Here is a 115,343-nt window from a genome sequence, read left to right on the forward strand (position 1 = left end):
GGCTTTTCCGTTGTGAAATGGCATAAAGAATCTTTGTTACCCCGTGACTGATATCGTCACGAACAATATATTTCACAAACAGACCTGCCAGCAAGATTCCAATCACGGGATAAAGCAATAGCCAGAAGTTAGCCTCATCGATCGCAGTATTTGCTATCAGGAAATGTTGAATCGCATGTATTGTGTTTTTGAGAAGAATCGCGGCAACCGCCGTGCATATTCCAACAATAAAACTAATGATCAGAATGAATGTCTTCTCTTTAATATTTTTTTCACGCCATAAGAGGAGTCTGTAATACAAGTCCTTACTTTTCATATATATATACTTAAATACCTTTACCGGTAAGTACGGTTTTGACCGTATAAATTAAAATTTTTAAATCAAATAATAAAGACATATTTTCATAATACATCACATCATAAGCTAAACGCTCTATCATTTCGTCGACATTCTGCGCATAGCCGTATTTCACCATTCCTAAAGAGGTAATTCCGGGACGAACATTATGCATCAAGTAATAGTAAGGTGCTTTCTTTACTATCTGATCGATAAAGTAGCGTCTCTCCGGACGAGGCCCGACGATAGACATATCCCCTTTCAGCACATTCCAGAATTGAGGGATTTCATCTAATCTGTATTTACGCATAAATCGTCCGGAGGGAGTTATGCGCCGATCATCTTCTACAGACAATTGGGGTGTTCCTTTTTCTGCACCGACATACATTGTCCTGAATTTACATATCATAAACGGCCTCCCCATATAACCAATCCGCTCTTGACGGAAGAAGACCGGTCCGGGCGAGTCTTTTTTCACCCGGTAAGCTAAATAGACAAATAACGGAAAAAACAGAACAATGACAAAGGCAGATATTACTTTATCGACAAAATGTTTGATATTTTCTTCTGCGGAACTAAAATTATTGCTCGTCAAATCGACCAACGGAACCCCGATAGCCGACTTTATTTTGATACGCGACAACAGGTTGATACTCTCCGATAATATTTTAACGGGCAGATGAAAGCGATATAAAGGATAGAGTATCGCCAACAGCTCATTACTGTCTTCAGTTTGTAGGGCGATCACCAATTCATCAACTTCTTTGGTTACAATCAGATTGTCCAGATCATCCATTGTACCCAACAAAGACTCTTCAGGCACGCTTGTTGAAGCATGTTCTCCCTCCTTTACAAACCCTACAATCTCATATCCGAGATCATATAAACGTTCAGACAGGTTCAGTGCTTTTGTTCCTACTCCTATAATCAAAATCTTCTGAGCATATTCTCTCTTTCTTATTTTTGAAATACCGTATAAGGTTATGCACAAGCGGGGAATATAGGTAAATAAAAATTGCAAAGTAAAAAGAACTAGGAACAGCGTATAAAAAACGGAGAATGAAGGAGGTATATCATTCAATATAATCAGAAAGAAAAGGACCAATACGCCAAACAACACAGCCCCGAAAGTCTGGAAAAACTCCGTCACCCTTGATTTACCGACAGGTTCATTATAATAGCCGGAAAAATAATAAATAGCGAGCCAAAAAAAAGGAATAATAATTTGCCCTCCCCAAACAGGAAGAAATGAAAGATAATCCTTCAGCGTCTCGAAACCGGTAAAAATAGCGATCTCGTAAAACCGGAACCAGTTAAACAAAAACCAAACGCAAGAAGCCGAAATCAGATCTGAAATGAGATAGGGTAAGATTATCCTGTTTTTTGCTGTCATTCTCTGATTATTTGAATGAGACCACCGATGTCAAGCTTGATAATGCTTGAAGGTACTGCTCTGCTTATATCGTCTTGCCTATAGTTTACAACATAGTCAACTCCCGCCTTAATTTCTTCGGATATTTCATCATAAATCACAGGTGCAGGCGTGCCGCTAACATTGGCTGAAGTAGAGACCAGCGGTTTGCGGAATCGTTCACAAAGCTTACGCGAGAACTCTTCCATTGACACCCGAATTCCGATACTTCCATCTTCAGCCACCAAACAAGAAGGTAAATTTCTTCCCTTAGGATAAATAATTGTCAACGGTTTCGTTGTCAACTCGATTAAATCCCATGCTTGATCAGGCACTTCTTCTACATAACTATTCAATTTAGCCGTACTGTCTATCAACACAAGCATCGCTTTGCTATCAATCCGCTGCTTTAGTTTGTAAACTTTTCGAACTGCCTCTTCATTGGTCGCATCGCAACCTATTCCCCAGATCGTATCTGTAGGGTATAAAATCAGACCTCCGTCTGATAATACTTCACAAGCCTTTTTGAGATCTTCTATCATTGTCATTTAAAACTATATAGGCAAAAGTACAAATGATTCACGTACTTTTAAAATATTCTTTAAAAGAAACGTTTTTATAGATAGCGATGTTTAATATCAATTTAAAATCTCTAACTTTACAGGATCAATTATTACACGCATTGCCTTGATTTACTTTAATTAAGGCACCTGAGTAGGGTCAGCGCTTTTGTAAGTATGCCATATAACTCTTTCTGTATAGAATTACAGTAACCGTTCGTGTAATAATTCCGAGACAGATAAAAAAGAAAAATAAAATATAATGACAAGCAAATGGAACTTTCTAAACCCAACAAAAGAAGAATTACATAAGCGAGATAAATTGGCAGTAGAGTTAGGTGTAAATCCAATTATTGCTTTATTACTTGTGAAAAGAGGAATTTATTCTGCTGAAGAAGCAAAAAAATTCTTTAAACCCAGCCTAAATGATTTGCACGACCCCTTTCTGATGCCGGACATGGACAAGGCGGTTAAAAGATTGAATAAGGCGTTAGGGAACAAAGAGAAAATTCTTGTTTATGGGGACTACGATGTGGATGGTACTACAGCCGTAGCGTTAGTATATAAGTATTTGCGTTTGTATTCATCGGCTTTGGATTATTATATTCCGGATCGATACGATGAGGGATATGGTGTGTCTTACAAAGGGATCGACTATGCCGCGGCAAACGACGTTAAACTCATCATTTCGCTTGATTGTGGCATCAAAGCCGTTGAAAAAGTTGAATACGCAAAACAAAAAGGGATTGATTTTATCATCTGCGACCATCACATGCCGGATACTATTCTGCCGGATGCAATCGCGGTATTGGATGCTAAACGCAAGGATTCCGTTTACCCGTATGAGCATTTGTCCGGTTGTGGTGTAGGGTTTAAATTCATGCAGGCATTTGCCAAAAGCAACAACTTCCCATTTTCCGAATTAGAAAAACTACTTGATCTGGTTGCTGTCAGTATCGCATCGGATATTGTTCCCATCAGTGGAGAAAACCGTATTTTAGCCTATTATGGATTAAAACAATTAAACATCAATCCCAGTCTTGGGTTGAAAGGTATAATCGATATCTGTGGCCTGACGGGAAAAGACATGACGATAAGTGATATCGTATTTAAAATCGGGCCTCGCATCAATGCTTCCGGACGTATGATGAACGGAAGAGAAGCGGTTGATCTGCTTCTGGCTAAAGACAGTGAAGCAGCCCGCGAAAAAAGTGAAAACATCAATCAATACAATGATGAGCGTCGTGAATTAGACAAAAAAATAACTGATGAAGCGAACGCGATTATCGACGATTTTCAAAACATGGAAGATCGTAAAGCAATCATTGTTTATAACCCACAATGGCATAAAGGCGTTATTGGTATTGTAGCTTCCCGTTTAACCGAGAAGTATTACCGACCAGCCGTTGTTTTAACTAAATCGTCCGAATTAATTACGGGATCCGCGCGCTCCGTTCCCGGGTTTGATATTTACAGGGCTATTGAAAGCTGTCGTGATCTGCTCGAGAATTTCGGAGGGCACACTTATGCCGCAGGTTTATCATTAAAGGAAGAAAATCTGCATGCTTTTACTGAACGGTTCTCAAAGTTAGCCGCTGATGAAATCGATACGGAACAAATGGTTCCTCAGATAGATATTGACGCTACGCTCGACTTCAAGGAAATCAACAACAAGTTTCTGTCAGACCTCAAAAAAATGAGTCCGTTCGGTCCGGAAAATCAAAAACCGGTATTCGCCACGCTGAGCGTTAAAGATTATGGAACAAGCAAGCTGGTAGGGAAAGAACTGGAACATCTCAAACTTGAACTGATCGATAGTAATTCGCACAATCCGATTCATGGCATTGCCTTTGGAATGCATAAACACAATAGTCATATCAAAGGTATGTTTCCATTCAATATCTGTTACACTATTGAAGAAAACACCTACAATGGCAACACGTCGATCCAACTTCAGGTAAAAGAAATCAAGACAGATCCAATCTGACTGACTTCTGAACCCGTGGACGTTTATCACGAGATATTAGCGAAATACTGGGGATACAAGGAATTTCGTCCGCTCCAGGAGGATATCATCCATTCCATAATGGAAGGAAAAGACACGTTAGGTCTTATGCCTACCGGTGGAGGTAAGTCGATTACCTTTCAGGTTCCGGCTTTGGTGAAAGAAGGGATCTGTATTGTAGTGACTCCATTGATCGCCCTGATGAAAGACCAGGTGGAAAATCTTCGCCGCGTGGGAATAAAGGCTACAGCTGTTTATTCCGGAATGACAAGGCAGGAGATCATCACTCAATTAGAGAATTGTATCTTTGGAGGATATAAGTTCCTGTATGTTTCTCCGGAACGTTTAGCAACCGAACTATTCCGTGCTAAGCTACAAGCCATGAATGTGAACTTACTGGTTATTGATGAAAGCCATTGCATCTCGCAGTGGGGATACGACTTCCGTCCTTCTTATTTAAACATTGCCGATATTCGTGATCAATTAGAGGGAGTGCCTGTTCTTGCATTAACCGCAACAGCTACTCCGGATGTTGTTTCGGATATACAAGAGAGACTTCTGTTTAAGGCGAAAAATGTTTTTCAGAAAAGTTTCCGCCGGACAAACCTGTCTTATGTTGTTCGACAGACAGACGACAAAATCCATTCGTTGACACAGATACTCCAGAAAGTTCCGGGATGCGCTATTGTTTATGTGCGTAATCGGAAACGAACCAAGGAGATTGCTCTTGCGTTACAAAATGCCGGAGTTTCGGCAGACTACTTCCATGCCGGACTGAACCGGGCAGAGAAAGACTTGCGCCAAAACAGGTGGAAAAATAACGAATGCCGCGTAATAGTATCGACCAACGCGTTCGGGATGGGGATAGACAAGCCGGACGTAAGAGTGGTTGTGCATATTGATATGCCCGGTTCATTGGAGGAATATTATCAGGAAGCAGGACGTGCAGGACGGGATGAAAAAACAGCCTACGCCGTTGCTCTTTGCTCAGGAACCGATAGTGCCAAGCTAAAGAAGCGACTAACTGATAAGTTTCCCGATAAGGAACTTATTTATCGTATTTACGAAGCATTAGGTAATTATTTCCAAATTGCGGTGGGTTATGGCTTAGAAACGATACATGATTTTTCGATCACCGACTTTTGCCATATATTTAAGTTTTCCGTTATTCAGGCACATCATGCCCTTAAGATACTGGAACTCTCCGGCTATATCGAATACACGGAAGAAATCGACAATGCGTCCCGACTAACATTCCGGGTTACTCGTGATGATCTGTATAAATATCAGCACCAAACGAAAAAGACGGACAACATTATACAGACTATCCTCAGGTCGTATACCGGTTTATTTGCAGACTATGTTTATATTGACGAAAGATTGATCGCTACCCGTTCGGGAAGCACACCTCAGGAAGTTTACGACACCTTGGTCGGGCTTTCCAAGTATAAAATTCTTCAATACATCCCTCAGAAAAAGACTCCGCTGATCATCTACACCCAAAGCCGCGAGGAACAGAGCTATCTGCGTATTCCCCGCAAAGCTTACGAAGAAAGAAAGGAACGTTTAGAAAAACGGATTGCGAAAGTGCTGGAATATACGACAGAAAAATACATCTGCCGCAGCCGTATGCTACTCACTTACTTTGGAGAAAAAGGAGCGAAAGATTGCGGCACCTGCGATGTTTGTCGCTCGTCGAAAACGTCTGTTTTAACAGACCATGATTTCTCTACAATCCGCAATCTATTAGCTGAGCTATTAACAGAAACTCCACAAACAGTTAGCGATATAATTGCTCAACTCCCCTATCCTGAACAAAAAAGCATTACGGCAATACGTTTTCTGGTCGATTCAGACAGTCGTTTTTTGCTTTCAGACGGGTTCATTTCTTACCAACAATAACACCCGTTTTTTTTCGTAATACTATATAAATAAAAACATAAAGGTTATTTTTCAAAAGATATCCTTTATTTTTCGAAAAATAACCTTTATGTTTTTCGACAGCTCTAACCTATTGATTATAAGAAAGATAAAAACATGCGAAAAACACCGCAAATCAGGCCTTTTTTTTGCTTAAAAACAGAGAAAATAGTTGTTCCCAACCGAATATTTTTTTGATCCTAAACTTATCCTATTCCGGAATGTTTGTGTAGTATAGCTTTCCTGCGGGATAATGCTTATTTTTGTGTAAATAAACCGGATTAAAAAATTCATACTATGCTAAATATAGGTTGTCACCTTTCAGTTTCGAACGGCTATGAAGCCATGGGCAAAGACGCGTTGTCGATCGGCGCAAATACATTCCAGTTTTTCACCCGTAATCCTCGTGGGGGTAGTGCCAAGGCTATTGTAAAAAAAGATGTGGAAGCACTTCTCGCCATTGCCGAAGCGAATAACTTCGCTCCTATTCTGGCGCATGCACCTTACACCATGAATTTATGCGCGGCAGATGAGAATATACGGAAATTCGCACTTGAAATGATGGCCGACGACTTCTCGCGCATGGATTATCTTCCGGGCAGCTTGTATAATTTTCACCCGGGCAGTCATGTTAAGCAGGGTGTTGAGGTTGGTATTGACTATATAACGGAAGCGTTAAACAAGGTGCTTTATCCGGAACTTAAAACAACCGTGTTGCTGGAAACAATGGCCGGAAAAGGGAGTGAAATCGGACGAACATTCGAAGAGTTGCGTATGATTATCGACCGCGTTGAGCTAAACAATAAGCTCGGCGTTTGCATGGACACCTGCCATATTTACGATGCAGGCTATGATATTGTGAACGATCTGGATGGTGTGTTAAATGAGTTCGACAGGATCGTCGGGTTAGACAGATTGCATGCGATTCACATCAACGACAGTAAGAATCCTTTCAACAGTCATAAAGACAGACACGAAACAATAGGTAATGGTTCTTTGGGACTCGATACCTTCAAAAAGGTTATCAACCACCCGAAGTTAAGACACCTGCCTTTTTATCTGGAAACGCCGAACGAACTTCCCGGTTATGCTGACGAGATCGCCTTGCTAAGGGGGTTGTATGAAGAGACTGTTTAATCAAACAGCCTACTGAATTACCTCCAGCTTCGCGAATTTGAGGAGCAAGTGCTTTATACCGGAGTTATCAAATTGCACAATGGCTTTGGCATTACCTCCTTCTCCTTCGAAGGCAGTAATCTGTCCTTCGCCGAAGCGATCGTGCCTTACACGTGTACCTACCGTAAGTCCGTCGATAGATAAAACACCACTTGAAGCCGAAACTTGGGATGAGATTTTACTAAGTTTGCGATAAGACGCAGGCACAGTTTGTTCGGGCGGAAGAGTTTCACGACGTGAGGAAAACGCGGCAGGTTCGTCTCGATTAAATCGTTGTCGCTCACGAGAGAAGCCGTCTGATTCAACTGTTCTTTCCTTAGATATAGAATCCGGAGCATCAAGAAATACCGGATCAATATCTTTCAGGAAACGACTGGGAATACCAATCATACTCTTCCCGTTTCTGAACCGGCTCTTGGCGTATGTTAGTATACAATTTTCTTCCGCGCGTGTAATAGCAACGTAAAACAACCGACGCTCTTCTTCCAATGCCCGCGAACTATCTTTCGACATCATGGACGGAAAAAGATCTTCTTCCAATCCAACAATAAATACGTTCTTAAATTCCAATCCCTTTGCGGCATGAACCGTCATAAGGGTAATCTTATCCGCTTCCTGATCTTTGTCGCTGTCCTGATCAGTCAACAGAGCTACTTCCGCAAGGAAATCGGTTAGCCTTACAGTTTCCGCTCCTTCTTCACGCTTGATTTCACAATACTCAAGGATACCCTTTATAAGCTCCTGTACGTTTTCAAACTTGCTTTGTCCTTCCACCGAAGTATCCTGTGCGAATAACGATACGATACCGGTTTCCTTAATAATAGCATCTGCTATTTCGTCTAAAGACATGGTCGTGTTTTTCTCCTGAAATGAGAGCATCATCTCCTTAAACTGTTGAAGCTTATTCGCCGTACCGCTGTTTATAGCTAAGGCATACTCCAAAGGATCGCTCAATACAGTCCATGGGCTAACATTATATTCGGTAGCAGCCTCCAGCAATTTAGAAAGAGTTGTGTTTCCTATTCCGCGAGCAGGGAAATTAATTACCCGTTTCAAAGCCTCTTCGTCGTGCGGATTCACCACTAAACGAAAATAAGAAATAATATCTTTTATCTCCTTTCGCTGATAAAACGAAAGACCACCATAAATGCGATATGGAATACCATGTTTGCGTAAGGCTTCCTCCAAAATACGTGATTGTGCGTTTGTACGATACAACACCGCGAAATCCGCATAGTTATAGGAACGGTTCTCTCTACGCAACGCTAAAATCTTTGTCGCAACGGTGTAGGCCTCTTCATAATCGGAATAAAGCGAAATCAGTCCGAGTTTACTTCCGGGTTCTTTCTCCGAATACACCTTTTTCTCAATCTGCTTTTCGTTCTTATGGATCAGGCTGTTTGCAGCATCCACAATATTACGGGTAGAGCGATAATTTCGCTCCAGTTTAAAAATACGACAACCGGGATACTGACTCTTGAACTGAAGGATATTGTCTATATTCGCCCCACGGAAAGAATAAATACTTTGCGCATCATCACCTACCACACATATACGATTGTGTTGCTCACTAAGCCGAAGCACAATTAAATGTTGCGCGAAGTTTGTATCCTGATACTCATCAACCAGGATATATTGGAAGAAATTTCTATACTTATTCAACACCTCAGGATGATCACGAAAAAGAATATTCGTCTGCAATAGCAAATCGTCAAAATCCATCGCTCCCGCCTGAAAGCACCGCGACTGATACCGCTTATAAATTTCCCTGATTAACGGAACCTTGCTTCGTATATCACCTTCTACAAGTTCCTTGCTTTGCTCATACGCCTTACAGGTTATTAAGGCATTTTTCGCGTTGGATATTCTCGACTGTACCATACCGGCACGATAAAGTTTATCATCCAGTTGCATTCCCTTGATAATCGATTTTATCAGGCTTTTGGAATCGGCAGCATCATAAATCGTAAAATTGGAAGGATAGCCCAGATGAGCCGCCTCAAAACGAAGGATCCGGGCAAAGATAGAATGGAAAGTGCCCATCCAAAGACGACGCGTAGCCTCCGGCTCTGTAAGCAGGCCGATACGTTCTTTCATCTCACGTGCCGCTTTGTTCGTAAACGTCAAGGCCAAAATACTTTGCGGCGGAATTCCCCGGCTAAGCAGATAAGCAATCTTATAGGTAAGCACCCTTGTTTTACCCGACCCGGCCCCGGCAATAACCAATGACGCTCCGTCAATATACTCCACAGCCTCTCGTTGGCTGGCATTCAACTGATCTAAATACTCTTTCACTCCATCACAATTTTACAAGTTGACAAAGTTAAGAATTAATCAAAAGAAACACCCCTGTCACGCAACGTATGCGCGGCAGGGGTGCATTATTTTCAAAAGTGAGGTAGTCCTATCCCATTATCAAGTGCTAAGTTGAACAATCAATTTCTACCCTCACTGTGTTAAAGATGTTACTCCCAACCTCTTGTTGTTTGTTTCAATAATGGGTTGGAGTTCAGAATTCTTGAAGGAATTGGGAATACTTCATAGTCTTTATCTGTTTTATCTATCCCTTTATCCCACCATGCTTCTCCAAATCGTCCCCAACGAATTAAATCAGTACGTCTTCTATGTTCACCCAAGAACTCACGTCCCCACTCATCAATAAATTCCTGATCTGTTAATTTATCCAGGTTTGCTTCATAACTGTATTTAGGCCATTCAGTCGCTGGATAGTTCCTTGCTCTAACGTCATCTAACAATTTTGCAGCTGAGGCCTTATCACCTGCTCTATATTTACATTCAGCTAATGAATAGTAAATTTCAGCCAAACGAATTTCTCCAATAGAGTTCGACATAAACAATCCATGAGTATGAGACAATGGACCAAATTTTAATAGACGGACACCTGAGTTTTCTTCTCCAGTGGTCACTTTTGAACCTTCAGCCCAACGTCCATTTGGTTTTTCAGAAAATCTACCAACCTGATCAACAAAAACCAATTGTTGTCCTGTCCATTCTTCAGATCCGGTTACAGGTTTGGTTAAATCATAACCATATCCTTTTTCTCTATCAAATTGATATTGTGGTCCAACAAGGAAAAAACCTTTTGTATCACCCGCATCGTTTATAACTTCGTAGTTCTGTTTACGAAAATCTACATCCGCAAACTTTTCGTAGGGCTTACCTAATGCATAGTTATAAATATTACCTTCAAGATCTCTTGATGGAGCAAGATGAATACCATTATAACCATTCCATCCATCAGTATCTAAAATTGAGTTTGATTTATAATGATGGAAAGCAGAATATTGCCATCCTAATTCATAAACATTTCGCTTATGAGGCCATTCAAACATATTTTCAGGAGAAGGAGAGCCTACAAGAGAACGATGGAATGGACCACGGTAATCCTGGTCAATAGAAAAAGCACCGTATTTTCCATCAATAATTTCTTGAGCAACAACAGCACATTCAGAGTATTTTGCCGTTCCAATCCATTTTTCCGCATTTAAATACATACGTACTAATAATGCAGCAGCAGATCCTTGCGAAAAATGACCGGGTATTGCTTTTGCCTTCAGCATTGGGATAACCTCTTTGATTTCTTTCTCCATGTACTCAAATACTTCCTGAGGAGTAGACTGTTCTTTCAAAGTTGTGATATCTTCAACAATTGGAACATGACGGAAAAAATCAATTAAAAAGGTATAATACCATGCACGTAGAGCACGTAGTTCACCAATAAAATTCGCTTTTTCCCCTTCAGTTATTCCTATACTGGCAAAATCCAATGCTTCAAAATCAAGCAACAAGTTGTTAATTTGAGAAATTCCTTGGTACGGACCTACCCAACTACCATTCACCTGGTTCTGAAGATAATCCCAATTATGTCCATGCAAACGAACCCATTGTCCTTCATCCCATCCATGTTTACCTTTTTGTGTCCACACAAAATGATCTGCAGTAAGTTCCTGAAGATTCCAACGATCTCCATCCCAAGCACACCAATGACCATGCTCATATGGACGCAAGACTGCTGCTTCAACAGAGCTTTTGTCAGTAAAATAATTGTCTTTTGTCAATACATCAAATGGCTCTTCCGTCAAGTCTGTACATGAAGGAAATAATGCCCCCAGGGCAAGAGCAAATACTAAATATTTTATCTTTTTCATATATACTTACGTCGTTAGATTAATAGCTGATTTGTACACCAAAAGTTATATTACGAGCGGTTGGATAAACATCCATAGGATTTGAATCATCAGCACCACTACGCATACCCGGCCATAATCCGGTTGTTTTAATTGCCGTTGGATCCATTCCAGAATAGCTTGTAATAGTAAATACATTCTTTATTGTACCATAAAGGCGTAATGAAGAAATCCATTTGGATTTAATCTGAGGAGTCCAACCAAGTGTAATGTTATCTAATCTCAAGTAATCACCTGATTCAATGAAATAATCACAAACCTTTTTACCTCCAAGTATATGTGCATTCTTTCCATATGCAGAATGTAACAAATTAACCTCAGGTTCAGCTTGTAATCCAAAATACATTTGCTCTACATTTAAGATGTCATAATCAAATCTCCCACGGAAGAACAATGACAAATCAAAGTTTTTGTATGTAAATGTATTCCCTAACGATACAGTCCATTTAGGAGCACCATTACCAATAAATGTTCTGTCAGAATCTTGCGCGTCATCAGCCAATATAGCATCTGCACCAACTTTACCGCCCTTATAAATCATAATACGTCCTTGATTGTCGACTCCTGCATACTTATATCCATAGAAAGAACCTATTTCAACACCATCAGCTAAACGTTGAGCAGGACCCGGGTTTCCTGGAGAAGGAAGACCTGAACCATCAATATAACCTTTGGTATATGTAGAGTTAGAGAAAGACTTCAGTTTGGATTTTTCATACGTCAATGTACCAAACAATGAATAACTAAAATCTTTTGTACGAACAGCTTCCCAATTAAACTGTAGTTCAAATCCCTTCGTACTTGTTGTTCCAACATTTGTCCAGATATTTTGATGCAAGAATGGAGGCACGGGAGCATCATATTCTGCAATTACATCTTTTCCTTCTTTAAAAAAGACATCTAAACTTCCAGTTAACCTTGAATCAAATAACGTATAGTCAACTCCTAAGTTGTATGAAATTTGTTTTTCCCAACTTAAGTCATAGTTGGGGTTATTTCCAGGTCCATATACCTGAACCCAGTCTCCTTCACTATTTATTTGCCATCCATAACCAGAATACTTAGCTAATGCTATATATTTATCAAATCCTGAACGACCTGTCACCCCATAAGAAAAACGCAATTTCAAATCATTTACTGCTTCAACATCTTCAAAGAAAGATAATCTTGAAAAACGCCAAGCTGCTGATGCAGCAGGGAATGCACCCCATTTATGGTCGGCTCCAAATTTTGTATTTCCTTCATAACGTAGAGAAGCAGTAAGGAGGAATAAGTTATCATAGTCGTAGTTTACACGCCCTAAAAACGCAATGGTTTTTTCTTTATTCTTTTCAGAATCCATACCTAAGCGTCCGTCTGCTTTATTCCATTTTCCAGCATCAAGATTATTCCATTTAAACACATCACTTGGGAAGTCCATATTTTCAGCATAGAATTTTTCCCAGTTAAACTCCTGATAAGAATAACCACCCATAATCTTAAAGTCATGCTTATCAATTTTGAATGAATAATTACCAACCCATTCCAAAGTCCAGTCAACCCAATTTTCTGATTCTAAACGCGCACGTCCTGCACGAGAATTATCAATAGATTCACGATGGAATTTGGAGTAATATTCCATTTGTTTTTTATTGTGCCCTTGACGACCTAACTTCAATTCTGTATTTAGATTTTCCAGAATATTAAGTTTAATATTAAAATCAACAGTAGCATACTCATGCTTTGCTTTATGTTCGCGTTCTGTTAGGTTTTTAATCGGATTCCATTCATCATAACGACCTTTAAAATAATCCATCTCGTCAACACCTACTGTAGGATTAAGTTTCGTTGCCACGCGGAATGATCCATAGTCTGTATTATCTTGCTCTGCTACACGGTAAGAAATATTACCTCCTACTTCCAGTAAACCCTCAAGCGTTGTTTGTTTAAAACTACTTCTCAAACCATATTCTTTTCTGTTTGTCACTATATCAAGTCCTTCTTTCTCTTTATAGTTTGCTGAAATACGAAACTGAGTAGATTCACTACCACCGGATAATGCCAAATTATGATTGTGTCCGAAGTTATCTTTATTTAATAACTCATCATACCAATTAGTTCTGCTTCCAAAATCTTTTGCTCTACCTTTTTCCACAAATTCTTCAGGAGAAAGAATATCAGGTTTTGCAGCAACGAAATCATGATCCACATAGCCATCATAAGTTATTTTTACTTTACCGGCCTGGCCTTGTTTTGTTTGTACCAAAATAACGCCATTAGCACCACGAGAACCATAGATTGCAGCCGCAGAACCGTCTTTTAAAACAGTTATAGACTCAATATCTTGTTGTGCAAGATTACGTAAGTCACCTCCCGGCATACCATCAATAACTATTAACGGGCCATTTCCGGCTTTTAAAGAAGAAGCTCCACGAATCTGAAGTCCTGAAGTAGCATTTGGGTCAGCAGCAGCTGTACTTGAGACAGTCAAACCTGCTACACGCCCATCAACCATTTGCATCGGGTCGTTCACAGCTCCACTTAAAAAGTCTTTGCTTCTCACACTTGTAACAGCTGTTGTCAAGTCTTTTTTCACTGTACTACCATAACCAACAACAACAACCTCACTTAATGCCTGTGTATCTTCTACCAGAATAATATCAAAAGAATTATTACCAGACACAGGTATCTCTTGCGAAGTATAGCCAATATAAGATACATGTAGCACAGCATTACTAGGAGCATCCAGACTAAAATTACCATCAAAATCTGTTATAGTACCATTAGAAGTTCCTTTTACTGTTATATTTGCTCCAATAATAGCTTCTCCATTCTTATCCTTAACAACTCCAGTAACCTTTCTCCCTTGCTGAGGGGCAGAAATGGGGTTTGCTGACAAATTAATTGTTCTATTACTAAGAATAATCTGTCGATCTTCTACTTTATATTCAACATCAGTATTGTCAAAAATTGTTTTAAGTATTTTTGCAATTGACTGATTTGACACCTCAACATTTACTTTCCTATCAACATTTACAAGTTTGCTATTGTATAGAAAATAAAATTCGGATTTTTCTTCAATAGTATTTAGCACATCTTCTACACTTGCATTATGCATATCAAGCGATATCTTAGTTGATTGAGAATAAGTAACATCTGCTCTTGCCTGAATGATTAATAAAAATAATAAACATACTGTCATTTTCATAACAATGGGTATTTTACGCCATAGACCATAAAGAGGTCTAAACGCTTTGATATAATTCATTTTATTCATACGTTTACATGATTTTTTGATTAGTTAATTGGTAATTAATCGTTTGCATTACTCGGGAAAAGTTAATATGCAAACAGAATCACATGCAGGGAATGTTTCTTTTTTCCTGCATGTTTTTATGCATCATTTTCACATCATAGGCTAACATTTTTAAGATTAACAATTTTCAAATTGACATTCAAAATTCATCGCAAAAGCGATATAATTACTTTTCGTTTTGTATATGTTTGATCACTCTGCTGCTTAGGTTCAACAAAATGCCATTTTATAGGTGACGATTTTCCGATCAAATTCAAAATTTCAGATAAAGTTTCTGTCGTAAATGTTGCAGAAAATTCATATTGATTAAGAATATTATCTCTCAGTTCTATCTCAACGTTAAAATGCTTAGATAAGCGATAAATAATTTCAGGCATTTTCGCCCTTCTGAACACAATTTTGCCATCTTTCCAGGCCGTTACTGAATAAAGATTTACTGTAGATATATTTATTTCTTTTGTGTTTTTATCAATTACAGCTAACTCTCCGGGACGAATTATGTTAACCGAAGATGAAGTTCCTAACTGTTTATTTATTGATACATTCCCACTTGTCAAAGCAGTACTTACCCACCCTTGTTCTTTATAGGCATTAACATTGAACGCTGTTCCATAAGCACTCACAGTCAAATCGTCTGATATTTTCACCTTGAATTGATTTGCAGGATCAGATTTCACAATAAAATAAGCCTCACCAGATAAAAAAACAGAGCGTGAGTCGTCCTGAAACTTAATCGGATATAAAAGGGAGCTCCCTGAATTTAAATAAACAATACTACTATCAGGTAATGTGATTTTTGAAACAACTCCAAAAGCAGATTTCACTTCAACTAAACTTTGTTCTACAAAGCTGTTACTGATAATTTGAGTGTTTAAATAATAAACAAACAATAACAATGGAACAAAAGCAATAACAACAAGTCGTTGAACAGATTTTAAAGTTTTGCTTCTTATTTTTAACAAATACAATTTAAAAGATAGTTTTTTCCAACGAGCAATAGTATTTACTTTATTAACATCTTTAATATGATTTATGGTATTGAGCAAAAAACGTAAATCATCAACCTCTTTTTGTAATGAGAGTGAATTTTCGAGTTCAAGTTCAAAAGCCATACGTTCATCTTCAGACAAACGCCCTTCCAAATAGTCTAAAATATGTAATTCTTCTCGCTTCAACTTTGTTCCATTTTACAGTATAGACGTACAGAACAAAGGATACCCTATGGATAAATAAAAGTTTTTATTAACTAAAAGAACCTTAATCAAATATCGTTTTGATTACCAGAGAAATAAAATATAAAACGATAAATAATCTTTTAATTCTTCTCGAAGAGTTTTTAATGCACGTGTCATGTAAGATTCTACAGTTTTCACTGAAATATTTGATTCTTCTGCTATTTCTTTATAAGTTTTATTCTCAAATCTACTCTTTATAAAAGCTTGTCGAATGTTTTCAGGGAGTTTTTCTAAAGCAGAGGCAAGCATTCTTTCAAGTTCCGACAATGTTAATAAATCATTTGGATCATATAATTGTTCTTTATTATCCGAATTAAATTCATGATAACGGGCTTCAGTTTCCTTTTTACGCAAATAATCCACACAACTATTTCTAACAGTTGTTATCAGAAAGTTACGAGTAGAAGTAGTTATATCCAATGTCTTTCTATTCTTCCATATTTTTAGAAAGGTATCTTGAACAATATCCTCACATGTTTCCAAGTCGGTTAAATAACGACGGGCAAACAACGTAAGAGGTGGAAAAAAGTTAACAAATAAAAGACGAAATGCTTCTTCATCGTCTTTCATAGCCATTTTCCAAAAAAGTGTATCCACTGAAACTAACGTTTCATTTTTTTGCATAAAATATGAATTTCGTTTAGATCAACAAATATACACATTAATTAACAAGACGTTTTATTTAAAAGCGTCTTTTAAATCTTGTTCAAAGCAGGCGATGTCTTCACCTGTTGTGTCCCACGAAGTAACTAATCTTATTTCATAATTTGCTTCGTTCCAAAAATAGAAATAGTATTTTTCTCTTAGTTTCCGTGCGATTTTCGCTGGGGCTGTGAAAAACAATTGATTTGTTTCGGGTTTTTGTGTGAATTTTATTTCCGGATATTCTTTCAATATATCGTATAATTTTGATGCCGCTACATTTGCCTTCAGTGCATTTTCCAACCAGAGGTTGTTTTCGAGGTAGGGAATAAACTGTGCGGATAAATACCTCATTTTTGAGGCTAACTGGGCGGATTGTTTACGGTAATATTGAAGGTTTTCTGTAATTTCCGGACGAAATGAAACAACGGCTTCTCCCATCATCATTCCGTTTTTTGTTCCTCCGAAGCTTAAGATATCTACTCCGGAGTCGATGGTGATCCGGCGCATATCACAGTTTAGGTAGGCACATGCGTTTGCCAGGCGGGCTCCGTCCATGTGGAGGTACATATTATGCGAATGCAATAAATCAGCGATCCCGCGTATTTCGTCTATGGTATAGACAGTGCCCAGTTCTGATACCTGAGAAATATAAACGGCTTTGGGTTGAGGGTGGTGGCAAACACCAAAGTTTATTAGTCGTTCTTTGATTTGCTCTACGGTCAACTTGCCGTCGGTAGTTGATACAGGGGTTATTGTGGCACCGGTCATTCGTGCCGGCGCACCGCATTCATCCACATAAATATGAGCGGTTTCCGCGCAAATAATACTATGAAAGGAACGGGTCACGGCTTGAAGTGCTACCGAATTTGCTCCGGTTCCATTGAATACAAAAAACGGGGTTGCATTTTCACCAAATACGTCTTTCAACTTTCGCTCTGCTTTTTCTGTCCATGGATCGCTGCCATAACCAACGGCATGATCCACATTCGCCTGGGCTATCGCATCTATTATCAGGGGATGCACTCCGGAATTATTATCGCTCGCAAAACTTCTCATATTCTCTTTTCTACTATATTAAATATAAAACTCTATCGGATCATTTTTATCCAACATACTTCTTATTCTGATCTCTGCTGTTTGTTGTACTAAGGAATAGGGTGGAATACTGTTTGTTAGCCAGGCATTACCACCGATTACCGAGTCGTGCCCAATTACCGTATTGCCGCCCAGAATGGTTGCTCCGGCATAAATCACCACATTATCTTCAATTGTAGGATGTCTTTTCTTGTTACTCAAATCTTTTGTAACAAATAAAGCACCAAGTGTTACACCCTGATATATTTTCACATTATCGCCAATGATCGTCGATTCGCCAATCACAATACCTGTACCATGGTCAATATAAAAAGAGTTACCTATTTTAGCTCCCGGATTAATATCAACACCCACCTTCGAATGCGCGTATTCTGAAAATAATCGGGGAATAATAGGAACCTGCAATTCATATAATTCGTGCGAAATCCGGTATACCGTCAGGGCAAAGAAGCCGGGATAGGCAATGATGACCTCTTCCATTGAACCTGCCGCAGGGTCATTTTGACTGAACACAGTTGCTTCGTCGTAAAGCTGTTCTTGCATCCAGGGCAGTTTTTCCAGAAAGATGTCTGCTACTTCCTTGGCTCTTTCCATGCCGAGTAGAACCGACATATTTTCCACCAATACGGAATAGAATTTATACAGCCCACGCTCTCCCGTGATTTCATTTGCACAAATAGGAAACAACACATGATCTACAAGTGTATCCAACGCATCATAAAGCTTTTTCTTATCAATTGCCAGACTCTTTGATTTAGAGATCAATCTTCCGGCAATATCTGTAATATCCGTCATTTCCTTTTTAATTAATTTGCAAATGTACGAATTTGCAATTATTTGCAACACGTTTCCTATCAAATATAAGCAACAGGAAATTCTCTTTTTTTATCTTTTTCAACGATTACTTTCTTTAATTAGTGAGCTGATCCTTGTATTGAGCGAATCGGCATTAAGCAGTTCTTCCAAGGTGAGGTGCATTCTATAGCGCCAGTAGTAATTCGTTTGCGCCGGCACATTGATCCGTTCAGCATCAGCATCTTGTCGCTTCAGTTCGTCGTCTGTTGCCAACCAATCCTGCCAGGGAATGATTACCCACATTGCAGGTGACGATAAATGATTAGAGATAATTTGAGTGGCCAATTCGCCTGAACATTCGTATGGAGCTTCTCCGTGTCTGTTTAAAACGGTGTTGTAATAGCGTTGCGTTTTGGGTCTGTCTTCTTTCCACCAGCTGCGAACCGGACTCATATCATGCGTAGAGGTTGTACAAACCGAGTAATAAGGCAAACTGGTCAGGTCGGCAAACTCTACCCCGAAGGTTTTAGGCATTCGTTCAATTTCTAAACTCAGTAATTGAAGTTTGTTCATCACCTCCGGCACTGTTGCCGGGATCATCCCTAAATCTTCACCGCACACAAGCATTTCCGTCGAGTTTACTAAAGGTATCAATTTTCGAAAAGCCTGATCTTTCCAGAATTCATTATGCCGGTGATAGTAGAAATCATCATACAAACGATCAAATGCTCGTTTTTCGTCGTTGTTTAATTCTAAGTATAACCGTGAGGCGAAAGCCGAAATACGCGGATGGTATTTGTCTTCCTCATGCGGATCTTTCAAGAAAAGCACTTCATTGGCTATGTCATATAGTCCAAACATAATTTTTCGTGCTTTATCATCCTTCTTCCCGGCGAATAATTTTTCAATTTTCCGCTGTGTATCACAAAAGGGTTTTAACACAAAATGACGGGATGACGATTGGGCCAGGTAACTGCCCAGTACTTCATCGACATATTCGCCGAACAAATCCGGTAAAAAATCATGCGAGATACGAGGAGAAGTAAATCTTTTTTCATCAAACCGGATGCCGGTCATTTCGATTTCTTCGACAGACAAAGGTAAGGCCGGATTAAAATGTCCGCAAAGTCCCTGAACATACGCTTGAGGAATCTCCCATATACGGAAAAAACCAAGTATATGATCAATCCGGAAACAATCAAAATAATCGTTCATCTTCGCGAAACGCTTCCTCCACCAGGCATAATCGTCTTTCTCCATTACATCCCAACGATACGTGGGGAAAAGCCAGTTTTGTCCGTTTGCCGAAAAATCGTCAGGCGGTGCTCCGCTCTGTCCGTTCAAATTAAAATACCCGGGCTCTGTCCAGACCTCCGCGCTCAAGCGGTTAACTCCGATTGGCAGATCACCTTTTAACACGATTCCCTTCGCACGGGCATAATCCGTCACCTCACGAAACTGACGGTCTAACACATATTGTAGATAATAATTAAAAGCAATAATAGGATAAGCCGGATGCTGTGGTGAACTCAGCTTTTTTATGGCCGGTTTATCATAAGCGGCATATTGCCCCCATTGGGTAAAGTCGGCAGTTTTATATAAACCCGTCAGGTAGCAATACGCACCGTAAGGAATTAACCAGGAACTATTGTGTTCATAAAAACGCTGGTAATCCTCATCATCCATCAATCGGCTCAATCCTTCCTGTTCGACATACTCCCTGCAATAGGCTAATTTTGTTTCGACAACAGACTCATAATCAATCTCGTTTTTCGCATTAAGTTCATGCTGACAAAGCTGATAATGCCGCCTTCTTTCCTCATCCATCAACTCACCCATGCCGTCCAAATTAATATACATCGGATGCAAGGCGTAGATAGACATTGCACTATATGGATAAGAGTCAAGCCACGTCTGCGTCATACGAGTATCATTCATAGGCAGCACCTGAATAAGATTTTGCCCTGTTTTTTCAACCCAATCAATCATCAAACGCAAGTCTCCCAAATCTCCTACACCGTAGCTCCGTTCCGAGCGTAAAGAAAAAACAGGAATTACCGTTCCCGCTCCTTTCCATTGCATGAGGTTATTTCCATAACGGAAAAACAACCCGGAAAAACAAGCACATTCTCCACCATTAGTCAAGAAAGGATACGCCATAATCCGATCATCTCCCTCCTCCCAAACACATCGCTCCGGAGCTTCCTTATCACACAATATAAATTTATAGCTCAGCGGGAAAACAAGATCCGAAGCGTCAACAGTTACACGCCATACCGCTCCTTCATCAGGACTCATGCGCACTGCCCGTTCGGGCATCCAGTTGCCAACGCCATCACAATTGCCGGTAAAAGCAACATATTGTTGTTTAGTTACCCGAGGAGCGAAGACCGAGATCGTCAATTTCTCTCTGCTGTTTTCATTTTCAGCCGGAGATTTCGAATGTGCAAAAACAGCATTCGTAAAAGCCGAAGAGTAAAACGGCAAATCAGCCGGTGTGTTCAGCCAAGTATCATAAAGCCGGTAACACCCCTTACAACCATTCAGTTTTAATGAGTGCCCCCTGCTCCATTCCCTTTTACTTTCCTGTCCTTCAGTTTTAATCAGATAATAATAATCAACGTTCCGGACGTGATCCGGTATATCAATCTCATACTGCCAGATGCCATCACCCAAGAACAACATATCAGGAGCAATCGCTTCTTCCCATTGTCCTAATTCAGGAATAGAACCAACAACAGCTAAGGATTGCCCCCAACTTGTATTATAGTTGATCGTAAAAACAATTTTCATTTTAGATCTCTTGTAGTAGTAATGAATGGCGAAGATATAAAAAGAAAACCGATAATCTATCGGTCCTTTTTTTATATAAAAACAACGGGCCATTTTCCACATTACTATATAAAAAAAAACATATCCTTTATTTTTCCGAAAATATCCTTTATGTTTTAAAAAATAACCTTTATGTTTTTGAGGGTAGTAAACATGCTGAATATCAAGGATGTGCGAGGGGACTAAAAAAGACAAAAAAAGGCTGTCATCACGACAACCCATTTCAAATTGTTAACCTTAAATCTAATACCATGAAAAACATGTCACAAATATACGACCTTTTCCGAATTTCTCCATGAAATCCATATCGATAATATTTATGCCGAATTTGAAGAAATCTATATTGCACCTGTAAATGAACAGATAAAGATTATTCTTCGGGAAATTTAAATAGGCTCTAATTCCACTGAAGCGTATATCTTTGTTCCTGATAAAACAGTGATTATATGGATTCTTTTATATGGATGCAGTCGCATGCCGACTGGATGATCTTTTTCATAGCCGCTCTATTTATAGGAATGTCAAAAACAGGCATTCAAGGCGTTAGTCTCATCAGCATACCCTTAATGGCTATGGTTTTCGGAGCCAAACCTTCTACCGGGGTAATTCTGCCTATTCTTTGCTTTGCCGATTTGGTAGCCGTACTTTATTACCGTAGGGTAGCCGAGTGGAAATATATAATAAAACTGATTCCTGCCGCGCTTGTAGGATTTGGTATAGCCTTGTTGGCAGACAAGATCATTCCCCCGGAAGAATTCAAACGCTTAATGGGCGGATGCTTACTCATTGTATTTGTTTTCATGCTCTGGTCTGAATGGAGAGGAAAAGAGAGCACGATGGTTACCAAATGGTGGTATGCCCCTCTGTTTGGGATATTGGGTGGCTTCACCACGATGATAGGCAATGCCGCTGGTCCGGTTTTGGCTATCTACTTTTTATCACTTAAATTACCCAAATATAGTTTTGTGGGAACTAACGCCTGGTTCTTTTTAGTAATAAACTGGCTGAAACTTCCCCTGCAAGCATTTGTATGGGATAATATTTCGACCACCACCTTATTATTGGACCTGTACGCTATTCCCTTGGTTATTATAGGTGCAATTTCCGGAATCGTATTAATCAAAAAGCTCCCTGAAAAAGGCTTTCGATATTTTACAGCAGCAATGACCTTTATCTCTGTTATCATGTTGCTGATATAAAGGTACTATTGTTTCAGAAGCTGAACGTATAGCCTATACTGTAAAATATTTTATCCGAATAAGGTGAATTATCATCCTGAATCACATCATATTGTATCATAGCCGTAACAGGTCCCAAACGCACACCGCCCCCAAGCAGCACAGAAGGCACAAATTCATTGCTTTTCACCTTACCGTTCGGACCATCATAAGATCGCCACATCCGGCTGGCCTCGGGCTGAACACTCAACACCAGGTACTGTATCGGATAAAAACGACCGAACACATTCATCCCAAAATAACTGGATTTATAATCATACGATCTGCTGTCTACATAATAATCATCCTTATGATAAGTATAAGAAACACCCGCTCCCAGCGTAAAATAAGGAGTAAGCCGGTAGCCCACCTGAGGAGACACATTAACAACCGTATAATCACCAAACTGCAAACCAACACCACCACCAATCTCAAGCTTAGACCGATCAAAAGTTTGCGCGTAAGAATTTAAAAAACTCGCACAGAACAATATAGCAACCATTAAGCATCTCATAATCTTCAAATTTTTAAATAAATCTGTCTAAAGATAAGAATTTGGTTGATTATGCAGTGTTATATTCTATGTTTAAATAGTAACAGAGAGGACAGTCAGCAAAACCAAACACTAATATATCTGATGATATACTATGGATAAAACGACACCATCTATTCATCACAACATGATTCGTTGTCTTATTTATAGTCAATATAAAAACTATATCAAACTTTATAATAGTTTTTTTTAACTCAGCAGAGTTCCAGACCCTTTATTGAAAAGGGTTGAAAAAACTATTATAAAGTTTGATATGGTTTTAGAGTACTTATAAAAGCAAATTTCGTTTTTTACAATTAAAATTGAATTCTTATATAATCACTTAAATGAATGTCTTCTGCTGAAGAGCCTACCATTACATCAAACTCCCCGGGCTCAACAACATATTTCATATCATTATTCCATAGTCCTAACTCTTTACAAGGTATAGAGAATTGCACAGTTGTTGTTGTTCCTGGAGCTATGTTAAGTTTACAAAAGCTTTTCAGTTCTTTTATTGGTGTGGTTACAGAACTAATTCTATCATTAATGTACACCTGAACAACCTCCTTCCCTGCTCTCTTACCTATATTTTTCACATTTACCGAAAGTTGTATGCTATCATTTTCCGTTAATGTTCTTTTGTTGATTTTCAATTCTGAATACTCAAACTGAGTATAACTTAGTCCAAATCCAAAGGGAAAAAGCGGTTCAGGTGAAGAAAAAACATAATCTCTGCCCGGGTTTTCCGGTGTACCGGGTTTTTTATAATGTCCCTTAGCAGATGGTTTATAATTATAGAAAACAGGTATATGTCCAACAGATTGTGGTATCGATACTGTCAGTTTACCTGAAGGATTAACTTCTCCAAATAGAATACGCGCTATAGCATTTCCTCCCTCAGAGCCCGGATACCAAGCTTCAAGAATCGCCGGGAGATTTTCTTTTTCCCATGTAATACTATAAGGATTCCCATGTATCATTACTAATGCGACAGGCTTTCCGGTCTTATAAATCTCGCGTATCAAATCAGACTGAACACCGGGTGGATCAAGCTCTGTCCTATCATATCCCTCACCAGTAGTAGGAAAATCTTTCACTTCATTAGATTCTCCCCAACCAGTACCAGCCAATGACATACTACTTCCTCCAATAACAAGGACCACTACATCGCTCTTTTGAGCTGCTTTTATTGCTTCTGCAAAGCCGCTTTTATCAAGTCCAGTGATATTGCACCCTTTTGCATAATGTATAGTCAGTTTGTTCTGTGTTATTCTTTTGATTCCTTCCAAAACAGTTACGCCTGTGGAGTTGTCTTTTGTTATACTATAATCACCGTATTGAACTTGATCGGCATTGGGTCCAATAACTGCAATTGATCGTAAAGACTTTAAATCTAAGGGAAGTAAATTATCATTCTTTAATAAAACAGTAGACTCTTCAGCTATTTCACGACTTAAATTGCGTGATTTTTCTGTATTTATTAGGCTTGAAATATCTTTGGGTGCTTTGTAGGGGTTATCAAATAGACCTGCCTTAAATTTTACTCGTAAAATATTGCCTGCAGCCTCTTCAATCAATGCCTCAATCGCTTTATCTTTTTTCGCAATTTCAATCAGTTGAGAATAAGCATAGTCATGCCCTTCTTGATCTACACCGCTCTTTAGAGCAAGTATTGCTGTTTCAGCCTTATTAGCTGTCACTTTATGTTTATTTTGCAGCATCCAAACCCCTCCATAGTCAGCAAACACATAGCCCTCAAATCCGTATTCGTCTCTCAGGATATCTCGAAGCAGTTCTTTATTCCCATGCACAGGTATACCATTCACCTCGTTATACGCCGGCATAATAGAATATACATTCGATTCTTTAATTGCTTTTTCAAACGGATATAAATGAATGCTCCTGAAATCTCTCGGTCCAACTTCTACAGGAGCAATATTAATACCAGCAGTAGGAACACTGTAGCCTACAAAATGCTTAGCGGTAGCAATTAACTTGTTTTTAGGTATATGATTCTTAGTAATTTCAGGGTCTCCTTGAAGTCCATTAACAAATGCTTTTCCTATTTCAGCAACTAAAAAAGGATCTTCGCCAAAACACTCCTCTACTCTACCATAACGAGGTTCTCTAGCAATATCAAACAAGGGAGCAAAGAATTGGTCACATCCTGTGAGACTAGCTTCATACGCCATGAGATCAGCCATTTTATGAATTAGTTGAGGATTCCATGTACTTCCTTGATTCAATGATTGTGGAAAGATTGTTGCATCATAGGCTAGTTGTCCATGAATCCCACCTAAATCAACCTGAATAGCAGGAATACCCCATCTTGTTTTTTTTCTTAAATATTGGTCAGCAGCTTCAGAATATTTAGCAATCCCTTTTACATCAATAGGCTTGTTTGTTCGTCCATCTGTAATTGGAGGGTCAACGCAACCAATACCCATACCACTAAAAAGTTGTTCTAAAGACTCCTCCGTTATTCGTCCATATTCATCCTCTTTTAAGTCCTGAAGGGTAACCTTTAACATTTGACCAACTTTCTCCTCAACACTCATACGTTGCAGAAGATCTTTTACACGTTCTTCTGTATTCAGTTTTTTATTCATATAAGGAAGCCCCTGTGCATGAACGTTCATCTGATTAAACAATAAAGCCATTAGGCAAATTAATATACTAACAATTATATTTTTCATTTTCTTTTCCATTCATTGAATTTCATATCTAAAAAACTGTTTTTCAGATATATATCTTCTATTATTATTTTATTATTGAATCAATCATATCCAATGTCTCCTCTACCAGAATTTGTCCTCCGTCAGAGCCGACAAGATTACTTTGAATTATTGCAGAATAGCCTTTCCCTGCCTCTGCTTTTGCTGTTGGTAGATAAGCACCGGCTCCATTAGCTAATTGAACCAACATAGTAAGTACAGCTCTACTCTGGGCTTTGATACGCACTCCATAATCTACAAATAGCTCAAAAGGATTAGAAGCCATTATCACCTCACCAAGCCTCAACACATTTACTCGAGCAGAATAAAAGGGAATAGAGTTCTGCGTATTGTAACGATTCACAATTTCTTGATGCCAAAAAGCGTTATCGGGCTCTTCTTCACTAAGCATAGCCGAATTTGCGGCCTCTCTTCTCGTTATTCGTTTGACTGGCAATGCTATATCATTATAGATGTGACGAAATACTAATTCTCTTTTAATATCACCTTGGACATAAGGAAATACATCCTCAACAGCTCTTGCAATACGCTTTCCTATCTCTTGTCTTCTGGTAATTCCTTTTCTTTTGAGCATTATCTCTTCTGCTTTTTTACGCCAGATCAAATGAGGAGAAATATCTCCTGCAGCTGCTACTTGAGGTAGTATATATACATTTTCACCGAATTTCTTACGTAATTCAGTTCTTGCTTCATGCCAAAAGTCAGCAGAAACTTGAGAGATACTTTCTGTCTCTTGTGCAGGACAAGCAATGTTTATTACAATTCCCGTAAGTTTTTTCTTTATATCCCAGAAGAATAGCATTTCCATACCGTTATCTTCGTGTCCTTCAATATGAGAAAAGTCTTCTCTATTGGTTTTACCATACATAACAGTAGTCCCTGTCCCAAACATACTGGGAATAGGGTCTGAATACACTGTCCTCCGATTATATCCAACGACAGCCTGTCCTAACCCCCAACTCATACCCGCATCCGTTCTATTCTCCCAGGCTTCAGCAGCAGCAATAGCAATTTGCTCTACTACAAAATTTCTATAATCATTTGGCTGAATAGCTTCAGGAGGAATAGCATAATTTTGCTTCATCACAACTGGTGCAGTATGTGTATGGGTTACGTTGATTATCACTTTATTTAAATTAAAATCAGGAAGTTTTTCTCTTACTCCTTCTTTTATTTGTTTCTCAAACCCATCTCTTAAATCAACTAAGTCTACAGATATCAACAAAGCACTTTCGATACTTTTATCAATATCTCTTGTTTCAATAGCAAGAGCAGTACAAGTCACCGAATCCATTATATTATAACTAATTCTGGTTTGAAACTGACCTGCTAATGCGACAGGGCTGTCCGGAGTAATACTTTTAGAGGACCACCCCACATATAGTTTATGTGCGTTTTGTTTTTCTATCTGAGAAAAACTTAACTGAACAAAAACCAGAAATAACAGGGTAATAGATACTTTTTGCATAATAACTTTAACTTTTAAGCATTTAATCACAAAATGAATATATCACACTATCCAATAAAATCGATTACCAACAACTATTGATTAAATCAATCGTTTTTTTGGTCAAAAGTTTTCCTCCATCTTCACCCACATGGTCACTTTCAGAAACAGCACTATAGCCTCCTCCTTTAATTGCTTTACTCGTTGGCAAGTAGGTTCCTGCTCCAGCAAGCTGAACAACAAATGTCTGCAAAGCACAACTCTGAGCCTGAATTTGTATGCTATAATCTGTGAATAATTCAAACTGATTAGTACAAACAGCTATATCTCCAATACGCAAAACATGTACTTCTGTCTTATGTTTCAATTCAGGATTTTCACTCAGTTTTTCATAACGTTCCATCAATCCTTTGTGCCAGACAGCCTTTGCCATAAAATCATTTACTGCAGAAGCTTTTTGGGCAATTTCATCCATGGAAATCAAATATTGTTTTTTAGCCTCTAAAAACTCTTGTTCAGAAATTGGTCTCATAGGTAAATCAATAACTTCAACCTTATGAACAAAAATTGGATTGTCACATTGTTCTTTACAAACAACATTATACATTTCATTTATTGCATAGACAATACGTCTAGCAATATCTTCCATCGTTGAAACTTCTCGGAGCTGATTCATCCGCTCATAGGCTCTTTTTCTATACATTCTATGAGGAGCAACATCGCCAGATGCCCCATTCCAAGATAAGAGAACTATATCCTCACCATATATCTTCTTTAAGTTTTCCCTAACCGGATGCCAATAATCCGCATTGATAGCAACCCTTGACTCAACCTCCTGAGCAGGGCAAGCAACCTCAACAGCTATAGCAAAAAGATTACTAGCATTATCAAAGAAAAATAAAGCATTAATATCATGATCTTCATATCCTTCAATATTTATAAAATCTGAATTATTCATTTTTCCATAAAGAATAGCCGATCCATCATTATACACGGAGCGTCTATTGTAACCAATTGCCATTCTTTCCATCCCCCAAGCAATACTTCCTTTTTCTCTTGCACTCCACGCTTTAACAATTCCATCAGTAATTTGTGTCACAAGAAAAGTAGTATAATCTTTAATTTGTGTCACTCCTTTTTGAGGTATTGGATACATAAAAGAATATTCTCCTGGTACACTTTCAAGCACCGGAGCAGTATGAGTATGCGTTGCATTCATTACAATCTTTAAAGTATCTAACATAGGGAGTTGTTCATTAACAGCCCTACGCACGCTCGTTATCAAGCTATTAGGAACATACAACAAATCACATGACACAAAAATAGCAGTCTCTTGTAATTTATCTTTGTCTCTGCTTTCTATAGCTATTATATTTGCAGTTAGCGGCGTTTCTATTGTATTTGCTATTCGCATTGGAAACTGCCCCATTAATGCAATGGGGAGTTCTGGTGTTATATCTACAGAAGCTTTACCAATATAAATATCAGCAGCTATAATTTGGCAGAATAACGTCTCTATTAATAATAAATACCAAAATTTCAACATTCCATTCTGATTTAAGAAAATAACTTTTTGTTTTTTAGATTGATAAATTAAATATTCCTTTATTGAATTCCTTATAATTTACCATTTTGGATTTTGATGAATAGTTCCCTCGCTTAGAGAAATATCTCTTACTGGTATAGGATATAAATAATCTCTTTCAGGGTCAAATTTTCTTGAAGATGAGTCTTGAACTAAAATATATCCATCATTAGTAACATTGACTGATCCAGTATATATATCTTCAAAAAAAGTAACTCCAATTAACCTTTTACTTAACACATTTTCTGCTATTTTCCAACGTATAATATCATCATACCGGAATCCTTCTTGGGCTAATTCCACGCTACGCTCACGACGTATCTCAGTACGCATGTCTAAGCTATTGGAAGAAACGAATAGGTTCGAAATACGCGGCATTGAAACTCTGTCTCTAAGTAAGTTTATAGATTTATCTAAGTCATCGTCTGAAATCATATTATCTTTTTCAAAAACAGCTTCTGCATAATTTAACAGGATTTCCGCATAACGAATTAATGCAATATCTACGAAAGATTGTCTACTTGACCAATCGGCCACTATACTATACTTTTTGGGTGAAAATCTAGTTCGGATTGCCGGCAAATTCCAAATATAAGATGAAGGGCTTCCAAAAGGCTCTCCTTCCGTGAATATAGTAGCTTGCATTCTCGGATCTTTATTTTTAAAAATTGACCAAGGTGTTTTTTCTGGCCATTCGGCTAAAAGTGATTTATCAAAAGGTAGTCCATCAGTGCATAAATATTGTTCAATCATCGCTCTAGTTACAGATGCATATCCATTTTCTAATTCTCTACCTATATTATGGCTTCTTATGCTATTAACAAGATTTTGTCCATAAACGATAGCTAAAATATTTTCTTTATTTGTAAACCCTTCGCCATCTAATTGAAACAAATGATAATATGACATATCATTATATAAAGAATGACCTTCTGCCATAACAGCCTCGGAAGCATTTATTGACAATTGCAAATGTGTTGCAGATTCACCCCAATGATGAAATTTCTGATGAGTCCCCACGTACAATGCTACTCGAGATTTTAATGCCAATGATGCACTTTTAGAGATCCTCCCATACTCTGTTTGTCCTAATTGCTGAAAAGAAGGTAAATTTTCCGTTGAAAAATCGAGATCATCATATATTTGTTGAATAACGACCTCACGATCTTTACGTCCATCTGTAAATTCAGGATCTTTGACATCCAGAACTCGTAAAACGAGAGGAACATCTCCATATTTTTTAACAAGCTGGAAATAGGCATATGCTCTCCAAAACCGAGCTTCAGCCTGCCAACGGTTAATACCCTCGAACTGGACAAGATTACTCTTTTCAATAATTTTATTTGCTGTAAAGATCATCTCATAAGGCTTGCTCCAATCTGAAGAGGTAGAAGGTACAACCCGACTTCCGTCACTTATATTATTTAACACATTACCCGTTGCATAATCCGACCGATTATCATCATATATAATGTCATTGGCATTAACTAATGATTGAAATTGATTACAGGCCATTCTAAAATTTGCCTCATTCTGCCAAAAATTCACATCAGAGAGATTTGTTTCAGGGAATCTATCCAAGCTCAAATCGCAAGACGTAAGCATTAATACACTGAAAAATGTAATAATTAAGAATTTTATTTTTTTCATATTAAACATCCTTTTTAAATCTTGATTTTAAAATGTTATATTCAAACCCGCTTGAAAAACTCTGGAAAAAGGATAAGTAACCCCAGCATTATTTGGGAGTTCAGGGTCAATAAAAGAAAAGACATTCGTCAATTCAAATACATCTTGTCCAGACATAAACACCCTAACCTTCCGTAATGAAACACGCTCTGTTAATGATTGGGGCAATGTGTATCCTAATTCTATATTCTTCAGCCTAATATAAGCAGCATCTTGAATCCAGTAGTCTGAAGCCCAATAGCTATGAGTACTACCTAAATATGGACGTGGCCAAAATGCATTCCTGTTTTCTGTTGTCCAATAGTCTAATTGCTCAGCATATGGCATACGTACTTCACTAAACATAGGCTGAAGATCTACCGTATTTAACAATATCTTACGTTTTGCAACACCTTGAAAAAAACAGCTGAAACTAAAGCCATTCCATTCGAAGCCTAAATCTAACCCAAACATATATCGTGGATTAGTATCACCCAATTTGACCATATCTCCATGGTCTTTTAAAGTGCCTTCTCCCATGCTTATTTTTTCATCTCCATCCAAATCAACATATTTCATATCACCTTGACCAGTTCTTGGATTAATAAACACTCCGTAATCTTTATATTCCTGATCGCTTTGAAATAATCCGTCTGTTTTGTATCCCCAAATTGTATTTAAAGGCATTCCTTCAAGTAGAGCTACTTGGCCTAAGGTTACTACATTCTTTCCGCTATATTTAACTAATTTATTTGTATTATCTGAGAGTTGAGCGGACACCCAATATTTAAAGGGTTTAGACATATCTTTCCAAGTAAGATTTATTTCCCAACCATTAGTTTTAAGTTCACCAATATTGAATGTAGGCAATCCAACACCAATTATAGATTGAACTTCCATATTGGCTAACATATCTTTGTTTCTTTTTATATAATATTCACCAGTAAGACTTAGGCGGTTGTTTAGAAACCAAGTATCTATTCCAATATTCGTTGTTTCTATAGTTTCCCATGTTTTCTCAGGAGAAGCTAACTGAGATTGGTACACACGAGTATTCCGAGCATTATTGAACGGAATGTTACTTCCTGCATTTAACATTCCTATATAATCATAATAACCTAATGCATCTGAATTCCCTAATTGCCCCCATGAAGCACGAAGTTTTAAATTGCTAATTATATTATTTTCAGGAAAAAAACTCTCATTACTAACGATCCAACCAGCAGACAATGAAGGAAATAACTGCCAACGACTTTGAGGAGCAAGTCGAGAGCTACCATCATATCTTAAATTAGACTCAAATAGATATTTATCATTAAAACTATAATTGAGTCGTGCAAAATACCCCATAGTTGAAGCAGAGGTAACTCCATCAGAAACAGTTGCTGTTTGAGGATCACCCCAGTTGAGACTAAACAACTCATTAGTTACAAGATTACTAATTCCTGCAGACAAATTATCATGTCGAAAATCCTCAAAGGAATACCCTCCCAAAACGGTAAAGTTATGCTTCTCTAAAAATTTTAAATTGTAAGTTGCAAAAGCCTGAAATGAAGTGTAATGACTAAAGTTTGAGAACTTATGCATACTATTTGTGGGATTGAAAACAATTGGGATACCAGCAGCTCCTGTGTAAGTTAAGGTCTTCACATGTCTATCACCTTGATTTATTCCCATTCGCTTAGCACCAATCAAATTGATCTCTAAACCGGGAAAAACATCTTCTATTTTCAAATTTACACTTCCTTCAAATTGATAGTTTTTCCTTGTATCTTTCCCCTCTTCTTTTTCTATTTGAATAATGCTTGGCCATATTCCATTTGAAGCGTGATATTCTCCATTTGGACGATAGGGTTCTTCCCATCCCCAAAATTTATAAGCCAAAAGAATTATTTCATCAACACCTCTTGCCGGTTGGTATATATTATTATTGGTAAATGCAAGCACAGAATTAAGAGATATTTTATCTGTAAACTTATTTTGAAGATTAAGTCTTAAATTATATCGTTCTTCTGAATCCGGACCGTATCTTAAAATACCTCTGCGATTATAGTATCCAGCAGACATATAATAAGAGTTTTTTTCATTACCTCCTTTGGCGGAAAGATTATGTGTCTGCGTAGTATTTGTTTTTTTTAAAGCAACTTTAATCTGATCAACATCACTATATGACAGCCAAACATTAGGTCTTGTCGGATCAATGACAAATCTTTCTCCCGGGAAAAAATCGGATGGTCGTACTCCGGAACGAATACCTATCTCATCAATAACATCCAATTTTTCTCCTCGCATCCAAGCATATTTCGTTTCTCCCCAGTAGATTGTTCCTGCACTGTTTAATAGTGATTCATCGTAGTATTTGGCCTCATCCCAGCTTTTCATGCGTGTTGGCATTCTCGACGCTTGAGTGACACCAAAACTGCCTGAATAAGATATTTCCACTTTGTCATTCTTCCCTTTTTTGGTAGTTATTAACATTACACCTCCTGCTGCATTTGAACCATAAATAGCCGCAGCAGCTGCATCTTTCAACACAGATATACTCTCTATATCATTAGGGTTAAGCTCATTAAGAGATCCTCTTACGCCATCAACCATAACCAATACACCTACATTATTTATAGAAGAAGCCCCTCTAATCTGAACATTGTAATTTTCCCCCCCTGGCTTACCGCTACCACGTGTTACACCAACACCGGGAATTACTCCTTGAAGCGCCGCTAAAGGTGTGGACATTGATTTGTTCTCAAATACATCTTGTGAGACGGTGGAGACGGCACCAGTAAGATTGGCTTTTTTCTGAACTCCATATCCTACCACAACAACCTCTTCTAACGCTTGTGTATTTTCTTGTAAAAGAACATTAACTGTTGTTTTTCCTGCAGTATTAATATTTTGCTCCAAATAACCAATATATGATACAAGAAGTATCGCCTTGTCTTCTACTTGTAATGAGAATTTGCCATCCATATCAGTTATTGTACCATTAGTAGTTCCTTTCTCAACAACATTAGCTCCAATAATAGGTTCTCCTTTTTGATCCGTAATCGCACCCGTTACTTTTTTAGGGGTTTGTTGATCTATTTTGTTTTTTTCAGAAAGCAAACTTCGTTTAATTAGTGTAATGTTTTTACCCACTAATTTGTATTCCACTTCTGTTTCAGCGAATATTTTATTTAAAACATCAAAGATGGGTTCATCTACAACATTTAGAAGAATTGATCGGTTTACATTTACTTCGTTCTTATTATATACGAACAAGTAATCTGTCTGTTCTTCTATTTCACGAATCACTTCCCGGACAGATAGGTTATCCGCATATATAGATACCTTCGTGTTTTGCGAACTTGCTTCTGTCGCAAAAAGAGCGTAAACACAGGTAAACAAGACTATAACAGTGACCTTCATAATACGAAATATGTGTTTAATTTCGGGTATAGATTGTTTGCACAAAATATAATTCATAATTTTGCTTGTAATTTTGTTAGTACTTCGATAAATATTCCTTGGTCGGGGTTCTAACCCATAACCGGTAAGCGTTGGAGCGCTTGCCGGTTTTCATTTTCTTCTATGTTTCTATCATAAGGTTATTAGAATTAAAAGGTTAACAATATTTTATAAGACACTCTTCATTGTAAGTCTAATGCGGAAATGTTATGGTTCAAATTAATTAATAGTGACCAGATTTTTCTCGTCATCTTTCTTGTAATCAAACTGATGAGTAAGTTTCAAAACATCCAAAATATGATTTAGTCCATCTCTTGTCCTGAATTTACCTGTACAAACCTGTTTGTTCTGTAAAATAGCTTTACTATTTACTTGAATATTTACATCAAAGTATAGTTCCAGCTTTTGCAAAACTTCTATCAGAGGTTCGTCAAAGTTTAAAATGCCTTTACGCCAAAGAAAATAATCAGCATGTTGTATAGGAACAACTGATAGTTTATTGTTAATACGTACAGCTTGTTTATTGGGTATAAGAGATATGATCTCGTTTGTTACATGATCTGAAACTTCGATCTTACCTGTTAGCAAGGCTGTTTCAAAGTGTGGTGTTTGTTTGTAGGCCTTTACATTAAAAGAAGTACCTAATGCTTTAATATCATAATTGGCAGTAGAAACGATAAAAGGTCTGTCAGGATTTGTCTTTACTTCAAAAAAACCTTCTCCATCCAAATAGATTTGCCGTTTTCCATCAACGAAATGAGAAGGAAATCTCAATGTACTACCAGCATTCAACCAAACTTGAGAACCATCAGCTAAGGTTAGCTGGGCATTTTGTCCCGGTGGAACATGCATAGTCTGCATAACCACATCATCTTGTATTTTAGTAGACAACGGATTTATCCAGTTATGCAACGCAAATCCTAAAATAAAGACTGCAGCTATTTTCATAAATTCCATCCATATGTCTTTTCTCTTCAGTCTATTGGGGCGGGACTCCATACTAATCTCCGGACTCTTTTGCCAGTAACTTATTTCGTACAAACGACACATTTGCTGATAATATTTCAGGTTTTCCACATCAGCATCCAACCACTCCGTAATCAAACGGGATTGTTCATCGGTTATGCGTCCTTCAAAATATAATTGTAATAAATTATCATCCATTTATTTTCCGTTTTACATATATAAGACGACAGCAAAAGAAAGTTCACTAGTCGTAAACGTATCTTTTTTAATGTAAAAACAAAAAATAAAATAAAGGCAGGTAATCTTTCAGAGAAATCCGCAATGCTTTCAGCACTTTTGCTATATGATAATCAACACCTTTAACAGTAATCCCTAAAGACTCCGCAATCTCTTTCCCTGACTTCTGCTCAAAACGACTCAGCATGAAAACTTTTCGGGTTTGAGCAGGAAATTCATTTAACGTACGAGTAATGATCGTTTGTATTTCTTTTGAAAAAATATCATCCGGATTACATCCTTCAAGTGTAGATATACGAATAGACAGTTCTCGTTGCTGCCACTTCGCCATTGCTTCAAAAGCTTCGTCTGTTCGAATCTGTTTTTTCAGGTAGTCTAACGATTTGTACTTAAGTATTGTCAATAATAAAGCTAAGGGTTTCTCAACAGGTTCTTTTTTCATAGTCTCCCATAACTTGATCAAAGATTCTGCTGCTATGTCTTCAGCAACCTGATCATTACGCACGTACATCCAAGAAAAACGATATGCTTTCTGATAGTATCGTACATATATACCATTAAACTGTTCAACTTGTGGCATTTGGGATATTTTAGTATTTGTGCAAAACTTACAAAAACTTAATTAATATCATGTTTTATAAAATTCTCATCATAACAAAGGTATATATCTTTTTGAACTTATCAATTCGAAAGAGTAACTTAATATATCATTCAGGCAGGCTTTTGTTTGATTCAAAAAGCAGATCAAATGATTAAAACAGACTTCCATTCTTCCCTCGCCATACGCTTTTAGTAAGCGAGGGGTAGAGGCTATGCTTTTTTTTACTATTATTGCATCAAGCTAAACTCTAAGATTATGTTTGATCAGGACAAAAGGGCATTTATTGCGATAGCCGAAAGTAAAGAAGTATGTCTTCTGCCGAAAATGGCCAACCGACATGGGTTAATAACAGGAGCAACAGGTACCGGAAAAACTGTTACGCTTCAAACAATGGCTGAAACATTCAGTCAAATGGGAGTTCCCGTTTTTGCGGCAGATATCAAAGGTGATCTTTCCGGTGTTGCAAAGGTTGGAGGTAATAAAGAAAGTGTTACCAAACGTGTTGATTTGTACGGTCTGAAAGAGAAGGGCTTCGATTTTCAGGCATTCCCGGTTCAGTTTTGGGATGTGTTTGGCGAACAAGGTGTAAATATTCGTGCCAGCGTTACAGAAATGGGTCCGATTCTGATTAGTAGACTTTTGTCTTTGAACGATACCCAAAGTGCCGTACTTACGCTGATTTTTAAAATTGCCAAAGATGAGTCACTTGCGCTGATCGACTTGAAAGACTTGCAGAAAATGCTGGAATATGTGGGTAACAACAACGCGAAATTCACCACCAACTACGGAAATATATCTGCGGCCAGTATCGGAGCTATTCAAAGAGGCTTATTACAATTAGAGCATGAAGGTGCCGGAGCTTTTTTCGGCGAACCGGGATTAAACTTAGATGATTTCCTGCAAACAGATGGCTCCAAAGGGGTTATCAATATTCTGGCTGCTGATAAATTAATGAATTCGCCACGCGTTTACAGCACCTTCCTTCTTTGGATGTTAACCCGTTTATTTGAAACATTGCCGGAAGTAGGTGATATGGAGAAGCCTAAGCTCGTTTTTTTCTTTGATGAAGCGCATTTATTATTCAGTGATTCTCCCAAAGCTCTAATCGAAAAAATAGAACAAGTTGTACGCCTGATTCGATCTAAAGGGGTAGGTGTTTATTTCATTTCTCAAAACCCTTCAGATATTCCAGATTCAATCCTCGGTCAATTAGGAAACCGCGTTCAACACGCATTACGCGCCTACACACCTAAAGATCAAAAAGCCGTCAAAACAGCCGCACAGACATTTCGTCCTAACCCGGCATTCGACACGGAAACAGCCATTACAGAATTAGGTACAGGAGAAGCATTGACCTCTTTCCTCGATGGAAAAGGAGCTCCTCAGCCTGTAGAACGTGCGTTTGTACTCCCGCCTCAATCCCAAATAGGACCAATCACTGCGGAGGAACGAAGCAAGATAACGACCACCTCCCTACTCTATCGTCATTATTCAGAAACCATTGACAGAGAATCGGCCTACGAAATACTTCTTGAACGCCTGAACAACATTCAGCAAGAAAAAGACGCCGCTGCACAGGCGAAAGCGGATGAGAAAACGCGAAAGGAACAGGCAAAAGTACAGAAGGCTCAAGAGAAAGCGGACGCTCAAGCCTCAAAAGCCAAGAAAAAATTCTGGGGAGCTTTGGCTACATCAGTCTTACTACCCGTTGCCCGCACAGCAATTAACGCGTTAATAAAAGGGGGAAAGAAGAAGTAATTGTATAGTATACCATACCCATGGTATTGTACGTATCGGAAAAGCATTCTATTTTTGTACAAAATCATTTAAACAGGTTGAAAATATGGGCATTAAGAATGTAACAGCTTTACTTTTGGCTGGCGTCGCTTTGGTATCGTGCGGTAAACAAAACAACCTTTCTATTGAAGGTGTATTAGTGGACTCGCCTGCAGAAAAGGTTTATCTGCAAAAATTTAATAACAAGCAGTTTCTCTCGATAGATTCTGCTGTAGTAAAAGATGGTAAATTCAGTTTTTCAAAGCAAGTTGAGATTCCGGAAATATACGGGCTTTCTCTTGATCCTGCTAAATCGTCTTTTTTATTGTTCCTTGATGGAAATCCGGTGACAATCCAACTTGATTCCGCAAAATGGTATGGAAATACAACAGTCAGCGGTTCCGCTTTGCATGACAAATTTGCCGCTTACAAACAATTGGAAGAGGTGAAAATTGACGAGTTTATTAAAGCGGATCCGGCTTCGTTAGTGTCGGCTTATGTACTTTACCGCGACTTTTCATATCGTTTGTCTCCGGAGGAAATCAAAGCAAATGTTGCTTTATTAGACACATCGTTACTGAAAACACCCTATGTAGCCGTGTTACAAGACCTTGTTGCTAAATTAGAAAAACTAAGCCCGGGAAATAAAGCTCCGGATTTTTCATCAACCGATCTTCAGGGAAATACGGTAAAACTTTCTGATCACTTTGGAAAGAGTTATATCCTCCTCGATTTTTGGGCTTCATGGTGTGGTCCGTGTCGACGTGAAAACCCGAATATTGTTGCTGCCTACAACGAATTCAAGGATAAAGGATTTGATATTTTCGCTGTTTCTTTAGACAGAGACAAGAGTGCCTGGGAAAAAGCAGTCGAAAAAGACAACTTAACATGGACACATGTTTCTGATCTGAAACTCTGGGATAGTGAGGCGGCAAACCTCTATGGTGTTCGTGCTATTCCGGCAAATTACTTATTGGATTCTGAGGGTAAAATCGTTGGAAAGAATCTGCGTGGAGAGGATTTGCTGAGCACACTAAAAGATTTATATGGGAAGTAATTAACCATCACCAGCTTTGATCTTCTTAGGATATAAGTATTTATTTTAGTATATTTGTTGGGTTTACTCGCTTACTATAACTCGAAACATTCAAATAAAACATATTGCTTATGACTAAAAGAAAGAAGCTGGACCTATCTATCACTGAACTACAAAACAAGTATAAACAAGATTTCCCTCAATTATGCGAGATTGCGGAATCCTGCTCGGATGAAGCACAATTTAAAAAGCATCTGCACACTCTTATTTTAACAAAAAAACAAGAAAAGAATTGCACTTTTAGTGATGAGGCGGGCACAAGAATTCTTCTTTTAATACAAAATGACAACACGATTGTAGATGAGCTATCCACCGGACAGCAATTAAATATTAAGACTATAACCTATTTATGGAGATTCCTGAAGGGTATTGTTGAAGCATCTACCCTAACGGATCTTTATCTTGATCTTTATTATCAATTTAAACTTTTATTTTATCCGGAACTTAATACGCCTGATGCGGATATGGTTAAACGGTATATGAATCGTTGGCCTGATGGATCAGATCCTGTTGTTTTGCGTATCAGAAACGAAAACAAACGGTTTATTATTGATAAGCTGATAAAGAAGATTGAAAACAGAACAACTTCCGGTTCAAAATATGTATTCACCGCCAATATGTCTCGTGAGGAAAAGACATCCTTAGTTGAACGTTGGTGGCAAACCAGCCGTTTTCATTTGGCTATGGCCATAAAAAGTCCGACTGAGCTGAACGCGTTCCTGAACAATTCGTTATCTCCGGAAACAATCGAACGCTTGACAAGGGCAAAGAAAAAGAAAATGCCGTTTTTTATCACACCCTATTATCTTTCTCTTTTAAATCCGGGTAAAGAAGGATACGATGACGAAGCAATTCGTTCGTATATACTATATTCTGAAGAGCTTATTGAAACCTACGGAAATATACGTGCCTGGGAAAAAGAAGATATTGTGGTAGGTGGAGAACCGAATGCCGCCGGTTGGTTATTGCCGGGCGGTCATAACATTCACCGCCGCTATCCGGAAGTAGCGATCCTTATTCCGGATTCTATGGGACGGGCCTGCGGAGGTTTATGCGCCTCTTGCCAACGTATGTATGACTTCCAGAGTGAACGCCTCAACTTCAACTTTGACGAATTAAAACCGAAAGAAACATGGGATAAAAAGTTACGTCGGTTAATGGGTTATTTCGAACAAGACACACAATTAAGGGATATACTGATCACCGGTGGAGATGCTTTTATGAGTCAGAATGCTACGCTACGCAAAATCTTAGACGCAGTGTTTGTCATGGCTAAACGAAAGCAAAAAGCAAACGAACTACGACCGGATGGTGAAAAATATGCGGAATTACAGCGTGTTAGGTTAGGTTCGAGATTACTCGCTTATCTTCCTCAGCGGATTACGCCAGAATTGACAGATATCCTCCGCGAGTTTAAAAAGAAAGCTTCCACAATCGGAGTTTCCCAATTCTACATACAAACGCATTTTCAATCTCCCCTGGAGGTTACTCCTGAAGCCAAACAGGCTATAGAAGCCATTTTGGCAGCCGGATGGACTATTACCAATCAGTTGGTTTATACGGTAGCGGCTTCACGTCGCGGACACACGGCTCGTTTGCGTGAGGTACTGAACAGCCTTGGAGTTGTATGCTACTATACTTTTTCCGTGAAGGGATTTCTTGAAAATTACGCTGTGTTTACACCTAACAGCCGTTCTCTACAGGAAACGTATGAAGAAAAAACCTTGGGCTATCTTACTCCGGAACAGAATGAGGAGTTGGATGCTTTGATCAGATCGGATCAGCCTACAAATAAGCTTTTACCACTCTTTTTGAAGAAGCATAAGCTGCCTTTCGCAGGTACGGATCGAAATGTTCTTAACCTGCCGGCAATCGGTAAAAGCATGACGTTTAAATTGGTAGGGATAACGGCCGAAGGAAAACGCATCCTTAAGTTTGACCACGATGGAAACAGAAAGCACAGTCCGATTATCGATAAAATGGGCGAAGTTTATATTGTAGAAAACAAATCGATCGCCGCCTACCTGTCCAAACTGGAAAATATGGGAGAAAAAATCGAAGAATACAGTTCGATCTGGCATTATGGTGAAGGGGTTACAGAAGCCCGATTCAGCATTTACGACTACCCGGCTTACGATTACAAACTAACGGAAAAGATGAGCAACTTACAGCTTTCTACTGATAATTAATCTATCTTTGAACGTTATTCGTATAAACCTATTTAATATGATACTGAACGAAAGAGAAGTACGACGGGACACCGTGTTAGACGCAGCCCGTCAAATCATGTTATCAGCCCGTACCGCTCCAAAAGGTAAAGGGATAGATATCATTGAGATCGCAACAGTTACAGACAATAAAATCAAAGAGCTATCAGCTGAAATGTATCGCTTATCTGAGGAAACGGGAATGAAATTTCTGATGCGCGATGCCGATAATATTTTAAGCGCTGAAGCAGTTATTCTGTTAGGCACCGCACAAAAAACACAAAGTCTGAATTGCGCTTACTGTGGATATGCCACCTGCTTAGCTAAACCTGAAGCTGTGCCTTGTGCTATTAACACGATAGACTTAGGGATTGCTATTGGTTCCGCTTGCGCAAAAGCATCAGACCTACGCGTAGACACTCGCGTGATGTTCAGTGCCGGTCTTGCGGCCGAACGATTAGGTTTTCTGGGAGAAAAATCAAAATGCATTATCGCAATTCCGTTGAGTGCCTCATCAAAAAACCCGTTCTTTGATCGCAAACCCAAAACACCACCGGTAGTGCCCTGAAACAACAAGATATTATATTCATAGTTAAAGCCTCGGAAGATTATTTCTTTCGAGGCTTTATGTTTTCCGCCGGGCAACACCTACACCTCATTTTTAAGTTAAAAACAGGTCTTAAATTCCCTTTTTTTAGCACGCTTGCATATCGCTGATAACCAGCGCATTGTGCATACCTGAAAACATAAAGGTTATTTTTCGAAAAATAAAGGATATCTTTTTAAAAATAAAGGATATCTTTTTAAACATATAGTAATGTAAAAAACTGACCCCGTTTTTAAGGAGAATTTTAGGCTTTAATTATATACAAAAACCGGATTTCATTGGATTACTTCAGATTTTAACAGAATGCCATTTTGGCAGTATATATTAGTGGCATTTATTTTGCAGCTTCATATATAGTAATACAAAAAAATAAACAAGCAAGAAAGGAGATTTAAATATATGAATTTAAGCAATTTCACAATCAAAGCACAAGAAGCGGTTCAGCAAGCCGTTCAGTTGGTTTCTCAGCGGAATCAGCAGGTAATTGAAGCTACTCACCTACTTAAATCGGTCATAATGACAGGTGAAAGTATGGTCAACTTTCTCTTTCAGAAACTGGGCGTAAACTCGCAAAATCTGAACTTAGTCTTAGACAGGCAACTGGATTCATACCCGAAAGTATCAGGAGGTGAAGCTTATTTATCTTCCGAAGCAAACGCCGTACTCCAAAAAGCAATCGATTATTCCGGGAAGATGGGTGATCAGTATGTTTCTCTCGAGCATATTATGCTGGCCTTATTAACCGTAAAAAGCGTTGCTTCCCAGATGTTAAAAGATGCCGGTGTTACGGAAAAGGATCTTCGCCTGGCAATTGACGAATTACGGAAAGGAAACAAAGTAACCAGTCAATCGGCCGAAGACACCTATGATGCTTTGGGCAAATACGCCATCAACCTGAACGAACGGGCAAGAAGCGGCAAACTCGATCCCGTAATCGGACGTGACGACGAAATTCGGCGTGTATTACAGATATTGAGTCGCCGAACGAAAAACAACCCAATCCTGATTGGAGAACCCGGTGTAGGTAAAACAGCCATTGCCGAAGGTTTGGCTCATCGTATCATACGGGGCGATGTGCCCGAGAATCTGAAGTCAAAACAGATATTCTCGTTGGATATGGGAGCGCTTATTGCCGGTGCAAAATACAAAGGTGAGTTTGAAGAAAGATTAAAGTCTGTCGTAAACGAGGTAACAAAATCGGAAGGAGAGATTATTCTTTTTATTGATGAGATACACACGCTTGTTGGTGCCGGGAAGAGTGACGGTGCTATGGATGCGGCAAATATTTTAAAGCCGGCGTTAGCACGTGGCGAGTTACGTTCTATTGGCGCGACAACGCTGGACGAATATCAGAAATATTTTGAGAAAGACAAGGCGCTTGAGCGTCGTTTCCAAATCGTGTTGGTAGAAGAACCGGACGAGTTAGACACCATTTCCATTTTGCGTGGGTTGAAAGAGAAATACGAAAACCACCATAAGGTACGTATCAAAGACGACGCGATCATTGCGGCCGTTCAGCTATCTTCCCGTTATATTACGGATCGTTTTCTGCCGGATAAAGCAATCGACCTGATGGACGAAGCGGCTGCACGTTTGCGTTTACAGGTAGATTCTGTTCCCGAATCTTTGGACGAGGTTACGCGCCGTATCAAACAATTGGAAATTGAACGCGAAGCAATCAAACGGGAAAACGATCAGGTGAAACTTGAATCGTTGAACAAGGAGATTGCCAACCTTAAAGAAGACGAGCAGAATCAGAAAGCGAAATGGGAAAGCGAAAAAGAGCTGATAAACAAAATTCAGCAAAATAAAATAGACATTGAAGATCTTAAATTCGAAGCCGACAAAGCCGAACGGGAAGGCGACTATGGTAAAGTGGCCGAAATCAGGTATGGTAAGGTAAAGAGTAAAGAAGAAGAGATAAAAGATGTTCAAGAAAAGCTGCACCAAATGCAAGGTGGTGAAGCCATGATCAAGGAAGAGGTAGACAGCGAAGATATCGCGGATGTGGTATCCAGATGGACAGGTATACCTGTAAACAAAATGTTGCAAAGCGAACGTGAAAAGCTATTGCACCTCGAAGATGAGCTACATAACCGGGTAATCGGACAGGAAGAAGCAATCACGGCAATAGCCGATGCCGTACGTAGAAGCAGGGCAGGCTTGCAAGATCCGAAACGACCGATCGGTTCTTTTATATTCTTAGGTACGACCGGGGTAGGTAAAACAGAATTGGCAAAAGCATTAGCTGAATATTTGTTTGACGATGAGAACATGATGACCCGTATCGATATGAGCGAGTATCAGGAAAAATTCAGCGCTACCCGACTTATCGGAGCACCTCCGGGATATGTAGGATACGACGAAGGTGGACAATTAACTGAAGCTATCCGCCGCAAGCCTTATTCCGTGGTTTTGTTTGATGAAATCGAAAAAGCGCACCCGGATGTATTCAATATTCTTTTGCAAGTATTGGATGATGGCCGTTTGACGGATAATAAAGGTAGAATTGTGAACTTCAAGAATACGATCATTATTATGACCAGCAACTTAGGTTCATCACTGATACGGGAAAACTTTGAAACGCTGACCAAGGATAATCGGGAAGAAGTGATAGAAAGCACCAAAGGGCAAGTAATGGAGTTGTTGAAAAAAACAATTCGTCCGGAATTGCTAAACCGTATTGACGAAGTAATCATGTTTACTCCGTTGAATGAAGAGGAAATCAGGCAAATTGTAACACTTCAGTTGAATAACCTGAAGAAGATGCTGGAGAAGAATGAGATCATACTCAATTTCACGGATGAAGCCCTGAGCTTTATTGCCGAAGAAGGATACGATCCGCAATTTGGCGCCCGTCCGGTAAAGCGTGTGATTCAGCGATATGTATTGAATGAATTGTCAAAAGAGATTTTGGCAGCGAAGATTGACAAGAGCCGCCCAATCACTATTGAACGTGTAGGGGATGGATTAAGATTTAAGAACTAACTTAATGACTAACAAAAAGAGGGTGTCCCACAAGGGCACTCTCTTTTATCTTTTTATGCTGCGTTCTTTTGTTGATTTAGCTTTGTCAGATTTATAATCTGAGTTTTTCTCTCTTCGTGGTGTTGATAGACTCTAAAAAGTTCTACATTCTTGTTTTTTACCGTTCTTTTTTGAGCAAAAACTGCCTTTTTCTGCTTTCGATATAGTTTGAGCAGGTTAAAGGCTATAGCAAAGACAGCAAAATCCATTGCCACTTTCTCTTTTGATTGATGGCGGAACCGATTGTAAGCTTTATTGTATTTGATTTGACCGAAAACAGCTTCGGGTTCTATGGGGCGTCGCTTTCGCATTCGTAGACCTTCTTCCGAGGTAAGCCTTTCACGGGCTTTCCGTTTATACTCCCTTAGCTTATGATTAACCTGTATTTGTCTGTCGTTTTCTGACTTATGGCATAAACTCCTGAGCGGACAACCTTGACAACGGCTGGCTTTGTAAACACTTATCTCTGAAACAAAGCCACTTTGAGTTTTACGATTTGTCGTATAAATCTTTTTCATTTGTTGCCCCATCGGACAGATGAAATAGTCTTTCTCCTTATTGTAATAGAGGTTGTCCTGTAGAAATGCATTGTTTTTAAAGGAACGTTTCTCTTCTTTGTGAAAATAATTGTATTTTACATAAGCCTCGATTTCTTTCTTTTCCAGGTAAGTATAATTCTCTTCACTTCCATAACCCGAGTCGGCACAAAGCTGTTCAGGACGTATCTTGTAGTTGCTTTCAAATCCATTCATAAAAGGGATAAGAGTCAATGTGTCTGTTGGATTAGGAAAGAGATCATAGTGTGTTATAAATTGGTTTTCTGTACCTATTTGAAGATTATACGCGGGCTTTAACTGTCCGTTTCTCATATGGTCCTCTTTCATGCGCATAAAAGTTGAATCCGTATCGGTTTTGCCAAAGCTATTACGCTCCCCCAGAGTATCCAACTTTTCTTCGTACTCCTGAAGTTTTGGCAAATGTTTATCTTCCAGCGTTTTGATTTGTTTAAGTTCTTCTTTACTACGGTTCTCCCGGTTTATCTGCTGTATCCTTTCTTTCAATTCCCGACTGTTGATGGGGGTAGGAGGCTCATCATCGGGAGCATTGTCTTGAGTAATACCGTCTTCTATCTGAGAGAGAATACCATGTATTTTAGATTCCAGCTTAGCCTTATTTCTTTCAACGCTTTTGCGCCATACAAAAGTGTATCGGTTAGCACGGCTCTCCAACTTAGTGCCATCTACATAGAGTTCTTTCAAACTGATGTAGCCCATATCTACCAGAATGAAGACGATCTGAACAAATAGCTTATGGATACTCTGCTTTAGACGAAGCGAACGGAAGTTGTTTATTGTCCTGAAATTAGGCTGTTGATCGCCAGAGAGCCAGATGTAATAAATGTTTTGTTCTAATTGAGCGGCTATTTTTCGACAGGAATAGACATTGTTCAGATAGGCGTAAAAAAGAATCTTTAGCAACATCCGGGGGTGGTAACTACTATTGCCTCCTCCTTTATATCCAAAATCAATGTCGGATAAGTCAAGCTCGTCAACAATATGATTGACTAAACGAACGGGGTGATCTTCAGGTATCTTACTGTCTATACTTACCGGAAAAAGAACACCTTGCCCCTGATTGTAGGGTTTCCATGATATTTTGGCCATAAAGCAATGATTGTCTTTGTTTTATGACTTAAATATAATAAAAAAAGAGCAATAAAAAAAGGATGTCCAAAACTTTTTGGACACCCTCTTTTTTATCCCTTATTTACCTTGTTCAAGCAATAATGTTTTTGTAGGCTGGTCGCATACTTCAGTTGGGCCGAAGTATTGGATTGGTCCCGGATATACATAGTCCGTATTAACCGCCCATTTTTCACGTTGTGAAGCGTACTTTTTGAAAGGAGCGCCATCCAGTTTCACTAATGCTTTCTGGATTACAGGCTTCATTTCGCCATGACGTTTTTCCATGTTCATCATCATCGTTACAGGAATACCTCCGGCAACCCACTTATCAGCAGAAGCAGTAGTGTTACGTACGGAAGACATATAACCTGTCTTTCCAGACGCAATCAAACAAGAAGCCGTATATCCTAATGAATAGCAGTAGTCCGCATCATAATTTGATGGAGCCGCGCAACGACCTTCATAGCCGAAGAAGTGTACCTGACTTGCGAACTTACCAACATATTGTCCTTCTTTTTTCCATTCAGCCAAACGGTTTCCTACCATTTCAGCCAATAGTTTTTCGGTTTCGATCAATGACACCTGTACGTTTCCATGAGGGTCACGATCCAAAGTTAACTGACGTGCCACGCCTTCAGGAAGGCTTGCGTAAAGCTCTGAATTATCTTTTGTAAGTTTGCTGATAACATAGTTACGTTGTTCAGAACGTTTGATCAGTTTGAATTCAGCTTCGTTCTTTGCAAGGAAGTCGTTCAATTCAGCGATCAGTTTTTTCATTGCCGGAATAAACTCTACCAATCCTTCAGGAATAAGTACTGTTCCGAAGTCATTTCCATCTGCGGCACGTTTTGCCACTACAGCAGCAATTTGATTTACCACATCGTCCAAGGTTAGGTTTTTAGCTTCTACCTCTTCAGAGATAATACATACGTTCGGATGTGTTTGCAATGCGCATTCCAAAGCGATGTGAGAAGCAGAACGCCCCATTAATTTGATAAAGTGCCAGTATTTACGCGCTGAATTACAGTCACGTTGGATATTACCGATTACTTCCGAATACACTTTACAAGCTGTATCAAAACCAAATGATGTTTCGATTTGCTCGTTTTTCAGGTCACCGTCAATAGTTTTAGGACAACCTATTACCTGCACACCGGCATTGATCGACTGGTAATATTCAGCCAACACGCACGCGTTAGTGTTAGAGTCGTCACCACCGATAATAACAAGCGCTTTGATACCTAATTCTTTTAATATTTCAAGACCTTTATCAAACTGAGCTGTTTCTTCCAGTTTTGTACGTCCTGATCCAATCATATCGAAACCACCGGTATTACGATATTCATCGATAATATCAGCAGTAAGTTCCATATAATTATGATCTACTAAACCGCCCGGTCCGAGGATGAATCCGTACAGACGAGAATCTTTATTGATCGCTTTCACGCCATCAAACAAACCGGCAATCACGTTGTGCCCTCCGGGCGCTTGTCCTCCTGAAAGAATTACCCCTACGTTAATAGCAGGAAGCGTAACAGCTTCTTTACTTTTTTCAAACGTAATAATAGGCATACCATACGTGTTCGGGAATAATTTTTTAATTTCTTCCTGATCTGCTACAGATTGTGTATACTCTCCGTCAACAGCTTCTACCTGACCTTTCAGAGCAACCGGCACTTTAGGCTGATAAGCTGCTCTTGCGATTTGTAATGCACTTTTTGTCATTTCTAAATTGATTATATTTGGATAATATTGTTTATTAACGAATACTCTTCAAGGATCATAAACCATTTGATAGCACTTACTATACGGCGCATTTTTGTTCCTATACCTATCTTTCTTTCCTTACAACCTTTATTTCTCTTTTTCTATAGCTGTGGAAAAACTTTTCTACATCTGTGGTAAAGTTTTTCTATATATATAGAAAAAGGAAAATATCCTTTATTAAATAAAAGTCATCCTTTATAACGAGTAATTAATTGCTTTATAAACTACTCCGGATGTATCCTTTTTCAAAGCCATGCAAATATCGCTTTTTTTCTCCAATTATGAAAGTTCCCTAAGTTATCTCGTAACGCCCTGTTTTTTTTGTAAGTTTGCATATCAAGAAAAATAAATAATTTATGAGAATAATAGCAACTTTTATAATTCTGGCAGGGATCATCCTTAGTAGTTGTGGTAATCAGGAAAAAGAAGCGAAAGCCAGGTTACAGAAAGCGCGTGATATGTATGCGGCAAATGAGTTTTTTGCTGCAAAGAGTGAAATTGACAGTATTCGGATACTGTATCCCAAGGAGTTTAAAGTACTGAAGGAAAGCCTTACCTTGATGCGAGAGGTAGAAATAAAGGAGGCCGAACGAACATTAGCCTATTGCGATAGTCTGCTTCCTATCCGTATCGCTGAAATTGAAACGCTACGAAAGGATTTTGTGTATGAGAAAGATTCTGTTTACGAAGAAATCGGCACTTTCATTTGGAAACAACAAACTATAGAGCGAAACATCAATCGTTGTTATATTCGCAGCGGCGTAAACGAAAAAGGCGAAATGTATTTAGCGAGTGTTTACTACGGAGCCAACCCGATCAACCATACTTCAATAAAACTCAGCGCGCCCGGAGAATTATTCGCCGAGACGGCTTCGATCCCTTATGATGGCGGCGTAAACTACCGGTTTAAAGACGAGGGCTTTACCACCGAGGTTGTAACGTATAAGGGTGAGGCAGGGTTAGACGCGATCAACCTGATCTATAACAACGAAAAGGAACGCATCAAGGTTGAGTATACCGGAGGTAAGCCGTATATTATCTATATTGCTGATGCAGACAAAAAAGCACTTGTCGCCACCTTCAACTTAGGCACGGTGCTGAGCGACGTAAATCGCATGACGCTCGAAATGAATAAAGCACAGAAACGATTAGAGTATTTAGGTGCCAAGTTGGGTACCCCTGTTGAGTAAATCAGCTTGGTTTATGCACCAACACTTTAGGAATGGGAAACTCAATTCCCTCCCGACTAAAGGTGTCGTAGATCTCCTTGTTTATATCAAAATAAACCGACCAATAGTTTTCCCGTTTAACCCAGACACGGGCAACAACATTTACGCTCGTGTCTGTCATTCCATGAAGAGCAATAAATGGTTCGGGCGAGAGTAAAACACGGGTATCGTTTTTAATGATATTTTCAATAATTCCATGCACCACGGTGTAGTCTTGTCCGTAGGTAATACCAATTATCCACTCTACCCGACGTGTGGGTAAATTATTGAAATTGGTAATAATACCGCTACTCAACGCGCCGTTTGGTGCAAAAATTTGCTTATTATCCGACGTATTCAGTATGGTATGGAATATTTGTATTTCCTGAACCGTACCCCCTACTCCCTGTGCCTCAATAAAATCTCCCACTTTAAACGGTTTAAAGAGCAAAATTACAATTCCGCCAACAAAATTAGAGAGATTTCCGCTCATAGCCACACCGATAGCCACACCGGCAGAAGCAAGCAAAGCCGCAAAGGAAGCTGTTTCGATTCCTAAAGCCCCAATAACCGAAACAATCAGTAAAACAGTTAACGTAATATTAACTAAACTTAAAAAGAAAGACTTAACCGACGGATCGATTTTTCGTTTTGTCAGTATTCTGTGAACTAATTTATTTAACAGAGTGATCAGGATTTTACCAATTGAAAAAACAATCAATCCCTTTAATATAGCCCAACCCAACTCAGCTCCATCTTGTATAAGAGTCTGAATATATGTTTGAATTTGTCCCGAATCCGGATTTTCGGGTGTTATAGTCAACAGTTTCAAGAAACAGATCATAAATTGTGAATTCTTATAATTTGTAGTAAAGATATAAATAATTCTTATTCATACCGGAAGAGTGAATTATTACGTAATTTTGCAACAGACAAATAGAATCAGATGAGACTTGCAATCCTGTTCATATACATGTTTTTATCTTCCACTTGCTACGCGCAAACATACGAAGAGTTAATAAATAAAAGTTACGACTATCTTGAGAAAGACGACTTAGTGGCCTCAGAAGAAAGTCTGCGAGCCGCTATGCGACTGGAACCTGGCAATCCGCATAATTATGCACTCCTGTCTAATCTGGGCACCATCCAACGAAGACAAGGAAAACGTGAAGAAGCCCTCTTTTCCTATTCCACCGCATTAAGCCGCCGCCCGCAAGACATTACCTTATTAGCCAATCGTGCATCGCTTTACGCCGAAATGGGTGAAACGGATAAAGCCATAGCGGATTATAACATTCTGCTATTGTCTGAACCGGAAGAGCAGAACGCACTATACAACAGAGGAATACTCTTTCTTCAAAAGAAAGACTTCATCGCTGCGGAATCAGACTTTGACAAGATTCTGGAAGTAAACGACAAGACCGTTTACGGACGTTTAGGGCACGCGATCATGGAAAAAATGCGCGGAAACTACAATGAAAGCGAACGTATATACAATTACCTGATCAATGAAATGCCAAAAGACTGGCAAATGTATGAAGGACGCGCCGAACTGTATTTTATGATGGGAAAGAATGCCCGCGCCAAAGCAGATATTAACAAAGTAATTATAGAATCCGGTCCGAAGGCTTCTCTTTATGTTCTAAGAGGAAAGATAAACCTCGCTCAATACGAAAAAGAAGCCGCCCTAAAGGATTTTCATAAAGCACAGGAATTAGGATATGATCCGGCAATTATTGATGAATTGCTGAGGATGTCGAAATAAGTCAGGATAACAAAAAAGAGACACACGGTTGTGCGTCTCTTTTTTTATTATCACAGGATGTCTTGTTTTATTTTTTGCTGATATAAGAAGCTACCCACTCGCCTACTTCGGAGGTTTTATAAGCTTTACCTTCTCCGGCAATATCTTCGGTTACTACTTTCGCATCCATTGACGCATCTACAGCTTCACGAATCAGAGCTCCTTCTTCCATCAGGTTGAAAGCATATTCAAACATTAGCGCAGCACTCAAGATCGTAGCTAACGGGTTAGCGATATCTTTTCCGGCAGCCTGTGGATACGAGCCATGGATTGGTTCAAATACAGAAGTGTGAATTCCGACTGACGCCGAAGGCAACATACCCAATGAGCCTGTAATAACAGAAGCTTCATCCGTCAGAATATCTCCGAACATATTTTCTGTTACCATCACATCAAAGCTTTTAGGCCATTGGATTATACGCATGGCCGCATTGTCCACAAACATGTATTCTGTTTCAATCTCCGGATATTCTTTTTCTATCTCCTGAGCTACTTGACGCCACAAACGGGAAGTTGCCAAAACATTCGCTTTATCAACGATCGTTACTTTCTTTCTGCGTTTACCGGCGTACTCATAAGCTAAACGAACTATACGTTCTATTTCTTCCCGGGTATAAACACAAGTATCATACGCTGTATCGCCGTCTTCGCTTCTGCCTTGCGGACGACCGAAATACATGCCTCCTGTTAGTTCGCGTATACACATAAAGTCGGCACCATCTACCAGATCAGAACGCAAAGGAGACTTATGTAATAAGGAAGGAAAAGTAGTTACAGGACGTATATTGGCAAACAAGCCCAGTTTTTTACGCATGGCAAGTAAACCCTGTTCAGGTCTTACTTTTGCAGATGGGTTATTGTCATATTTTGGAGAGCCAATCGCGCCGAACAATACGGCATCACTCTTCATACATAATTCGTGCGTTTCATCAGGGTATGGATTACCAACCTCGTCAATGGCACATGCACCGGTCAGTGCGTATTCGTAACTCAGTTCGTGTCCGAATTTATCACAAATAGCCTTTACGGCTTTCATTGCCTGTTCTACAATTTCGGGACCGATTCCGTCTCCCGGTAGTACTGCTATATTAAGTTTCATTTATATTAGTTTGTAATTGTTCTTTTCTACGTTATTAACGATTGAAAAAGACATAACGAGGTTCGGTTGGTATATAGTCATCATCGTCCCAAAGACTACTGGTAAGCATCAGGTCGGCACTATAGCGATTGCAGGCAATCGGCACATTATGCACGCGGCATTGGCGTAATAACATTTGAATATCCGCCTCATGAGGTTGAGGATTCAAGTCGTCGATCAGGAATATTGCCAGGTTAACTTCTTTACGAACAACCATAGCCGCAATTTCAGCATCACCTCCCATTGGTCCGGAATGCATGCGCGTTATATCCGCGTCAATACCTTTCTCATTAAAAGCCTCCGCGATAAGTCCTCCGGTTGTTCCGGTACATACCAAATGATGCACAGCAAGGAAATCCGCGTTATGCACTGCCCATTCTACCATATCAGCTTTGCGGTTATCATGCGCAACCAAAGCAATCGTCAATTTCTTTTTCATACTTATTGTATTTATTAGTTATCCTTCAATCCGGTTCAGCATTTTCAATGTTGCCTTAATAGCAGCTTCCGTCTGGTCTGCATCAAGTCCTCTCGTTTTGAAATCCACCCCCGCGTAATTCCAACTAATAATTGTTTGCACAAAGGCATCTGTTCGCCCACCCGGCGGAATAGAAACCGAATAGTTGGTTAACATCGGGAAAGGTCTTCTCAGGTCGGCATAGATTTTACGGAGAGCTCTTACAAAGGCATCATACTGTCCGTCTCCGGAAGCAGACTCTTCATAAGCTACCCCTTCAATCTCTATCTTCAAAGAAGCGACCGGCTTTAAACCTTGTGCCAAAGATAACGAATAATTCAGTATCTTAATCTTCTGATCTTCCATCCCGTCATGGTTCAACACATCACTAACGATGTAAGGCAGGTCTTCACTGGTAACCATTTCTTTGCGGTCGCCCAGTTCGATGATACGCTCTGTCACTTTACGCATGGATTCTTCATCCAGTTCTATACCCAGCGCTTCTAAATTTTTACGGATATTCGCTTTTCCCGATGTTTTTCCTAACGCATATTCACGAACGCGTCCGAAACGTTCCGGCAGAAGCTCATTACAGTAAAGATTATTCTTATTATCGCCATCCGCATGAACACCTGCACATTGTGTAAACACATGTTCGCCAACAACCGGCTTATTCGGAGATAAACGTATTCCTGAATAAGTTTCAACCATGCGGCTGATCTTATTTATTTTAGATTCTTTCAGGTTTGTTTCCTCTCCCAATTGATCTTTGAGGACTGCCAGCACACTACTCAGGGGTGCATTTCCGGCACGTTCTCCCAAACCGTTAACCGTTGTATGAATGCCTTTAATACCCGCCCGGACTGCCGAATAAACATTAGCCACAGCCAGATCGTAATCATTATGCGCATGAAAATCAAATCGGATATCCGGATATTTCTTTACCATTAGCGAACAGAAATCAAACGTTTTCCACGGATCCAGAACGCCTAAGGTATCAGGAAGCATAAAACGTTTGATCGGTAAATCCTTCAATCCGTCTATGATCTGATAAACATACTCCGGAGAGTTCTGTATCCCATTCGACCAATCCTCCAGGTAGATATTGATACCGATATTTTTCTGATCTGCAATCGCTATAACCGCCCGTATATCCTCAATATGTTGTTCCGGGGTTTTGCGTAATTGTTCGGTCACGTGTTTGTATGATCCCTTACAGAGCAGATTCACCACGCGACAGCCGGCATCCTCAATCCATTTGATCGAGGCTCCTCCGTCAACAAAACCCAGCACTTCCAGCTTATCTAAATAACCTGATCGTCGTCCCCAATCCGCCAGCTTTTTAACAGAGTCATACTCACCGTTGGACACCCTGGCCGAGGCAATCTCAATCCGGTCTACTCCCACTTCAGACAGAAGCATCTGGGCAATCCCGAACTTCTCATGCGGTGCAAAAGACACACCAGACGTTTGTTCCCCGTCCCTTAGGGTGGTATCCATTATTTCTACCATAGCTTTTTACAATGCTTTTTCGTACGCTTCGATTTTTTGTCTGTTCGAAAGTAGATAATCGATATCGTCGAGTCCGTTTACCAGACAATCCTTCTTATATGCGTTGATTTCAAAATGCTCAACACGCTTTGTCTTATTATTTGTGATCGTTTGATTCGGCAAATCTACTGTCAGTGTAACAGCAGGATCAGCCTTTACATTATCAAACACTTCAGACAAAAACTCCGGAGAGACAACCACGGGCAATAAGCCGTTATTCATCGAATTGTTTTTGAATATATCCGCGAAGAAGCTACTCACGATAACCCGGAATCCATATCCACCAATTGCCCAAGCTGCATGCTCACGACTACTGCCACTACCAAAATTCTTTCCGCCCACCAAAATTTCACCCTTATAGGTATCCTGGTTCAGCACAAAATCAGGATTTGGCTTATCGTTCTTATCATAGCGCCAGTCACGAAACAAATTATCACCGAAACCTTCTTTCGTTGTTGCTTTCAAAAATCGTGCCGGAATGATCTGGTCGGTATCCACATTTTCCAAAGGAAGAGGAACACATGTGGATGTTATTACTGTTACTTTATCTTTCATTTTTGCTTATTTTCAGCATTCTACTTAATTCATCAACTCTCTCGGATCGGTAATTACGCCTGTTACAGCAGCGGCAGCAGCCACAAGAGGACCGGCTAAAATTGTGCGGGCTCCCGGTCCCTGACGACCTTCAAAGTTCCGATTAGACGTTGATACCGCGTATTTTCCGGCAGGCACTTTGTCATCGTTCATCGCTAAACAAGCCGAACAACCCGGCTGACGCAATTGGAATCCTGCCTCTTCCAGAATCTTATCGATACCTTCATCTTTCAGTTGTTTTTCCACGGCCCAGCTACCGGGCACAAGCCAAACAACAACATTATCCGCTTTCTTGCGTCCTTTCACGATAGATGCAAACGCGCGGAAATCTTCAATGCGCCCATTTGTACAACTACCTAAAAACACATAATCAATCGGTTTTCCCTGTATAGGGTCACCACCATTGAATCCCATGTACTCTAACGATTTCTTAAATGAAATACGCCCGGCTTCATCCACACTTTCTACCGTAGGGATATTTTCTTTGATACCGATTCCCATTCCCGGGTTCGTACCGTAAGTCACCATGGGTTCAATATCTTCAGCACGATAATGCACTTCTTTATCGAATACGGCGTCATCATCCGTACAAAGCGTTTTCCAATAAGCTACCGCCTCATCCCACTCTTTTCCCTTCGGAGAATATTCGCGCCCTTTCAAGTACTCGAATGTAACTTCGTCCGGAGCTATCATACCACCACGAGCACCCATTTCGATTGAAAGATTACATATTGTAAGACGCTCCTCCATCGTTGTGTTTCGTATTGCTTCTCCCGCATATTCTACGAAATAACCGGTAGCACCCCCTGTCGTCATTTCACTGATTATATACAGTGCTATATCCTTAGCCGTTACTCCATGCTTTAGTTTGCCATCAACAACGATACGCATTGTTTTTGGTTTGCGTTGCATGATACATTGCGTAGCCAATGTCATTTCCACCTCACTCGTTCCGATACCGAAAGCAATAGCGCCCATCGCTCCGTGAGTAGACGTGTGCGAGTCTCCGCAAACAAGTGTCATTCCGGGTTGAGTCAATCCGTTTTCCGGCCCTACCACATGGATAATACCGTTCTTCGGGTGATTCATTCCATAATAAGTCAGGCCGAACAACTTCGCGTTCTCCTCTAACGTTTCCACCTGTTTTCTTGAAACCGGATCTTCTATCGGGCGCTCCTGTCCTAATGTTGGAATATTATGGTCAGGCATACAAGTAATCCTGTCCGGGCGGAAAGGTTTCAAACCTCTGCTACGCAATCCGGCAAAAGCCTGTGGACTGGTCACTTCATGACAATACAAGCGATCGATATACAACTGTATTGTTCCATCGGGAAGCGTGTCAACAACATGCTTTTCCCATATCTTTTCAAATAACGTTTTACTCATTCTATTGTCTACACTATTTAATATTGTTTCTTATCCTTTTTCTGTCTTTCCGAATCCGGGATGACAGCGTAAAATCTTATTTCACAAACTTATTTATCGCGTCAATAAAAGCCTCTACCGAAGCGGCAATTATATCGGTATTAGCAGAAAATCCATAATAATGATTTCCTTCATATTCCACCTGCATGTGTACTTTACCTACGTCGTCACTACCCTTATTGATCGCCTGAATCAGGAATTCCTGAATTACCATTTGCCGATGAATAATTGTTTTGACAGCTTTAATAGCCGCGTCTACCGGTCCGTTTCCTGAAGCAGCCGCTTCAAACTTCTCTCCGGCAATATCCAGACAAACACTGGCAACAGACTGCACGCCCACTCCGGAAGTTACCTGCAAATAATCTAACTTGATGCGGTGCATAGCAGTACGGTCTTTTCCAACCAACATTAACACATCATCATCATTGATATCTTTTTTTCGGTCAGCCAATTTAAGGAATTCTTCGTAAACCGTGTCTAATTTCTCCTGACTTAGTTCTACCCCTAAAATCTGCAGACGATGTTTCAATGCCGCACGTCCGCTACGGGCAGTCAACACAATCGCGTTGTCATCTATACCTACGTCTTTCGGATCGATAATCTCATAACTCTCACGATTTTTCAATACCCCATCCTGATGAATACCGGAAGAGTGCGCAAAAGCATTTCGCCCTACAATCGCCTTATTCGGTTGAATAGGCATATTCATCAGGCTGGAAACCATCCGGCTCACATTATATATACGTTTTGTATTTATATTGGTTTCAATGCCCCGTTCCTTGTGGCTTTTAAAGATCATGGCAATCTCCTCCAAAGAAGTATTACCGGCCCGTTCGCCTATACCATTCATGGTTACCTCTACCTGACGGGCACCGTTAAGTACTCCCTGAATTGTATTTGCAGTAGCCATACCCAAGTCGTTATGACAATGAGTAGAAAGAATCGCGTTATGCACACCGTTTACATGTTCCATCAGGTACTTAATCTTCGCGCCGTATTCATCGGGCAGGCAATAACCGGTTGTATCCGGAATATTCACAACTGTTGCTCCGGCTTTAATTACCGCCTCAACCACACGAGCCAGATAAGCATTGTCGGTACGTCCGGCATCTTCACAATAAAACTCTACGTCTTCAACAAATTGCTTGGCGTATTTTGTCGCTGCAATAGCCCGTTCCAGAATATCGTCCTGATTGGAGTTAAATTTATGTTTTATATGATAATCCGAAGTTCCGATACCTGTATGAATACGTCCTCTTTTTGCATACTTAAGCGCGTCTGCCGCCACCTCAATATCTTTCTCTACCGCACGGGTTAGCGCACAAATCACCGGCCAGGTTACCGCCTTTGAAATCTCAACCACACTACTAAAATCACCCGGACTGGAGACAGGGAATCCTGCTTCAATCACATCAACACCTAATTCTTCCAAAGCCTTTGCCACTTGAATTTTTTCTACTGTATTCAATTGACATCCGGGCACCTGCTCACCATCACGCAGCGTTGTATCAAAAATAAACAATCTGTCAGACATAATATTTCTATTCTATAATTTGTTAATATTCTTTTATCATGCAAAAAAGCCCTTCTCACAAGGAAGTGAGAAAGGCTTTTTTATATTTTCATACGCTCAATTAAGCACAACAATCTCACTTCCTAACCTGTATCCAGAGTAGAATATTAATTAGAGAAATAAGGAGATTATTTGTTGTTACACTTATCATCGCGTCTTTATTATCTTTATTTGATAATGCAAAGATATATCTTTTTTGAAACAAACAATACGAAATTGATTTTTTTATTGATTTTTTCTTTTAAATCATAACCGGCAAGGGTCTTTTTATCCTGAACTATCACATAGTACTTTTGGGGGTAATTCTATTTGGTAAAGGGCGAATGATTTTTCGCCCCTACGAACACCGGATTATCTCCTTGTCATCTCGACCTCCCTCTTTGTCTTTCCGACCATCTTCTTTGTCATCTTGACCTCCCTCCCTGTCATCTCGACCGAAGTGGAGAGATCTCTGCATGGAGCTTCGTTAAAGAATAGTCAGATGGGATGAGATGCTTCGGCAGGCTCAGCATGACAATGGATGGGATGAGATGTTTCGACAGGCTCAACATGACAATGGGAAGGAACCGTTCCTTCTTTTCAACCCGACCGTCCCTATTTTGTCATCTCGACCGAAGTGGAGAGATCTCTGCATAAAGCTTCGTTAAAGAATAGTCAGATGGGATGAGATGCTTCGGCAGGCTCAGCATGACAAGGGATAGTATGAGATGTTTCGACAAGCTCAACATGACAGTGGGGTTGCCGTGAGATGCTTCGACAAGCTCAGCATGACAAGGGGATGGGATGAGATGCTTCGACAGGCTCAGCATGACAGTGGGGTTGCCGTGAGATGCTTCGGCAGGCTCAGGATGACAATAATAATATCATTATTATCAGATTGTTTTTTGAATAAGAGGAACGTTTTTTTTGAAGGCTACGAACTTCACAGCTGGTAGCCTTCATTAGTCTCTATTTGTATATAACGAATACGTTTACCTATGGTTTGCTACTATTCTTTAACGCAACGCAGGGAAAATCCATTCGCACGGCCGAAGGCATTGTTGTTGCTTGTAATCAAGCTACTGTTGTTGAAGTTCATGAAGTACCCGAAGGCTCCATTTGGCGTGGCCGACCAGTAGTATCCGTTTGTTCCCACCTGAATCAACCCACCATTGGTAGCATTACGATATCCCGGAACGGGGTAGAAACCTCCTACATTGTCATTGGTACGTCCATTATTTTCCCATTTAAAACTTGAGAGGGTTAATCCGTCCCATACTCCGTTCTTCAGCACATGCCAGCCGGCAGGACATGGGTCATAAACTGTTTTAGTTAGACCTTGCCCCCAAAGCGCATCATTGCGAGTACCTGAACCACTGCAATACCAATCTAAATTATTTCCATCATAATAGAACGTCGCCGGATTAGCAATCGCATTAGCCAGGTTGTTAGCTACCGCAACTTTCGTTTTAGTAATTGATGTAGTACCTGATGCGTTGTAAAGGGTTGGTTCAGCATTAGGGTTGGTATTTGAAGATCCCGGGAAAGCGTCTTTACGCCCCCACTGGTACAACAATCCTTTAGTGCCAACTTGACCCGGAATATTACCGATAGCACCTAAGTTGCGATCCATAAAGCCATTCGTACCAATAGCCACAGGCGTATAATCTGTTACCCAAATATGCCATGACCAAAGAATCTCACTTCCCGGTTTTTTGATTGCAACAACCGCGTTACCTTCGGCTGATCCCGGCATTACCAGCACATAACCCGAACTACCTTTGCCCACTTCGGTTATTAAGTTAATAGTAGAATTCGCTGCAATTTTATTTGCATTATCCGTCCAAACCAATTCAGCCGTATAAGCTTCGGTTTCGTTCAACTGCTCTCCTATTGCCGACTCATTCGCTCTTTCTACAGGTATCAGAATAGGTATACCATTCGGAGCTACAATGTATGAATTTGCCTTTGGCTGTTTCATTCCCGATATAGCATTTACTTGCAGCTGAATTGGATCGAAATGCCGATCCGGATCCGTACAGGTGATTGTAAAGAACACATCTGCCAGTGGCGTGCCAGTGTCTCCACTTCCTATTTTATCTTTCAGCTGAAATCTTACTTCCTCTCCTGTTGTTGTGTTATCACCGCCGGTTAGGGGCGTAAAAAACTCGACAACACCTTTTGGATCTCCGGTCGAACCGTTCGTTTTTTTAAGTTCTATTTTCCAGGAACTGTTCGATCGTATACGAAACGAATATGTTGTGCCATCCATCAGGTAGTGTGAGTCAAGACCGGCAACCGCGTTGTAATGCACCTGTTTTAGCAACAGTGTTTTCGTATCCATATCATCGCCGCTATTTACCATATAGGTATACAGTGTCGATTTCTCCAAAAACTCATTCGGTGCGGCAATATCTGCTGTCGTAAAATCGTTTGGTTTGATATTCAGGTATGAAACCTTCCCATTGGGATCGGTGAGTGAGGTCGCTGAAGTGGGCATCGAACCGCCCGTTCCGAAATCGAAACCTTCATCACTCACTACGCCGGGTATAGAGGCACAAGCATGACTCTGGTCATACGGTGCCCAATTCACAATAATACTTTTTGCAATCACAGGATCGTTCGTCCACAGTCCACTCGGAAATACCAATCTACTAATATCGGCTACCGTACTGCCACCCTTAACTTCATCCACGCGGACAAACACTTTCGATTTTATGCCCTGTGTTACCTTTATCTTAATTATCTGCCGTCCGGCTTTCACATAGAAATAGCCGACACGTACTTTGCCGGTTGTATTGTCGGCAACAGTCAGCTTTACAGTTACCGTCGTCTCACCACTTCCGTATAAATCACTTACAGTTTTATCGGTAAACAGCCAACCACCCGTTACAGCCTGTTCGTCTGTGCCGTTGTCTGCCTGTTCGGTCAGTTTCAGAAACTCCCAACCATCGGGGTAATCGGTCTGAATATCCACTGTTTGCGTTTCAGTTTCTTTGTCAAACTCAAATTCGCTTTTAGGTGAAACTTTGATGTAATAACCCTCATTAAAATAAACATCTCCCAAATCGCCATCGTTCCACTCTTTCACTTCCACCTCCATATTCAAGGGGTGCGCGTTAAACGCTTCGTTGGGGTTAGCATAGCCGCTACCCGACACACTTTTTATATTCACAGTGTATTTATGGTTACGCAAGATATCCCGATAGGTCTTTTTATCCGCCTTAAAGAAATCTAAGCGGTAATAGGTAGGCTTAAGATCTGTACCTTAGGTACCTCCCACCACGATACAGGTAGCCTCCGACGCCTTTCCCGGTGCTACTGCTTTTGCTTCATACAGGTAGATAGAACGCAGAAAGGCTTGACCCATTTCGGCAGGAACTGTATAATCAAGCGCATCCGTATTATTAATACTCCCCGTCGGTATTGTGGCGGCTGTAGCTTCACCAGCTGTAATATTAACTGTGTCGGGAACGATACGCCCCTTATTCTTACTGTTGTAGATATATACTTTGTTCAGCTTGAAGTTGGCGGCCGAGACAACGTCAGCATCCAGCACCACCTCCACCCGCGCAATGGCGCGCAGCATGTTGATTCCCGCTATTTGGGTAGTAGCATCTGTTACCGAAGCAATCTTTTCTCCCCACATCGGGAAGGCGGTGAATGTACCGCTTCCGCCCTCCTTGGCATCCCATTTCCCGGAGTTACTGCTTACAAGTCTTTGAAGCAACTGGTCCTTATCTGTCCCTTGTGCGATCTGTCCCAAGACGGCAAGCTCGCTGCGCACGTTGCCAAGGACTACTAAACGCTGTGGGTCGTTGCTCTTGATCAGGGTAACCTCAAATTGTTTTTTCGACTGGTTCGTTCCTCCCATATCGGATATAGAACTTCCTTCAGCCCTGTAATCGAAGGCCCATCCCGAAGGTTTAGCAGCATCTGCCTTAAACGCCAGTACGTCGATTTGAGTAACCGAATTTTCGTCTACTTCTGAAATAGCATACGTTTTCGGATCGGTTGGAGTAGCCGGTTGAGCTGCTTGCGGCATACTTAGGGTGATTTTTACCTGTTTCTTGTTCTCCTTGGTTTCTCGTTCATGCTCTATCTCGTCCGAAACGCAGGAGGTAAGTAGTCCTGTCATTCCCACCAATGCAAAACAGAAAGTGCGTAGTTTTCTAAACTGTCTCATGTCGTTTATTTATCGTTAAGTTTTTTGGTCTTGCAAGGCTGATTTTAGTTTTATTCATCCTATTATAGTAATTGGATTTTGCACGATACCGACAAACATTTACACACAAAGCAAATTCCAATTTCATCTTAAAAATAATCGTAATTGCGTTCTACTCTTGCTTCAATAATTACGTTATTTTTTCAATCATTTCTTTTTACTGATAATAGTCAACAATTTTTATAGTCAATGATTACTAAAAAAGGCCTATACAATATATAATATCTAATATGTAATAACGTCTAATATAGCTATAATTTCTTGCTGCAAAGATAAATTCACCACGCTATAATTTATTATCATTTTGTTGTTTTTTATTATCTTTTTGTTGTTTTGTTTATTATTATTTTGTGGTTTTTTATTATCATTTTGTAGTTTTCTATTATCATTATACACCTGCTGTTTTTAACTTAGAGCCTGTTTTAAAGAGAAGAATATGCGCCCCTACATACACTGACCGACATTCTTTTTCAACCCGACCAACCTTCCCTGTCATTCCGACCGAAGTGGAGAGATCTCTGCATAAAACTTCGGTTAAGAATAGTCTGACGCGGTGAGATGCTTCGACAAGCTCAGCATGACAATGTGGTGGGATGAGATGTTTCGATGGGCTTAGCATGACAAGGGGTTGGGATGAGATGTTTCGACAGGCTCAACATGATAAGGGGTGGCATATATATTGATTCTTGCTTTTTAACAATTCAAAATTGACCTTGAAATGGAGGTGTTATTTTGCATTACTATTTGTTTGAAAAGATATCCTTTATTTTTCCGGAAATATCCTTTATTTTTGAGAAAATAACCTTTATGTTTTTCGGCATAAACAACCGACTGATTATCAACAACATAAAAAACCACTCAAAAACAGACAAACAAGTGCCGTTTTTAACTTAAAAAGTTTTAAAAAAGGTTTGTTGTTAACCGGATATTTCAGCTGGCTGTTTGTTTATTTGATCAGGATACGTTTGCTTACATTTACTTTTTGGGTTCCAATTAGTTTAATAATGTATACTCCGGTTTGCCAACCTGTGCTGTTTTGGATATATTCGGTTGCAGAGGTTGCGACAGTACGTTGTGACAACGCGCGCCCGGTCAGATCATACAATACTGCCGTGCAGTTTTCGTTTGATGAGTTTACGATACGGATTGAGTTATCCACAACCTCAACCTCTACTAAATTAATCCCTAACGTATCATCCAGTTTTGCGATGTCGGAAACTATTGTGAAGCGTTTACTTGCAGCGGGCTTTCCTCCTACGATCACGTACCCGGCGTTATTACGAATCGGATAGGTTCTCTTGCTTAAACGATCGTACAGATATAAACCACGCGCTTCCACTTCCGGCAACACGGAAAGATGTAACGTATAGTCATTTTCACTATCTGGAGTAAGTCCGATATCGGTACCTTCCAATTCGGGAACTGTAGCTACCTGGTATTTATTGTCATCACCGTCAACGTAGATCTGTACCAATCCTTTTTCTATTATTTTCCGCCCATCCCATCCATTATCAAAGCTACGGGTTGTCAGGATATTTTCAAACAACCAAACACGGTCTGCCGATTCGTCTCCGATAACGTCCATTACGATATAAGGTAATTTTTCTTTTACTTCTCCGGCAGAACGGGTACTAACTCCATCAGCAACTAATTCATTTTTTACTAGTTTATCATACTTTAGCGTCAGATCATTACCTGAAGGAACAGAAACCATAAAAGCATGCATAGAAGGTATTACTCCGGGCACTCCCGCTGATCCGGCCAATTGTAGTGGAACTGCAGTATAGCCTCCGCTTTTTATTTCAGAAGAGCCAAGAGGCACTCCACCTAATTTACGCCATTGATCACGAGTACCGGTATTGAATAAATACACAGTTTGCGTACCAGCGAAGTCTATCGCTTCACTTGTAATCGGAATCGCGGCTGTATAAGAGTTTCCAATCAGATTCATACCCGGATAATTCACGCTCGCAGTATAAGTCAATGGCACAGAAGCATCTCCTACATTAAGTGCTCCTTCATAACGATAGTTGCCAGTAGGTGGTGCTTTCAGATCATTGGTCATCTCATATCCTTTGAAGGCCTCTAATAGAGTTGCCGGCTCAATCAAAACCCATTTGTTTCCATTGGTTGGCTCATCCCATCTATTTACTGTTTCATCACCTTCCACATCGTCATACGGGAATACAGAAGACTGAACAGGAACGCCAAAATACTGCCAACTACGGGTATAAAATCCGCAGGTTGCGCAATCATACGCTTTATTATAAAACTCAACCGTAGCCTGTACATTTTTATTTTTATCCGGATCTCGAAAGATCAACGAACCGGCAGGTTCTGTTGGCGAAGCCTTTATAATAATTGTTCCGGAATCAGAATTATCATCCTTTACTTCTCCATTTATTTTTAGCTGGTTGCCTCCTGTAGGAATAATCAAATCTTTATCAGAGTTATTAATAAGGTCACCGATTACACGATCAGTATCCAAATAAAGATCATTTACTGCTGGCTTTCCCTTATTATTTTCAACCGTAGCAAACTCCACATTCTCTCCTTCAACAGGCACCTTTTTGCCCGTCCAGTTCCTTTCTTTATCCCAATCCTGACCTTCCGGATCATTCCCTCCGATCCAGTAATTGACTGAATCCGGTTCAGGTTCCGGGTCCGGTTCTTTTTCTCCTGTTTCGGGATTAAAACATCCCGCACCAGTGAAATTAACTTTACAATCAGCACAGTCTCCCCATTGAATATTCGGTTCGGGTTCAGATTCAAGAGGTTTAATAGCACTAGTATTATCAAGCATTTCTTGTATATTTGACCCCCCGCCTGTCTTTGTGTTCTTGAACAACTGATTGCCGGAAACCCTAATATTATTTACTCCTCCTACTTTTCCATTCCAACTAAACTCTCCATAAACACCAGGGACTGTTGGCCCCAAAACATCCATATCCACAAGGGTATTAGAGAGAACCTCAACCTTACCATGGTTGTAAAAACTCTTTCCACTACCTTGTATTTTCGAAAGAGTTATTACTCCATAATTATAAACATCTCCTGAACCGTCTAGATTCTCTTCGATAAGCATTTGTCCCGTATTATAGATCTTTCCTCCCTGAAGATTAAAACCTTTAGTAGTGATAATTCCACAATTTGAATACACACTCTTAGGAGATAATCCAAATTGAGATTTAATGTCCAGTTTTCCTTGATTTTGGAAATGCAGAGCTGTTGAAGATCCAACATTCAAGTTCTCCTCTATTATAAATTGGGCTTTCGGATTATTATTAATTGATATTTTAGAGTCATTACCATTTAGGTTCAACACGTGGACATCAAACTTCCCATCGTTGTTTATGGTTACATTTTCACCTTTAAAAGCGGTGTTACCAGTTGTCGTAAATTCACCTCCGGAATGTACGTTAAGTGTTAAATTGGGGTTAAACTCGGGGTTTCCCATTTCTAAGACCCCATACAGTTCTATAGTAATATGATAACTACTATTATTATTAGCCATATTATTCCTTATCGTCAATTTCTTACCCGAAGCTACACGTAATGTTATCCCATCAGCCCAAGAAATATCACTGTATTCCAAATCTCCGGTAATACAGTATATCTTGTTGGCTTTCAAGTCTAACGAATTCTGGTATTGATCTTTGGCCGCGATTTCAATATCGCACTTATCCGTGGCGGATTGAGCCTGAATTCTTTCTAACGATCCTACAATACATAAGAGAAAGAAAAAGAAAGTAAGGAATATATTTTTTTTCATCTTCATATCACTACTGCTTAGTTTGTTGCTCTTCAAAGCTTATATCGTACAGATAAAAATCATTACGTATAATCCGGTCCGGAAGGAATAATCGGTGCGATTCGTCTCCAAATTCCGGAGGAGGAAGTAAGGAAGAACCTTTACCTGGTATTTTCACCTCAATGGCTGTTCCTTTTACATCGCTTTCGTTCAAATAGGTTTCTATTGTAAAGGAGGTCACTTTTCCTCCTTTCTCATCAACTTCTGTTAATGAGTACCAATCAGAAGAAACCAGATCAGCTGGTTTCAAATTGGGCTTTATTACATAAGTTGCCTTATCAAAATTCACAAAACGATATTTGTAGGCCGATTTAACGTCTTGTTGGTCGGTCGATAAATTCACATGCAACTGCAATTTTGCTAGCACACGTTTCAACGAAATCTTATTTAACTGATTATTTGTTTCAAAATTATGTGAATTCTTATTTCCAACCATCAGTATAGGTGTTGTTAGTTCAGGTGACCACGGTAGTGACAACTCTGAGAAAACAGCATTCAGGTCATCAATAGTGTTCACTGCGTCTAACTTAGTCTTTATAGCAGCACAGTTTGCTACAATATATACGTTGCGTGTTGCTGCTTCTTTCTGGGTTAGCTTTAAAACAATCTTTTCCGCAGTCCAGGCACCTTCACTAAAATCATCATCGATATAATAACTCTTCGTATCTGAATCAGAAAACAGAAAAACATATAAATTATCAATTCTCTGCTCCTCTTCGGTACCAATATCAGTCGTTGCTGGGATACCTGCCCCGTTCTTCGTAAAGGAATTTACAGACAATAATATCTCGACCGGTTTATTTACTGTTTTGCCGACTTCCTCTTCTTCAGAACAGGACATAAGCAAAAAAGCAAACAAAAGCGCACTAATTAAACCTCTCATAATCAACATCAATTACTTTAAATAAGTTTTCACTTTAAGATCGTTATAATAAACCTCCATATACTCGGCACCACTCGCGACCGGCTCATTATTTATTTTATAATCTTCAAAATAACCCTCTTTCATTTTATCTAAATCTAAACCAACATCGTTCATGCTTTCATAACCAAAGGTTATTTCCTGTTTCGACGTGTCTCCATCAAAAAAAGCACCGTTCAAAGCCTTGAGCACGACCTTATGCGGCAAACAATCATCAACCGTATTAATGATCCGTATACTACCATCATCTCCCGTTTCTATATTAAACCAATACCCCATATACAGTTCTTTTTTCACCCGACTCCAGGGCAGAATACTATATAAAATTTCAATTCCCGTAGAAGTTCTGGAAATTCTGTATTTGTAGTGGTCGTTACGAAGTATATTAAAATCAGCTTCCTCTGTCTTCACAAAATCAAGATAATTAGCTATACTTCCCCCGTTTGTTATGATCGGAATTTTACACGAGTTATTATTAAAGAATACAATTTCAAAATAATTGATCGGTGTTGACGCCTTTGCTTCATCCCATACTACATTCTGCGGCATAATCAACTCCGGCATATAGAACAAAAACACGCCTTGCTTGCCGGTTAATGTCGCATAGTCAAATCCCGGAGTAGTATAAAAAGGAGAATCACCCGAAGTAGACGCCGGGTATTTTAAATTAAAATTACGATTAGCGTGATAGTAGCGAACAGACGAAACGTCTGTGGCTATCGCACGCAAATCAATTTCCAATTTTGCTACCGCGCGAATCAGTTTTACGCGCTCTTCACTTACATTATTTATATGTGGTCTGAATGGAACAGGTTGGTAAATCGTTCCTCCCGCTGTTACTTGTTGGTTGGTATAGATGCGAGACATGGGGAAACCTTTATTCTCTGTGGCACTCGTATATAACGCGTCATCTAAATTTCGCAAGCCGGACATATAGGTATTCATCACTGCACGGGTAGTGATTCCGGAAATTTCGGATTTGGGTCTGTTTGCTATGAAATAAAAGTCTCGCAAACCGGGAGTCAGTTCGACCGTAAAGGATTTCGCAATGTCATCTTTTGGTATATGCTCATCAAAATGATTAGCAATCAAGTTGCCCGTATTGGAATCAAAAACCAACATGGCCAAGTCGTGTACCCGATCTTCAAAGTCGGTATTATCCTTATTTATCGACTCTGTATCCGCCACATGGGCACGGGTAACAGCCAAATAAACAACAGGGCCTTTCCCGCCGCTATTAAGCGGAATCTCCTCGCTGCAACCCGGCATAAAAAGCAGAAGAGCGACAATAACAGTATATACTAATTTCATACGATTATAGTTCATTTTTTTCAATATGGTCGTATTATATAGACCACATAAAGACCAACGGTAACAATTCAGGCGGTATAGCTTATAGAGAATAAATTCATTTCAAAATCGTTCCGTCGTGTATTTCTTTTAAAGTTCTAATTCAGTATCATACGAGTGAACTAACCAGTCATTCACATAAACCGCACAAGAAAAATACGTTTCCGGATCTGTTGGATGCTCCGGACCACAGGATGCACAATAATCTTTCACTAAAAACTTCACTGTAAAATCATTTTGACAAGCAATATTTACCCCTCCGGCCACAGTGTTCAACAGAATACCGGCTATCAGATCTCCATCAAACACTTTCGCTCCTGTTTTAGGGTAGGTGATGGTAAGCCTGTTCGAATAACCGGCAACTAACTCTAACAACGTAAAATCCCAGGCTACACTCCTGTCGGCATAGGTTGTATGTTGAACCGGATAAAACAACTGTTGGGAATTTAACGGCATAGATCCGTCAATATTAATTGTGCCATTGGCTGAAGCCATAGCAATGGTCAAGTCTTTTGGTGTAAGTTCAGTTACACTTTCGTCGAACTCCACCACCACTTTTACGCGATTGGTCTGTTCGTTCAGATTAATGGCAGTTTGTTTAAACACCTCACCAAATTCGTTTGGGTTTGGTAAAAAAACCGGTGAACTTTGCCCCTGCCATACCCGTGTATCCGTGAGATCAGCAAAAAAGTTATTCTCCGACTGAATCTTAAACATAACGTCTTTTTTAGTAGTCGTACCTTCCACAAATGATGAGCGGACAAAATGATGGTTCACACCGGCCCAGCCAATAAATGTAAAATAACCATCAGCTACAGGCAATAGAAGTTCGTAGTCCGAACGAAGATCCACTTGTTCTTTTGTTACGGTAGTAACTAACTTTTCGTCTTCATCAAACGCAAACACAGTAATTGACGAAACATTTCCAATAAACGTTGTATCTTCCGCACAGGGTGTCATGGAATAGAATTTCACATATACCCCTTGAGGGCAATCAGCTAATTCATCATAGATCAAGGTATCACACCCCAATAAAATTGTTCCCAATACGAATAGAGGTATCCATATCTTGTTTTTTAAATTCATCATTCGTCGCGTTAAAAAAATCAATTGGTTAAGTGAAAAAAGAGGGGTGTCAAAGCATTACGACGCAGACACCCTTCTTTTCATATTTATAATCAATAAGCTAATTCAATATCGTATGAGTGGACTGTCCAAGGCAATACTGTTACATCTACAGACAACCAAGTTTCATCCACTGTTAATGGATCAGTTGGTTTAACCGGATTTCCCGGTTCAGGAATTTCAGTTTTAGGACCAGTCGGATCAGCCGGGTCAGTAGGAATTTCTGTTTTAGGTTTCGGATCCGGGTTAGAAGGATTTTCAACTCCCGGAGTTTCTGGAAATAGCGGATTCCAGTTTACACCCATTTTCTTGAATCCGGTAATATTTATATGATAGATATTATTACGAACTACCGGTGAGTTATATGGCACCGCAACATTATCCGGATTCAGCCAAGCGTAGTAAAGCACTTTGCCACCATCATATTTTCTAACAGTCGTATTTCCGGCATCAACGGCAGCCCGGGCGTTTGAATAATACAAACCGTCGCTACCACCTACAAAGAATGTTCCGTCTGACGCAAGAGTTCCACCATTCAAAGCAGCAGGATCCGGTGTAAATTTAGTACGAATCAGAACATAAGCGGTATTCCCTTTTTTATAGGCTGACGTATCCTCTATTCCGTATTCGTGGGTATTCTCATACAAGAATTTACCGGCAAGAGTTTTAAAGTCAGCAGGTTTAACAACCACTTCAGTTTTTGTCGCTGCAAATAAATCATCATATACATAATAGGTAGCAGCGTCACTAATATAAGTGGAAGTTGTAGGAAGGAATCCATAAGCAAACCCTTCGTATTCCGGTTGTTTATGTAGATAAACTTTTTTTGTTCCCTGCGCTATTGCATAAGAAATCTCAGAAAAAGCACCTTTTAACGCCGCTGAGGTTGTTAAAGTGCTACTTTTAGTTACAATAACACGAGACACCAAACGATCAACAGCAACCTTTATCTGATTGACAACCGAACCTTCTGCCTCAACTTCATCTTTAGCAATATTCGCATGAATGGCTGTTGGGCTTTTAGAACGACCGGTCATCGTAATAAAATCGAGCACCTTACCATTATCTACTGTTGCTGTATAGTTCAGGTTTTCGATTTCAATCAGTTCCTCATCAGCAGGAATTGTTGTTCCAAGTTCTTCCTTTGCGTTTAAAACAACATAAGCTGTAGCCGTTCCTTCTGTTGCCTCAATAGCCGAAGCAGGATAAACTAAATTGCCTACTCTCTTTAATGTTTCACCCGAATACCTTGCCGGCGTTAATAGTGTTCCATTATTAATAATATAAACATCTAAAGTTTTAATCGAATCATTGCCTTCATAAACCCCTGCATCGTTGTAGTCATTAGGCAAAGAATTACCGGAAGAAGCTTTTGTTCCTGCTGAAGCAGGCAGCTGCACAGCCAATCTCAAATAGGTATTACCCGCTTGCCTGTTGAGGAATATCCTCACTATCAGTACATGAAAAGAATGGTATTCCCACTACCATTGCTAATAATAAAGTTCTAATCTTCATAATCTAAATAATTAATAATTCAAATAGTTCTATTCTAATTCTTCTTGTTTTATCGTGTCTTATTGAGTTCTTCCAGATTTTGTTTCGCGGCATTATGACCGGTATTAATCGCCTTTTCAAATAATTCTGTCGCTTTTTCTTTGTTTTCTTTCTTAGCATAGGCAACAGCTAAGTTGTTCCATGCCTCCGGTGTATTTTGTTTTTCCAATATCGAAATCGCGCGATCCAAAGAACCGGCCTCGATATCAGCTGTAGCGGCATTTAATTGAGCCACTTCATCTTGCGGGTAAAGACGGGAAGCAATATCAAATACTTCCTTAAACTCCGCACTTTCTTTCGGATAGCTGTTCGCTACCAAATACATTTCGTTCAAACTTAAATATTGAGGATTGGTGCGAATAATCGCTTTAGCTTCTTCTATATCAAAAGATTTTACTACGAAATTAAGATTCAACTCATTACGACGAAGTTGCGGAAAATAATCGGCCAACAAGGTTTTGTAAGTAGTACCATTGTTCAGTCTCTTTAAAGCCGCCTCACGTGCATCTTCATCCTGTACAGAAGCAATAGTATTCAACACAGCTTCTTTTTCAGACCAGCTTGTAGCAACAATAGCACTCTTCAAACCTTCCCAGTCTTCACCTTTCCAGCTTACTGTCAGTTGATTCGCAGAGATAGCATATCGAGTAGTCAGGAAATTAGCAAATGCTTTAGCACGGCTCTCAGACAAACGATTGTTCGAGGCGGAAGCCCCATCAGGCGAAGCATATCCTGTAACTTCTGCTCCGGTTATAGTCAAGTTTTTATCGGCTTTTACCTCATCAATCAATTCAGTTAACTCACGAACTACCTGCGCATTATTAGCAAAGTTCGGCAATATGTCATACTTTCCGACCTGATAACTAAACTTGGCCGCATAGCCTTTCGAGCGTGCTTTTACCTCTTCGGCCTCTGGAGCCAAATAAGTTAATGTATATTCCGGGATATACGGAGTCTGTACAGGCAACACGAACTCCCGGATGTTTGTTAACAGACCACAATCCGCGCAGCCGGTTAACTCTTCAACAAAAACTAACTTCGCTTCCCGCATCCAAGGTTGTGCCGGAGCGGAAAATTGAAGAGGAATAACTGCAGACGTATTTTTTTTACGCACAAAAACAGGTATGTCTATAGACTTTCCGGACAAAGACTCAGAACGTTTCAATATTTTATGTCGCTTTGACCCACTGATCAGAACGGAAGAAAAATTATGTGCAGCACTGCCATCCACAGCCTCCAGACGAGGTGTGATGAGCAGCATGTCATTGCTTCCTAAGTTCAAACGCTGAATAGCTAAATTATATTCGGCACGAAAAATATGATCATCTAATGTGTAAGCAACCTGATTATACTCGACAGCCGGAATAACACCCTTACTTTGTGCATAGAGAGTGCATGTTGTAAAGGCTATTAATAATGTATAAATGAATTTCATCTTTTATCGGATTATATAGATTAATGACAAAGCAATCCGGTCCGGACCAATATAATTGCGACCGCCTTCTTTCAGTTTCTCACCACAACGATTACAGTTGTATTTGTCGTACTCAAAGCGGGTATAGCCTGCGCCTATTCCTAATTCCAAATTCCAGCGTTTCCCTAAAATCCATTGGTAACCTATACCCAAACCCGCACCATAAAAATAACCTTGATAGCGGTGGTCGTCAAGTGTTGGAAAGGCTCCGAACGGTAGTTTAACTCCACCAACATTGAACTGTCCGCCATGCGCGTGAATTCCCCAGAAGAAGCCATTAAACACTTCGCATGACCAAAAACGCAGTTCGGGTTGTACCAGCCAATGTTTAATTTTTTTATTATCAGAGAAGGTCCAGGGATTCAGATTAAAAGGAACCTCGAGTGTTGTTTTCTTTCCGAATCCGAACTCAGCACCTAAATTTATTGTAGCCGTTGCGTCATACAGTAAATTGGATTTTACCGCGACAGTAGGATAAGTTAGCGCTTGTACGCTTTCCGCATTTTGAGCACCCAAACAACCACCAATACATAAAAAAAGAAGAACGAAGAAAGAGATCATCTTCATATACAGTTAATTTAATCAATTCTATCAGAGCAATATTAATGTGTTTAAATCGATAAAATGGTTGATACGCACAAAAAACGTTACGTTTAAATCAGACCTATTCTATTCTTTTGCCTCATTTTATTTCAATATACTTATTGAAATCAAGTGTTAAAATTCCACCTACAAAAATACAGAAATTTTAAAAAATAAAATTGCATAAATCCATACAATCATATACATTACATACCTTTTTTTAATATATTTGTCATATAACATCTCACTTTTTATAACATGTATTAGAATTATCTGAATGAAACATTTGATTTTAAGAACCAGCCTATTAACCTTATTCTTGCTAACCATACCTCACTTTCTATTTGCAAAGGAGGTTGCTAAGGTGAATAAAAACACGGCAGATAGTCTGCTTGATGTATCATTTGATCAATATGTAAAAGTAGATATTGAGGGCAATATCAAAACAGCAAGCGAAGCCCTCAATATCAGTAAAAGTCTGAACTATTCCGCGGGAATATCAAAATCCTATTTCTACTTAGCCAGGGCTTTGACTTATCTGGGAGAGTATGAAAAGTCATTACACTACCTGCAGTTATGCGAAAAAGAACCTTACACGAAAAAGAGTTTCGATATACATTCCGAATTATGCCGGATCAGAGGACAGGTATTCACCTATCTCGGACTCCCCTCTGCTGCAATCAACGAATTTAAGAAAGGGCTTCTATATGTTAATCGGATAGAAGATGTAAGCAGAAAGGCACGACTAACAAGTCTTGCCTATGAAAACTTGACTGTTTGCTACAAGAACATCGAGGAATATGATTCTATGTACTATTGCATAAAACAAAACAACGACCTTCTTAACAACTATAATTTCCCGTACCACAACCACAACAAGATCAACCTGTACACCATGTACGGCGATTACTTTACAATAACAGAGAAATACGACTCGGCAAGCTATTTCTTTAATAAAGCAATACTCATTACGAAAGCCAATAAGATGAATTACACTTCATGGATCCACAAACACTGGGGAGATATGGAAATGAAGCGAAATAATCCGGATTCTGCGTTAACATACTACTATCTTGCTTTAGACAATCTAAACAAGACGCAAATGAAAAACGAATTTCAGGAGTTATACCAGCAAATGGCAAAAGCTTATGAGAAAAACGGTGAAATGGATAGTGCTAACTTCTATAGCAACAATGCGATAAGAACAGAAAACGATGTACTTAACGCAAGAAGGGAAGCAACTGAAAACGCGTTAAACTTATTAGTATCTGAGGAAGGAAAAAGACTAAACGATACGTTTACCGGTAAAATTAAAAAATTAGCATACCTCCTGACCGGCCTGTTGGTTATTGTTGCGATTATATGGTTGAAGTGGAGATCAAACCAGAAACAAAAATTAGAGAAATACGAGAAAAAAGTTGAAGTTCTGCGAGGTAGATTAAACAACAACATGAAAGAACTGATTGATCTGGCTAAAGCGAACGACAATACGTTTATCACACTCTTTATGAAAACGTATCCTACATTTACCAAGAGTATTTATCAATCACACCCCGATTTAATCAGTTCCGAATTTTGGTTCTGTGCCATGTTGTTTATGGATTTTTCATCTAAGGAGATTGCCCAATACAGTTTCGTAGAACATCGTTCGATACAAATCAGGAAAAGCCGCCTTAGGAAAAAACTGAAACTCAACTCGAATATTGATCTCTATCAATATATAAAGTCATTTCAGGAAAGCAGCCAGGCTAACCTATAAGCTTAGAGCTGTTTAAATTTTCCGGGAATAATGATTTGTTTTCTTAGTTCTCCCGGCGTTCCTCCTAATGTGTTTTTACAGAAGTTGTTGAAATGAGACGGAGATGAGAAGCCAAAGTCTAAGCTGATCTCTTTAAATGGCTTTGTTGACTTAATTAATTCGTCATAAATATCTATAGATGTTCGTGCCCTGAGCCATCCGGATGGCGTTTCACCAAAGACTTTGTGAAATTTTTTCTCAAATCCGGTCTGACTGTAATTCGATAGATCAGCCAATTCTTTTATATTTCTCACGTTTTTGTAATTGGCATAAATGAAATCCAAAAACACCCGGTCTGTCCCTACAACTGATGCAAAAAAAGAAGTTAGTTCCTCTTTGCTGTATTCTTCATTTGCAATCAAGGATAATTCTTTAACTTTCATATCAAAATAAGTGCTATCCATAATTCCAAAATCAATGGTGTGGATTAATATCTTAAAAAAATTAAGGATGATCGGGGTAAGTTTTAAATACATTTTATCCTTCTCTGTCTTCACAACGGAATCAGTATTTCGGGGCTCAACTTCAAACATTTCCAATGCGGAAATCTCACCAATATCTTCATAGTTAAAAATTGGAAGAATGACTATTCGTGAATTTACCAAAGCTTTTCGCTCATAAAAAGTACCTCTTTTAATCAAAAACACAGCCGGTGCTTTTAATTCTAAAACATCAGATTTATCCATAGAAAACTGCAAAACACCGTCTAAAAGAAATACAAGAAGATGATCTTCAATAAAAAAATCCAGACGATCGTCACGCTCAAGGTTGCAAATAAGAAACATTTTTTTATTTAAATCGCTTAAAAGAGACGATATCATATTGTTATTTGCAATAACACTTGTATTTGTTTTCATGCCATCTTAGTTTATCCGTTTTCCTCACGCTTCTTTCTCAACTCTCCGGGGGTTGCGCCAAATACCGACTTGCAGTATTTGCTAAAATGCGTCGGAGAACAGAAACCACACTCCAAACTTATTTCTTTCAGTGATTTGTTTGAGTAATACAGATCTCCGCTAATACCTATCTTTTTCTTTTCCTTCAGCCACAAGGAAGGAGGTGTTTTGAAAATTCTTTTAAATTTCTTATCAAAACCTGATTGACTATAATAAGATAATTCCGCAAGTTCCTTTATGTTGTTTACATGTTTATAGTTTGTCATAATAAAATCGGAGAAAAGAAAGACATCATCAATAATCGGTGAAAAGAAACGGATTCTTTCCTCTTCCGAAAACTGCAGTTTGATAAGATACATTAGTTCTGCCAGCTTCAATTCATAATATGTTTCATTCAAAAGAGAAAAGGAAATAGATTCGGCAAAATACGTTATCAATGTACAACACTGTTCGTTGATTAAAAATGAAGGCAAAGAATCACCCACTATTTTATCATCAATTTGATTCTTGGTAAGTGTAAGTAAAGATAAACTTAACTTTTCGCTTATAAGCGGAAAACAAAGTAATCGTGTTAGAGCAAGAGTTAACCAGTCATAATGTTTATCTTTTGGCAAAAGAAACATCGTCGGCCTATCAATTACAACTGTATTGTCATGATCGACTTTAATGCGAACAGATCCCGACAATAAAAACGCCAACGAATGATTTTCAGCTTCATAATCGAAAGAATATCCCTCCTTTAAAAACGAAGTTTTAGTGTTTTTATAATGAGCAAGACACTCTACACCTTTACAATCTGTCATAGCAGTAATTAATATTAAGTTTTTATCTATAAGCTTTTTGTATTGATCCAAAATACCAACAGGCTCCATCGAAAATATCGTATATTCAAGTTTGTTTTATTGTTGGCAAAAATACGCCATGTTCGGCGCATTCTACCATAAACAGTTTATCGATCTTACTTATTAGTCCATAGATAAATCATATTCAGTGGTTTGTTATCTATAAAAAGCCGGTGTATAACCGTAAATTAACATGGCAAATGTAAGATAATTCTATTAAAATTATTGATCCGTTGGTTTTATGTACTTCTAATTCTTCACGAAAAAGGCGACGAAAAGCAATAAGAAATGCAAAACGACAACAACTATTAACAAATAAGTATATCTTTGCATATCATTGATAAAACCCAAAAGCATCTGTTTTTTATGAAACGAATGATCCTTTTATTATTAACTGTTTTTTCATCCGGTTGCCTTTTCGCACAAAGCATAGCGATTAAAAACAATCTTTTATATGATATTACCGCCACGCCCAACCTTGGTTTGGAAGTAGGCTTAAGTAAGCACCTGAGTCTTGACCTTACAGCAGGATATCATCCCTGGACTTTAGGCGACGACAAATCGTTAGAGCACTGGCAGGTGCAACCCGAACTACGCTATTGGCTTTTTGAACGGTTCGACTCGCATTTTTTCGGACTCCATGGTCAGTATATGGACTATGATTTTCTGGGATTCGATCTTCCTTGGGGTATGAAAAAAGAACATGGTTATGATGGTACTTCCTGGGGAGCCGGTATTTCTTATGGTTATCAGCTGTATTTAGGTCCGCGCTGGAATATGGAATTTACAATTGGTGGAGGTTACAGTAACTTTAAATACACCAAATACGCGATCAACGCAGATGGAGAAAAAATTGACGCCGATCAATTTAAAAGAAACTATTACGGATTCACTAAATTAGGAATCAGTATTGTATATATAATAAAGTGATATTATGAGACATTTATTCCATATCTTAATAAGTATATTATTCCTTTCAGGAGGACAAGCTCTGTTTGGACAAAAGGTGTATGAGGGAATGGTCTGTGTGAAGCAAAACATCGCTGAGGTCAAAAATGATTCCGTCTATCTTGAAATGGATATAAGCATTCATGGATTAAATATAAACAGCAGGGAAAGTCTGGTATTATATCCTACCCTTTTCAACGACACCGATTCTGTTATGTTGCCTCCGGTAATCATAAACGGAAATACGAAACAGAAAAAGATAAACCGGGCTATCAAATTAAAAGGTCGCTATCCGTCACAAACAAACGCTTATGTAGTGATTGAAAACAGTCCGGTGATTCATCGGGTTATCGACTATGAAAAATCGCTTATTTATGCTCCCTGGATGGAAAAAGCAGGACTGAAACTAATCGGAAAAACAACTAATCAGGATGAGAAAACAGTCAATACTTTTGTTGATATTCTGACTGATGACTTAAAATTAGGAAACTAAGGTATTCGGATTTCTCAGTAAACATGTTTTCACATTATAAGGCAGTCTGTATTCACATATTGACGTTATCTTTGAGGTCTTAAAACGAGTATATCAAAATTACGATAGAAATGAGACAATACAACTTCGACCAAGTGATCGACCGGAAAGGAACAGACTGCATAAAAGTAGACCTTCTGGAAGAGCGTTTTGGAACAAAAGACTTGACTACCCTGTGGGTAGCAGATATGGACTTCCGCACACCGGACTTTATCGTTAACGCCATCCGCAAACGTTGTGATCATGAAATTTTCGGATACACGTACGCTTCTCCGGATTATTACAACAGCATAATTGATTGGCTTCAATACAAACACAACTGGTCGGTAAAAAAAGAGTGGTTGTCTTATATACCCGGAATTGTTAAAGGGATCGGGTTTGTTCTTCAATGTTTTACCAATCCAGGAGACAAAGTGATAATTCAACCACCGGTTTACCATCCGTTTCGCTTAGTACCCCAACAAATGAAACGTGAAGTGGTAAATAACCCACTGAAAATAGTTGACGGTAAATACACGATGGATTTTGAGCATCTGGAATCGATTATCGACGATAAATGCAAAATATTGATTCTATGCAGCCCGCACAATCCGGCAGGCATTGTTTGGGACAAGGAAACCTTGATTAAACTGGCAGCGATATGTAAACGCAATAACATTCTGGTTATTTCCGACGAAATTCACGCGGAAATCGTTTATCCCCAGTTCAGACATTATCCTTTTGCCACCGTTTCTCCGGAAGCCGCGTCGTGCAGCATTACCTTTATGGCACCCAGCAAAACCTTTAATATCGCCGGAATCGTTACTTCGTATGCCATTGTGCCGGATGATAAATTACGCTCCGAATTCTACCGTTTTCTTGAAGCAGGAGAACTTGCCGACGGAACGATATTTGCTTATACCGCTACAAAAGCAGCCTACACCTATGGCGCCGAGTGGTTACAACAGATGCGGAGTTATGTAATAGAAAATGTAAGAACGGTAGATAATTACCTCAAGGCGTACATCCCTAAAATCAAGGCATACCCGCCTCAGGCCTCTTTTCTTGTGTGGTTGGATTGCCGGGAACTAAACCTTAGTCAGGCTGAACTTGTTTACTTATTTAAGGACAAAGCCGGATTAGCTTTGAACGACGGAAAAATGTTCGGCTCCGGAGGTGAAGGATTTATGCGAATGAATGTAGGCTGTTCAAGACTGATTATTGAACAGGCTTTAGAAGCATTAAGAAAGGCTGTTACAAAGAAATAATATTGTAACTTTGTCCGCATATCATTATCAAAACAACATAAAATTAGAAAATGAAAATTTCAACAAACAAGTCCGTTGCTGTGACATACGACCTGAACGTAGGCGAAGGAGAAGAACGCGAATTAATGGAAAAAGCAACTGTCGAAGCTCCATTGAAGTTTATTTACGGAACAGGCACTATGCTTCCGGCATTTGAAAAGGCATTAATGGGTCTTGCTGTAGGAGATACGTTCTCTTTCTCATTGACTCCGGAAGACGCGTACGGAGAATATAACGAAGAACATGTTTTGGATTTACCGAAGAACATATTCCTGGTTGATGGTAAATTTGATGACGAAACAATCAAAGAAGGAAATACATTACCTATGATGGACTCAAACGGAAGCCGTATGAACGGATCTGTTTTAGAGGTAAAAGAAGATGTGGTTGTAATGGACTTCAACCATCCCTTAGCCGGAGAAACATTACACTTCAGCGGAAACGTAATTGAGATTCACGAAGCGACAGCAGAAGAAATTGCAGCTCTTACCGCCGGTGGTGGATGTAGTTGTGGTGATGGTGGATGCGGTGACGGCGGATGTGGCGAAGGCGGCTGCGGATGCGATAGCGGTGAAGAAGGTGAAGGATGTGGTTGCGGATGCGGTAGTTGTCACTAATTCATGAATTCTTTCGGAAATATATTCAGGCTAACGTCGTTCGGCGAATCACATGGAGCCGGGATTGGCGGAGTGATTGATGGTTGCCCTGCCGGTGTAGAATTGGATATGAATTTTATCCAACACGAACTGGATCGGCGCAAACCGGGACAATCCCGTATAACGACTCCACGTAAAGAAGACGATGAGGTGCAGTTTCTTTCCGGCATTTATGAAGGTAAAACAACAGGTACACCAATCGGATTTATTATCTGGAATAAAAATCAGCATTCAGCTGATTACGACAACATGAAGACGGTTTACAGACCGTCTCATGCTGATTATACCTACCAAACCAAATACGGCATTCGAGATCCTCGCGGTGGCGGACGTTCGTCGGCTCGCGAAACAATCGCGCGATGTGTGGCAGGAGCTATTGCTAAGCTAGCGCTTAAACAATATAACATTCAAATTCAGGCTTACACTTCGCAAGTAGGTGAGATCAGGCTCGAAGAAAACTATACGGCATATAACCTGAACATAGCTGAAACAAATGCTGTTCGTTGTCCGGATCCGGATAAAGCAATGGAAATGGAGCATTTAATCGCTGAAGTTAAAGCCAAAGGAGATACCATCGGAGGAATTATCACTTGCGTAGCAAAGGAAGTTCCTGTAGGCTTAGGTGAACCCGTATTTGGTAAACTTCACGCGGCATTAGGACACGCGATGCTTACCATAAACGCTGTAAAGGGATTTGAATATGGCGATGGCTTTGAAGCAGCACGTTACAGGGGTTCTGAACGGAATGACCGTTTCTTTAATGATAACGGAAAAATCAATACACGCACAAATAACTCCGGAGGGATTCAGGGAGGAATTTCAAACGGGCAGGATATTTATTTCCGGGTAGCGTTTAAATCAGTCGCGACAATTCTAATGGAACAAAACACGGTTAACATGGAATCCGAAGAGACTGTTTTAAAAGCGAAAGGACGCCATGATCCGTGTGTATTACCCAGAGCTGTGCCTATTGTAGAGGCCATGACAGCCATGACGTTACTGGATTTTCTATTGATACAGAAAACACGTAGTTAAGATTTTCTTTACTATATTCAGATACCATGTAGAGACGCGCGAAATAGTGCGTCTCTATATATTTTACAGCCTATCTATTCATGATGATAAGGCTCATTATTCAAAATAGTCATGGCACGGTAAAGCTGCTCGGTAAAGACAAGCCGGATCATTTGATGAGAAAAAGTCATCTTGCTTAACGATATCTTTTCCCGGGCAGCGGCATAAACGGATTCACTGAAACCATAAGGGCCGCCAACCATAAAAACCAGTCGCTTGGGAACTGTATGCATTTTCTTCTCTATGTAATCGGCAAACTGCATGGAAGTAAATTCCTTTCCTTTCTCATCCAAAAGAACAAGATAATCTCCCGGCTGTAGAAACTTCAATATTTGCTCGCCTTCTTTTTCTTTCTGCTGTTCCTTTGACAGGTTTTTTACATTCTTAATATCCGGTATAACAGACATTTCGAACGGGATATAATGATTCAAACGACCTTTATATTCATTGGTCGCATCCGCGAAATAACCGGCATCCGTTTTACCGATAACACATAGCACAATCTTCATTTACGTCGATTTACAGATTATAAACCGCTAAATTATAGGAAAAATACATACCTTTGTGCCAGATACTAACAAAATAAAGGAGGAAAATTATGAAACGATTATTATTTACGTTTGCATTCATACTCTCTGTTTTGAGCCTTAATGCCGCTGACATAACCAATATATCAAACGCTTTTAAGGGAGGTAACGCTTCATCTATTGCAGCCCTGATGGACGCAGAAGTAGATCTTGCCATTCCGGGTGCAACCAAAAAATGTAATGGAGCCGAAGCAGTGTCGGCATTAAATAACTTTTTCAATGCCAACAAACCGACCGACTTTTCGGTTGTTCATCACGCTGACAAAAAAGAAAATGGATTCTTTGTAGGTAAATTACCTACCGCAAGTAAAGCTTTTCGCGTTAACATTACTTACAGAAGCGAAGGAAACAAAGCGATTATTCAATCAATCAGAATCGAATAAAATAACAGAAAGAGATAAATGGATCATTTAATTGAAGATTTGATTAAGCTTGCTTTTGCCGAAGACATTGGCGATGGCGATCATACAACTTTGTGCAGCATCCCGGCAACTGCCATGGGTAAAAGCCAGTTAATTATTAAAGAAGATGGTGTATTAGCCGGAGTGGATATGGCGAAGCGTATTTTCCATTACTTTGATCCCGGACTAAAGGTAACTGTATTTATTCATGATGGAGCAGAAGTAAAGAAGGGTGATATTGCTCTTACCGTAGAAGGCAAAGTACAATCTCTGTTGCAAACAGAACGATTGATGTTAAACGTAATGCAACGCATGAGTGGTATCGCAACGACCACAAGACGCTACGTGAAAGCGTTGGAAGGCACAAATACTCGCGTTTTAGATACCCGTAAAACAACGCCGGGTATGCGCATGTTGGAAAAAGAAGCGGTTAAGATAGGTGGTGGAGTGAATCATCGTATCGGTTTGTTTGACATGATCCTGCTGAAAGACAATCATGTGGACTTTGCCGGAGGTATAGAGAACGCGATAACCCGGGCACAAAGCTACCTCAAAGAAAAAGGAAAGAAGCTGAAGATCGAAATTGAAGTGCGTAACTTCAATGAACTGGAACAGGCTATGCAGGTAGGAGGAATTGACCGCATCATGCTGGACAACTTCAACATTGAAGACACCAAAGAAGCTGTGCGCAGAATCGGCGGACGTTTTGAAACCGAATCATCCGGAGGTATCACCTTCGATACGCTAAGAGCGTATGCCGAATGTGGCGTTGATTTTATTTCCGTAGGTGCTTTAACTCACTCCGTAAAGAGTTTGGATATGAGTCTGAAGGCCTGTTAAATCAATTGATTAAGCCAACCAATCATCTTTATTATTAATAAAACGCTATAAAGACGTACGATCGTGCATCTCTATAGCGTTTCCTTTTAATATGTAACACTCATTGGTTTCGGGGCAAAGGGCTATTCCACGGGCATCAAAATGCAAACGATGACCGTACTTGCTTACCCAACCATCTTGTTTGCCGGGGTTGCCTATCACCAAAGCATAAGGAGGAACGTTTTTTGTTACCACTGCTCCTGCCCCAATAAGCGCATACTCACCGATGGTAAGTCCGCAAATTATTGTGGCATTGGCTCCGATAGATGCCCCTTTCTTAACAATGGTTTTCTCGTATTTTTCCTTACGCGGAACTGCACTCCGGGGGTTTAAAATATTTGTAAAAACACAGCTTGGCCCGAGAAACACATCGTCTTCGCAGGTAACTCCTGTATAAATAGATACGTTATTCTGCACCTTCACATTTTGTCCGAGAATTACGCCGGGCGAGATGACAACATTTTGTCCGATATTACAATTTCTACCCACAACGGCACCTTCCATAATATGCGAAAAATGCCAGATCCGCGTGCCTGATCCGATAATGCACCCATCATCTATTACCGCGGTTTCGTGCGCCTGATAACTAATCATAAGCTGTTACTATTTATAGATTAAAAAAATCGTTGGTTTTTTATTCAGATCGGGTAGTTTACCTTTCCAGGCCTTTATGCTTTTCGTTTTGATGTATTCGCCCTCACACGTTATGTCGGAAGCAATACAGAGTTTAGTTAAAGGACGACAGGTACGCAGGAGTTCTTCCGCCAGTTTATTATTCCGGTAAGGTGTTTCTATAAAAAGTTGCGTCTGGTTTTCCGAGTAAATACGCCCTTCTAATTTTTTAAGCAGGGCTGTACGTTCATTTCCTTCTATAGGCAGGTAGCCATGAAAAGCAAAACTTTGTCCGTTAAAGCCCGAAGCCATAATTGCCATCAACAGGGAGGAAGGACCTACAAGCGGAACTACCGGATAACCTTTTTGTTGTGCAATGGCAACCACATCAGCTCCCGGATCGGCAACAGCAGGACAACCGGCTTCTGAAATAACGCCTATGGATTCTCCCTTTGAGAGTGGCGCCAGATAACCGGCTACATCATCCGGTGATGTATGCTTGTTCAACTCGTAAAACGTAAGGTCATCAATAACGATAGAAGGTTCTGTTTTCTTCAAGAAACGACGAGCCGTACGAATATTTTCAACCACAAAGTGTTTGATTCCTACTATTACTTCACGGTTGTATTCCGGCAATACCCGGCTGTGTTCTGTTTCTCCTAAAGTTACAGGAATAAGGAAAAGAGATGCTTGCATACTGTCTGTTTTAGGCAAAAATAGTATTTTTACGGCAAACAAGTTGAAAAATATGGAACTTCCTGCTGATTTTGTACTCCGCACACGCACTCTTTTGGGCGACGCATACGAGCAATTTGAAAAATCGCTTGATGCGGAAACGCCTGTTAGCATTCGATTAAACAACCGTAAAGGACTTGCTCCTCCTTCATCCGGCGAAACAATTCCGTGGTGCAATGCGGGCTATTATCTTCCCAACCGACTGACATTCACCTTCGATCCGTTGTTTCATGCCGGAGGGTACTACGTACAGGAGGCTTCTTCCATGTTCTTGGAGCAAGCGATAAAAACCTATATTTCACAACCGGTAAAGTGCCTTGATCTTTGTGCTGCTCCCGGCGGTAAGTCGACTCACTTGTTAGACTTGCTCCCCGAAGGCAGTTTGTTAGTCAGTAATGAAGTAATCCGCAACCGCTCTCTTGTGTTGGCCGAAAATATAACCAAATGGGGACGATCAAATGTAATCGTCAGCAATGATGATCCGCAAAAGATTGGTCAGCTTACTCATTATTTCGATCTGATAGTTGCCGATGTACCCTGCTCCGGAGAAGGTATGTTTCGAAAAGATGAATACAGTCGCCAGGAATGGAGCATGGCAAACGTAGAACTATGTGCTTCTCGTCAAAAGCGTATTATACACGATATTTGGAATGCGTTGAAACCCGGAGGTCTATTAATATACAGTACCTGTACCTATAATACAGCAGAAAATGAAGAAAACATACAATACATAGCCGAAAACTTAGGTGCGGAAATACAACCACTTCCCCTACCCGACGAATGGAAAGTATGTGGTGCTTTAAAAGGAAATATCCCTGTATCCCGTTTTCTGCCACATAAAACGAGAGGAGAAGGATTTTTTCTTGCCGTGCTTCGCAAAACCGAAGACGATTCCGGCCCTGTTATCTTCAAAACCAAAAGTTCAAAGGATAGGAAAAAAGAATCAATCCCTTCAGCCATTCAAAACTGGCTGAAAAACTCATCCGGTTTTCATTTCAATATACATAACGGAATCGTTCAAGCCTATCCCATAATCTTTAAAGAAGATTTTTTATACCTGACTGAGAAATTAAAAATTATTTCAGCCGGTGTAAAAGTAGGAGAAAGTAAGGGGAAAGACTTAATACCTCATCCGGCATTGGCGTTAAGCGATGATTTAGACCAAAATTCATTCCACCGAAGTGAGATTTCCTGGGAAGAGGCGATCCGTTACCTTCGGAAAGAAGCAATAACAATTGATTCGGAAGCTAAAAAAGGCTATCACCTAATCACGTATAAAAACCTGCCATTAGGTTTTGTAAAGCATTTAGGAAATCGTTCAAACAACCTTTATCCCTCCGAATGGCGCATCCGCACAGGGTATAATCCTGAGCATTTACTTCTTTTTGAATAAAAAGGGTCAAGAAGAAAATCCGGTTGACGAATATGTAGCGTCTAACAAATTAACAATTCAAATTTTAACGCTGAAATGAAGGTTGTTTTTAGCAATACTATATGTTTGAAAAGATATCCTTTATTTTTCAAAAAATATCCTTTATTTTTCCAAAAATAACCTTTATGTTTTTCGACACACACAATGCCCTGATTATCAATAATATACAGAGTTGCCAAAAACGGGAAGAAAAGTGGCGTTTTTAACTTAAAAAAGGGTGTAAATTAATTGTCGCCAACCGGATTTTCCGGTTGACCCAATAAAAACCGGCAATCAAGCATTCGAAAATGTAAGCTATTAACGATTAAATATTGATAAATGAAAGAGGCAATAGTGTTTTTCTTTTAAATTATTTTGGCGAAATAAATTATTATTCTACATTTGCATCATCAAACAAGTGATTAAAAATTGAAATTAATGACAAACAGTATTTTACATAACATTATTCTCGTGGTGGTCCTTCTAGTCATTAGTAGGTAAGCGAGAAAGGTGTGTAAGATGTTGTATGCGTAATTAAGATATACTTAAAGCCTTTCTCAAATTAGAGAAGGGCTTTTTTATTGTTACTTAGTGAGAGCTTAAACATAAACTAATAGGTAGAAATTGATATAATGAAAGATTCGTTGAGGAGTTCGTTCAGCACACAAGGTCGCCGCATGGCGGGAGCACGTGCACTCTGGCGTGCCAACGGCATGAAGGAAGAGCACTTGGGAAAACCAATTATCGCGATTGTAAATTCGTTTACTCAATTTGTTCCGGGACATGTACATCTGCATAATATCGGACAAATGGTTAAGGAGGAAATCGAAAAGTTGGGTTGCTTCGCGGCTGAATTCAATACAATTGCGATTGACGATGGAATTGCAATGGGACATGATGGCATGTTGTATTCACTGCCTTCGAGAGATATCATAGCGGACAGTGTAGAATATATGGTAAACGCTCATAAGGCGGATGCGATGATATGTATAAGCAATTGCGATAAGATAACGCCGGGAATGCTCATGGCAGCCATGAGATTAAATATTCCGGCGATTTTTGTATCCGGAGGTCCGATGGAAGCCGGAAACGCAGAAAACGGAAAGCACCTTGACTTGATTGACGCCATGGTAAAAGCGGCTGATGACAATGTGTCTGATGAAGAGGTGAATAAAATTGAACGCTCGGCATGTCCTACATGCGGCTCTTGCTCCGGCATGTTTACGGCAAATTCCATGAACTGTCTGAATGAAGCAATAGGGCTCGCGCTTCCGGGAAACGGAACTGTACTTGCAACTCACGAAAACCGTTTTCGCTTATTCAAAGATGCTGCCGCTATAATTGTTAAGAATGCTTATAAATACTATAGTGAAGGAGACGACAGTGTGTTGCCTCGATCAATCGCCACAAAGACCGCGTTTATGAACGCAATGGCGCTGGATATTGCTATGGGCGGCTCAACCAATACGGTTCTTCACCTTTTAGCGATAGCCCACGAAGCAGAAGTTGACTTCACGATGGATGATATGGATAAACTTTCACGTAATACGCCTTGTTTATGTAAAGTGGCTCCGAATACTGATAAATATTACATTCAAGATGTAAACCGCGCCGGAGGTATTCTCTCCATCATGGGAGAATTAGCCAAAGGCGGTTTAGTCGACACTTCGGTAAAGAGAGCCGATGGTTATACGCTGGCTGAAGTGATTGCCAAATACGGCATCACAAGTGAGCAGGTATGCGAAGAGGCACTAAACTTATATAAATCCGCACCCGGCAATAAATTCAATATTGTAATGGGATCTCAGAATGCTTATTATGACACATTGGATGATGATCGTGCAAACGGTTGTATCCGCAGTGTTGATCATGCTTACACAAAAGATGGCGGATTAGCTATTTTGAAAGGAAACATCGCATTGGATGGTTGTGTTGTTAAAACCGCCGGTGTAGATGAAAAGATATTAAAATTTACCGGTCGCGCGGTGGTGTTCGATTCACAAGACGCGGCTTGCTATGGAATATTACGTGGTGACGTTAAAGCCGGTGATGTGGTAGTTATTACCTATGAAGGTCCGAAGGGCGGACCGGGTATGCAGGAAATGCTCTACCCCACATCGTATATCAAATCCCGCCATTTGGGTAAAGAGTGCGCGCTGATTACAGACGGACGTTTCTCCGGAGGAACTTCCGGTCTTTCAATCGGGCACATTTCACCGGAGGCAGCTGCCGGAGGAGCTATTGGCTTGGTCAGAACAGGAGATATTATTGAAATAAACATTCCTGAACGTAGTATTAATGTAAAACTAAGTGATACAGAATTAGCCACACGTCGTACTGAAGAGGAGGCAAAAGGGAATAAAGCTTTTACCCCTCCGGTGCGTGAACGTAAAGTGTCCAAGGCCTTACAAGCGTATGCTAAGATGGTATCATCCGCAGATAAAGGGGCGGTACGTATTTTTGATTAAAATTAAAGTTTTGTGATATGGAGAAACAGATGATAACCGGTTCGGAAGCTTTACTGAAGACTTTGGTTGCTGAAGGTGTAGATACAATATTTGGTTACCCCGGTGGGGCGATTATGCCCGTTTACGATTGTTTATACAGCTATAGAGATAAGATTCGTCACGTGCTTGTAAGACACGAACAAGGTGCTACACATGCTGCTCAGGGATACGCACGTGTATCCGGAAAACCAGGCGTTGCATTGGTAACTTCGGGTCCTGCGGCTACAAATGCTATAACCGGAATTGCGGATGCATTGATGGATAGCACTCCGCTTGTTGTGATTTCCGGACAAGTGGCATCGCCTTTGTTAGGTTCTGATGCCTTTCAGGAAATAGATGTTATCGGAATTACATTACCCATTACAAAATGGGCGTATCAGGTACGACGTGCCGAAGATGTAGCCTGGGCTATCTCGCGTGCTTTTTATATAGCTTCTTCCGGTCGTCCGGGACCTGTGGTTATTGATATTGCCAAAGATGCTCAGATAAATAAGGTAGAATATGAGTATAAAAAAATAGATTATATTCGAAGCTATCAACCACGTCCGGATGTAAATACAGACCATATATCCGCAGCAGCAGAGTTAATTAATCAGGCAAAAAAACCGTTGGCTTTAGTTGGTCAAGGTGTAATTTTAGGAAATGCCGAAAAAGAATTAATCAACTTCCTTGAAAAAGCGGATATTCCTTTTGGTTCAACCATACTCGGACTTTCTGCAGTGCCGACCGATCATCCATTAAATAAAGGTATGCTGGGTATGCACGGTAATGTAGGTCCTAACCGTAAAACAAACGAATGTGATTTGCTGATTGGTATAGGCATGCGTTTCGACGACCGTGTTACCGGAGATTTGAAAACATACGCTAAACAAGCGAAAATCATTCACTTTGATATTGATCAGGCAGAGATCGGTAAGAATGTATTGCCTACCGTTCCTGTACTGGGAGATGCGAAAGATACTTTAGCCGCGGTAACCAAACTCCTAAATCCGGCTAAACATACAGAATGGATTGCAACCTTTCAACCGGACGAACAGGAAGAAGATCAGAAAGTTATTCAAAAAGAATTATTTCCTGAAACAGGTCCCTTGAAGATGGGCGAAGTGATCAATAAAGTATCAGAAGCGACCGGACACGATGGTATTCTGGTTACTGATGTAGGTCAGAACCAAATGATGGGTGTTCGCTATTTTAAATATAAACGTACACGTAGCGTAGTAACTTCCGGAGGATTAGGCACGATGGGCTTCGGACTTCCTGCGGCTATCGGAGCAAAAATTGGTGCTACCGATCGTACTGTGTGTTGTTTCCTTGGTGACGGTGGATTTCAGATGACAATTCAGGAACTGGGCACCATCATGCAGGAAAATACAAATGTGAAGATCATTGTTCTAAACAACAACTTCCTCGGGATGGTACGCCAATGGCAGGAATTGTTTTTCGACGAACGTTATTCGGAAACAAATATGCTGAATCCGGACTTTGTGGCCATTGCGAAAGCCTATAATATAGAGGGACGTGTGGTAGAAAAACGCGAAGAACTGGATGGTGCTATTCAGGAAATGCTAAACCATGACGGTGCATATCTGTTAGTGGCAACCATTGAAAAATGCGGTATGGTGTATCCTATGATACCAGCCGGATCAACTGTTACGAATATAATAATGGGCGATAACTAAGGAGGAAAGAATATGTTTACAAGAAAATTATATACAGTGATCATCTTTTCCGAAAACACGGTAGGTTTATTAAATCAGATAGCGATTATCTTTACTCGTCGTCAGTTAAATATTGAAACACTATCGGTTTCGCCTTCTGCAATTGAGGGCATCCATAAGTTTACGATCACAACTTTCTCCACGGAAGAGATCATGGATAAAGTGGTTAAGCAAATAGACAAACGAGTAGATATTCTGAAAGCGTATTACAATACGGATGAAGACCTTGTTTTTCAGGAAATCGCACTTTACAAACTAAGCACTGAGTCATTCCTGAAGATGGGAACAGTCGAAGAGTTGATCCGCAAGTACAACGCGCGTATTCTCGAGATGAACGAAACCTGTGTTGTGCTTGAAAAGAGCGGTCATTATGAAGAAACGCAAGGGCTCTTCAAAGAATTGAGTAGTACGATCGGTGTATTGCAATTTATCCGTTCAGGACGCGTGGCAATTACAAAAAGTAAAGTAGAACGCTTGAGCGATATGCTTGCCCAAATGGAAAGCAAGCTCGAAAAGAAGCATTCCTGAAATATATAAATCATGGTAAAAGAAGGCGTATTTCATTTTATTACCGAATCGTATCTTTTAGACTTCAAAGGAAGGGTTCCTCTTCCTATGATCGGCAATTATTTACTACATGCGGCATCTTCACACGCCGGCGAACGGGGCTTCGGCTATACCGATATGACTAAAAAGCATACCGCCTGGGTACTTTCCCGCATGGCTGTTGAGATGTATGAATATCCCAAAATGTCAGAAGAAATAACATTGCTTACTTGGGTGGGTGATGTAGGACGGTTGTTTACGGAGCGTTGCTTTGAACTGCAGAACAAAGACGGCAAACCGTTTGGGTTCGCCCGTTCTATCTGGGCAGCTATTGATCTCGAAACACGCAGGCCAACCATTCTTGATGTTGAAGGATTGAGTTCATACATCAGCGAACGAACCTGTCCGATAGAAAAACCCGGTAAGATACATGCAGTAGAAAGCAATACGCCCGACACTTCTTTTACCGTGAAATACAGCGATCTCGACATCAATAAACATTTGAACAGCATCAAGTATATCGAACACTTGCTGGATAATTTTAACATGAAGATGTTTGAAGAGAAAGAAATTAGCCGATTCGAGATCGCATACCAAGCGGAAGGACATTACGGAATGGAGTTGAATATCCATTCAAAACAAACAGAAGCTGAACACTACAACATGGCAATCACGCACGACGGGAAAGCGATCTGTAGAGCATCAGTAACCTGGAAATAAGAGAAAAAATAGTTTTATTAACCCATTATATTAAAGAATAAAGAAAATGGCAATAATGAATTTTGGCGGTGTAGAAGAGAACGTAGTTACCCGCGAAGAATTTCCTTTGGAAAAAGCAAGAGAAGTATTAAAAAACGAAACCATCGCGATAATTGGTTATGGCGTACAAGGACCGGGCCAGAGTCTTAACCTGCGCGACAACGGCTTTAACGTAATTGTTGGTCAACGTAAAGGTGGAAAGACTTGGGACAAAGCCGTAGCAGACGGTTGGGTACCGGGAGAAACGCTTTTCGAAATCGAAGAAGCTTGCGATAAAGCAACCATCATCCAATATCTTCTTTCAGACGCTGCTCAAATTGAAGTTTGGCCACGCATCAAACAATACCTGACTCCGGGTAAAGCATTGTATTTTTCTCACGGATTCGGAATCACCTATAAAGAACGTACAAATATCATTCCTCCCGCAGATGTTGATGTTATCCTTGTTGCTCCTAAGGGATCCGGAACAAGCCTTCGTCGTATGTTCCTTCAGGGACGCGGTTTGAACTCAAGCTACGCAATCTTCCAGGATGCGACAGGACGCGCGAAAGAACGTGTTGTTGCATTAGGTATTGGGGTTGGATCGGGCTACTTGTTCGAAACAACATTTAAGAAAGAAGTATTCTCAGACCTTACCGGAGAACGCGGTACGCTGATGGGTGCAATCCAAGGACTTCTTTTGGCTCAATTCGAAGTATTGCGTGAAAACGGTCACTCTCCTTCAGAAGCATTCAACGAAACAGTTGAAGAGCTAACTCAATCACTGATGCCGTTATTTGCAGAAAACGGAATGGACTGGATGTATGCCAACTGTTCAACAACTGCTCAACGCGGTGCTTTGGACTGGATGACGCCTTTCCACGATGCCACTAAACCAGTATTCGCGAAACTATACAACGAAGTAGCCAGCGGAAACGAAGCACAACGCTCAATCGACACAAACAGCAAGCCGGACTACCGCGAAAAGCTGGAAGAAGAACTTAAAGCTCTTCGTGAAAGCGAAATGTGGCGTGCCGGAGCCGTAGTACGTAAACTTCGTCCGGAAAATAATTGATAATTAGAAAAGCAAAATCCCAACAGTTGTAAAATCAGCAACAATCAGGAAATAACTTAAGTAAAAAAGCCGTAGAGAATCATTTCTCTGCGGCTTTTTAGCATTCACACAGCTATGTATTCATACTTCTATATTAATAGTACCCTTCATTTTGAGCCTCACTTAATTCTGGTTTTGGAGAAAGGCGGTCAATATGGTTTTGAGGTATAGGACGTAGTTTGTGATAATCCTTAATACCTTTCGCTGCATCAGGATTATACTTCTTCACACGTTCTACGAGCATCTCTGTACGTACAAGATCTTCCCATCTATTCATTTCACCGAATAATTCTCGACAACGCTCATCAAGCATAAAGTTCACAAAGTCTGAATCAATCTTTGCAGCTGTCACCATCATTGCATCTTCTGTTGAGTCGGATATTTTAGCAGGATCTCCACCATCAATAGCAATCCATTCTTGCGGTTTAGCTTCGCCTTGTTTATATGCTGCGCGTTTACGAACTGTATTAATATAACTCGCTGCTGTATTCATATCCCCCATTCTTCCGGCGGCTTCAGCAGCAATCAGATAGGTTTCCGCCAGACGCATACGAATGAAATTACGCGAACCTTGTTCGTAATTCATATCAGGCCGTTCGGGATCAAGCCATTTAAGCAGACAAGGGAAGAAATGGTTTGTGTTGTTATCTACAGGAATCAACGTATAGGTACTCTTTGCGATATCTGCTTGCATTTGTTTGTCTTTTTCAACATCAATCACTTTGTTCGTGTTATCTTTAGCACCATAATATTTCGAAGTGAAATAGGCAGCCGTATCGCCAACAGCAAACTTCTTTTTACCGACCAAATCAGTGGGAGTTGTGTATAGCAGATCAGTTGTCGTTTTACCATTCTCATCAACATAATAATACTTGTCCTTCCATACAGGAATTGAAGATTCTTTGTTTGCCCAAAATACCCATTTGAACATTTTCTGCAAACGAGAGTCATTTTTTTTATCAAATAACTCGGTCTGGAAGTAAGGCGTAGGGCGAACACGTTTCCATGCACGACCTTGCTCCAGGTCACGCTGTAATCCTGGTATATTCTCATAAGTAGGAACCCAATAGAGATGCATTTTATTTCCATCACCATTGAAGAGGATCTCCTGAGTAAACTCAATGCCGAAAATTGTCTCTGTAGAATTCTTTTGCAGTTGCTGATCAATTGTTGTTTTATAATCCGCTTCAAGCGAATATTTCCCGGATTCGATCACTGTTTTCGCATACTTAAGAGCATTCTGCATATCAGTCTGCTGTTGTCCGCGTTGATCTTTCACTGCACTTCCGCGAGTTAGGTATACCTTTGCAAGAAGATGTCCCGCCGCTCCTTGAGTAGCTCGCCCGCGTTGGCTCTGCTGCGCCACATTTGGTAATGCATCATAAGCAAATTCAAGGTCTGATATTATAGCATTATAAACATCTGCAATAGACGCACGTTTAAAATCAGTCACAATCTCAGACACATTCCCTTCTAACACTAAAGGAATCCGACCAAACTGCTGAACAAGGTCAAAATAGAAGTATGCACGCATAAATCTTAGTTCTCCTTCACGACCTTTTTTCTCTTCGTCAGTCATATCTTTTACCTTGGGTAGATACATCAACGCTGTATTAATACGATTGATTCCTTTATAATTGTTTTCCCAAAAATCATATAACATACCAAAACTAGAGTTCATCTGTACACTATACTTATTGAAGGCATCCTTGTTTCCTCCGTCAGCACCTTCCCAAACGTAATCAACCCCGTATTCGTTCAGACAGTAATAACGCTCACCGCCAACGTACCAGCGCATAGTCGTATACGCACCGTTAACAGCTGTTTCTATACCAGTCTTTGTTTCAAGGAAATCATAAGACACTCCACTGACTACCTTTTCATCAAGAAAAGAGTCACAAGAAGTAATAGATGCGAAAAGGACCGTAAGGAGGCCATATTTTAATATATTCTTCATTTTCGTATTCTTTTATATTGTAATACAATTAGAAACTAAGGTTTAAACCAACCAGATAAGTTCTTGGAACAGGTTCATTATACCCTTTATTATCTTCGGTATTTCCTAATTCAGGGTCAATTCCCGGATAGCTTGTAAAGACATGTAAATTCTGTACTGTTCCGTATACCCTCAGGCTTCCTACACCCCATTTCTTGGTTAAAGAAGAAGGAAGAGTATACCCTAAAGTAACCTGCCCGATACGTAGGAAAGAAGATTTATTATAATACAATGACGTAATATAGTTAGGGTTCTCAAAGTCTCTATTCGGTCTTGGAGCTGCATTACTCTTGTTACTGATTGGATTTCCATTTCCGTCTTCACCTATAATACGCCAATAATCTACTTTCGCACTATTGTATCTTCCATTCAGACTCCAACCTCTATCGAATACACGCATTTGTCCAAATGCTCCATTCAGGAAAAAATTTAAGTCAAAATTTTTATAACTGAAGTAGTTACTGATACTTAGCGTATATTTGGGCTCTACCTGTCCAAGAATAAAACGATCTTCAGATGTGATCTTATAGTCACCATTACGGTCTACTATTTTAATGTCACCCGGTTTAAATGCACCACCCCATTTATCTAGTTCAGATTGATCTTCAAGTTGCCAGATACCATCTGCCTTATAGTCGTAGAATACTCTTACCGGCTTACCTATGAACCAGCTGTTTCCTTCATCGTCTTCCTTACCATTGTACAACTCACTGATTTCTTCCTTATTAGTAGCAAAAACAATATCGGTATTCCATTTAAAGTTCTTTGTATCAACATTAATGGTATTAAGTGTAATTTCCAATCCTTTGTTTTTAATCTTTCCGATATTAGACATTACATTCGGAAATCCGGAAACAATCGGCAACTGACGCTCCATCAACAAGTCTTTTGTTTCCTGCACATAGAAATCGACAACTCCTCCAATACGTCCATTAAAGAACCCAAAGTCAAACCCGGCATTCCATTGTGTTGTTTTCTCCCAAGTAAGATAAGGATTAGGCATTTCATTTTGAAAAAACGAAAGTACGCCCTGACTGCCATATGAATAACGCCCATATTCGAGGCTACCTTGTGTTTTGTATGGGTCAATAGCTGTATTACCGGTAATACCATAACCAAGTCTTAATTTCAAGTTGCTTAGTACCTCCACATCTTTCAGGAAGGATTCTTCTTTCATACGCCAAGCTAAAGCTGCAGACGGGAATAACACCCACTTATTATCTGGAGCCAAACGGGAAGAACCGTCATAACGAGCAGAAATAGTCAACAAATATTTATCTTTCAGACTATAGTTTACACGCCCCATGAAAGAAGCCAGACGCCAACGAATATAATTACTTGCGACTGATTCTATCTCTTGCGCAGATCCGACATTATGCCATTCCTGATTTTCATAAGGTAGTTCACGTACCTTTATCTCAGCTGTTTCCTGCGTTTCTTGCTGGATTGACTGAAGGAAAGTTACACCAATATGATTATCCGCGTTGATCTGTTTGTTATAGAATAACAAGTTCTCCCATGTATACATAGTACGGGTATCTTTCCGGTTGATTGCTCTAGCCGGACTACCTGCGCGGTCAGAACTAAGGGCACCATAGAACTCATTGTCATAATATGGACCAACATCTAAACCAAAATTTGAACGGTAAGTAATATCAAATGGCAACTTAGCTTCAACATAATAGCTACCAATAAAGCGGTCTTTTGATTGTTCTCTTTTTCGATGATCAAGATTCAGAAACTGGTTCCATAGCTGCGGGTCATTACCCGGACGCTCTATTCTATAGCTTCCATCTTCATTATATATATCTGCTAACGGATAGATACCTCTTGTATCATGATATAAGTTATTCCCCGCGTTCTTATCGAAATGAGAGAACTGTGTATTACCTCCAATCTTTATATAATCATTCAAATCCCAATCAAAGTTCACTCTGACAGAATAACGTGAATAATCCTGCCCTTTTACAACACCTTCCTGATTAAAATAGGTAGCAGATGCAAGCAACTTGATCTTATCTGTTCCTCCACGTACGCTTACTTCGTGATTCTGAATAGGAGCCGTTTGCAATGTTTCACCCATCCAATCGGTATAAGGCACTCTGTCCGGATGCCAGTTCCCACTTTCATCATATCCCATTTCTATTTTACTTAAGACATTCTGATCTGCCGTAAAATACCCAACCTTCTTATCCCAATCAAGCGTAGGAACAAGCGGATAAGGGGTTGTCTTACTTGTTGCACGGTTTGCTTCACGAACCAACTCCACCCATTCAGCTCCATTCATCATATCAATCTTTCGTGTAGCCTCTTGCACGCCATAGTATCCATTATAGCTAATTTGAGCTTTTCCTGATTTTCCTTTCTTTGTCGTAATCAGAATAACACCATTGGCCCCACGAGATCCATAAATAGCCGTTGCTGAAGCATCTTTCAATATCTCGATAGATTCAATATCAGAAGGACTCATTTCATCCAAACCTGTAACGATAGGAATACCATCTACAACATAAAGTGGATCATTGGTTGCCTTAAGAGAACGATTTCCCCTGATTCGGATAGAGCTTTTTCCTCCGGGTGTTGAGTTCGTACGCATAACAGTAATACCGGCAGCACGCCCTTGTAATGCTTCTGTCGTACTAAAGGAAGCTGTTTCTTGTAGCTTGTCTCCTTTTACAGAAGCTACGGAACCGGTTAGGTCACGTTTTTTAACCACACCATAACCTACCACCACCACTTCTTCCAGATTCTGTAGGTCTTCTTTAAGTTCAATCGTAACCTGTGATTTCCCGTTCAATGGAAAGACCAGGCTTTGATATCCGATATAGCTGATATGAAGGGATACGTTAAGATTAGACACAGACAAAGTGAATCTTCCATCCATATCAGTAATAGAACCGTTTGTTGTTCCTGCTTCAACAATATTTGCTCCAATGATCGGTTCACCCGTAATGTCATTCACCACACCGGTTACAGCATGCTGAGCATAAGCACTGGTCGCAATCGAAGCACTTAGAAGAAGGCTCAATAGTAACAAATAAAAATGTTTTGCTTTTTGCATAATAATAAGTTTTTCTGTTTATCAACAAGTCAATTATTCTCTGATGTAAGCTCGGTTTTATTGAGTCCGAACCATATAAACTCATTCTTAAATTGGTTTCTTCATCTTTCTTTTTTTTCTGTTAGACATAAATTTTTTATTGTTTTTGTTTGCGAGCACATTAGTTTATTGAAAGAATCATAGAAAACTGACATTCAGCCCCAAAATAAAACTTCGGGGACGAGGCTCATTGAAATTCATTTCCGTCTCCGGATCTGTACCAGGATAATTAGTAAACACATGCAAGTTCTGTACAGTAGTATAGACTCTCAACTTACTTATCCCTGCCCATTTAAGACAAAAGTCAGGAAATGTATACCCAAGAGTGACTTGTCCAATCCGTAAGAATGAAGATTTCAGGTAATACAAGGAAGTTATATAATTAGGGATTTCATAATCAATATTTGGTCTTGGTGCCTCATTGCTTTTATTACTTACTGGTTTGCCGTTTTTGTCCTCTCCAATGATTCGCCAGAAGTTAACCCGTGCCCCATTATACCGTCCATTCAAAGACCAATTCCTGTCAAACATTTTCATTTGACCGAGTGCACCATAAAGAAAAAAATTAAAGTCAACGTTTTTATAAGCAAAGTAGTTACTCATACTTACTGTAAACTTAGGCTCTGCCTGTCCTAAGACAAAACGATCTTCAGATGTAATCTTGTAATCATTATTTCTATCAATCACTTTTATTTCTCCAGGTTTAAACGCACCACCCCATTTATCCAGTTCAGCCTGATCTTCAAGTTGCCAGACACCATCAGATTTATAGTCATAAAAGATACTGACAGGCTTTCCTATAAACCATTTGTTTCCTTCGTCATTTTCTTTCCCATTATACAAATGCACTATTCGCTCTTTGTTTTTGCTGAAAACGATATCAGTCATCCAGTTATAGTTTGCTGTCTTTACATTTACAGAATTAACAGACAACTCAACACCACGATTCTCTATTTCACCAATATTAGCCATAACACCCGGGAACCCGGATACAACAGGCAATTGACGCTCCATTAATAAATCCGTTGTTTTCTGTCTGTATAAATCTAATGTACCTCCGAAACGATTATTGAACAGATTAAAATCAATTCCAAAATTCCATTGTTTTGTTTTCTCCCAAGACAACTCTCCGTTTGGCATTTCATACTGAAAGAAAGCCAGCACCCCTTCCGAATTATATGAGTATCTTGCAAAATCCAATAGTCCCTGCGTTTTATAGGGATCGATAGAAGTATTCCCGGTAATACCATAACCTAAACGCAACTTAAGATCGTTAAGTTCTTCTACACGCTCAAGGAAGGGCTCTTGATTAAGTCTCCAGGCAAACGCACCGGAAGGGAATAAAACCCATTTATGTCCGGGAGCTAACCGGGAAGATCCATCATATCGGGCAGATAGGGTTAGCAGATATTTATCCTTGAAATTATAATTCACACGCCCCATAAAAGAAGCCAGCCTCCACTGAGAATAGTCACTTGAAACTGAACTTATTGAATTTGCAGAGCCAATATTATACCAAAGCTGACTATCATATGGCAAATCATGCACATCAGCAGCCGTTTTTTTTGTAGTCTCTTGTTGAACAGATTGTAGGAAAGTCATATCTATGGAATGCTCATTTATACGTTTATTAAAAAACAATAGATTCTCCCAAAGAACCATCCGGCTGTTAGTCTGACTATTTATTGCCCTGGGTAGCCCTCCTGCTCTATCTGTACTATATTGACCAAAAAACTCCGGTGTGTGCCAGTCTATAACATCAACTCCGATGTTAGAACGATAACTGAGGCTGAACGGTAGCTTTATCTCAAAATAATAACTTCCCAGAAAACGATCTCTTTTTTGAGTTTTCTTCGTTTGTTCCAAATTGAGCAGTTCATTCCAAAGCTGAGGATCTCCTCCCGGTCGTGAAGTTGTATAATCTCCATTTTCATCATACAGATCGGCTAAAGGAGGAACACTTTTAATGCTACTGTATAAATTATCTCCATTATTACGTATTGCATGTGAAAACAATGATCTGGCTCCAATCAAAAAGTTTTTCCCGGGTTGCCAGTCAAAATTAAGACGAATAGAATAACGCGAATAATCTTGCCCTTTCACTATTCCCTCATGATTAAAAAAACTACTGGATGCAAGAATTTGTATTTTCTCATCTCCTCCGTTTACACTCACCTGATAATTCTGAATCGGCGATGTTTGTAATGTTTTACCCGTCCAATCAGTATAAGGCACTCTTTCCGAATGCCAATTACCCTCATCATCATATCCCTTTTTAATTTTATTAAAGACTGAAGGTTCAGCAGTAAAATAACCGAGTTTTCTGTCCCAATCCAGAGATGGTGTAAGCGGATAGGGTGTGGTTTTAGTCGTTGCACGGTTAGCTTCTCTTACTAGCTCCACCCACTCCGCACCATTCATCATAGGTATAGTTCTCGTTGCGTTTTGAATTCCAAAAAACGAATTAAAATTTATCTGCGTTTTTCCTCTTTCTCCTCTTCTCGTTGAAATAAGAACAACCCCATTGGAGCCTCTGGAGCCATAGATGGCGGTAGCAGAAGCATCTTTCAACACATCGACAGACTCAATGTCTGATGTACTCAACTCGCTTAAACCTCCGGATACAGGAACTCCATCAATTACATATAAAGGAGTATTGAGGGCATTCAAGGATCTGTTCCCGCGTATTCTGATGTTAGCTTCCTCACCAGGCTTTGCACTTTGCATCATGACGGTAACCCCTGCCGCGCGGCCCTGAAGTGCATCTATCGCACTAAAAGAAGAGCTTTCTCGCAATTTATCCCCCTTTACAGAAGTTATAGAACCAGTCATATTTTCTTTCTTTATCATCCCATATCCGACTACAACGACCTCCTTCAATCCTAAAGCATCAGTTTCTAATTGACAGCTAATATGTGTCTGGTCTGCGATCTTCATTTCTTTGGTTTTATACCCCATATAAGAAAAAACCAGTGTTGCGTTAGCTTGTGTAATCGGAACGGTAAAATGCCCATTCAAATCTGTAGTAGTGCCTCTTCCTGTTCCTTTAACAAGAATATTAACACCAATCAAAGGAATATCCACATCCAGCACGATACCTGACACAATTCTTCGCCGATATATTTTTGTGGATTTTAAATCAGAGGAGTCCTTGCATATTATAAAAATTTGTCTGTCTTCTATTGCGTAAGTATTTTCGGTCGATTCAAAAACAGCATCTAAGATTTCGTTGATAGTTTTTTCCGTCAATCGAATTGTCACCCGACGGTCAACATCAACAGCTTCATCATAATAGAAGAAAATATAGTCGCTGTTATTCTCAATCTCACGAAAAACATCTTTTATCGACTTGTCTTTTACTGACAATGATAAAAAAGTTGATTGACAATATACCACCGAGCTAATATTTATGCCTATTCCAATGAATAAAAACACTACTGTTAATCTCATAATACTCGTATTAGACAACTACATACTTTAGACTATCACATGAGCCTATACACCTTAATCAACCCCTCACTTCTTTGATATCATATATTTTCCGGATCTGGATTCATAAGCAATAGGTGCGGTTGTAGCTATTCCTTTAAGAATTACTGATAAGTCATCTTTCAAATCCAATTTTCCTGAAAATCTTAAATGAGACACATCATCTGTATAATTTATTTCTTTTCCATAATATCTGGACAGACGAGTTAAAATAATCCCCAACTGCTCACTCTGATACTGATATATCCCGTTTCTCCATGAAATATATTCTTCCACATTTATCGTTTTCACCTGTCTGATACCATTGCTATAGGTGTACATCTCATTAGGAGATAGAACTATTTCCTTTTTATTTTGTGATTTTACCTTCAAACTACCCGATACCAATACGATATTTTGAACAGTATCCCTCTCGTATGCAGTCAGATTAAACGAAGTACCCAAAACCTCTAACTGATGATCTTTAGTTTTAACGATAAAGGGTTTTCTTTTCATCGGGTATACATCCAAAAAGATTTCCCCATCAACAAAAACCTCCCTCTTCTTTTTATCAAAAAAAACAGGATAAACAACTCGAGTACCCGAGTTTACCCAAATTTTACTCCCATCGGTTAAAGTCAGCATTGACCTTTTTCCTACAGGAACAACCAACTGGTTATATGCTATCGCTCCTCTCGAGGTAAGTTGAGTATTTTTTATATCTGTCTCCTGATTATTTATTTCTATACCTTTCTCATTATATAAAATATCGGCTTCCTGACCAACCAAAGAGAGGGTTTTATTATCCGCCAATATCAATTTAATATCCGAACTCGTACTATCAACAACATCAATATGTTCGATAGCCGATCGTAAATCTAACGGAAAAAAAATAGGTTGAAAGAATAAGAAACCGCAAGCTAAAAGAACAGCAATTACCGCGGAAATCGAATAATAGATATTTAACCTCTGTTCCTTTTTCTTTAAAAAGTCTTTGTTCCTCAATTCGATATCCTCCCACAAATCAAACATTTCTTCTTGAGTAATCCTCTCCCTTTTTTCCTGAGACGAACAAATGAATAGATGAGCCACAGCATATTCTTCTTTATCTATAATATCCTGAGCTATAGCTTCATTCCAAAAAAGTACCGAATCGTCAGAAGGGTGAATCATCGATTGAATAAAAAAATCATCCTGAAGAAATTCTTCTGCAGAATAAAACTTATATTTTTCATATTCTAATTTATCCGATAACATATCTCTAAAATATTCTTCACACACAGCGTGATCTGTTTTTAACACTCAAAGTCGATATTTTCTTTGAAGGGAAAACTGTCCTTATCTTCTTAAATGAACGTTGTATCAAATTCTGTACGGATTGGTAATTCATATTCATCAACAGACAAACTTCTCTCATTTCCATACCTTCAATATAGCGGTAATAAACCACCTCCTTTTGCCTTGGTGTTAATGTTTCAAGCATTTGATCAATTTGATAGCTTTGTTCCTCTTCCACTTCTTCTCGGATTAGTTTGTCTTCTATCGAAAACTCAATTGTAAAGACTGGTTCCAGTGTATCTATGTGATAATCCGCATTATCTTTTTGAAAAACATTAAATAATGTGTTCTTTAATGCAATAAAAAGATAAAGCTTAACATTGTCCGTCGTAGATAATTTACTTCGATTACAATAGATTTTCACGAAAACATCCTGAATGCAATCTTTAACCAATTCTCGGTTAGGAGTAAAATGTAAGCCATATGAAAAAAGATCCATTACATATTTTTTATAAAAATAAGTGTAGGATTTATCGTCACCAGATCGGAATTTATCCCATATCTGCTGGTCGTCATTTATTTGGTTTTTTTTAGTAAGCATAAATGGGCAGCCTGATCTTTATTATAGGAACAGCTATAGTCTAAAAATATACTCACTATTCAAGTAAATATTCCTTTTCTATCATAATTTATGATCAAGCACAATTTTATTCCTATAGAATTCCTTTTTCTCTGATATAATTTCTTTTTCCCCAACATCACAGCGAAAGAAGAACAAAGGTTCTTAACTAAAAACAAACAATATAAAAACAGAGAATAAACAATACCTTTTTTCATTATATCATTAATTAATCTTATTTTATTTTAAAGCGGATACTCAAATAAGTATAAATAGCTTCCTGTGCACGGATTTTTTGGGGATTGTTATCGTGTTTGAAGTTGTTGGCTAAGTTTTCGTCTATGAAGCAGGCCTTCACATTGTCTTGCAATTGGATATTCAAAATATCGATGATCTCTTGTTTGATTTCGGGGGAAAGAATGGGGAAGGCTGTTTCTATGCGGCGACTTAAATTACGTCGCATCCAATCTGCCGAAGTCATGTAGAGGTTTTCTTCGCCGTTATTATAGAAATACCATACGCGCGAATGCTCGAGATACATGTCTACGATACGGGTGATCCGGATATTCCGGCTGTATGGCTGATTCGGAACAAGGCAACAGATGCCTCGCACAATCAGATCAATCTCCACACCGGCTTCACTGGCCTGGTATAATTCCATGATCATATTTTGGTCGTGAAGGCCATTCATTTTAAGGATGATCCGTCCTTTTTTACCTTGTCTCACGTGTTCACTTTCGCGACGAATCATACGTGTTAGCTCGTCTACCATATTAAAACGGGCAACAAGCAATGTGTCAAAACGTGGATTCTCCAATCTTCCTTCCAATACGGCAAAGACGTCTTTTATATCGTGAATGATTTTCTGATTGGAGGTAAGAAGTGCCATGTCGGAATAGACTGTAGCCGTTTTTTCATTAAAATTACCGGTGCTCAGGTAAGCGTAACCACTTTCCACCGGTTTTTTGAGTAGCACAACAGCTACTTTGGCATGCACCTTTAATCCGGGGATACTGTATATGATACGTATTCCGGCCTGTTTCATTCTCTCGGCAGTATGAATATTATTCTCTTCATCAAAGCGCGCTTTAAGCTCGACAAAGACAGTTACTTTTTTTCCGATATTAGCAGCACGTATGAGAATGTTGATAACTGCAGAATCTTCAGCTACGCGATACTGCGTAACTTTTATTTCAGCCACATTTGGATCCGTTGCCGCTTCCGTGAGGAAACGAAGCATATAATCAAACGAATAGTACGGAAAATGTAATAACACATCTTGTTGCCTGATTACCTTAAAAACGGAGTCTGCTTTTTCGAAAAGAGCAAAGTTTATTGGCTCAGGGCGGCACAGTTCAAACGCTTTACCAAGTGGATTTGGCAGTTTTATCAAGTCTTGAAGATTGAGATAACGCCCTCCGCGAACAAGGCTATCTTCATCGATACCAAAAGTATGACGTATAAAAGTTAAGAAATCATCCGGCATGGCTGCGTCATACATAAACCGGCTAAGAGCTCCTATTTTGCGCTTTTTTACCTTTTTCTTCAACTTTTCGACCAGATTGCCATTCTCGTCTTCAAAATAAATATCAGCGTCTCTCGATATTTTAATGCTATAGCAACTTTCCACATTGTAGCCCGGAAAGACAGACGAAAGGTTCGCACGTATCACATCGTCGATAAACATGATATAATGCGTAGCTTCATGTTTGGGCAATTCGATAAACCTGGGAACCTTAGCAAAAGGGATTTTAATCAGCGCATAGTAATACTTGCCCGACGCGCTCCCCTTCTTTGTTAACCGCACAATCAGGTAAAGGCGGCGGTCACGAAGGAATATACGAATAGCTTCCGGTTCAAGCATCACAGGTGAAAGAAAGGGAAAAATTTCTTCTTCAAAATAACGCTTTACAACTTCTTTGTGAAAAGGCTTTGGGATATGATCCTGATATAGAAATACACCATGTTTATTCAGTTCCGGAAGTACTTGCCCTTGAAAAATTCTATAAAATACATTTTGCTGATTGTTTACCTCATTGGTGATGGCAGCTAAAATCTGTTCCGCCTCCTGCGAATCCTCTTCAACATAATTACGTTTCATAATCACTCCCCGATGCTCAGCTACCCGGATCTCGTAAAACTCCTCCAGGTTTGAAGAGTATATGGAAAGGAATTTGATTCTTTCGTATACAGGCAACGTTTTGTCTTCTGCTTCCAGTAAAACCCGGAAATTAAAAGACAACCAACTGACATCACGCTTAAAATATTTATATGAATGCTCCATGGTTTTTTCTTAATACGTAAATATAGATACTTTTGTAGTAAAAAAAAACAGAAAAGATGAAAGTTGGGTTACTTTCCGATACACATGGTTACTGGGATAATCGCTATGCTAAGCACTTTAAGGATTGCGATGAGATATGGCATGCCGGCGATATCGGCTCGGAAGAAGTTATTAAACGATTGGCTGAGTTAAAGCCAACGCGTGCTGTTTATGGCAATATAGACGGGCAGAATATTCGTATTCAATACCCTCGAACAGCGGTCTTCCTTGCAGATGAGGTGAAAGTTCTTATTACACATATCGGCGGCTATCCCGGAAGATATGCTCCGGAAATAAGAAGGGAACTCTACGCAGAACGCCCTGATTTATTTATCGCTGGTCATTCACACATACTCAAGGTGATGTTTGATGACACATTAAATTGTCTTTATATAAATCCGGGGGCAGCAGGAATTAGTGGATTTCATCAGGTGCGCACACTGGTTCGCTTCTCGATCGAGGGTAAGAAGATCCGGGATCTGGAAGTGATCGAGTTGGGTAACAGATAATTTAAACCTCTACTTCCGCAAGACCGCCCTGCTGACAGCAATAGCTTTCTACCATCAGGACAGTGTTTTGTAGGTAGGTAAACTCCTTTTCAAAATATTCACTAAACAATCCCGTACCCAAATTATCTTCAATTTGTTTAGAGGTCCATAGTTTACCGGTTGCATCTTTACAACAGGCAAACTGTTCTTCAGTATGCAGATAGACTACGTAAACAGATACCTGATGTTTCACTAATTCATTCTCAAACTTATACCTTATCAGGAATCTGGGCGAAACGGCTTCACGGGAAAAACAACAAGACAGCGCATCGTAGGCTGCTTCCTCTATCCCTTGTTGATAACGTACGTAGTATTTAAAAGGATAGTCTAAGGCATTGGGAGATATAATCGAACCAGAATCTCTCTTCGTAAGATACAGCATGCCGTTATAAACTACGGCTACACGAACTACAGGGTGGTAGAATTTTCTGGCGGAAGCCGCGCTTATGGAGTGAGCTACGCGCCCAACAACCGAACCGTTATCATTCAACACCGGCAACCAAACTTCATGTTTTAAAAACCCCCTCAACATAATTAAACGTACCCGCTCATAAAGCATGATTCCAAACCCGGCGATTAAGGGCATGTAATTAAACAGTAATGGCTCATAATAGGAGTTTCTGGCTGCTTCTGGAAGTAACAAATAAAACAAGACAACAAAAAGATGCAAGGTGAACGCCCCTTGAATGATCTGAATCGTAAAAAAGAATTCATTCAGGGAAGCAATCAGGTAGCCCTGTTTGTCTGAACCCATTTCCACATTTCTTGCCATTCTTCTCACCTTTTGCTTTTGCAGATAAGTAAATGCCAAAACAATCACAAATAGAATCTCAACAAACAACGCGGAATGCTTTTCGAGAAACTGAGGATTCACGAAAAGCAAACTTACAGAATAAAGCATCTGCGTTATGGCCACCGGAAAAAGGACAAATTGATATCCTTCGGATCCACGCAACCACTTATACAAAAGATAGCAGAGCGCGGAAAAAGCCACCGAAATCATGAAAGAGATCAAATGTGGAAGAAATAAATTCATTCCAAAAAACAACAACAAGGGCAACAGGCCTATGGTTTGGTTACCAATTCCTTTTCTCAGTCTTTTCATCACTAAATATGTTTAATCAATCAGTCCTTTTACAAATAACAACTAAGAATGACTATTTGTTAGAAATTACACATGCTTCTCAGCATGATAAGAAGAACGTACCAATGGAGCACTCTCAACTTTAGCGAATCCTTTTCGCAATGCAACTTCTTTATATTCCACAAACTGATCAGGATGAATATAGGCAGAAACGGGAACATGCTTCCGCGATGGTTGAAGATATTGTCCGATCGTTAATACCGAACCTCCTACCGCAAGTACATCATCCATTAATTGATATATCTCTTCGGTCTGCTCTCCGAGTCCTACCATCATTCCGGTTTTAGCTACTACGCCACGTTCAGCAATACGATTCAGCACCGAAAGGCTCACATCGTATTTCGCCGCACTACGTATTCTGGGTGTAAGCCTCCGAACAGTTTCCATATTATGTGAAATAATATCCGGAGCGGCATCCACAACCATATCAACAAGTTCCGTCCGTCCTTTAAAGTCCGGAATCAACACCTCCACAGTAAGTCCGGGATTTCGTTTCTTAACTGTTTCTATCGTTTTAACCCAATGAGCGGCCCCCAAATCCGGCAAATCGTCACGATCTACAGACGTTATCACGGCATGCTTCAAGTTCATCAATCGTATACTCAATGCTACATTTTCCGGCTCCAAAGGATTCAATGGAAGCGGTTTACCGGTCAACGTATTGCAAAACTTACAGGAACGCGTGCAGATTTCTCCTCCAATCATAAACGTGGCTGTTCCACGCTCCCAACACTCGCCCATATTCGGACATTTTCCACTCGTACAAATCGTATGTAAAGAATGAGACTCTACAATTTCTTTTGTTCGTGTAAATTTTTCGTTTCCTCCGAGCCGGATTTTAAGCCAATCCGGCTTTCTCACATGTTCTGCCATTTTATAAATTATCTAACAGGAAATTCGACATCTTTGTATAAAGATGATAGCGTGTGTTTCCACCATAGATACCATGGTTACGGTCTTTGTATAGCTGCATATCAAATTGCTTACCGGCCTGAACTAATGCCTCCGCATAATCCATGGTTTGATGGAAATGAACGTTATCATCCGCTGTACCATGTATAAGCAACAATTTACCTTGCAGTTTAGTTGCCAATTTTATTGGAGAAGTAGCATCATATCCTTGGAAGTTTTCATTCGGAGTGCGCATAAAACGCTCTGTATAAACCGTATCGTAATATTTCCAGTCTGTAGGAGGAGCTACCGCAATTCCGGCTTTAAATGTTCCGTCGCCTATGCTCATAGACATCAAAGTGGTATAACCGCCAAAACTCCAGCCCCAGATTGCGATGCGCTTACTGTCTACAAACGGCAATGCACCTAAAGCACGTGCGGATTCTACCTGATCCCGGGCTTCTAATTCGCCTAATTTCAGATAAGTACATTTACGGAAAGCTTCTCCACGCGCGCCCGTTCCTCTACCATCAACACTTACAACGATAAAGCCGGCAGAGGCTAAATAGTGTTCCCATCCGAAATCATAAGCATCAACAACCTGTTGTGAGTTAGGTCCGCTATATTGCACCATTAAAACAGGGTATTTACGGGAAGCGTCAAAATTTGCCGGCTTCACCATCCACGCATTCAGGTCATATCCGGAAGCGGTTTCTATGGTCATAAATTCTTTCGGACTATAGGATAGGTCAGCAAGAAGAGACTTCAGGGCAGCATTGTCTTGCAACACCCGCAATTCTTTCTGCGACTTTGTTTCATTCACGGTTATGCGCGAAGGTGAATTGGCGTGCGAATAATAATTTACATAATAGGTAAAGTTGGCATTGAATACCGCATTATTGGTTCCTTCGGAAGCTGATAGCTTTGTTTTGTTTCCCTTCGCGTCAATCCGATAAACAGAACGGCGCATCGGACTTTCTTCTGCTGATTGATAATAAACCGTTTTCGTTGCTTCGTCAATTCCCAGGAAGTCAGTCACATCCCAATTTCCCTTCGTTACCTGACGTTGCATAACACCTGTTGGCGAGTAAAGATAGACATGCGCATAGCCATCCTGTTCGCTTACATAGGTAAACCCATCATTCAAAAAATGGATTGACGACAGCCATTCGGAATCAACGTATGCTTTATTTTCTTCACGCAGCACCAAACGGAACACACCGCTCTTCGGGTTCGCGTAATACATACTGAACACATTCTGGTGCCGGTTCAGCGTCATAACAGCCAACTGATCGGAGTTCTTGGTAAACGTAATGCGAGGGATGTATCCGTCTGCGTCCATGGGCACTTTCAGCTCTTTTATATCTTTGGTTTCCACACTGTAAGAGTGAACCGTTACCTTAGAATTTTTCTCTCCGGCCTTAGGGTATTTAAAGTTATAATATTCCGGATACGCTCCATCGCCATATATTTGCATAGAAAACTCCGGAACTTCCGTTTCGTCAAAGCGAACATAAGTAAGGTACTCACTATCCGGAGACCAGGCCATCAGGTTTGTAACCGAAAATTCTTCTTCATACACCCAGTCTGTTATTCCGTTTAAAATCTTATTAGCCGCTCCATCCTTGGTAACCTGTACCTCGGTATCATAATCAAACTTTTTCACCCAGATATTATTGTCGCGCACATACGCACACATACGTCCGTCAGGAGAAAAAGTCGGGATCATCTGCTTCTCCGCAGCCTCAGTCAGCGGTTTCACCATATTCCGACGCACATCATAATCATAGATCACCGCTTTGGAAGAACGACGGTAAATCGATTCAGTATCTCCGAGAAGCAATATCCGATGCCCGGTAGAACTGATCAGGTAGTTATCGAATTTATCAAACGTACATTCACGTGCTTTAGCCACATTAAACAACGTATCCACCGGACTCCCTGTTTTGTAGGCATACTTAATCACCATCGTACGTTCTTTATTCATTGCGGTATAATGCTCACCATCCGGCAAAGAACGCATTTCACCAACATTAGTTACCTGACGGAATTTTCCGTCGGTTATATCTTTCAGATTAACGCGCTGACTTCCATTCTGCGCGAAAACACTTCCTGTTATTCCTATAAATAATAAAATATTCAGACCCGTTTGCTTCATAATCATGTTGATACATTTGATTTCGTAACAAAAATACGAAAAAGATTCCGCAAAGGTCACAAAACGGGATTGAATATGGAAGAACAAGATTGGACAAGAAGAGATGAGCCCCTTCGGCAGGCTCAGGATGACAGTGGATGAGGCGGGGGGGGTAATGGGATTTCACACTTGTTATCTCATGTCATTTTTGGGGTTTGATCTAAAAAAATCATAATTCTGTTTGAGTTGTTCTATACGCGTTTCAAGATTGGATATTTCCACTATTTTTTGATATGGTGAATTGAGTAGTCTATATTGGGAAATTAAGTCTATCAGTAAAATATGTCATTCGCTTTTCCCTTCTTGTTTAGAATCTTCAATCTCTCGCTTTAATTCCGTCAAGAGCTGTTTCTCTGTCGGTAAGTAGAGCTGATATTTGCTTGCCATTATCGCTTTGTCGTTTTCCGGTAGCGAGTATTTTACAACTGCATTGTTCTTATCGGCACAAAGAAGAATGCCTATTGTTGGATTTTCATCAGGCAATTTTTCATTTCTATCATAGTAATTCACATACATTTGTAGTTGTCCAATATCAGCATGAGTAATCTTATGTGTCTTAATTTCAATGATTACGAAAGAGCGTAATAAGCGGTTATAAAAAACCAAATCAATAAAGAACTCATCATCTTCCAGCAAAATTCGTTTTTGCCTTGCAATAAATGAGAATCCATTACCTAATTCCAATAGAAAGAGTTGAAGATTCGTTATTAATGCACTTTCCAAATCTTTTTCATAATATGTTGCATCCCGCTTTAACCCTAAAAATTCCAATACCATTGGGTCTTTTATAATCTCAGCCGGTTGCTCCGGCATTCTTTGTTTTCTTGCAACTTCTAAAACCGCCTTCTTGTCATTACTCAATAATAATCTTTCATATAACCCCGAATTTATTTGCCTTTCCAATTCTCTACCTGTCCATCCATTGTTCGCTGCTTCCAGTTCATAATATTCTCTTTTGTCTTCATTATCAATCTGCATAAGCATCTTGTATTGAGACCAGTTGAATTGCGTCCGCACTGCGGTCGCAATTGGATACGTTCTATAAAACTGTCTTGCACGCTCTAATTGTCTCGTTGAAAAACCTGAACCAAATTCAGGTTCAATTACTTTGGAAAGATTTTTCGCCCCTACGAACAATGACCGACCTCCCTGTCATCTCGACTATCCTCCCTGTCATCTCGACCGAAGTGGAGAGATCTCTGTATAAGGCTTCGTTTAATAATAGTCAGACGCGGTGAGATGTTTCGACAAGCTCAACATGACAATGTGTTGGGATGAGACCCTTCGACAAGCTCAACATGACAACGTGTTGGGATGAGACCCTTCGACAGGCTCAACATGACAACGTGTTGGGATGAGACCCTTCGACAGGCTCAGGGTGACAATGTGTTGCGATGAGTGGTTTTCGACAGGGTCTGGATGGCAATGGATGAGGCGGTGGGGTTAATGGGGTTTCGCACTTGCGAATTACATTGCGGCTCCGGAATTTGAGGTTGGCGAATATGTTGACTCCTCCTTTTTAACAATTCAAAATCGCCCTTGAAATGGAGGCGTTATTTTGCATTACTATATGTTTGAAAAGATATCCTTTATTTTTTCGGAAATATCCTTTATTTTCGGAAAAATAACCTTTATGTTTTTCAGCATAAACAACCTGCTGATTATCAGCACTATAAAAAACCGCTCAAAAACAGACAAACAAGTGCCGTTTTTAACTTAAAAAGTTAAGATTCCGTTTAAATTTTGCTTGTCGCTTTTTTGAGATTTTTTCGAGGGTATTTACTTGTTTTCAAATGAGGATAGATCGAAAAGAAATTCAAAACTGAGCAAAATAACAACATAATATTATTTTTCGGAAAATTTAAACCGGCTCTATAGGTTAAATGATAGTAATGATAGGAGAATATTCGTATTTTTGTGTATTAAATATAAAAGTTATAGAAATGGCATCTCATGATTGAACGGATATATATTCTTGAAAACGTAGATCCTGTCTTATTCTACGGTGTTAACAACGTAAACATACAACTGATCAAAACTTTATTTCCGAAGTTGCGTATTGTGGCAAGGGGGAATATAATGAAGGTGATAGGAGACGAGGAAGAATCGGAAATCTTCCTGAAAAAAATCCGGGAAATCGAGAAGTACTGCGAAGAGTTTAATACGCTAAACGAGGAGGTTATTCTGGATATTCTAAAAGGTAAGGCTCCTACTGTCGTAAAACAGGAAAACCTCATCATTCACGGCATGAATGGTAAGCCGATTGTGGCCCGTACGGAAAACCAGCAATTACTTGTAAAGTCATTTGATGAAAATGATCTGGTTTTTGCTATCGGACCTGCCGGATCGGGAAAAACATTCGTAGCTATTGCTCTTGCGGTCAGGGCACTGAAAAATAAGGAAGTCAGGAAAATCATTCTTAGTCGCCCGGCTGTTGAAGCAGGTGAGAAATTGGGTTTCCTGCCGGGGGAGATGAAAGATAAGCTCGATCCTTATCTGCAACCTTTATACGATGCGCTTCAGGACATGATTCCGGCTGTTAAGCTAAAGGAATATATGGAAACAAATGTAATTCAGATAGCACCTTTAGCGTTTATGCGCGGACGTACGCTGAATGATGCTGTGATTATTCTGGATGAGGCGCAAAACACAACAACTCACCAGATTAAAATGTTCCTTACACGTCTGGGTATGGGTGCGAAAATGATCGTAACGGGAGATATCACACAAATAGACCTCCCTCCGACTACAACTTCCGGACTTATTCAGGCTATGGATATACTGAAAGGGGTAACTGGAATCGGGCGAACCGAGTTTACAAAGAAAGATATTGTACGTCATAAACTGGTACAGCGTATCGTGAATGCTTACGATAAATTTGATGAAAGGCGTAAAAAAGAAACAAGAGAAAAAAGAAATAACACAACAGAAACGAATCAAAAATAGGAATGATATGAAAAAGGCGTTAGTTGAAACGGATTTTAATTTCCCGAAACAAAAGGGTGTTTATCATGGAAAAGTACGCGACGTTTATAACATCAACGATGAATTATTGGTGATGGTAGCAACCGACCGAATTTCCGCTTTTGATGTAGTGCTTCCTGAAGGTATTCCTTATAAAGGACAAATGTTGAATCAGATTGCTGCCGGTTTTTTGGATGCTACGGCTGATATCTGCCCAAACTGGAAATTGGCTTCTCCGGATCCGATGGTAACAGTTGGTGTGCAATGTGAAGGTTTTCCGGTAGAGATGATTGTACGTGGTTACTTGTGCGGAAGCGCATGGCGTGCTTATAAGAGTGGCGTGCGTGAAATATGCGGAGTAAAAATACCCGACGGTATGCGCGAAAACCAGCGTTTCCCGGAACCGATCATCACGCCTACAACAAAGGCCGCGATCGGTATGCATGATGAGGATATTTCTAAAGAAGAAATTCTGCAACAGGGATTGGTGTCGGCGGCAGATTACGAAGTGCTTGAGAAGTATACTACCGCTCTATTTAAACGGGGTACTGAAATAGCGGCTAAAAGGGGACTGATCTTAGTAGATACAAAGTATGAATTCGGACATCGTGATGGAAAAATTTATTTGATCGATGAAATTCACACACCGGACTCGTCTCGTTATTTCTACGCTGAAGGATATGAAGAACGTTTCAACAAAAACGAAGCGCAAAAACAACTTTCTAAAGAATTTGTTCGTGAATGGCTGATGGAAAACGGTTTTCAGGGTAAAGAAGGGCAACAGGTTCCCGAAATGACTCCGGCAATTGTTGAAGGTATCAGCGAACGGTATATCGAACTATTCGAACATATCACCGGAGAGCCTTTTGAACGAGGCAACACAGAGAATCTTCTGAATAGAATTGAACGTAATGTAACGGCTTATCTTGCCTCCAGATAAATGACGTACGGAGCAGAAAAAATACGTCCTTACAAAGGTGAGGAGCAAAAGACGGTACAAGTAAGGCGGATGTTTGATACTATCGCATTCGCTTATGACAAGCTGAACCGTTTGTTATCGCTTGGCTTTGACAAGGGATGGCGCAAGAAAGGTATCGCCTACTTAAAGCCTTTTGCTCCTCAGCATATACTCGACATCGCAACCGGAACGGGTGATCTGGCTATTGCCATGCGCCACCGGTTGAATGCCGAAAAAGTTATTGGTGCTGATATCTCCGAAGGAATGATGAGTATCGGTAGGGAGAAGGCCCGTGAGGCCGGATATGCCGACTCAATATCATTCGAACAGCAAGATTGCCTTGCGCTTACTTATGAAAACAATAGGTTTGACGCTGCTACGGCCGCCTTTGGTGTACGTAATTTCGAAGATATCGAACAGGGAATCAGCGAAATGTATCGTGTGCTTAAACCCGGCGGACATATCATGATTCTGGAACTCTCTTCACCGGAATACTTTCCGATGAAGCAACTCTTCTCTGTTTATTCGAAGTACATAATCCCTACTATGGGAAAGTTAATATCGAAAGAAAAGGCTGCTTACGACTATCTGCCCTCTTCAATTAAAGTTGTTCCTCAAGGACGCGTAATGACAGGCATTCTCGATCGGGCAGGTTTTAAAGAAACACAGTACCGGACATTTACATTTGGTGTTTGTACAATGTATACCGGTACGAAATAAAAAACCAATTATTTATGCGAAAATACGGATTGTTGGGATATCCGCTTGGGCACTCCTTCTCCAAAACTTATTTTAACAGAAAGTTTGAAGCGGAGAAAATCAATGCCCAATACGTGAATTTTGAGATCCCCGATATTAAAGAATTAAAAGATGTGCTAAAGAGTAATCCTGATTTATGTGGCCTGAATGTTACGTTGCCTTATAAATCTCAGGTAATTCCTCTTTTAGATGAAATTGACGAGAACGCGAAGTTAATCGGTGCAGTAAATGTGATAAAGTTCACGAAAGGTTTTTTGGGAAAAACTAAACTTAAAGGTTTTAACTCAGACATTGTCGGTTTTAAACAATCGATAGAACCCTTATTGGACAGTTCGCACCGAAAAGCGTTGATACTGGGCACAGGCGGCTCTTCTAAAGCTGTTTATCATGGTTTGAAACAATTAGGAATTGACGCCACATTCGTTTCGCGTAATCCTAAAGATCTGTGTATTACGTATGACGAAATTACACCAAAAATGCTGGATTACTATACAGTAATAGTTAATTGCACGCCATTGGGAATGTATCCGCATGTAGATAATTGTCCGGAAATTCCCTACGAAGCACTTACCTCAAAGCATCTATTGTATGACTTGCTGTACAACCCCGATGAAACAAAATTTATGAAAAACGGGAAGGCGCAGGGGGCAACTGTTAAAAACGGATTGGAAATGTTATTGCTTCAGGCATTTGAAGCATGGCAGATATGGAACAGGTAAGAAAAAAGCTACATTGTACTTACCTGTTGAAGGTGAGTACAATATCAGGAGTTACCAGATAATTCAAAATAAATGATTCTCTTCGAGGTGTTCTTGATTCCCATACTTCTACTTCACCTTCCGGGCTATAAGCAAAAGGATTAATATGCAAATGCCCACGAAAGTCTACCTCATCCTGCCTAATCAATTTAAAAAGAGTTTCTTTAGCAC

Annotated in this window: 83 protein-coding genes (2 of these 83 only partly in view); 30 read left to right on the plus strand and 53 right to left on the minus strand. The window is 39.7% G+C overall.

Going from position 1 to position 115,343, the window contains the following annotated elements; genetic code table 11:
- The 3 genes in view from B9Y81_RS04850 to B9Y81_RS04860 are tightly spaced (at most 10 nt apart) and all read right to left on the minus strand, a layout consistent with a single transcriptional unit that may run on beyond the window.
- Window positions 1-316, minus strand: partial view of a chloride channel protein gene (locus tag B9Y81_RS04850; protein WP_085535863.1) — the start only. 1,469 nt of this gene lie to the left of the window's left edge; only the first 316 of its 1,785 coding nucleotides appear in the window; its start codon is at window positions 314-316; its stop codon lies off the left edge, out of view.
- A gap of 10 nt (window positions 317-326) precedes the next feature.
- A complete protein-coding gene (locus tag B9Y81_RS04855) occupies window positions 327-1,730 on the minus strand; it encodes a sugar transferase (protein ID WP_085535864.1) in 1,404 nt (467 codons plus the stop codon).
- Window positions 1,727-2,290 carry an L-threonylcarbamoyladenylate synthase gene (locus B9Y81_RS04860; RefSeq protein ID WP_085535865.1) on the minus strand — a complete coding sequence of 188 codons (564 nt, stop codon included), beginning with the start codon at window positions 2,288-2,290 and terminating at the stop codon, window positions 1,727-1,729. Before B9Y81_RS04860 ends, B9Y81_RS04855 begins: the two co-directional genes overlap by 4 nt.
- Window positions 2,291-2,570: 280 nt before the next feature.
- Here B9Y81_RS04860 and recJ point away from each other — a divergent pair, with 280 nt between their 5' ends.
- From recJ to B9Y81_RS04875, 3 genes are all read left to right on the plus strand, one after another.
- The gene (recJ, locus tag B9Y81_RS04865; RefSeq protein ID WP_085535866.1) at window positions 2,571-4,295 is read left to right on the plus strand and encodes a single-stranded-DNA-specific exonuclease RecJ; all 1,725 of its coding nucleotides are present in this window, start codon (window positions 2,571-2,573) and stop codon (window positions 4,293-4,295) included.
- A gap of 15 nt (window positions 4,296-4,310) precedes the next feature.
- Window positions 4,311-6,215, plus strand: a complete 1,905-nt coding sequence (locus B9Y81_RS04870) for a RecQ family ATP-dependent DNA helicase (RefSeq protein WP_085535867.1) — start codon at window positions 4,311-4,313, stop codon at window positions 6,213-6,215.
- 315 nt (window positions 6,216-6,530) lie between these two features.
- Window positions 6,531-7,370: a deoxyribonuclease IV gene (locus B9Y81_RS04875; RefSeq protein WP_085535868.1), complete on the plus strand. Its 840-nt coding sequence runs from the start codon at window positions 6,531-6,533 to the stop codon at window positions 7,368-7,370.
- A 9-nt stretch (window positions 7,371-7,379) separates the two neighbouring features.
- Here B9Y81_RS04875 and B9Y81_RS04880 read toward each other — a convergent pair whose 3' ends face one another.
- The 8 genes from B9Y81_RS04880 to B9Y81_RS04915 all read right to left on the minus strand — a co-directional run bounded on the left by B9Y81_RS04880 (window position 7,380) and on the right by B9Y81_RS04915 (window position 21,475).
- Window positions 7,380-9,704, minus strand: a complete 2,325-nt coding sequence (locus B9Y81_RS04880) for an ATP-dependent helicase (RefSeq protein ID WP_085535869.1) — start codon at window positions 9,702-9,704, stop codon at window positions 7,380-7,382.
- Between the two features lie 170 nt (window positions 9,705-9,874).
- Window positions 9,875-11,578 carry a RagB/SusD family nutrient uptake outer membrane protein gene (locus B9Y81_RS04885; protein WP_085535870.1) on the minus strand — a complete coding sequence of 568 codons (1,704 nt, stop codon included), beginning with the start codon at window positions 11,576-11,578 and terminating at the stop codon, window positions 9,875-9,877.
- Window positions 11,579-11,597: 19 nt separating this feature from the next.
- The gene (locus B9Y81_RS04890; protein ID WP_245832397.1) at window positions 11,598-14,873 is read right to left on the minus strand and encodes a SusC/RagA family TonB-linked outer membrane protein; all 3,276 of its coding nucleotides are present in this window, start codon (window positions 14,871-14,873) and stop codon (window positions 11,598-11,600) included.
- Window positions 14,874-15,058: 185 nt separating this feature from the next.
- A complete protein-coding gene (locus tag B9Y81_RS04895) occupies window positions 15,059-16,087 on the minus strand; it encodes a FecR family protein (protein ID WP_085535871.1) in 1,029 nt (342 codons plus the stop codon).
- Between the two features lie 102 nt (window positions 16,088-16,189).
- The gene (locus B9Y81_RS04900) at window positions 16,190-16,771 is read right to left on the minus strand and encodes an RNA polymerase sigma-70 factor (RefSeq protein ID WP_085535872.1); all 582 of its coding nucleotides are present in this window, start codon (window positions 16,769-16,771) and stop codon (window positions 16,190-16,192) included.
- A 54-nt stretch (window positions 16,772-16,825) separates the two neighbouring features.
- A complete protein-coding gene (locus B9Y81_RS04905; protein WP_085535873.1) occupies window positions 16,826-17,848 on the minus strand; it encodes a threonine aldolase family protein in 1,023 nt (340 codons plus the stop codon).
- Window positions 17,849-17,866: 18 nt separating this feature from the next.
- A complete protein-coding gene (gene epsC / locus B9Y81_RS04910) occupies window positions 17,867-18,682 on the minus strand; it encodes a serine O-acetyltransferase EpsC (RefSeq protein WP_085535874.1) in 816 nt (271 codons plus the stop codon).
- 99 nt (window positions 18,683-18,781) lie between these two features.
- Entirely contained in the window at window positions 18,782-21,475 is a 2,694-nt protein-coding gene (locus B9Y81_RS04915) for a 4-alpha-glucanotransferase (protein ID WP_085536006.1), read from the minus strand.
- 485 nt (window positions 21,476-21,960) lie between these two features.
- Here B9Y81_RS04915 and B9Y81_RS04920 point away from each other — a divergent pair, with 485 nt between their 5' ends.
- On the plus strand, window positions 21,961-22,713 hold the full coding sequence (locus B9Y81_RS04920; protein ID WP_085535875.1) for a sulfite exporter TauE/SafE family protein: 753 nt from the start codon (window positions 21,961-21,963) through the stop codon (window positions 22,711-22,713).
- A 13-nt stretch (window positions 22,714-22,726) separates the two neighbouring features.
- Here the strand turns inward: B9Y81_RS04920 and B9Y81_RS04925 are convergent, their stop codons facing one another.
- The 8 genes from B9Y81_RS04925 to B9Y81_RS04960 form a co-directional block, all read right to left on the minus strand.
- Window positions 22,727-23,245 (minus strand): hypothetical protein, encoded by a 519-nt coding sequence (locus B9Y81_RS04925; protein ID WP_085535876.1) that lies wholly within the window; start codon window positions 23,243-23,245, stop codon window positions 22,727-22,729.
- A 335-nt stretch (window positions 23,246-23,580) separates the two neighbouring features.
- A complete protein-coding gene (locus B9Y81_RS04930; protein WP_085535877.1) occupies window positions 23,581-25,974 on the minus strand; it encodes a glycoside hydrolase family 3 C-terminal domain-containing protein in 2,394 nt (797 codons plus the stop codon).
- Between the two features lie 52 nt (window positions 25,975-26,026).
- On the minus strand, window positions 26,027-27,469 hold the full coding sequence (locus tag B9Y81_RS04935; protein ID WP_085535878.1) for a hypothetical protein: 1,443 nt from the start codon (window positions 27,467-27,469) through the stop codon (window positions 26,027-26,029).
- A gap of 64 nt (window positions 27,470-27,533) precedes the next feature.
- Window positions 27,534-28,994, minus strand: coding sequence for a hypothetical protein (locus B9Y81_RS04940; protein ID WP_085535879.1), 1,461 nt, complete (start codon window positions 28,992-28,994; stop codon window positions 27,534-27,536).
- Between the two features lie 78 nt (window positions 28,995-29,072).
- Complete coding sequence (locus B9Y81_RS04945) at window positions 29,073-30,683, minus strand: RagB/SusD family nutrient uptake outer membrane protein (RefSeq protein WP_176221446.1); 1,611 nt, start codon at window positions 30,681-30,683, stop codon at window positions 29,073-29,075.
- A gap of 27 nt (window positions 30,684-30,710) precedes the next feature.
- Window positions 30,711-34,109, minus strand: a complete 3,399-nt coding sequence (locus B9Y81_RS04950) for a TonB-dependent receptor (RefSeq protein WP_176221447.1) — start codon at window positions 34,107-34,109, stop codon at window positions 30,711-30,713.
- 258 nt (window positions 34,110-34,367) lie between these two features.
- Complete coding sequence (locus B9Y81_RS04955; RefSeq protein ID WP_085535882.1) at window positions 34,368-35,312, minus strand: FecR family protein; 945 nt, start codon at window positions 35,310-35,312, stop codon at window positions 34,368-34,370.
- A gap of 67 nt (window positions 35,313-35,379) precedes the next feature.
- Window positions 35,380-35,931, minus strand: a complete 552-nt coding sequence (locus B9Y81_RS04960) for an RNA polymerase sigma-70 factor (RefSeq protein ID WP_085535883.1) — start codon at window positions 35,929-35,931, stop codon at window positions 35,380-35,382.
- 276 nt (window positions 35,932-36,207) lie between these two features.
- On the opposite strand from B9Y81_RS04960, the gene B9Y81_RS04965 reads away from it, so the two are divergent.
- The 5 genes from B9Y81_RS04965 (at window position 36,208) to clpB (ending at window position 44,626) form a co-directional block, all read left to right on the plus strand.
- Complete coding sequence (locus tag B9Y81_RS04965) at window positions 36,208-37,710, plus strand: helicase HerA-like domain-containing protein (RefSeq protein WP_085535884.1); 1,503 nt, start codon at window positions 36,208-36,210, stop codon at window positions 37,708-37,710.
- Between the two features lie 85 nt (window positions 37,711-37,795).
- A complete protein-coding gene (locus B9Y81_RS04970) occupies window positions 37,796-38,785 on the plus strand; it encodes a TlpA disulfide reductase family protein (RefSeq protein ID WP_085535885.1) in 990 nt (329 codons plus the stop codon).
- A gap of 110 nt (window positions 38,786-38,895) precedes the next feature.
- Window positions 38,896-41,013: a KamA family radical SAM protein gene (locus B9Y81_RS04975; protein WP_085535886.1), complete on the plus strand. Its 2,118-nt coding sequence runs from the start codon at window positions 38,896-38,898 to the stop codon at window positions 41,011-41,013.
- Between the two features lie 37 nt (window positions 41,014-41,050).
- The gene (locus tag B9Y81_RS04980) at window positions 41,051-41,599 is read left to right on the plus strand and encodes a ferredoxin domain-containing protein (protein WP_085535887.1); all 549 of its coding nucleotides are present in this window, start codon (window positions 41,051-41,053) and stop codon (window positions 41,597-41,599) included.
- Between the two features lie 438 nt (window positions 41,600-42,037).
- Complete coding sequence (gene clpB / locus B9Y81_RS04985) at window positions 42,038-44,626, plus strand: ATP-dependent chaperone ClpB (protein WP_085535888.1); 2,589 nt, start codon at window positions 42,038-42,040, stop codon at window positions 44,624-44,626.
- Window positions 44,627-44,679: 53 nt separating this feature from the next.
- Here the strand turns inward: clpB and B9Y81_RS04990 are convergent, their stop codons facing one another.
- Both B9Y81_RS04990 and B9Y81_RS04995 read right to left on the minus strand, forming a co-directional pair.
- The gene (locus tag B9Y81_RS04990; protein ID WP_085535336.1) at window positions 44,680-46,329 is read right to left on the minus strand and encodes an IS1182 family transposase; all 1,650 of its coding nucleotides are present in this window, start codon (window positions 46,327-46,329) and stop codon (window positions 44,680-44,682) included.
- Window positions 46,330-46,428: 99 nt separating this feature from the next.
- Complete coding sequence (locus B9Y81_RS04995; protein WP_085535889.1) at window positions 46,429-48,075, minus strand: diphosphate--fructose-6-phosphate 1-phosphotransferase; 1,647 nt, start codon at window positions 48,073-48,075, stop codon at window positions 46,429-46,431.
- A 398-nt stretch (window positions 48,076-48,473) separates the two neighbouring features.
- Here B9Y81_RS04995 and B9Y81_RS05000 point away from each other — a divergent pair, with 398 nt between their 5' ends.
- Complete coding sequence (locus B9Y81_RS05000; RefSeq protein WP_085535890.1) at window positions 48,474-49,307, plus strand: hypothetical protein; 834 nt, start codon at window positions 48,474-48,476, stop codon at window positions 49,305-49,307.
- 1 nt (window position 49,308) lies between these two features.
- On the opposite strand, the gene B9Y81_RS05005 is transcribed toward B9Y81_RS05000, so the two are convergent.
- Window positions 49,309-50,169: a mechanosensitive ion channel family protein gene (locus B9Y81_RS05005; RefSeq protein ID WP_085535891.1), complete on the minus strand. Its 861-nt coding sequence runs from the start codon at window positions 50,167-50,169 to the stop codon at window positions 49,309-49,311.
- Window positions 50,170-50,271: 102 nt separating this feature from the next.
- On the opposite strand from B9Y81_RS05005, the gene B9Y81_RS05010 reads away from it, so the two are divergent.
- Window positions 50,272-51,090 carry a tetratricopeptide repeat protein gene (locus tag B9Y81_RS05010; RefSeq protein ID WP_085535892.1) on the plus strand — a complete coding sequence of 273 codons (819 nt, stop codon included), beginning with the start codon at window positions 50,272-50,274 and terminating at the stop codon, window positions 51,088-51,090.
- A gap of 67 nt (window positions 51,091-51,157) precedes the next feature.
- On the opposite strand, the gene leuB is transcribed toward B9Y81_RS05010, so the two are convergent.
- The 15 genes from leuB to B9Y81_RS05085 form a co-directional block, all read right to left on the minus strand.
- Window positions 51,158-52,228, minus strand: a complete 1,071-nt coding sequence (gene leuB / locus B9Y81_RS05015; RefSeq protein ID WP_085535893.1) for a 3-isopropylmalate dehydrogenase — start codon at window positions 52,226-52,228, stop codon at window positions 51,158-51,160.
- 34 nt (window positions 52,229-52,262) lie between these two features.
- Window positions 52,263-52,706: a methylglyoxal synthase gene (locus B9Y81_RS05020; protein WP_085535894.1), complete on the minus strand. Its 444-nt coding sequence runs from the start codon at window positions 52,704-52,706 to the stop codon at window positions 52,263-52,265.
- Between the two features lie 18 nt (window positions 52,707-52,724).
- Window positions 52,725-54,236, minus strand: coding sequence for an alpha-isopropylmalate synthase regulatory domain-containing protein (locus tag B9Y81_RS05025; RefSeq protein WP_176221448.1), 1,512 nt, complete (start codon window positions 54,234-54,236; stop codon window positions 52,725-52,727).
- Between the two features lie 6 nt (window positions 54,237-54,242).
- The gene (leuD, locus tag B9Y81_RS05030) at window positions 54,243-54,830 is read right to left on the minus strand and encodes a 3-isopropylmalate dehydratase small subunit (protein ID WP_085535895.1); all 588 of its coding nucleotides are present in this window, start codon (window positions 54,828-54,830) and stop codon (window positions 54,243-54,245) included.
- A 24-nt stretch (window positions 54,831-54,854) separates the two neighbouring features.
- Complete coding sequence (leuC, locus tag B9Y81_RS05035) at window positions 54,855-56,255, minus strand: 3-isopropylmalate dehydratase large subunit (protein ID WP_085535896.1); 1,401 nt, start codon at window positions 56,253-56,255, stop codon at window positions 54,855-54,857.
- Window positions 56,256-56,331: 76 nt separating this feature from the next.
- Window positions 56,332-57,828: a 2-isopropylmalate synthase gene (locus B9Y81_RS05040; RefSeq protein WP_085535897.1), complete on the minus strand. Its 1,497-nt coding sequence runs from the start codon at window positions 57,826-57,828 to the stop codon at window positions 56,332-56,334.
- 1,027 nt (window positions 57,829-58,855) lie between these two features.
- Window positions 58,856-61,021 carry a BACON domain-containing protein gene (locus B9Y81_RS15200; RefSeq protein WP_085535898.1) on the minus strand — a complete coding sequence of 722 codons (2,166 nt, stop codon included), beginning with the start codon at window positions 61,019-61,021 and terminating at the stop codon, window positions 58,856-58,858.
- A 93-nt stretch (window positions 61,022-61,114) separates the two neighbouring features.
- On the minus strand, window positions 61,115-62,032 hold the full coding sequence (locus B9Y81_RS05050; RefSeq protein WP_085535899.1) for a FimB/Mfa2 family fimbrial subunit: 918 nt from the start codon (window positions 62,030-62,032) through the stop codon (window positions 61,115-61,117).
- Between the two features lie 985 nt (window positions 62,033-63,017).
- Window positions 63,018-65,849, minus strand: a complete 2,832-nt coding sequence (locus tag B9Y81_RS05055) for a T9SS type A sorting domain-containing protein (protein ID WP_085535900.1) — start codon at window positions 65,847-65,849, stop codon at window positions 63,018-63,020.
- 4 nt (window positions 65,850-65,853) lie between these two features.
- Window positions 65,854-66,765: a fimbrial protein gene (locus B9Y81_RS05060; RefSeq protein ID WP_176221449.1), complete on the minus strand. Its 912-nt coding sequence runs from the start codon at window positions 66,763-66,765 to the stop codon at window positions 65,854-65,856.
- Between the two features lie 12 nt (window positions 66,766-66,777).
- Window positions 66,778-68,115 (minus strand): FimB/Mfa2 family fimbrial subunit, encoded by a 1,338-nt coding sequence (locus B9Y81_RS05065; RefSeq protein WP_176221450.1) that lies wholly within the window; start codon window positions 68,113-68,115, stop codon window positions 66,778-66,780.
- 129 nt (window positions 68,116-68,244) lie between these two features.
- On the minus strand, window positions 68,245-69,243 hold the full coding sequence (locus B9Y81_RS05070; protein ID WP_085535903.1) for a FimB/Mfa2 family fimbrial subunit: 999 nt from the start codon (window positions 69,241-69,243) through the stop codon (window positions 68,245-68,247).
- 89 nt (window positions 69,244-69,332) lie between these two features.
- Window positions 69,333-70,730, minus strand: a complete 1,398-nt coding sequence (locus tag B9Y81_RS05075; protein ID WP_139822893.1) for an Mfa1 family fimbria major subunit — start codon at window positions 70,728-70,730, stop codon at window positions 69,333-69,335.
- A 113-nt stretch (window positions 70,731-70,843) separates the two neighbouring features.
- Window positions 70,844-72,268, minus strand: coding sequence for an OmpA family protein (locus tag B9Y81_RS05080; RefSeq protein WP_085535905.1), 1,425 nt, complete (start codon window positions 72,266-72,268; stop codon window positions 70,844-70,846).
- A 3-nt stretch (window positions 72,269-72,271) separates the two neighbouring features.
- A complete protein-coding gene (locus tag B9Y81_RS05085) occupies window positions 72,272-72,874 on the minus strand; it encodes a DUF3575 domain-containing protein (RefSeq protein WP_085535906.1) in 603 nt (200 codons plus the stop codon).
- Window positions 72,875-73,166: 292 nt separating this feature from the next.
- Here B9Y81_RS05085 and B9Y81_RS05095 point away from each other — a divergent pair, with 292 nt between their 5' ends.
- Window positions 73,167-74,648, plus strand: coding sequence for a tetratricopeptide repeat protein (locus B9Y81_RS05095; RefSeq protein WP_139822894.1), 1,482 nt, complete (start codon window positions 73,167-73,169; stop codon window positions 74,646-74,648).
- A 2-nt stretch (window positions 74,649-74,650) separates the two neighbouring features.
- Here B9Y81_RS05095 and B9Y81_RS05100 read toward each other — a convergent pair whose 3' ends face one another.
- Window positions 74,651-75,544 (minus strand): helix-turn-helix transcriptional regulator, encoded by an 894-nt coding sequence (locus B9Y81_RS05100; protein ID WP_085535909.1) that lies wholly within the window; start codon window positions 75,542-75,544, stop codon window positions 74,651-74,653.
- Window positions 75,545-75,555: 11 nt separating this feature from the next.
- Window positions 75,556-76,386 carry a helix-turn-helix domain-containing protein gene (locus B9Y81_RS05105; RefSeq protein ID WP_176221451.1) on the minus strand — a complete coding sequence of 277 codons (831 nt, stop codon included), beginning with the start codon at window positions 76,384-76,386 and terminating at the stop codon, window positions 75,556-75,558.
- Between the two features lie 405 nt (window positions 76,387-76,791).
- On the opposite strand from B9Y81_RS05105, the gene B9Y81_RS05110 reads away from it, so the two are divergent.
- The 5 genes from B9Y81_RS05110 to aroC all read left to right on the plus strand — a co-directional run bounded on the left by B9Y81_RS05110 (window position 76,792) and on the right by aroC (window position 80,882).
- Window positions 76,792-77,355, plus strand: a complete 564-nt coding sequence (locus B9Y81_RS05110) for a DUF3575 domain-containing protein (protein ID WP_085536008.1) — start codon at window positions 76,792-76,794, stop codon at window positions 77,353-77,355.
- 4 nt (window positions 77,356-77,359) lie between these two features.
- Window positions 77,360-77,866 (plus strand): DUF3868 domain-containing protein, encoded by a 507-nt coding sequence (locus tag B9Y81_RS05115; protein WP_085535911.1) that lies wholly within the window; start codon window positions 77,360-77,362, stop codon window positions 77,864-77,866.
- Between the two features lie 110 nt (window positions 77,867-77,976).
- On the plus strand, window positions 77,977-79,152 hold the full coding sequence (locus B9Y81_RS05120) for a MalY/PatB family protein (protein WP_085535912.1): 1,176 nt from the start codon (window positions 77,977-77,979) through the stop codon (window positions 79,150-79,152).
- A gap of 50 nt (window positions 79,153-79,202) precedes the next feature.
- On the plus strand, window positions 79,203-79,808 hold the full coding sequence (locus tag B9Y81_RS05125; protein ID WP_085535913.1) for an FKBP-type peptidyl-prolyl cis-trans isomerase: 606 nt from the start codon (window positions 79,203-79,205) through the stop codon (window positions 79,806-79,808).
- A gap of 3 nt (window positions 79,809-79,811) precedes the next feature.
- Window positions 79,812-80,882 carry a chorismate synthase gene (gene aroC / locus B9Y81_RS05130; RefSeq protein ID WP_085535914.1) on the plus strand — a complete coding sequence of 357 codons (1,071 nt, stop codon included), beginning with the start codon at window positions 79,812-79,814 and terminating at the stop codon, window positions 80,880-80,882.
- 74 nt (window positions 80,883-80,956) lie between these two features.
- On the opposite strand, the gene rlmH is transcribed toward aroC, so the two are convergent.
- Window positions 80,957-81,430, minus strand: coding sequence for a 23S rRNA (pseudouridine(1915)-N(3))-methyltransferase RlmH (gene rlmH / locus B9Y81_RS05135; RefSeq protein ID WP_085535915.1), 474 nt, complete (start codon window positions 81,428-81,430; stop codon window positions 80,957-80,959).
- Window positions 81,431-81,519: 89 nt separating this feature from the next.
- On the opposite strand from rlmH, the gene B9Y81_RS05140 reads away from it, so the two are divergent.
- Window positions 81,520-81,891 carry a DUF4783 domain-containing protein gene (locus B9Y81_RS05140; RefSeq protein ID WP_085535916.1) on the plus strand — a complete coding sequence of 124 codons (372 nt, stop codon included), beginning with the start codon at window positions 81,520-81,522 and terminating at the stop codon, window positions 81,889-81,891.
- 18 nt (window positions 81,892-81,909) lie between these two features.
- Window positions 81,910-82,749: a carboxylating nicotinate-nucleotide diphosphorylase gene (gene nadC / locus B9Y81_RS05145; RefSeq protein WP_085535917.1), complete on the plus strand. Its 840-nt coding sequence runs from the start codon at window positions 81,910-81,912 to the stop codon at window positions 82,747-82,749.
- Between the two features lie 45 nt (window positions 82,750-82,794).
- On the opposite strand, the gene B9Y81_RS05150 is transcribed toward nadC, so the two are convergent.
- On the minus strand, window positions 82,795-83,382 hold the full coding sequence (locus B9Y81_RS05150; RefSeq protein WP_085535918.1) for an acyltransferase: 588 nt from the start codon (window positions 83,380-83,382) through the stop codon (window positions 82,795-82,797).
- Between the two features lie 9 nt (window positions 83,383-83,391).
- Complete coding sequence (locus tag B9Y81_RS05155) at window positions 83,392-84,096, minus strand: SAM-dependent methyltransferase (protein ID WP_085535919.1); 705 nt, start codon at window positions 84,094-84,096, stop codon at window positions 83,392-83,394.
- A 52-nt stretch (window positions 84,097-84,148) separates the two neighbouring features.
- Between B9Y81_RS05155 and B9Y81_RS05160 the strand changes: the two genes are divergently transcribed.
- The 6 genes from B9Y81_RS05160 (at window position 84,149) to ilvC (ending at window position 92,130) form a co-directional block, all read left to right on the plus strand.
- On the plus strand, window positions 84,149-85,528 hold the full coding sequence (locus tag B9Y81_RS05160; RefSeq protein WP_085535920.1) for a methyltransferase RsmF C-terminal domain-like protein: 1,380 nt from the start codon (window positions 84,149-84,151) through the stop codon (window positions 85,526-85,528).
- A gap of 650 nt (window positions 85,529-86,178) precedes the next feature.
- A complete protein-coding gene (gene ilvD / locus B9Y81_RS05165) occupies window positions 86,179-88,014 on the plus strand; it encodes a dihydroxy-acid dehydratase (RefSeq protein ID WP_085535921.1) in 1,836 nt (611 codons plus the stop codon).
- 17 nt (window positions 88,015-88,031) lie between these two features.
- Window positions 88,032-89,732, plus strand: a complete 1,701-nt coding sequence (gene ilvB / locus B9Y81_RS05170; protein WP_085535922.1) for a biosynthetic-type acetolactate synthase large subunit — start codon at window positions 88,032-88,034, stop codon at window positions 89,730-89,732.
- 12 nt (window positions 89,733-89,744) lie between these two features.
- Window positions 89,745-90,299, plus strand: coding sequence for an acetolactate synthase small subunit (gene ilvN, locus B9Y81_RS05175; protein ID WP_085535923.1), 555 nt, complete (start codon window positions 89,745-89,747; stop codon window positions 90,297-90,299).
- 12 nt (window positions 90,300-90,311) lie between these two features.
- Window positions 90,312-91,037, plus strand: a complete 726-nt coding sequence (locus B9Y81_RS05180) for an acyl-[acyl-carrier-protein] thioesterase (protein ID WP_085535924.1) — start codon at window positions 90,312-90,314, stop codon at window positions 91,035-91,037.
- A gap of 46 nt (window positions 91,038-91,083) precedes the next feature.
- Entirely contained in the window at window positions 91,084-92,130 is a 1,047-nt protein-coding gene (ilvC, locus tag B9Y81_RS05185; RefSeq protein ID WP_085535925.1) for a ketol-acid reductoisomerase, read from the plus strand.
- Window positions 92,131-92,263: 133 nt separating this feature from the next.
- Here the strand turns inward: ilvC and B9Y81_RS05190 are convergent, their stop codons facing one another.
- The 6 genes from B9Y81_RS05190 to ppk1 all read right to left on the minus strand — a co-directional run bounded on the left by B9Y81_RS05190 (window position 92,264) and on the right by ppk1 (window position 104,914).
- Complete coding sequence (locus B9Y81_RS05190) at window positions 92,264-94,126, minus strand: RagB/SusD family nutrient uptake outer membrane protein (RefSeq protein WP_085535926.1); 1,863 nt, start codon at window positions 94,124-94,126, stop codon at window positions 92,264-92,266.
- Window positions 94,127-94,154: 28 nt separating this feature from the next.
- Window positions 94,155-97,226 (minus strand): SusC/RagA family TonB-linked outer membrane protein, encoded by a 3,072-nt coding sequence (locus B9Y81_RS05195; RefSeq protein ID WP_085535927.1) that lies wholly within the window; start codon window positions 97,224-97,226, stop codon window positions 94,155-94,157.
- A gap of 177 nt (window positions 97,227-97,403) precedes the next feature.
- Window positions 97,404-100,715, minus strand: a complete 3,312-nt coding sequence (locus tag B9Y81_RS05200) for a TonB-dependent receptor (protein WP_245832398.1) — start codon at window positions 100,713-100,715, stop codon at window positions 97,404-97,406.
- A 66-nt stretch (window positions 100,716-100,781) separates the two neighbouring features.
- Window positions 100,782-101,990: a FecR family protein gene (locus B9Y81_RS05205; RefSeq protein WP_085535928.1), complete on the minus strand. Its 1,209-nt coding sequence runs from the start codon at window positions 101,988-101,990 to the stop codon at window positions 100,782-100,784.
- A 16-nt stretch (window positions 101,991-102,006) separates the two neighbouring features.
- A complete protein-coding gene (locus B9Y81_RS05210; RefSeq protein ID WP_085535929.1) occupies window positions 102,007-102,612 on the minus strand; it encodes an RNA polymerase sigma factor in 606 nt (201 codons plus the stop codon).
- A 253-nt stretch (window positions 102,613-102,865) separates the two neighbouring features.
- The gene (ppk1, locus tag B9Y81_RS05215; RefSeq protein WP_085535930.1) at window positions 102,866-104,914 is read right to left on the minus strand and encodes a polyphosphate kinase 1; all 2,049 of its coding nucleotides are present in this window, start codon (window positions 104,912-104,914) and stop codon (window positions 102,866-102,868) included.
- A gap of 56 nt (window positions 104,915-104,970) precedes the next feature.
- Between ppk1 and B9Y81_RS05220 the strand changes: the two genes are divergently transcribed.
- Window positions 104,971-105,462: a metallophosphoesterase family protein gene (locus tag B9Y81_RS05220; RefSeq protein ID WP_085535931.1), complete on the plus strand. Its 492-nt coding sequence runs from the start codon at window positions 104,971-104,973 to the stop codon at window positions 105,460-105,462.
- A 1-nt stretch (window position 105,463) separates the two neighbouring features.
- Here B9Y81_RS05220 and B9Y81_RS05225 read toward each other — a convergent pair whose 3' ends face one another.
- The 4 genes from B9Y81_RS05225 to B9Y81_RS05240 form a co-directional block, all read right to left on the minus strand.
- A complete protein-coding gene (locus B9Y81_RS05225; RefSeq protein ID WP_085535932.1) occupies window positions 105,464-106,606 on the minus strand; it encodes a hypothetical protein in 1,143 nt (380 codons plus the stop codon).
- A 66-nt stretch (window positions 106,607-106,672) separates the two neighbouring features.
- Window positions 106,673-107,518, minus strand: a complete 846-nt coding sequence (gene lipA / locus B9Y81_RS05230) for a lipoyl synthase (protein ID WP_085535933.1) — start codon at window positions 107,516-107,518, stop codon at window positions 106,673-106,675.
- Window position 107,519: 1 nt separating this feature from the next.
- Window positions 107,520-109,694: a S9 family peptidase gene (locus B9Y81_RS05235; RefSeq protein ID WP_085535934.1), complete on the minus strand. Its 2,175-nt coding sequence runs from the start codon at window positions 109,692-109,694 to the stop codon at window positions 107,520-107,522.
- Between the two features lie 324 nt (window positions 109,695-110,018).
- Entirely contained in the window at window positions 110,019-110,870 is an 852-nt protein-coding gene (locus tag B9Y81_RS05240) for a PDDEXK nuclease domain-containing protein (protein WP_085535935.1), read from the minus strand.
- A gap of 816 nt (window positions 110,871-111,686) precedes the next feature.
- On the opposite strand from B9Y81_RS05240, the gene B9Y81_RS05245 reads away from it, so the two are divergent.
- From B9Y81_RS05245 to B9Y81_RS05260, 4 genes are read left to right on the plus strand one after another with little or no spacing between them, the layout of a single operon-like run.
- The gene (locus B9Y81_RS05245) at window positions 111,687-112,679 is read left to right on the plus strand and encodes a PhoH family protein (RefSeq protein WP_085535936.1); all 993 of its coding nucleotides are present in this window, start codon (window positions 111,687-111,689) and stop codon (window positions 112,677-112,679) included.
- A gap of 7 nt (window positions 112,680-112,686) precedes the next feature.
- On the plus strand, window positions 112,687-113,637 hold the full coding sequence (locus B9Y81_RS05250) for a phosphoribosylaminoimidazolesuccinocarboxamide synthase (protein ID WP_085536010.1): 951 nt from the start codon (window positions 112,687-112,689) through the stop codon (window positions 113,635-113,637).
- Window positions 113,638-114,375 carry a bifunctional demethylmenaquinone methyltransferase/2-methoxy-6-polyprenyl-1,4-benzoquinol methylase UbiE gene (gene ubiE, locus B9Y81_RS05255; protein ID WP_085535937.1) on the plus strand — a complete coding sequence of 246 codons (738 nt, stop codon included), beginning with the start codon at window positions 113,638-113,640 and terminating at the stop codon, window positions 114,373-114,375.
- A gap of 14 nt (window positions 114,376-114,389) precedes the next feature.
- A complete protein-coding gene (locus B9Y81_RS05260; protein WP_085535938.1) occupies window positions 114,390-115,133 on the plus strand; it encodes a shikimate dehydrogenase family protein in 744 nt (247 codons plus the stop codon).
- Between the two features lie 19 nt (window positions 115,134-115,152).
- Here the strand turns inward: B9Y81_RS05260 and B9Y81_RS05265 are convergent, their stop codons facing one another.
- Window positions 115,153-115,343 carry the 3' portion of a 4'-phosphopantetheinyl transferase family protein gene (locus B9Y81_RS05265; RefSeq protein WP_085535939.1) on the minus strand. It continues 433 nt past the right edge of the window, so the window shows 191 of its 624 coding nt (coding positions 434-624); its start codon lies off the right edge, out of view; the stop codon is at window positions 115,153-115,155.

This window comes from Massilibacteroides vaginae (assembly GCF_900178525.1).
Lineage (GTDB): Bacteria > Bacteroidota > Bacteroidia > Bacteroidales > Tannerellaceae > Massilibacteroides > Massilibacteroides vaginae.

Excerpts from the sequence above, each read along its gene's own strand:
- B9Y81_RS05235 (WP_085535934.1), bottom strand. The coding sequence starts at position 109,694 with ATGAAGCAAACGGGTCTGAATATTTTATTATTTATAGGAATAACAGGA.
- B9Y81_RS05095 (WP_139822894.1), top strand. The coding sequence starts at position 73,167 with ATGAAACATTTGATTTTAAGAACCAGCCTATTAACCTTATTCTTGCTA.
- B9Y81_RS05155 (WP_085535919.1), bottom strand. The coding sequence starts at position 84,096 with ATGCAAGCATCTCTTTTCCTTATTCCTGTAACTTTAGGAGAAACAGAA.
- B9Y81_RS04915 (WP_085536006.1), bottom strand. The coding sequence starts at position 21,475 with ATGAAAATTGTTTTTACGATCAACTATAATACAAGTTGGGGGCAATCC.
- rlmH (WP_085535915.1), bottom strand. The coding sequence starts at position 81,430 with ATGAAGATTGTGCTATGTGTTATCGGTAAAACGGATGCCGGTTATTTC.
- B9Y81_RS05125 (WP_085535913.1), top strand. The coding sequence starts at position 79,203 with ATGAAAATTTCAACAAACAAGTCCGTTGCTGTGACATACGACCTGAAC.
- B9Y81_RS05220 (WP_085535931.1), top strand. The coding sequence starts at position 104,971 with ATGAAAGTTGGGTTACTTTCCGATACACATGGTTACTGGGATAATCGC.
- B9Y81_RS04965 (WP_085535884.1), top strand. The coding sequence starts at position 36,208 with ATGTTTGATCAGGACAAAAGGGCATTTATTGCGATAGCCGAAAGTAAA.
- B9Y81_RS04885 (WP_085535870.1), bottom strand. The coding sequence starts at position 11,578 with ATGAAAAAGATAAAATATTTAGTATTTGCTCTTGCCCTGGGGGCATTA.
- epsC (WP_085535874.1), bottom strand. The coding sequence starts at position 18,682 with ATGACGGATATTACAGATATTGCCGGAAGATTGATCTCTAAATCAAAG.
- leuD (WP_085535895.1), bottom strand. The coding sequence starts at position 54,830 with ATGAAAGATAAAGTAACAGTAATAACATCCACATGTGTTCCTCTTCCT.
- ppk1 (WP_085535930.1), bottom strand. The coding sequence starts at position 104,914 with ATGGAGCATTCATATAAATATTTTAAGCGTGATGTCAGTTGGTTGTCT.
- B9Y81_RS05005 (WP_085535891.1), bottom strand. The coding sequence starts at position 50,169 with ATGATCTGTTTCTTGAAACTGTTGACTATAACACCCGAAAATCCGGAT.
- leuC (WP_085535896.1), bottom strand. The coding sequence starts at position 56,255 with ATGAGTAAAACGTTATTTGAAAAGATATGGGAAAAGCATGTTGTTGAC.
- B9Y81_RS05180 (WP_085535924.1), top strand. The coding sequence starts at position 90,312 with ATGGTAAAAGAAGGCGTATTTCATTTTATTACCGAATCGTATCTTTTA.
- B9Y81_RS05120 (WP_085535912.1), top strand. The coding sequence starts at position 77,977 with ATGAGACAATACAACTTCGACCAAGTGATCGACCGGAAAGGAACAGAC.
- B9Y81_RS05085 (WP_085535906.1), bottom strand. The coding sequence starts at position 72,874 with ATGAAGATGATCTCTTTCTTCGTTCTTCTTTTTTTATGTATTGGTGGT.
- ilvN (WP_085535923.1), top strand. The coding sequence starts at position 89,745 with ATGTTTACAAGAAAATTATATACAGTGATCATCTTTTCCGAAAACACG.
- B9Y81_RS05100 (WP_085535909.1), bottom strand. The coding sequence starts at position 75,544 with ATGAAAACAAATACAAGTGTTATTGCAAATAACAATATGATATCGTCT.
- B9Y81_RS05025 (WP_176221448.1), bottom strand. The coding sequence starts at position 54,236 with ATGGTAGAAATAATGGATACCACCCTAAGGGACGGGGAACAAACGTCT.
- B9Y81_RS05050 (WP_085535899.1), bottom strand. The coding sequence starts at position 62,032 with ATGAGACAGTTTAGAAAACTACGCACTTTCTGTTTTGCATTGGTGGGA.
- B9Y81_RS04905 (WP_085535873.1), bottom strand. The coding sequence starts at position 17,848 with ATGAGAAGTTTTGCGAGCGATAATAATTCCGGAGTGCATCCCCTGATA.
- lipA (WP_085535933.1), bottom strand. The coding sequence starts at position 107,518 with ATGGCAGAACATGTGAGAAAGCCGGATTGGCTTAAAATCCGGCTCGGA.
- B9Y81_RS05245 (WP_085535936.1), top strand. The coding sequence starts at position 111,687 with ATGATTGAACGGATATATATTCTTGAAAACGTAGATCCTGTCTTATTC.
- B9Y81_RS04995 (WP_085535889.1), bottom strand. The coding sequence starts at position 48,075 with ATGACAAAAAGTGCATTACAAATCGCAAGAGCAGCTTATCAGCCTAAA.
- B9Y81_RS04940 (WP_085535879.1), bottom strand. The coding sequence starts at position 28,994 with ATGTTGAAATTTTGGTATTTATTATTAATAGAGACGTTATTCTGCCAA.
- B9Y81_RS04890 (WP_245832397.1), bottom strand. The coding sequence starts at position 14,873 with ATGAATAAAATGAATTATATCAAAGCGTTTAGACCTCTTTATGGTCTA.
- B9Y81_RS05150 (WP_085535918.1), bottom strand. The coding sequence starts at position 83,382 with ATGATTAGTTATCAGGCGCACGAAACCGCGGTAATAGATGATGGGTGC.
- B9Y81_RS04860 (WP_085535865.1), bottom strand. The coding sequence starts at position 2,290 with ATGATAGAAGATCTCAAAAAGGCTTGTGAAGTATTATCAGACGGAGGT.
- B9Y81_RS04945 (WP_176221446.1), bottom strand. The coding sequence starts at position 30,683 with ATGAAAAAAATAAAATTCTTAATTATTACATTTTTCAGTGTATTAATG.
- B9Y81_RS05190 (WP_085535926.1), bottom strand. The coding sequence starts at position 94,126 with ATGAAGAATATATTAAAATATGGCCTCCTTACGGTCCTTTTCGCATCT.
- B9Y81_RS05040 (WP_085535897.1), bottom strand. The coding sequence starts at position 57,828 with ATGTCTGACAGATTGTTTATTTTTGATACAACGCTGCGTGATGGTGAG.
- B9Y81_RS04875 (WP_085535868.1), top strand. The coding sequence starts at position 6,531 with ATGCTAAATATAGGTTGTCACCTTTCAGTTTCGAACGGCTATGAAGCC.
- B9Y81_RS05205 (WP_085535928.1), bottom strand. The coding sequence starts at position 101,990 with ATGTTATCGGATAAATTAGAATATGAAAAATATAAGTTTTATTCTGCA.
- B9Y81_RS04975 (WP_085535886.1), top strand. The coding sequence starts at position 38,896 with ATGACTAAAAGAAAGAAGCTGGACCTATCTATCACTGAACTACAAAAC.
- B9Y81_RS05250 (WP_085536010.1), top strand. The coding sequence starts at position 112,687 with ATGAAAAAGGCGTTAGTTGAAACGGATTTTAATTTCCCGAAACAAAAG.
- B9Y81_RS05225 (WP_085535932.1), bottom strand. The coding sequence starts at position 106,606 with ATGAAAAGACTGAGAAAAGGAATTGGTAACCAAACCATAGGCCTGTTG.
- leuB (WP_085535893.1), bottom strand. The coding sequence starts at position 52,228 with ATGAAACTTAATATAGCAGTACTACCGGGAGACGGAATCGGTCCCGAA.
- B9Y81_RS05110 (WP_085536008.1), top strand. The coding sequence starts at position 76,792 with ATGAAACGAATGATCCTTTTATTATTAACTGTTTTTTCATCCGGTTGC.
- B9Y81_RS04970 (WP_085535885.1), top strand. The coding sequence starts at position 37,796 with ATGGGCATTAAGAATGTAACAGCTTTACTTTTGGCTGGCGTCGCTTTG.
- B9Y81_RS05000 (WP_085535890.1), top strand. The coding sequence starts at position 48,474 with ATGAGAATAATAGCAACTTTTATAATTCTGGCAGGGATCATCCTTAGT.
- B9Y81_RS05055 (WP_085535900.1), bottom strand. The coding sequence starts at position 65,849 with ATGAAGATGAAAAAAAATATATTCCTTACTTTCTTTTTCTTTCTCTTA.
- B9Y81_RS05010 (WP_085535892.1), top strand. The coding sequence starts at position 50,272 with ATGAGACTTGCAATCCTGTTCATATACATGTTTTTATCTTCCACTTGC.
- B9Y81_RS04855 (WP_085535864.1), bottom strand. The coding sequence starts at position 1,730 with ATGACAGCAAAAAACAGGATAATCTTACCCTATCTCATTTCAGATCTG.
- B9Y81_RS04980 (WP_085535887.1), top strand. The coding sequence starts at position 41,051 with ATGATACTGAACGAAAGAGAAGTACGACGGGACACCGTGTTAGACGCA.
- ubiE (WP_085535937.1), top strand. The coding sequence starts at position 113,638 with ATGACGTACGGAGCAGAAAAAATACGTCCTTACAAAGGTGAGGAGCAA.
- B9Y81_RS04960 (WP_085535883.1), bottom strand. The coding sequence starts at position 35,931 with ATGCCACAAGTTGAACAGTTTAATGGTATATATGTACGATACTATCAG.
- B9Y81_RS05160 (WP_085535920.1), top strand. The coding sequence starts at position 84,149 with ATGGAACTTCCTGCTGATTTTGTACTCCGCACACGCACTCTTTTGGGC.
- B9Y81_RS04930 (WP_085535877.1), bottom strand. The coding sequence starts at position 25,974 with ATGGAAAAGAAAATGAAAAATATAATTGTTAGTATATTAATTTGCCTA.
- B9Y81_RS05105 (WP_176221451.1), bottom strand. The coding sequence starts at position 76,386 with ATGACAGATTGTAAAGGTGTAGAGTGTCTTGCTCATTATAAAAACACT.
- B9Y81_RS04950 (WP_176221447.1), bottom strand. The coding sequence starts at position 34,109 with ATGAAGGTCACTGTTATAGTCTTGTTTACCTGTGTTTACGCTCTTTTT.
- B9Y81_RS04935 (WP_085535878.1), bottom strand. The coding sequence starts at position 27,469 with ATGCAAAAAGTATCTATTACCCTGTTATTTCTGGTTTTTGTTCAGTTA.
- B9Y81_RS05080 (WP_085535905.1), bottom strand. The coding sequence starts at position 72,268 with ATGAAATTCATTTATACATTATTAATAGCCTTTACAACATGCACTCTC.
- B9Y81_RS05200 (WP_245832398.1), bottom strand. The coding sequence starts at position 100,715 with ATGAGATTAACAGTAGTGTTTTTATTCATTGGAATAGGCATAAATATT.
- ilvB (WP_085535922.1), top strand. The coding sequence starts at position 88,032 with ATGGAGAAACAGATGATAACCGGTTCGGAAGCTTTACTGAAGACTTTG.
- B9Y81_RS05070 (WP_085535903.1), bottom strand. The coding sequence starts at position 69,243 with ATGATGAATTTAAAAAACAAGATATGGATACCTCTATTCGTATTGGGA.
- B9Y81_RS04955 (WP_085535882.1), bottom strand. The coding sequence starts at position 35,312 with ATGGATGATAATTTATTACAATTATATTTTGAAGGACGCATAACCGAT.
- aroC (WP_085535914.1), top strand. The coding sequence starts at position 79,812 with ATGAATTCTTTCGGAAATATATTCAGGCTAACGTCGTTCGGCGAATCA.
- nadC (WP_085535917.1), top strand. The coding sequence starts at position 81,910 with ATGGATCATTTAATTGAAGATTTGATTAAGCTTGCTTTTGCCGAAGAC.
- B9Y81_RS05065 (WP_176221450.1), bottom strand. The coding sequence starts at position 68,115 with ATGAAATTAGTATATACTGTTATTGTCGCTCTTCTGCTTTTTATGCCG.
- B9Y81_RS05260 (WP_085535938.1), top strand. The coding sequence starts at position 114,390 with ATGCGAAAATACGGATTGTTGGGATATCCGCTTGGGCACTCCTTCTCC.
- B9Y81_RS04900 (WP_085535872.1), bottom strand. The coding sequence starts at position 16,771 with ATGCAAAAAAATGAAACGTTAGTTTCAGTGGATACACTTTTTTGGAAA.
- ilvC (WP_085535925.1), top strand. The coding sequence starts at position 91,084 with ATGGCAATAATGAATTTTGGCGGTGTAGAAGAGAACGTAGTTACCCGC.
- clpB (WP_085535888.1), top strand. The coding sequence starts at position 42,038 with ATGAATTTAAGCAATTTCACAATCAAAGCACAAGAAGCGGTTCAGCAA.
- B9Y81_RS04925 (WP_085535876.1), bottom strand. The coding sequence starts at position 23,245 with ATGAGATGCTTAATGGTTGCTATATTGTTCTGTGCGAGTTTTTTAAAT.
- B9Y81_RS04990 (WP_085535336.1), bottom strand. The coding sequence starts at position 46,329 with ATGGCCAAAATATCATGGAAACCCTACAATCAGGGGCAAGGTGTTCTT.
- B9Y81_RS05115 (WP_085535911.1), top strand. The coding sequence starts at position 77,360 with ATGAGACATTTATTCCATATCTTAATAAGTATATTATTCCTTTCAGGA.
- B9Y81_RS05195 (WP_085535927.1), bottom strand. The coding sequence starts at position 97,226 with ATGCAAAAAGCAAAACATTTTTATTTGTTACTATTGAGCCTTCTTCTA.
- B9Y81_RS05210 (WP_085535929.1), bottom strand. The coding sequence starts at position 102,612 with ATGCTTACTAAAAAAAACCAAATAAATGACGACCAGCAGATATGGGAT.
- ilvD (WP_085535921.1), top strand. The coding sequence starts at position 86,179 with ATGAAAGATTCGTTGAGGAGTTCGTTCAGCACACAAGGTCGCCGCATG.
- B9Y81_RS05020 (WP_085535894.1), bottom strand. The coding sequence starts at position 52,706 with ATGAAAAAGAAATTGACGATTGCTTTGGTTGCGCATGATAACCGCAAA.
- B9Y81_RS05140 (WP_085535916.1), top strand. The coding sequence starts at position 81,520 with ATGAAACGATTATTATTTACGTTTGCATTCATACTCTCTGTTTTGAGC.
- B9Y81_RS05060 (WP_176221449.1), bottom strand. The coding sequence starts at position 66,765 with ATGAGAGGTTTAATTAGTGCGCTTTTGTTTGCTTTTTTGCTTATGTCC.
- B9Y81_RS04920 (WP_085535875.1), top strand. The coding sequence starts at position 21,961 with ATGGATTCTTTTATATGGATGCAGTCGCATGCCGACTGGATGATCTTT.
- recJ (WP_085535866.1), top strand. The coding sequence starts at position 2,571 with ATGACAAGCAAATGGAACTTTCTAAACCCAACAAAAGAAGAATTACAT.